This is a genomic window from Salmonella sp. 3C, assembly GCF_025426275.1.
GTDB classification, from domain to species: domain Bacteria; phylum Pseudomonadota; class Gammaproteobacteria; order Enterobacterales; family Enterobacteriaceae; genus Salmonella; species Salmonella enterica.
On the sequence record NZ_CP104858.1, the window covers coordinates 2,075,256 to 2,190,598 of the forward strand.

The 115,343-nt window shown below is 51.4% G+C and carries 86 protein-coding genes, 1 tRNA gene, 3 rRNA genes, 2 pseudogenes and 1 riboswitch (2 of these 93 cut by a window edge); of the genes and pseudogenes, 60 read left to right on the plus strand and 32 right to left on the minus strand.

What is annotated here, in order from left to right; genetic code table 11:
- The 4 genes from N7E69_RS09875 to rsd all read right to left on the minus strand — a co-directional run.
- Positions 1-617, minus strand: the 5' portion of a protein-coding gene (locus N7E69_RS09875; RefSeq protein WP_000999758.1) for a HesA/MoeB/ThiF family protein. 142 nt of this gene lie to the left of the window's left edge; the window shows 617 of its 759 coding nt (coding positions 1-617); the start codon lies at positions 615-617; its stop codon lies beyond the left edge, outside the window.
- Positions 610-1,245 carry a thiamine phosphate synthase gene (thiE, locus tag N7E69_RS09880; RefSeq protein WP_000284639.1) on the minus strand — a complete coding sequence of 212 codons (636 nt, stop codon included), beginning with the start codon at positions 1,243-1,245 and terminating at the stop codon, positions 610-612. The genes N7E69_RS09875 and thiE overlap by 8 nt, the downstream gene beginning before the upstream one ends.
- On the minus strand, positions 1,245-3,140 hold the full coding sequence (gene thiC / locus N7E69_RS09885; RefSeq protein ID WP_000108424.1) for a phosphomethylpyrimidine synthase ThiC: 1,896 nt from the start codon (positions 3,138-3,140) through the stop codon (positions 1,245-1,247). Before thiC ends, thiE begins: the two co-directional genes overlap by 1 nt.
- 86 nt (positions 3,141-3,226) lie before the next feature.
- A riboswitch (TPP riboswitch) is annotated at positions 3,227-3,451 on the minus strand.
- Positions 3,452-3,503: 52 nt separating this feature from the next.
- A complete protein-coding gene (gene rsd, locus N7E69_RS09890; RefSeq protein WP_000934315.1) occupies positions 3,504-3,992 on the minus strand; it encodes a sigma D regulator in 489 nt (162 codons plus the stop codon).
- Between the two features lie 92 nt (positions 3,993-4,084).
- Here rsd and nudC point away from each other — a divergent pair, with 92 nt between their 5' ends.
- The 6 genes from nudC to N7E69_RS09920 all read left to right on the plus strand — a co-directional run bounded on the left by nudC (position 4,085) and on the right by N7E69_RS09920 (position 8,439).
- Positions 4,085-4,858 carry an NAD(+) diphosphatase gene (nudC, locus tag N7E69_RS09895; protein WP_000373958.1) on the plus strand — a complete coding sequence of 258 codons (774 nt, stop codon included), beginning with the start codon at positions 4,085-4,087 and terminating at the stop codon, positions 4,856-4,858.
- A 40-nt stretch (positions 4,859-4,898) separates the two neighbouring features.
- Positions 4,899-5,963 (plus strand): uroporphyrinogen decarboxylase, encoded by a 1,065-nt coding sequence (gene hemE, locus N7E69_RS09900; protein WP_000137622.1) that lies wholly within the window; start codon positions 4,899-4,901, stop codon positions 5,961-5,963.
- A 9-nt stretch (positions 5,964-5,972) separates the two neighbouring features.
- Complete coding sequence (gene nfi / locus N7E69_RS09905) at positions 5,973-6,644, plus strand: deoxyribonuclease V (RefSeq protein WP_000362359.1); 672 nt, start codon at positions 5,973-5,975, stop codon at positions 6,642-6,644.
- A gap of 41 nt (positions 6,645-6,685) precedes the next feature.
- Positions 6,686-7,276 carry a YjaG family protein gene (locus tag N7E69_RS09910; RefSeq protein WP_000940092.1) on the plus strand — a complete coding sequence of 197 codons (591 nt, stop codon included), beginning with the start codon at positions 6,686-6,688 and terminating at the stop codon, positions 7,274-7,276.
- Positions 7,277-7,462: 186 nt separating this feature from the next.
- Positions 7,463-7,735, plus strand: a complete 273-nt coding sequence (hupA, locus tag N7E69_RS09915; RefSeq protein ID WP_001044509.1) for a nucleoid-associated protein HU-alpha — start codon at positions 7,463-7,465, stop codon at positions 7,733-7,735.
- A gap of 11 nt (positions 7,736-7,746) precedes the next feature.
- On the plus strand, positions 7,747-8,439 hold the full coding sequence (locus N7E69_RS09920; protein WP_001083931.1) for a DUF1481 domain-containing protein: 693 nt from the start codon (positions 7,747-7,749) through the stop codon (positions 8,437-8,439).
- A 41-nt stretch (positions 8,440-8,480) separates the two neighbouring features.
- On the opposite strand, the gene zraP is transcribed toward N7E69_RS09920, so the two are convergent.
- Positions 8,481-8,936 carry a zinc resistance sensor/chaperone ZraP gene (gene zraP / locus N7E69_RS09925; protein ID WP_000828129.1) on the minus strand — a complete coding sequence of 152 codons (456 nt, stop codon included), beginning with the start codon at positions 8,934-8,936 and terminating at the stop codon, positions 8,481-8,483.
- A gap of 253 nt (positions 8,937-9,189) precedes the next feature.
- On the opposite strand from zraP, the gene zraS reads away from it, so the two are divergent.
- The gene (gene zraS, locus N7E69_RS09930; protein WP_001525338.1) at positions 9,190-10,587 is read left to right on the plus strand and encodes a two-component system sensor histidine kinase ZraS; all 1,398 of its coding nucleotides are present in this window, start codon (positions 9,190-9,192) and stop codon (positions 10,585-10,587) included.
- Between the two features lie 5 nt (positions 10,588-10,592).
- The gene (gene zraR / locus N7E69_RS09935) at positions 10,593-11,918 is read left to right on the plus strand and encodes a sigma-54-dependent response regulator transcription factor ZraR (protein WP_000617936.1); all 1,326 of its coding nucleotides are present in this window, start codon (positions 10,593-10,595) and stop codon (positions 11,916-11,918) included.
- Here zraR and purD read toward each other — a convergent pair.
- Complete coding sequence (gene purD, locus N7E69_RS09940) at positions 11,915-13,204, minus strand: phosphoribosylamine--glycine ligase (protein ID WP_000866784.1); 1,290 nt, start codon at positions 13,202-13,204, stop codon at positions 11,915-11,917. The two genes, zraR and purD, sit on opposite strands and share 4 nt — an antisense overlap.
- Positions 13,205-13,219: 15 nt before the next feature.
- Entirely contained in the window at positions 13,220-14,809 is a 1,590-nt protein-coding gene (gene purH, locus N7E69_RS09945; RefSeq protein ID WP_001187491.1) for a bifunctional phosphoribosylaminoimidazolecarboxamide formyltransferase/IMP cyclohydrolase, read from the minus strand.
- A gap of 625 nt (positions 14,810-15,434) precedes the next feature.
- Here purH and N7E69_RS09950 point away from each other — a divergent pair.
- The 4 genes from N7E69_RS09950 to rrf all read left to right on the plus strand — a co-directional run bounded on the left by N7E69_RS09950 (position 15,435) and on the right by rrf (position 20,447).
- A 16S ribosomal RNA gene (locus tag N7E69_RS09950) occupies positions 15,435-16,976 on the plus strand.
- An 85-nt stretch (positions 16,977-17,061) separates the two neighbouring features.
- Positions 17,062-17,137: transfer RNA gene (locus N7E69_RS09955), tRNA-Glu, on the plus strand.
- A gap of 193 nt (positions 17,138-17,330) precedes the next feature.
- A 23S ribosomal RNA gene (locus N7E69_RS09960) occupies positions 17,331-20,238 on the plus strand.
- Positions 20,239-20,331: 93 nt separating this feature from the next.
- Positions 20,332-20,447: ribosomal RNA gene (gene rrf, locus N7E69_RS09965) — 5S ribosomal RNA — on the plus strand.
- Together the 16S, 23S and 5S rRNA genes with 1 tRNA gene alongside form the textbook arrangement of a ribosomal RNA operon.
- 165 nt (positions 20,448-20,612) lie before the next feature.
- Here the strand turns inward: rrf and N7E69_RS09970 are convergent.
- On the minus strand, positions 20,613-21,050 hold the full coding sequence (locus N7E69_RS09970; RefSeq protein WP_000973249.1) for an acetyltransferase: 438 nt from the start codon (positions 21,048-21,050) through the stop codon (positions 20,613-20,615).
- 156 nt (positions 21,051-21,206) lie between these two features.
- Here N7E69_RS09970 and metA point away from each other — a divergent pair, with 156 nt between their 5' ends.
- From metA to aceK, 4 genes are all read left to right on the plus strand, one after another.
- A complete protein-coding gene (gene metA / locus N7E69_RS09975) occupies positions 21,207-22,136 on the plus strand; it encodes a homoserine O-succinyltransferase (protein WP_001122767.1) in 930 nt (309 codons plus the stop codon).
- Positions 22,137-22,404: 268 nt separating this feature from the next.
- Complete coding sequence (gene aceB, locus N7E69_RS09980) at positions 22,405-24,006, plus strand: malate synthase A (RefSeq protein ID WP_001069371.1); 1,602 nt, start codon at positions 22,405-22,407, stop codon at positions 24,004-24,006.
- Positions 24,007-24,037: 31 nt separating this feature from the next.
- Positions 24,038-25,342: an isocitrate lyase gene (gene aceA, locus N7E69_RS09985; protein ID WP_000857873.1), complete on the plus strand. Its 1,305-nt coding sequence runs from the start codon at positions 24,038-24,040 to the stop codon at positions 25,340-25,342.
- Between the two features lie 101 nt (positions 25,343-25,443).
- Complete coding sequence (gene aceK, locus N7E69_RS09990; protein ID WP_001137273.1) at positions 25,444-27,195, plus strand: bifunctional isocitrate dehydrogenase kinase/phosphatase; 1,752 nt, start codon at positions 25,444-25,446, stop codon at positions 27,193-27,195.
- Here aceK and N7E69_RS09995 read toward each other — a convergent pair.
- Positions 27,159-27,566: an ASCH domain-containing protein gene (locus N7E69_RS09995; RefSeq protein WP_010989091.1), complete on the minus strand. Its 408-nt coding sequence runs from the start codon at positions 27,564-27,566 to the stop codon at positions 27,159-27,161. The genes aceK and N7E69_RS09995 overlap by 37 nt on opposite strands.
- Before the next feature lie 10 nt (positions 27,567-27,576).
- The gene (gene iclR, locus N7E69_RS10000) at positions 27,577-28,401 is read right to left on the minus strand and encodes a glyoxylate bypass operon transcriptional repressor IclR (protein ID WP_000226434.1); all 825 of its coding nucleotides are present in this window, start codon (positions 28,399-28,401) and stop codon (positions 27,577-27,579) included.
- Positions 28,402-28,704: 303 nt separating this feature from the next.
- Between iclR and metH the strand changes: the two genes are divergently transcribed.
- Together metH and N7E69_RS10010 are read left to right on the plus strand one after the other, a co-directional pair.
- Positions 28,705-32,388 carry a methionine synthase gene (gene metH, locus N7E69_RS10005; protein ID WP_000095957.1) on the plus strand — a complete coding sequence of 1,228 codons (3,684 nt, stop codon included), beginning with the start codon at positions 28,705-28,707 and terminating at the stop codon, positions 32,386-32,388.
- A gap of 266 nt (positions 32,389-32,654) precedes the next feature.
- Positions 32,655-34,286: a Na/Pi cotransporter family protein gene (locus N7E69_RS10010; RefSeq protein WP_000956811.1), complete on the plus strand. Its 1,632-nt coding sequence runs from the start codon at positions 32,655-32,657 to the stop codon at positions 34,284-34,286.
- Positions 34,287-34,345: 59 nt separating this feature from the next.
- Here N7E69_RS10010 and pepE read toward each other — a convergent pair whose 3' ends face one another.
- On the minus strand, positions 34,346-35,050 hold the full coding sequence (gene pepE / locus N7E69_RS10015; protein WP_000421779.1) for a dipeptidase PepE: 705 nt from the start codon (positions 35,048-35,050) through the stop codon (positions 34,346-34,348).
- A 71-nt stretch (positions 35,051-35,121) separates the two neighbouring features.
- Between pepE and N7E69_RS10020 the strand changes: the two genes are divergently transcribed.
- The 3 genes from N7E69_RS10020 to rluF are packed head-to-tail and all read left to right on the plus strand — an operon-like array spanning position 35,122 to position 36,713.
- On the plus strand, positions 35,122-35,223 hold the full coding sequence (locus N7E69_RS10020; RefSeq protein ID WP_001576533.1) for a hypothetical protein: 102 nt from the start codon (positions 35,122-35,124) through the stop codon (positions 35,221-35,223).
- A gap of 34 nt (positions 35,224-35,257) precedes the next feature.
- Positions 35,258-35,797, plus strand: coding sequence for a DUF2058 domain-containing protein (locus N7E69_RS10025; RefSeq protein ID WP_001096731.1), 540 nt, complete (start codon positions 35,258-35,260; stop codon positions 35,795-35,797).
- 46 nt (positions 35,798-35,843) lie between these two features.
- Positions 35,844-36,713, plus strand: a complete 870-nt coding sequence (gene rluF, locus N7E69_RS10030) for a 23S rRNA pseudouridine(2604) synthase RluF (protein WP_000954605.1) — start codon at positions 35,844-35,846, stop codon at positions 36,711-36,713.
- Here the strand turns inward: rluF and N7E69_RS10035 are convergent.
- From N7E69_RS10035 to N7E69_RS10070, 8 genes and pseudogenes are all read right to left on the minus strand, one after another.
- Positions 36,710-36,982 (minus strand): DUF3811 domain-containing protein, encoded by a 273-nt coding sequence (locus N7E69_RS10035; RefSeq protein WP_001207628.1) that lies wholly within the window; start codon positions 36,980-36,982, stop codon positions 36,710-36,712. The two genes, rluF and N7E69_RS10035, sit on opposite strands and share 4 nt — an antisense overlap.
- Positions 36,983-37,044: 62 nt before the next feature.
- Positions 37,045-37,803, minus strand: a complete 759-nt coding sequence (locus tag N7E69_RS10040; protein ID WP_001068171.1) for a DeoR/GlpR family DNA-binding transcription regulator — start codon at positions 37,801-37,803, stop codon at positions 37,045-37,047.
- Complete coding sequence (locus tag N7E69_RS10045) at positions 37,790-38,653, minus strand: Cof-type HAD-IIB family hydrolase (protein WP_000924640.1); 864 nt, start codon at positions 38,651-38,653, stop codon at positions 37,790-37,792. The genes N7E69_RS10040 and N7E69_RS10045 overlap by 14 nt, the downstream gene beginning before the upstream one ends.
- A gap of 16 nt (positions 38,654-38,669) precedes the next feature.
- On the minus strand, positions 38,670-39,509 hold the full coding sequence (locus N7E69_RS10050) for a hypothetical protein (RefSeq protein WP_000472332.1): 840 nt from the start codon (positions 39,507-39,509) through the stop codon (positions 38,670-38,672).
- 23 nt (positions 39,510-39,532) lie between these two features.
- Positions 39,533-41,122 (minus strand): PTS sugar transporter, encoded by a 1,590-nt coding sequence (locus tag N7E69_RS10055; protein ID WP_000716850.1) that lies wholly within the window; start codon positions 41,120-41,122, stop codon positions 39,533-39,535.
- 428 nt (positions 41,123-41,550) lie between these two features.
- Positions 41,551-42,279 carry a hypothetical protein gene (locus tag N7E69_RS10060; RefSeq protein ID WP_000587744.1) on the minus strand — a complete coding sequence of 243 codons (729 nt, stop codon included), beginning with the start codon at positions 42,277-42,279 and terminating at the stop codon, positions 41,551-41,553.
- A 578-nt stretch (positions 42,280-42,857) separates the two neighbouring features.
- Complete coding sequence (locus tag N7E69_RS10065) at positions 42,858-43,145, minus strand: DapH/DapD/GlmU-related protein (protein ID WP_001675416.1); 288 nt, start codon at positions 43,143-43,145, stop codon at positions 42,858-42,860.
- Between the two features lie 30 nt (positions 43,146-43,175).
- A pseudogene (locus N7E69_RS10070) lies at positions 43,176-43,400 on the minus strand (hypothetical protein); the annotation flags it as partial.
- A gap of 322 nt (positions 43,401-43,722) precedes the next feature.
- Between N7E69_RS10070 and N7E69_RS10075 the strand changes: the two are divergent.
- Positions 43,723-44,070 (plus strand): Mor transcription activator family protein, encoded by a 348-nt coding sequence (locus tag N7E69_RS10075; RefSeq protein ID WP_000615248.1) that lies wholly within the window; start codon positions 43,723-43,725, stop codon positions 44,068-44,070.
- A 130-nt stretch (positions 44,071-44,200) separates the two neighbouring features.
- Here N7E69_RS10075 and lysC read toward each other — a convergent pair whose 3' ends face one another.
- Complete coding sequence (gene lysC, locus N7E69_RS10080; protein ID WP_000136394.1) at positions 44,201-45,550, minus strand: lysine-sensitive aspartokinase 3; 1,350 nt, start codon at positions 45,548-45,550, stop codon at positions 44,201-44,203.
- Between the two features lie 387 nt (positions 45,551-45,937).
- On the opposite strand from lysC, the gene pgi reads away from it, so the two are divergent.
- From pgi to psiE, 6 genes are all read left to right on the plus strand, one after another.
- Positions 45,938-47,587 (plus strand): glucose-6-phosphate isomerase, encoded by a 1,650-nt coding sequence (gene pgi / locus N7E69_RS10085; RefSeq protein ID WP_000790037.1) that lies wholly within the window; start codon positions 45,938-45,940, stop codon positions 47,585-47,587.
- A gap of 443 nt (positions 47,588-48,030) precedes the next feature.
- The gene (gene yjbE, locus N7E69_RS10090; protein WP_001541297.1) at positions 48,031-48,273 is read left to right on the plus strand and encodes an exopolysaccharide production protein YjbE; all 243 of its coding nucleotides are present in this window, start codon (positions 48,031-48,033) and stop codon (positions 48,271-48,273) included.
- A gap of 63 nt (positions 48,274-48,336) precedes the next feature.
- Entirely contained in the window at positions 48,337-48,975 is a 639-nt protein-coding gene (locus N7E69_RS10095) for a YjbF family lipoprotein (protein WP_000824806.1), read from the plus strand.
- Positions 48,972-49,709: a capsule biosynthesis GfcC family protein gene (locus tag N7E69_RS10100; RefSeq protein ID WP_000977969.1), complete on the plus strand. Its 738-nt coding sequence runs from the start codon at positions 48,972-48,974 to the stop codon at positions 49,707-49,709. The genes N7E69_RS10095 and N7E69_RS10100 overlap by 4 nt, the downstream gene beginning before the upstream one ends.
- Positions 49,709-51,805: a YjbH domain-containing protein gene (locus N7E69_RS10105; RefSeq protein ID WP_000750793.1), complete on the plus strand. Its 2,097-nt coding sequence runs from the start codon at positions 49,709-49,711 to the stop codon at positions 51,803-51,805. Before N7E69_RS10100 ends, N7E69_RS10105 begins: the two co-directional genes overlap by 1 nt.
- A gap of 142 nt (positions 51,806-51,947) precedes the next feature.
- The gene (gene psiE / locus N7E69_RS10110; protein WP_000982749.1) at positions 51,948-52,358 is read left to right on the plus strand and encodes a phosphate-starvation-inducible protein PsiE; all 411 of its coding nucleotides are present in this window, start codon (positions 51,948-51,950) and stop codon (positions 52,356-52,358) included.
- Positions 52,359-52,523: 165 nt separating this feature from the next.
- Here the strand turns inward: psiE and malG are convergent, their stop codons facing one another.
- Positions 52,524-53,414, minus strand: a complete 891-nt coding sequence (gene malG / locus N7E69_RS10115; RefSeq protein WP_001252087.1) for a maltose ABC transporter permease MalG — start codon at positions 53,412-53,414, stop codon at positions 52,524-52,526.
- 14 nt (positions 53,415-53,428) lie between these two features.
- Positions 53,429-54,973, minus strand: coding sequence for a maltose ABC transporter permease MalF (gene malF / locus N7E69_RS10120; protein WP_000382572.1), 1,545 nt, complete (start codon positions 54,971-54,973; stop codon positions 53,429-53,431).
- 42 nt (positions 54,974-55,015) lie between these two features.
- Here malF and N7E69_RS24540 point away from each other — a divergent pair.
- Positions 55,016-55,156 (plus strand): annotated as a pseudogene (locus N7E69_RS24540) (hypothetical protein); the annotation flags it as partial.
- Here the strand turns inward: N7E69_RS24540 and malE are convergent.
- Positions 55,105-56,295, minus strand: a complete 1,191-nt coding sequence (malE, locus tag N7E69_RS10125) for a maltose/maltodextrin ABC transporter substrate-binding protein MalE (protein WP_000695415.1) — start codon at positions 56,293-56,295, stop codon at positions 55,105-55,107. The pseudogene N7E69_RS24540 and the gene malE sit on opposite strands and share 52 nt — an antisense overlap.
- A 361-nt stretch (positions 56,296-56,656) precedes the next feature.
- Here malE and malK point away from each other — a divergent pair, with 361 nt between their 5' ends.
- The 5 genes from malK to ubiA all read left to right on the plus strand — a co-directional run bounded on the left by malK (position 56,657) and on the right by ubiA (position 61,858).
- The gene (malK, locus tag N7E69_RS10130) at positions 56,657-57,766 is read left to right on the plus strand and encodes a maltose/maltodextrin ABC transporter ATP-binding protein MalK (protein ID WP_000179176.1); all 1,110 of its coding nucleotides are present in this window, start codon (positions 56,657-56,659) and stop codon (positions 57,764-57,766) included.
- An 88-nt stretch (positions 57,767-57,854) separates the two neighbouring features.
- Positions 57,855-59,213 (plus strand): maltoporin, encoded by a 1,359-nt coding sequence (locus N7E69_RS10135; RefSeq protein WP_000973642.1) that lies wholly within the window; start codon positions 57,855-57,857, stop codon positions 59,211-59,213.
- A 163-nt stretch (positions 59,214-59,376) separates the two neighbouring features.
- Positions 59,377-60,294 carry a maltose operon protein MalM gene (gene malM, locus N7E69_RS10140; RefSeq protein ID WP_000782490.1) on the plus strand — a complete coding sequence of 306 codons (918 nt, stop codon included), beginning with the start codon at positions 59,377-59,379 and terminating at the stop codon, positions 60,292-60,294.
- 180 nt (positions 60,295-60,474) lie between these two features.
- Positions 60,475-60,972, plus strand: coding sequence for a chorismate lyase (ubiC, locus tag N7E69_RS10145; RefSeq protein WP_000019230.1), 498 nt, complete (start codon positions 60,475-60,477; stop codon positions 60,970-60,972).
- A gap of 13 nt (positions 60,973-60,985) precedes the next feature.
- Entirely contained in the window at positions 60,986-61,858 is an 873-nt protein-coding gene (ubiA, locus tag N7E69_RS10150; protein WP_000455249.1) for a 4-hydroxybenzoate octaprenyltransferase, read from the plus strand.
- A 98-nt stretch (positions 61,859-61,956) separates the two neighbouring features.
- Here the strand turns inward: ubiA and plsB are convergent, their stop codons facing one another.
- Entirely contained in the window at positions 61,957-64,377 is a 2,421-nt protein-coding gene (gene plsB / locus N7E69_RS10155; protein WP_000017360.1) for a glycerol-3-phosphate 1-O-acyltransferase PlsB, read from the minus strand.
- A 170-nt stretch (positions 64,378-64,547) separates the two neighbouring features.
- Between plsB and N7E69_RS10160 the strand changes: the two genes are divergently transcribed.
- From N7E69_RS10160 to N7E69_RS10180, 5 genes are all read left to right on the plus strand, one after another.
- Positions 64,548-64,916 (plus strand): diacylglycerol kinase, encoded by a 369-nt coding sequence (locus tag N7E69_RS10160; RefSeq protein ID WP_000002900.1) that lies wholly within the window; start codon positions 64,548-64,550, stop codon positions 64,914-64,916.
- 108 nt (positions 64,917-65,024) lie between these two features.
- A complete protein-coding gene (gene lexA / locus N7E69_RS10165; RefSeq protein WP_000646079.1) occupies positions 65,025-65,633 on the plus strand; it encodes a transcriptional repressor LexA in 609 nt (202 codons plus the stop codon).
- A 178-nt stretch (positions 65,634-65,811) separates the two neighbouring features.
- On the plus strand, positions 65,812-67,137 hold the full coding sequence (gene dinF / locus N7E69_RS10170; protein ID WP_261743243.1) for an MATE family efflux transporter DinF: 1,326 nt from the start codon (positions 65,812-65,814) through the stop codon (positions 67,135-67,137).
- Positions 67,134-67,247, plus strand: a complete 114-nt coding sequence (locus N7E69_RS10175) for a hypothetical protein (protein WP_001575282.1) — start codon at positions 67,134-67,136, stop codon at positions 67,245-67,247. Before dinF ends, N7E69_RS10175 begins: the two co-directional genes overlap by 4 nt.
- Before the next feature lie 21 nt (positions 67,248-67,268).
- Entirely contained in the window at positions 67,269-67,478 is a 210-nt protein-coding gene (locus tag N7E69_RS10180; RefSeq protein WP_001030592.1) for a CsbD family protein, read from the plus strand.
- A gap of 98 nt (positions 67,479-67,576) precedes the next feature.
- Here N7E69_RS10180 and zur read toward each other — a convergent pair whose 3' ends face one another.
- Positions 67,577-68,092, minus strand: coding sequence for a zinc uptake transcriptional repressor Zur (gene zur, locus N7E69_RS10185; RefSeq protein WP_000416271.1), 516 nt, complete (start codon positions 68,090-68,092; stop codon positions 67,577-67,579).
- Positions 68,093-68,338: 246 nt separating this feature from the next.
- Here zur and N7E69_RS10190 point away from each other — a divergent pair, with 246 nt between their 5' ends.
- The 3 genes from N7E69_RS10190 (at position 68,339) to pspG (ending at position 71,145) form a co-directional block, all read left to right on the plus strand.
- The gene (locus N7E69_RS10190; protein WP_001039337.1) at positions 68,339-69,649 is read left to right on the plus strand and encodes a conjugal transfer protein TraF; all 1,311 of its coding nucleotides are present in this window, start codon (positions 68,339-68,341) and stop codon (positions 69,647-69,649) included.
- An 87-nt stretch (positions 69,650-69,736) separates the two neighbouring features.
- Positions 69,737-70,735, plus strand: a complete 999-nt coding sequence (dusA, locus tag N7E69_RS10195) for a tRNA dihydrouridine(20/20a) synthase DusA (protein WP_001182227.1) — start codon at positions 69,737-69,739, stop codon at positions 70,733-70,735.
- Between the two features lie 167 nt (positions 70,736-70,902).
- Entirely contained in the window at positions 70,903-71,145 is a 243-nt protein-coding gene (pspG, locus tag N7E69_RS10200) for an envelope stress response protein PspG (RefSeq protein WP_000891414.1), read from the plus strand.
- Positions 71,146-71,319: 174 nt separating this feature from the next.
- Here the strand turns inward: pspG and N7E69_RS10205 are convergent, their stop codons facing one another.
- Positions 71,320-72,303: a quinone oxidoreductase gene (locus tag N7E69_RS10205; RefSeq protein ID WP_000235558.1), complete on the minus strand. Its 984-nt coding sequence runs from the start codon at positions 72,301-72,303 to the stop codon at positions 71,320-71,322.
- Between the two features lie 64 nt (positions 72,304-72,367).
- Here N7E69_RS10205 and dnaB point away from each other — a divergent pair, with 64 nt between their 5' ends.
- The 6 genes from dnaB (at position 72,368) to N7E69_RS10235 (ending at position 78,077) form a co-directional block, all read left to right on the plus strand.
- Entirely contained in the window at positions 72,368-73,783 is a 1,416-nt protein-coding gene (dnaB, locus tag N7E69_RS10210; RefSeq protein ID WP_000918353.1) for a replicative DNA helicase, read from the plus strand.
- Between the two features lie 31 nt (positions 73,784-73,814).
- On the plus strand, positions 73,815-74,894 hold the full coding sequence (alr, locus tag N7E69_RS10215; protein ID WP_001147297.1) for an alanine racemase: 1,080 nt from the start codon (positions 73,815-73,817) through the stop codon (positions 74,892-74,894).
- A gap of 185 nt (positions 74,895-75,079) precedes the next feature.
- Positions 75,080-76,273 (plus strand): aromatic amino acid transaminase, encoded by a 1,194-nt coding sequence (gene tyrB / locus N7E69_RS10220; RefSeq protein ID WP_000486902.1) that lies wholly within the window; start codon positions 75,080-75,082, stop codon positions 76,271-76,273.
- A gap of 186 nt (positions 76,274-76,459) precedes the next feature.
- Positions 76,460-77,173 (plus strand): acid phosphatase AphA, encoded by a 714-nt coding sequence (aphA, locus tag N7E69_RS10225; protein WP_000724435.1) that lies wholly within the window; start codon positions 76,460-76,462, stop codon positions 77,171-77,173.
- A 128-nt stretch (positions 77,174-77,301) separates the two neighbouring features.
- A complete protein-coding gene (locus N7E69_RS10230; protein WP_000270392.1) occupies positions 77,302-77,718 on the plus strand; it encodes a secondary thiamine-phosphate synthase enzyme YjbQ in 417 nt (138 codons plus the stop codon).
- Positions 77,719-77,720: 2 nt separating this feature from the next.
- Positions 77,721-78,077, plus strand: coding sequence for an MmcQ/YjbR family DNA-binding protein (locus N7E69_RS10235; RefSeq protein WP_000155666.1), 357 nt, complete (start codon positions 77,721-77,723; stop codon positions 78,075-78,077).
- Here the strand turns inward: N7E69_RS10235 and N7E69_RS10240 are convergent, their stop codons facing one another.
- The 3 genes from N7E69_RS10240 to uvrA form a co-directional block, all read right to left on the minus strand.
- On the minus strand, positions 78,078-78,416 hold the full coding sequence (locus N7E69_RS10240) for a membrane protein (protein WP_000146599.1): 339 nt from the start codon (positions 78,414-78,416) through the stop codon (positions 78,078-78,080). It lies immediately after the preceding gene.
- Complete coding sequence (locus N7E69_RS10245) at positions 78,403-78,858, minus strand: hypothetical protein (protein ID WP_000432197.1); 456 nt, start codon at positions 78,856-78,858, stop codon at positions 78,403-78,405. The genes N7E69_RS10240 and N7E69_RS10245 overlap by 14 nt, the downstream gene beginning before the upstream one ends.
- 131 nt (positions 78,859-78,989) lie before the next feature.
- Complete coding sequence (gene uvrA / locus N7E69_RS10250) at positions 78,990-81,815, minus strand: excinuclease ABC subunit UvrA (RefSeq protein WP_000357725.1); 2,826 nt, start codon at positions 81,813-81,815, stop codon at positions 78,990-78,992.
- Positions 81,816-82,062: 247 nt separating this feature from the next.
- Here uvrA and ssb1 point away from each other — a divergent pair, with 247 nt between their 5' ends.
- The 7 genes from ssb1 (at position 82,063) to siiF (ending at position 107,036) form a co-directional block, all read left to right on the plus strand.
- A complete protein-coding gene (gene ssb1, locus N7E69_RS10255; RefSeq protein WP_000168322.1) occupies positions 82,063-82,593 on the plus strand; it encodes a single-stranded DNA-binding protein SSB1 in 531 nt (176 codons plus the stop codon).
- A gap of 1,040 nt (positions 82,594-83,633) precedes the next feature.
- Positions 83,634-84,266, plus strand: a complete 633-nt coding sequence (siiA, locus tag N7E69_RS10260; protein WP_000389234.1) for an SPI-4 type I secretion system auxiliary protein SiiA — start codon at positions 83,634-83,636, stop codon at positions 84,264-84,266.
- Positions 84,263-85,651: a MotA/TolQ/ExbB proton channel family protein gene (locus N7E69_RS10265; RefSeq protein ID WP_000875181.1), complete on the plus strand. Its 1,389-nt coding sequence runs from the start codon at positions 84,263-84,265 to the stop codon at positions 85,649-85,651. The genes siiA and N7E69_RS10265 overlap by 4 nt, the downstream gene beginning before the upstream one ends.
- Positions 85,641-86,960, plus strand: a complete 1,320-nt coding sequence (gene siiC / locus N7E69_RS10270; protein WP_001752294.1) for an SPI-4 type I secretion system protein SiiC — start codon at positions 85,641-85,643, stop codon at positions 86,958-86,960. Before N7E69_RS10265 ends, siiC begins: the two co-directional genes overlap by 11 nt.
- Positions 86,957-88,234, plus strand: a complete 1,278-nt coding sequence (siiD, locus tag N7E69_RS10275) for an SPI-4 type I secretion system protein SiiD (protein ID WP_001081936.1) — start codon at positions 86,957-86,959, stop codon at positions 88,232-88,234. Before siiC ends, siiD begins: the two co-directional genes overlap by 4 nt.
- Before the next feature lie 16 nt (positions 88,235-88,250).
- The gene (gene siiE, locus N7E69_RS10280) at positions 88,251-104,930 is read left to right on the plus strand and encodes a non-fimbrial adhesin SiiE (protein WP_000527232.1); all 16,680 of its coding nucleotides are present in this window, start codon (positions 88,251-88,253) and stop codon (positions 104,928-104,930) included.
- 39 nt (positions 104,931-104,969) lie between these two features.
- A complete protein-coding gene (gene siiF / locus N7E69_RS10285; protein ID WP_001751581.1) occupies positions 104,970-107,036 on the plus strand; it encodes an SPI-4 type I secretion system protein SiiF in 2,067 nt (688 codons plus the stop codon).
- A gap of 277 nt (positions 107,037-107,313) precedes the next feature.
- Here the strand turns inward: siiF and N7E69_RS10290 are convergent, their stop codons facing one another.
- Positions 107,314-107,595 carry a YjcB family protein gene (locus tag N7E69_RS10290; RefSeq protein ID WP_000201429.1) on the minus strand — a complete coding sequence of 94 codons (282 nt, stop codon included), beginning with the start codon at positions 107,593-107,595 and terminating at the stop codon, positions 107,314-107,316.
- A 562-nt stretch (positions 107,596-108,157) separates the two neighbouring features.
- Here N7E69_RS10290 and N7E69_RS10295 point away from each other — a divergent pair.
- The gene (locus N7E69_RS10295; RefSeq protein WP_000083641.1) at positions 108,158-109,759 is read left to right on the plus strand and encodes an EAL domain-containing protein; all 1,602 of its coding nucleotides are present in this window, start codon (positions 108,158-108,160) and stop codon (positions 109,757-109,759) included.
- Here the strand turns inward: N7E69_RS10295 and soxS are convergent.
- Positions 109,747-110,070: a superoxide response transcriptional regulator SoxS gene (gene soxS, locus N7E69_RS10300; protein WP_000019483.1), complete on the minus strand. Its 324-nt coding sequence runs from the start codon at positions 110,068-110,070 to the stop codon at positions 109,747-109,749. The two genes, N7E69_RS10295 and soxS, sit on opposite strands and share 13 nt — an antisense overlap.
- An 86-nt stretch (positions 110,071-110,156) precedes the next feature.
- Here soxS and soxR point away from each other — a divergent pair, with 86 nt between their 5' ends.
- The 4 genes from soxR (at position 110,157) to N7E69_RS10320 (ending at position 115,069) form a co-directional block, all read left to right on the plus strand.
- On the plus strand, positions 110,157-110,615 hold the full coding sequence (gene soxR / locus N7E69_RS10305; protein WP_000412686.1) for a redox-sensitive transcriptional activator SoxR: 459 nt from the start codon (positions 110,157-110,159) through the stop codon (positions 110,613-110,615).
- Between the two features lie 292 nt (positions 110,616-110,907).
- Positions 110,908-111,576, plus strand: coding sequence for a glutathione S-transferase family protein (locus N7E69_RS10310; protein ID WP_000958572.1), 669 nt, complete (start codon positions 110,908-110,910; stop codon positions 111,574-111,576).
- A gap of 347 nt (positions 111,577-111,923) precedes the next feature.
- Positions 111,924-113,273 (plus strand): guanine/hypoxanthine transporter GhxP, encoded by a 1,350-nt coding sequence (gene ghxP, locus N7E69_RS10315; RefSeq protein WP_000106907.1) that lies wholly within the window; start codon positions 111,924-111,926, stop codon positions 113,271-113,273.
- Between the two features lie 149 nt (positions 113,274-113,422).
- The gene (locus tag N7E69_RS10320; protein ID WP_000402189.1) at positions 113,423-115,069 is read left to right on the plus strand and encodes a Na+/H+ antiporter; all 1,647 of its coding nucleotides are present in this window, start codon (positions 113,423-113,425) and stop codon (positions 115,067-115,069) included.
- A gap of 94 nt (positions 115,070-115,163) precedes the next feature.
- Here the strand turns inward: N7E69_RS10320 and N7E69_RS10325 are convergent, their stop codons facing one another.
- Positions 115,164-115,343, minus strand: partial view of a LysR family transcriptional regulator gene (locus N7E69_RS10325; RefSeq protein ID WP_000354962.1) — the 3' end only. 708 nt of this gene lie beyond the right edge of the window; the window shows 180 of its 888 coding nt (coding positions 709-888); its start codon lies off the right edge, out of view — the gene reads right to left on this strand; the stop codon is at positions 115,164-115,166.

Below are 115,343 nucleotides of genomic sequence, written 5' to 3' on the forward strand. Positions count from 1 at the left end.
ATCGCCTCCAGCGCCTGCAAGGTACCCATCACGCCCACCACCGGACCGAGCACCCCAGCGGTGCGGCAGTTGCGTTCCGGCTCCACATCATCTGGCCACAGGCAGCGGTAACAGCCTTGTTCCCACGGTGGCGTGAGCACCATCAACTGGCCGCCAAAGCCGACGGCGCTGGCGGTGATGAGTGGGGTATTGAGCGCGACGCAGGCGGCGTTGATTTCCTGGCGCGTGGACATGTTATCGGTACAGTCGAGCACCACGTCGGCTCGCGAGACCGCATGCCGGAGCGCATCGCCTTTTAGTCGCTGCTGGAGCGAGACCAGTTCGATATCCGGGTTGAGCTGCGTCAGGCGCTGCCGGGCAACCTGGGATTTCGAACGCGCGATATCATCGGTGGTAAACAGGATCTGGCGCTGCAAATTGCTCAGATGAATGTCGTCATCGTCTGCCAGCGTCAGTTTGCCAATGCCTGCTCCCGCCAGATACAGCGCGGCGGGTGAACCTAACCCGCCTAAACCTACGATCAGTACATGACTCGCGAGCAGCTTTTGCTGGCCTTCAATGGCGATATCGCCGAGCAGGATTTGCCGGCTGTAGCGCATAAAATCGCGGTCATTCATCGCCAACTCCCGCAATATCCAGTAACTGCGCGGTAGCGGCGCGCCAGTCGGCGGCCTGAGTAATGGCGCTGACCACGGCAATACTGCCGACGCCGGTCGCCAGTACCGCTGTGGCGCGTTCAAGGCTGATGCCGCCGATCGCGACGGTCGGGTAATCCGCCAGTCGTTCAATATGACTGGCCAACTGCGCCAGCCCCTGTGGGGCGGAAGGCATCTGCTTGGTTTGCGTGGGGAAGACGTGGCCGAGCGCGATATAAGAAGGCTTAGCGGCGAGTGCGACGTCAATCTCCATATCATCGTGAGTCGATACGCCCAGGCGTAACCCCGCCGCCTGAATGGCCTTCAGGTCGGTGGTTTCAAGGTCTTCCTGGCCGAGATGCACGCCGTAAGCGCGGTGCTTAATTGCCAGACGCCAGTAGTCGTTGATAAACAGACGGGCGTTATAACGACGCCCCAGCGCGATGGCAGCGATAACATCCGCTTCCACCTCTTCATCGCGTTTATCTTTGATACGCAGCTGGATCGTGCGCACGCCCGCCTCCAGTAGACGCTCAATCCATGCAACGCTGTCCACCACCGGGTAAAGCCCGAGGCGGAACGGCACGGTCGGGAAATCAGGCTGATACATCAGGCTTCCTCCCGTTTGAGATAAATTTCGCCGCCTTTGGCGCGGAAGTTCTCCGACATATCCGCCATGCCGACTTCAATGGCTTGCGCGGCGGCGTAGTCGCGGACCCCCTGGCTGATTTTCATCGAGCAGAATTTCGGCCCGCACATGGAACAGAAGTGGGCGACTTTGCCGGACTCCTGCGGCAGGGTTTCATCGTGATAAGCGCGGGCGGTGAACGGGTCGAGCGCGAGGTTAAACTGATCTTCCCAGCGGAATTCGAAGCGCGCTTTCGACATGGCGTTATCGCGGATCTGCGCGCCCGGATGTCCTTTGGCTAAATCCGCGGCGTGGGCGGCGATTTTGTAGGTGATTAGCCCCTGCTTCACATCTTCTTTGTTCGGCAGGCCGAGATGCTCTTTCGGCGTCACATAACACAGCATCGCGCAGCCAAACCAGCCGATCATCGCGGCACCGATCCCGGAGGTGAAGTGGTCATAGCCCGGCGCGATATCGGTAGTCAATGGCCCTAAGGTGTAGAACGGTGCTTCATGGCAGCTCTCCAGCTCTTCGGTCATGTTGCGCTGAATCATATGCATGGGTACATGACCCGGGCCTTCAATCATCACCTGCACGTCGTATTCCCAGGCGATTTTGGTCAGCTCGCCCAGCGTATGCAGCTCGGAGAACTGCGCTTCGTCGTTGGCGTCCTGAATGGAGCCGGGGCGCAGGCCGTCGCCCAACGACAGGGAAACGTCGTAGGCGGCGCAGATTTCGCAGATCTCGCGGAAATGTTCGAACAGGAAGTTCTCTTTGTGATGGGAGAGACACCACTTCGCCATGATCGAACCGCCGCGCGAGACAATACCGGTCAGGCGTTTGGCGGTCATCGGCACGTAGCGCAGCAGCACGCCGGCGTGGATGGTGAAGTAGTCGACGCCCTGTTCGGCCTGCTCCAGCAGCGTGTCGCGGAACGCTTCCCAGGTAAGATCTTCGGCGATCCCGTTGACCTTTTCCAGCGCCTGGTAGATCGGGACGGTGCCGATCGGTACCGGGCTGTTACGCAGGATCCATTCGCGGGTTTCGTGGATATAGCGGCCGGTGGAGAGGTCCATAACCGTATCCGCGCCCCAGCGGGTTGACCACACCAGTTTTTCCACCTCTTCTTCGATGGAGGAGGTGACCGCCGAGTTACCGATATTAGCGTTGACCTTCACCAGGAAGTTGCGGCCGATAATCATCGGCTCCGATTCCGGGTGGTTGATGTTGGCGGGAATAATCGCGCGGCCCGCGGCGACTTCATCACGCACGAATTCCGGGGTGATGTTTTCCGGCAGGCGCGCGCCAAAGTTCATCCCCGGATGCTGGTGGCGCAGCACTTCGCTGCGAATGCGCTCACGGCCCATATTTTCACGGATGGCGATGAACTCCATTTCGGGAGTGACGATCCCCTGGCGGGCGTAGTGTAACTGGGTGACGCGCTTGCCCGCTTTAGCGCGTTTTGGCGTCAGTAGGCCGGTAAAACGCAGATCGTCCAGGCCATCGTCGGCCAGACGTTCTCTGGTATAAGCCGAGCTACGGTCGTCTAATTCTTCGCTATCGTTACGTGCGTCAATCCATGGCTGGCGCAGTTTCGCCAGACCCTGCTGGACGTTAATCGCCACCTCAGGATCGCCATAGGGGCCGGAGGTGTCGTATACCGGTACGGCTTCGTTCTCTTCAAACTGCGGGTTGTCTTTACTGCCGCCGATGAGCGTGGGGCTAAGTTGAATTTCGCGCATCGGTACGCGAATATCATGCTGCGAACCGGTCACGTAGATGCGTTTCGAGTTGGGAAACGCGGTGCCTTCCAGCGTATCGATAAAATGCTGGGCTTTAGCGCGCTGCTCGCGGCGGGTTAACGTTGTTGTAGACATAGCTCATTCCAAAAAATTAAGGACGTGGCTTGTCAGACGACGGATGGAGTAATGGATGTGCGCCGCCCGTAAAGGCAGCAGCATAAAGCAGAATTACTCTTGTTCCCTTCGCAGGTATTAACCTGATCAGGTTCCGCGGATCCCGAATTAACGGTCTCAGCCTTTTCCACTTCATCCTTCGCGCTGCCTCTTCGTTGGCTTCGTCCGCTCACTCCAGTCACTTACTTATGTAAGCTCCTGGAGATTCACCGACTTGCCGCCTTGACGCATCACGAACGCTTTTGTGGAAAATTAGCACTCCGACAAGATAACCGCCCCTCCGAAGAGGGGGCTGAAGTAAACTACCCGTTACTCGCGCAGAACTCAAGCGGGACGTTTGACTCTGGCGCCGTCGTGCATCGCGTCAAACACCAGCATAATCAGCTTGTCTTCCAGCACAAAGCGGGCTTCCAGCGCTTCGCCGATATCTGACAGAGCTTGTTGAAATTCGAGACAATTATCGTGATCGATGGCAGTTTCCAGGCTGGTGTCGTAATAATCCATAATGCGCTGCGTATTATCTTCCAGCAGCGGCCAGATTTTTGCCGCATGTAAAAGCTGACCGTTTCCTTCCAATTTATGGAGAATACGTTCATAAATACTGAAGTGCCCGGCGGAAAGGTAATCGACCAGGCTCTGACAAAAATCATCCAGCGCTTTTTCATTCAGCCGCATGTACGATTCTTTGCCAGGCTTAATGCCAACCAGATTGTAGTAAGCCACGAGCAGGTGCTTACGTACATCCAGCCAGCGATCGACCAGTTTGTTGCTTCCGCCAACGCGCTCCGTCAGGTTTTCCAGCTGGTTTAGCATGATTGTCTCCGCAAGTTAGATAAAGGCTGCTCGCCATGAATGTAAAAATAATGTTAACAACATGCCAGTGAAGCAAAGGTAGTGCAAGAGCTATGGATCGTATAATTGAGAAATTAGAGAGTGGCTGGTGGATCGTCAGCCATGAACAAAAATTATGGTTGCCGTATGGGGAATTACCACACGGGCTGGCGGCAAATTTCGATCTTGTGGGGCAGCGCGCACTCCGGATAGGTGAATGGCAAGGCGAGCCCGTCTGGCTGGTGTTACAGCATCGACGCCATGATATGGGATCGGTTCGCCAGGTTATCGATCAGGATGCCGGGCTGTTTCAACTGGCGGGACGTGGCGTACAGTTGGCGGAGTTTTATCGTTCGCATAAATTTTGCGGCTATTGCGGGCACCCTATGCACCCGAGTAAAACCGAATGGGCGATGCTGTGCAGCCATTGCCGCGAGCGTTACTACCCGCAAATCGCCCCTTGCATTATCGTCGCGATCCGCCGTGAGGATTCGATCCTCCTTGCCCAGCACGTTCGCCACCGCAACGGCGTGCATACCGTGCTGGCCGGGTTTGTTGAAGTCGGCGAAACCTTAGAACAGGCGGTCGCGCGAGAGGTAATGGAGGAGAGCGGGATTAAGGTGAAAAATCTGCGCTATGTGACTTCCCAGCCGTGGCCTTTCCCGCAGTCGTTGATGACCGCTTTTATGGCGGAGTATGACAGCGGCGAGATTGTCATCGACCCGAAAGAACTGTTGGAAGCAAATTGGTACCGTTATGACGATCTGCCGCTACTACCGCCACCGGGCACCGTCGCGCGCCGTTTGATCGAAGATACGGTGGCAATGTGTCGGGCTGAATATGATTGACATGTTACACTGGGCGCATCAACGCTAAAGGAATGTAAAAATGACCGAACTCAAAAACGATCGTTATCTACGTGCGCTGCTGCGCCAGCCCGTTGATGTTACGCCAGTGTGGATGATGCGCCAGGCGGGCCGTTATCTACCGGAGTACAAAGCCACTCGCGCTCAGGCGGGCGATTTTATGTCGCTGTGCAAAAATGCTGAACTGGCCTGCGAGGTCACTTTACAGCCGCTGCGCCGTTATCCGCTTGATGCGGCGATCCTTTTCTCGGATATCCTGACGATTCCGGACGCGATGGGCCTGGGGCTCTATTTTGAAGCTGGGGAAGGCCCGCGCTTTACGGCTCCTGTCACCTGCAAAGCCGACGTTGAAAAACTGCCGATTCCGGATCCAGAAGGTGAACTGGGCTACGTGATGAATGCGGTACGGACCATCCGCCGCGAACTAAAAGGCGAGGTTCCGCTGATCGGCTTTTCCGGCAGCCCGTGGACGCTGGCGACTTACATGGTGGAAGGCGGCAGTAGCAAAGCCTTCACGGTGATTAAAAAGATGATGTACGCTGACCCGCAGGCGTTGCATCTGCTGCTGGATAAGTTGGCGAAAAGCGTCACGCTGTACCTCAACGCGCAGATTAAAGCGGGTGCGCAGTCGGTGATGATTTTCGATACCTGGGGCGGCGTGCTGACTGGCCGCGATTACCAGCAATTCTCCCTCTACTACATGCATAAAATCGTCGATGGCCTGCTGCGTGAAAACGACGGTCGCTGCGTGCCGGTAACGCTGTTCACTAAAGGTGGCGGTCAGTGGCTGGAGGCGATGGCGGAAACCGGCTGCGACGCGCTGGGTCTCGACTGGACGACAGATATCGCTGATGCGCGCCGTCGCGTTGGCCATAAAGTGGCGCTGCAGGGCAATATGGACCCCTCGATGCTGTATGCGCCACCGGCACGGATCGAAGACGAAGTAGCGACTATACTTGCTGGTTTCGGTCAGGGAGAAGGGCACGTCTTTAACCTTGGACATGGCATCCATCAGGATGTGCCGCCAGAACATGCTGGCGCATTTGTGGAGGCAGTGCACCGACTTTCTGCGCAGTATCACAACTAAGGAGTTAGTATGGATCTCGCGTCGCTACGCGCTCAACAGATAGAACTTGCTTCATCGGTTTGCCGCGAAGATCGCCTGGACAAAGATCCGCCAGCGTTTATCGGCGGGGCGGACGTCGGTTTTGAGCAGGGGGGCGAGGTGACGCGGGCGGCGATGGTATTGCTGAAATATCCGTCGCTTGAACTGGTCGAGTACAAGGTGGCGCGTATTGCCACCACCATGCCGTATATCCCCGGCTTTCTCTCTTTTCGTGAATATCCTGCTCTGCTGGCGGCGTGGGAACAGCTCTCGCAAAAGCCCGATTTGCTGTTTGTGGACGGTCACGGTATTTCGCATCCGCGTCGGCTTGGCGTCGCCAGTCATTTTGGACTGTTGGTGGACGTGCCGACCATCGGCGTAGCGAAAAAACGGCTATGCGGTAAATTTGAGCCACTTTCCGCCGAACCTGGCGCACTTAGCCCCTTAATGGATAAAGGCGAGCAACTGGCGTGGGTATGGCGCAGCAAGGCGCGCTGTAATCCGCTGTTTATCGCGACAGGGCACCGGGTCAGTACTGACAGCGCGCTGGCGTGGGTACAGCGCTGTATGAAAGGGTATCGCCTGCCGGAGCCGACGCGCTGGGCGGATGCCGTCGCTTCCGGACGTCCGGCGTTTGTTCGTTGGCAAGAAATTCAGCGCTGATTCAGGTAAACTGCCGCTAATTTCCGATTCGAGATTCCATCATGTTACAAAACCCGATTCATTTGCGTCTGGAGCGGCTGGAAAGCTGGCAGCACGTTACCTTTATGGCCTGCTTGTGCGAGCGCATGTACCCGAACTACGCCATGTTTTGCAAGCAGACGGAATTCGGCGACGGACAGATCTACCGTCGCATTCTGGATCTGATCTGGGAAACCCTGACGGTGAAAGATGCAAAGGTCAATTTCGATAGCCAACTGGAGAAGTTTGAAGAGGCAATTCCGGCAGCTGACGACTATGATCTGTACGGCGTTTACCCGGCGATTGATGCCTGCGTCGCATTAAGCGAATTAATGCATTCTCGTCTTAGCGGCGAAACGCTGGAACATGCTATTGAGGTTAGTAAGACTTCCATTACTACGGTAGCGATGTTGGAAATGACTCAGGCTGGTCGGGAAATGACCGATGAGGAGCTCAAAACGAACCCTGCCGTTGAACAGGAATGGGATATTCAGTGGGAAATATTCCGACTTTTAGCCGACTGCGAAGAACGCGATATTGAACTGATAAAAGGGCTCAGGGCAGACCTGCGCGAGGCTGGTGAGAGCAATATCGGTATAAATTTTCAGCAATGACACCAGAAAACGTGATTTAACGTCTGATTTGTCGTGCCATAAGGCTTCCCTTATGCCCCCCGTCTGGTCTACATTTGGGAGGCGAAAAAAAGTGGCTATCGGTGCGTGTATGCAGGAGAGTGCTTTTCTGGCATTTCCGTCGCACTCGATGCTTAGCAAGCGATAAACACATTGTAAGGATAACTTATGAACAAGACTCAACTGATTGATGTAATTGCAGACAAAGCAGAACTGTCCAAAACCCAGGCTAAAGCTGCTCTGGAATCCACTCTGGCTGCTATTACTGAGTCTCTGAAAGAAGGCGATGCTGTACAACTGGTTGGTTTCGGTACCTTCAAAGTGAACCACCGTGCTGAGCGCACTGGCCGTAACCCACAGACCGGTAAAGAAATCAAAATCGCCGCCGCTAACGTACCGGCGTTTGTTTCTGGTAAAGCTCTGAAAGACGCAGTTAAGTAAGACGCGTAGCTGTGAACAGTTTTATCGAAGGGGCTCGTCAGCCCCTTTTGTCCGTCTGGCGTCGCGCGTTTCTGTTTTCTGGCGCGCTGTTGCTGACTGCCTGCAGTCATAACGCTTCACCGCCTCCGTTTACTGCCAGCGGCTTTGCCGGCGATCACGGCGCGGTGCGTATCTGGCGTAAAGATACGAACGATGAAGTCCATCTGCTTTCTGTTTTTAGCCCGTGGCATAGCGGCAGCACGACGACCAGCGAATATCGTTGGCAGGGTGATACGCTTTCGCTTATTGAACTCAATATTTACAGCAAACCGCCAGAACATATTCGCGCGCGTTTCGACGCTCATGGCGAACTCAGTTTTATGCAGCGTGAAGTCGGGGGGCAGAAGCAGCAGCTTTCCAACGATCAGATTGCCTTGTATCGCTATCGCGCCGAACAAATCCGTCAGACCAGTGACGCCTTGCGCCTGGGGCGGGTCATACTACGCCAGGGACGCTGGCACGCCGACCATACGGTAACCACCTGTGAAGGTGAAACGCTGAAACCGGATCTGGATTCCTGGGCAATAAGCCACATTGAGCGCCGCCAGAACCACTCATCGGTAGAGGTGAGCGTAGCATGGCTGGAGGCGCCGGAAGGATCGCAACTTTTGCTGGTGGCGAATTCAGATTTCTGTCACTGGCAGCCGCAAGCGAAAACCTTTTGATGGAATACCGAATGGCGAAGCCGCCATTCGGCAAACATGCTTTACCAGTTTCCCATACCCATGTGACCGCCGCCGCGATGATAACCGCCGCCATAGCCGCCGCAACCGCCATAGCCCATTCCTGCGCCGCGTGGTATGCCAGCCTGCGCCATCGCGACATCCCGTTTCACGCGTTGCTCATCTAACTTCTGGCCTAATGACTCCATCTCTTTGGCAACCGCGTTAATTTTCGCAGTATCCGGCGAACTGGCGGTCAGTAGCGCGTTGTATTCATAACGTTTGGATATCAGTTGCTGGCGCAGCGCGCTGGTCTGCGTGTAGTAGTCATCATAAATCTTCTGCGCCGTCGCCTGCTGTTCCGTGGTTAACGGGCTACCTCCCTGTTGCCACATACCGTCATTGTTGCCCCAGTGATGCCCGGCGAAGGCGGCGCCGGAGCTCAGGGCCAAAAGAGAGAGGGCGATTAGCGCGATAGCTGATTTATTGTTCCGTTTCATTTTGCGTTCTCCTGTTGCTCATCTTATCCTCTCTCTTGCATCTTCCGTGCCAGGTAACTATTCCTTGTCGGGCAGCGAGTTAACCCGCTTCAGGCGGCAAAAAGCGAGTAAAAATGACTCGCATGACCCGCCTGGCGAGTCATTTTTACCCATCCGTATCCGAAAGGGTGTGCGACAACGCGCGGTTATGCGGAGCGAAGAATGGCATGATCTCTGCTTAAGTAAGGAAAATAAAAACGAGCCGGGGAAGCCTGTGAGTTTTATACGATTACATAAAGATGCCGCTGCAACGTGGTTGAGTCGGCTGTTACCTGCGGCGATCTTCATTCTGGTGGGGCTATTTTCCATTATGGTCATTCGCGACTATGGCCGTGAGAGCGCTGCCGCCAGGCAGACGCTGCTGGAAAAGGGAAATGTACTCATTCGCGCTCTGGAGTCCGGCACGCGAGTAGGTATGGGAATGCGGATGCATCACGCGCAGCAGCAGACATTGCTGGAAGAGATGGCGGGTCAGCCAGGCGTGTTGTGGTTCGCTGTAACGGATGCGCAGGGGGTAATCATCACTCATAGCAACCCTGGCATGGTGGGCAAATCGCTCTATTCCCCATCTGAAATGCATCAACTAAACCCCGGGCCGCAGGAGCGTTGGCGGCGTGTCGACGTTGCTGCTAACGGCGAGACGGTGCCTGCGCTGGAAATTTACCGTCAGTTCCAGCCGCTTTTCGGTATGAGAGGTCACGGTATGAGGGGGCACGGCATGGCGCGTAGCGCCAATGACGACGAACCAGCGAAACAAACTATTTTTATTGCCTTTGACGCCAGCGAGCTGGCCGCGACACAGGCAAGGGAGTGGCGTAATACGCTGATTGTTTTGTCTGCGTTAGCGGCGGTGTTGTTGGCAACGTTACTGGCATTTTTTTGGCATCAGCGTTATCAGCGCTCGCACAGAGAACTGCTTGATGCAATGAAGCGTAAAGAAAAGCTGGTGGCGATGGGGCATCTGGCGGCGGGCGTCGCGCACGAAATTCGTAACCCGCTCTCGTCCATCAAAGGGCTGGCGAAATACTTTGCCGAGCGCACGCCTGCCGGCGGCGAGTCGCATGAACTGGCGCAGGTGATGGCCAAAGAGGCCGACCGTTTGAACCGGGTGGTAAGCGAATTGCTCGAACTGGTAAAGCCCGCGCATCTGACGCTCCAGACGGTTAACCTCAATGATATTATTACTCACTCCCTGAATCTGGTCAGTCAGGATGCCCAAAGCAGAGAGATTCAGTTGAGATTCACGGCGAATGAGACGCTTAAGCGTATTCAGGCTGACCCGGACAGGCTGACTCAGGTGCTGTTGAATTTGTACCTGAACGCTATTCATGCGATTGGCCGCCAGGGAACGATTAGCGTAGAGGCAAAAGAAAGTGGGACCGACCGCGTTATCATCACTGTTACCGATAACGGGAAAGGGATCGCCCCGGATCAGCTGGAGGCGATTTTTACGCCTTATTTTACGACCAAAGCTGACGGGACAGGCCTGGGGCTGGCGGTGGTGCAAAATATCATCGAACAGCATGGCGGCGCGATTAAGGTGAAAAGTATTGAGGGTAAAGGCGCGGTCTTTACTATCTGGTTGCCAGTGATAGCGAGACAACAGGATTAACAAGGGTGATACGCGGAAAAATCGATATTCTGGTTGTGGATGATGATGTAAGCCACTGCACGATTTTACAGGCGCTGCTTCGGGGCTGGGGCTATAACGTCGCTCTGGCCTACAGTGGGCATGATGCGTTGGCTCAGGTGCGTGAGAAAGTCTTTGATCTGGTACTGTGCGATGTGCGTATGGCGGAGATGGACGGTATCGCTACGCTGAAGGAGATTAAAGCGCTCAACCCCGCCATTCCGATTTTGATTATGACGGCATTCTCCAGCGTGGAAACGGCGGTAGAGGCGTTGAAAGCCGGCGCGCTCGACTATTTAATTAAACCGCTGGATTTTGACCGTCTGCAGGAGACGCTGGAAAAGGCGTTGGCGCATACGCGGGAAACGGGCGCTGAATTGCCATCGGCGTCGGCTGCGCAGTTTGGCATGATTGGCAGCAGTCCGGCGATGCAACATTTACTGAATGAAATCGCGATGGTCGCACCATCAGACGCCACGGTATTGATTCACGGAGACTCCGGCACGGGTAAAGAGCTGGTGGCGCGGGCGCTACACGCTTGTAGCGCCAGGAGCGATAAACCGCTGGTCACGCTCAACTGCGCCGCGCTTAATGAATCGCTGCTGGAGTCTGAGCTGTTCGGACACGAAAAAGGGGCGTTTACCGGCGCGGATAAACGGCGGGAAGGGCGTTTTGTTGAAGCGGACGGCGGCACGTTATTTCTGGATGAGATTGGTGATATCACACCGCTGATGCAGGTACGGTTGCTGCGTGCAATACAGGAACGCGAAGTGCAGCGCGTGGGAAGTAACCAGACGATATCTGTGGATGTTCGGTTAATTGCCGCTACCCACCGCGACCTGGCGGAAGAGGTGAGTGCTGGTCGTTTTCGCCAGGATCTCTATTACCGCCTGAATGTGGTGGCGATTGAAATGCCTTCTTTGCGCCAGCGTCGGGAAGATATTCCGCTACTGGCAGACCATTTTCTGCGGCGTTTTGCCGAACGTAACCGAAAAGCGGTGAAGGGGTTTACGCCGCAGGCGATGGATCTGCTGATCCACTACGACTGGCCGGGCAATATCCGTGAGCTGGAAAACGCTATCGAGCGGGCGGTGGTGTTGCTGACGGGAGAATACATTTCTGAACGCGAATTGCCTCTCGCTATTGCCGCGACGCCGATAAAAACGGAATACAGTGGTGAGATCCAACCGCTGGTGGACGTCGAAAAAGAGGTGATTCTGGCTGCGCTGGAAAAAACGGGCGGCAACAAAACGGAAGCCGCCCGCCAATTGGGCATTACGCGCAAAACGCTGCTGGCTAAACTCAGCCGTTAGTTTTGCTCACGCTCAATGGCGCGCCAGCCGATGTCGTTACGGCTGAAGCTGCCGTCCCAGCGGATGTCGGTCATCAAGGCGTAAGCGCGTTTCTGCGCCTCAGCCACGGTGTGGCCCAGCGCGGTGGCGCACAGTACGCGACCGCCGCTGGTCAGCACACGGTCGTCATCGGCGAGTTTGGTGCCCGCGTGGAAAACCTTACCGTCAGCCACTTCTTCCAGCGGCAGGCCGTGGATCTCATCGCCAGTGTTGTAGTTGCCCGGATAACCGCCCGCGGCGATCACCACGCCTAATGAAGCGCGTTCGTCCCACTCGGAGGTTTTCTCATCCAGCTTGCCGTCGCAGGCGGCCAGGCAAAGATCCACCAGATCCGACTTCATGCGCAGCATGATCGGCTGGGTTTCCGGATCGCCGAAGCGGCAGTTGAACTCGATCACTTTTGGGTTGCCCTGCTTGTCGATCATCAGACCCGCGTACAGGAAGCCGGTATAGGTATTCCCTTCTGCCGCCATGCCTTTCACGGTTGGCCAGATGATCCGTTCCATGGTGCGCTGGTGGACTTCATCGGTCACCACTGGAGCCGGAGAGTAAGCCCCCATGCCGCCGGTGTTCGGGCCGGTATCGCCGTTGCCTACGCGTTTGTGATCCTGGCTGGTGGCCATCGGCAGCACGTGCTCGCCGTCGACCATCACGATAAAGCTCGCTTCTTCGCCGTCGAGGAACTCCTCAATCACGATACGGTGGCCCGCGTCGCCAAAGGCGTTGCCTGCCAGCATGTCATGAACGGCGGCTTCGGCTTCTTCCAGCGTCATCGCCACGATAACGCCTTTACCGGCAGCCAGACCGTCAGCTTTGATGACGATCGGCGCGCCTTTCTCACGCAGATAAGCCAGGGCTGGCTCAATCTCGGTGAAATTCTGGTATTCCGCCGTCGGAATCTGGTGACGAGCGAGGAAATCTTTGGTGAAGGCTTTGGAGCCTTCCAGTTGGGCGGCCCCTTCGGTTGGGCCAAAGATCTTCAGACCCGCCGCGCGGAACGCATTGACCACGCCAATCACCAGCGGCGCTTCCGGGCCGACGATGGTCAGATCTATTTTCTCGTTCTGGGCAAAGCTCAGCAGCGCCGGAATATCGGTGACGCCGATAGCCACGTTCTGCAACGCTGGCTCCAGCGCGGTACCGGCGTTACCCGGTGCGACAAAAACGGTATCAACCAGCGGCGACTGTGCGGCTTTCCAGGCCAGCGCGTGTTCGCGCCCGCCGTTACCAATGACTAAAACTTTCATCGTCTGCTCCCTGAATTAATGGCGGAAGTGGCGCATGTCGGTGAAGATCATCGCAATGCCGTGTTCGTCGGCGGCGGCAATGACTTCATCATCACGGATAGAGCCGCCAGGCTGGATAACGCAGCTCACGCCGACAGCGGCAGCGGCATCAATACCGTCACGGAACGGGAAGAAGGCGTCAGAGGCCATCGCGGAGCCTTTCACTTCCAGACCTTCGTCAGCCGCTTTAATGCCAGCGATTTTCGCGGAGTACACGCGGCTCATCTGGCCTGCGCCTATGCCGATAGTCATGTTCTCTTTGGCATACACAATGGCGTTGGATTTCACGAACTTGGCTACCTTCCAGCAGAACAGCGCGTCACGCAGCTCCTGCTCGGTCGGCTGGCGTTTGGAAACCACGCGCAGTTCAGCTTCGCTCACCATACCCAGGTCACGATCCTGAACCAGCAGGCCGCCGTTAACGCGTTTGAAGTCCAGACCAGGTACGCGCTGTGCCCACTGACCACAGGTCAGTACGCGCACATTCTGCTTGGCAGCCGTGATTTTCAGCGCATCTTCGGTCGCGGACGGGGCGATGATCACTTCCACGAACTGGCGGGAGATGATGGCCTGCGCGGTTTCGGCATCCAGTTCGCGGTTGAAGGCGATAATGCCGCCGAACGCGGAGGTTGGGTCGGTTTTATACGCACGGTCGTAAGCGTCGAGAATAGTGGTGCTCACCGCCACGCCGCACGGGTTAGCGTGCTTGACGATTACGCAGGCTGGCTCGTTGAACTCTTTCACACACTCCAGCGCCGCGTCGGTATCAGCGATGTTGTTGTAAGAAAGCGCTTTGCCCTGAACCTGCTGTGCGGTGGCAACGGACGCTTCTTTCACATTTTCTTCTATATAGAAGGCTGCCTGCTGGTGGCTGTTCTCGCCATAGCGCATATCCTGCTTCTTAATGAAGTTCAGATTCAGCGTACGCGGGAAGCGACCGGCGGCTTCTTTGCTTTCACCGTGGTAGGCCGGAACCATGCTGCCGAAGTAGTTAGCGATCATGCTGTCGTAGGCGGCGGTGTGTTCGAAGGCTTTAATCGCGAGATCGAAACGGGTGTCGAGGGTCAGAGAACCTTCGTTAGCATCCATCTCTTTAATAATGGCGTCGTAGTCGCTGCTCTTCACCACGATGGCGACGTCTTTATGGTTCTTAGCAGCAGAGCGCACCATGGTCGGGCCGCCGATATCAATGTTCTCTACCGCATCTTCCAGCGAGCAGCCTTCGCGTGCCACGGTTTCGGCGAACGGATACAGGTTAACGACAACCATATCGATAGGGGCGATGTGGTGCTGTTCCATAATGGCATCGTCCTGGCCGCGACGACCGAGGATGCCGCCGTGGACTTTTGGATGCAGGGTCTTTACGCGTCCATCCATCATTTCCGGGAAACCGGTGTAATCGGAAACTTCGGTCACCGCCAGGCCTTTTTCTGCTAACAGGCGGGCGGTGCCCCCCGTAGACAGCAGCTCCACACCGCGTGCGGAAAGTGCCTGGGCGAATTCGATGATACCGGCCTTGTCAGAAACACTGAGCAGAGCGCGGCGGACTGGACGACGTTGTTGCATGGTAAATCCCCTGGATTTGACGATTACAGAGAGCGTTAGCTGAATTTTTCGTGAAAAACTCAGCTAACGCCCCTTATGGGGTATTCTCATTTTGCGGCGACATTGTAACGAAAACGTTTGCGCAACGCTCGCGAATTTTTCTTTTTAAATTCTGGCCCCGCTTTTATCCCTGAAAGATCATTTGCAGAGTGAGAAGATCCAGGAGATGAACGCGCATTTTGTGGATAAGTCTGTGCGTAAATGGGTATAACCAGGGGTTTTGCTGGGGAATGCAGCAAACAGTCATTTTTCTGCAATTTTTCTATTGCGGTCAGCAGAGAACTCCCTATAATGCGCCTCCATCGACACGGCGGATGTGAATCACTTCACACAAACAGCCGGTCGGTTGAAGAGAAAAATCCTGAAATTCAGGGTTGACTCTGAAAGAGGAAAGCGTAATATACGCCACCTCGCGACGGTGAGCTGAAAGCCGCGTCGCACCTGCTCTTTAACAATTTATCAGACAATCTGTGTGGGCACTCGAAGATACGGATTCTTAACGTCCTCGGACGAAAAATGAATACCAAGTCTCAAGAGTGAACACGTAATTCATTACGAAGTTTAATTCTTTGAGCATCAAACTTTTAAATTGAAGAGTTTGATCATGGCTCAGATTGAACGCTGGCGGCAGGCCTAACACATGCAAGTCGAACGGTAACAGGAAGCAGCTTGCTGCTTTGCTGACGAGTGGCGGACGGGTGAGTAATGTCTGGGAAACTGCCTGATGGAGGGGGATAACTACTGGAAACGGTGGCTAATACCGCATAACGTCGCAAGACCAAAGAGGGGGACCTTCGGGCCTCTTGCCATCAGATGTGCCCAGATGGGATTAGCTTGTTGGTGAGGTAACGGCTCACCAAGGCGACGATCCCTAGCTGGTCTGAGAGGATGACCAGCCACACTGGAACTGAGACACGGTCCAGACTCCTACGGGAGGCAGCAGTGGGGAATATTGCACAATGGGCGCAAGCCTGATGCAGCCATGCCGCGTGTATGAAGAAGGCCTTCGGGTTGTAAAGTACTTTCAGCGGGGAGGAAGGTGTTGTGGTTAATAACCGCAGCAATTGACGTTACCCGCAGAAGAAGCACCGGCTAACTCCGTGCCAGCAGCCGCGGTAATACGGAGGGTGCAAGCGTTAATCGGAATTACTGGGCGTAAAGCGCACGCAGGCGGTCTGTCAAGTCGGATGTGAAATCCCCGGGCTCAACCTGGGAACTGCATTCGAAACTGGCAGGCTTGAGTCTTGTAGAGGGGGGTAGAATTCCAGGTGTAGCGGTGAAATGCGTAGAGATCTGGAGGAATACCGGTGGCGAAGGCGGCCCCCTGGACAAAGACTGACGCTCAGGTGCGAAAGCGTGGGGAGCAAACAGGATTAGATACCCTGGTAGTCCACGCCGTAAACGATGTCTACTTGGAGGTTGTGCCCTTGAGGCGTGGCTTCCGGAGCTAACGCGTTAAGTAGACCGCCTGGGGAGTACGGCCGCAAGGTTAAAACTCAAATGAATTGACGGGGGCCCGCACAAGCGGTGGAGCATGTGGTTTAATTCGATGCAACGCGAAGAACCTTACCTGGTCTTGACATCCACAGAAGAATCCAGAGATGGATTTGTGCCTTCGGGAACTGTGAGACAGGTGCTGCATGGCTGTCGTCAGCTCGTGTTGTGAAATGTTGGGTTAAGTCCCGCAACGAGCGCAACCCTTATCCTTTGTTGCCAGCGGTTAGGTCGGGAACTCAAAGGAGACTGCCAGTGATAAACTGGAGGAAGGTGGGGATGACGTCAAGTCATCATGGCCCTTACGACCAGGGCTACACACGTGCTACAATGGCGCATACAAAGAGAAGCGACCTCGCGAGAGCAAGCGGACCTCATAAAGTGCGTCGTAGTCCGGATTGGAGTCTGCAACTCGACTCCATGAAGTCGGAATCGCTAGTAATCGTGGATCAGAATGCCACGGTGAATACGTTCCCGGGCCTTGTACACACCGCCCGTCACACCATGGGAGTGGGTTGCAAAAGAAGTAGGTAGCTTAACCTTCGGGAGGGCGCTTACCACTTTGTGATTCATGACTGGGGTGAAGTCGTAACAAGGTAACCGTAGGGGAACCTGCGGTTGGATCACCTCCTTACCTTAAAGAAGCGTACTTTGCAGTGCTCACACAGATTGTCTGATGAAAAGTAAATAGCAAGGCGTCTTGCGAAGCAGACTGATACGTCCCCTTCGTCTAGAGGCCCAGGACACCGCCCTTTCACGGCGGTAACAGGGGTTCGAATCCCCTAGGGGACGCCACTTGCGCGGTAATGTGTGAAAGGCGTTGCCATCAGTATCTCAAAACTGACTTACGAGTCACGTTTGAGATATTTGCTCTTTAAAAATCTGGATCAAGCTGAAAATTGAAACACAGAACAACGAAAGTTGTTCGTGAGTCTCTCAAATTTTCGCAACACGATGATGAATCGTAAGAAACATCTTCGGGTTGTGAGGTTAAGCGACTAAGCGTACACGGTGGATGCCCTGGCAGTCAGAGGCGATGAAGGGCGTGCTAATCTGCGATAAGCGCCGGTAAGGTGATATGAACCGTTATAACCGGCGATACCCGAATGGGGAAACCCAGTGTGATTCGTCACACTATCATTAACTGAATCCATAGGTTAATGAGGCGAACCGGGGGAACTGAAACATCTAAGTACCCCGAGGAAAAGAAATCAACCGAGATTCCCCCAGTAGCGGCGAGCGAACGGGGAGGAGCCCAGAGCCTGAATCAGCATGTGTGTTAGTGGAAGCGTCTGGAAAGGCGCGCGATACAGGGTGACAGCCCCGTACACAAAAGCGCATGTGCTGTGAGCTCGATGAGTAGGGCGGGACACGTGGTATCCTGTCTGAATATGGGGGGACCATCCTCCAAGGCTAAATACTCCTGACTGACCGATAGTGAACCAGTACCGTGAGGGAAAGGCGAAAAGAACCCCGGCGAGGGGAGTGAAAAAGAACCTGAAACCGTGTACGTACAAGCAGTGGGAGCACAGGTTTACCTGTGTGACTGCGTACCTTTTGTATAATGGGTCAGCGACTTATATTCTGTAGCAAGGTTAACCGAATAGGGGAGCCGGAGGGAAACCGAGTCTTAATTGGGCGTTAAGTTGCAGGGTATAGACCCGAAACCCGGTGATCTAGCCATGGGCAGGTTGAAGGTTGGGTAACACTAACTGGAGGACCGAACCGACTAATGTTGAAAAATTAGCGGATGACCTGTGGCTGGGGGTGAAAGGCCAATCAAACCGGGAGATAGCTGGTTCTCCCCGAAAGCTATTTAGGTAGCGCCTCGTGAATTCATCTCCGGGGGTAGAGCACTGTTTCGGCTAGGGGGCCATCCCGGCTTACCAACCCGATGCAAACTGCGAATACCGGAGAATGTTATCACGGGAGACACACGGCGGGTGCTAACGTCCGTCGTGAAGAGGGAAACAACCCAGACCGCCAGCTAAGGTCCCAAAGTCATGGTTAAGTGGGAAACGATGTGGGAAGGCCCAGACAGCCAGGATGTTGGCTTAGAAGCAGCCATCATTTAAAGAAAGCGTAATAGCTCACTGGTCGAGTCGGCCTGCGCGGAAGATGTAACGGGGCTAAACCATGCACCGAAGCTGCGGCAGCGACGCTTATGCGTTGTTGGGTAGGGGAGCGTTCTGTAAGCCTGTGAAGGTGGCCTGTGAGGGTTGCTGGAGGTATCAGAAGTGCGAATGCTGACATAAGTAACGATAAAGCGGGTGAAAAGCCCGCTCGCCGGAAGACCAAGGGTTCCTGTCCAACGTTAATCGGGGCAGGGTGAGTCGACCCCTAAGGCGAGGCCGAAAGGCGTAGTCGATGGGAAACGGGTTAATATTCCCGTACTTGGTGTTACTGCGAAGGGGGGACGGAGAAGGCTATGTTGGCCGGGCGACGGTTGTCCCGGTTTAAGCGTGTAGGTGTGTGTTCCAGGTAAATCCGGTTCACTTTAACACTGAGGCGTGATGACGAGGCACTACGGTGCTGAAGTAACAAATGCCCTGCTTCCAGGAAAAGCCTCTAAGCATCAGGTAACATCAAATCGTACCCCAAACCGACACAGGTGGTCAGGTAGAGAATACCAAGGCGCTTGAGAGAACTCGGGTGAAGGAACTAGGCAAAATGGTGCCGTAACTTCGGGAGAAGGCACGCTGACACGTAGGTGAAGTGATTTACTCACGGAGCTGAAGTCAGTCGAAGATACCAGCTGGCTGCAACTGTTTATTAAAAACACAGCACTGTGCAAACACGAAAGTGGACGTATACGGTGTGACGCCTGCCCGGTGCCGGAAGGTTAATTGATGGGGTCAGCGCAAGCGAAGCTCCTGATCGAAGCCCCGGTAAACGGCGGCCGTAACTATAACGGTCCTAAGGTAGCGAAATTCCTTGTCGGGTAAGTTCCGACCTGCACGAATGGCGTAATGATGGCCAGGCTGTCTCCACCCGAGACTCAGTGAAATTGAACTCGCTGTGAAGATGCAGTGTACCCGCGGCAAGACGGAAAGACCCCGTGAACCTTTACTATAGCTTGACACTGAACATTGAGCCTTGATGTGTAGGATAGGTGGGAGGCTTTGAAGCGTGGACGCCAGTCTGCGTGGAGCCGACCTTGAAATACCACCCTTTAATGTTTGATGTTCTAACGTGGACCCGTGATCCGGGTTGCGGACAGTGTCTGGTGGGTAGTTTGACTGGGGCGGTCTCCTCCTAAAGAGTAACGGAGGAGCACGAAGGTTGGCTAATCCTGGTCGGACATCAGGAGGTTAGTGCAATGGCATAAGCCAGCTTGACTGCGAGCGTGACGGCGCGAGCAGGTGCGAAAGCAGGTCATAGTGATCCGGTGGTTCTGAATGGAAGGGCCATCGCTCAACGGATAAAAGGTACTCCGGGGATAACAGGCTGATACCGCCCAAGAGTTCATATCGACGGCGGTGTTTGGCACCTCGATGTCGGCTCATCACATCCTGGGGCTGAAGTAGGTCCCAAGGGTATGGCTGTTCGCCATTTAAAGTGGTACGCGAGCTGGGTTTAGAACGTCGTGAGACAGTTCGGTCCCTATCTGCCGTGGGCGCTGGAGAACTGAGGGGGGCTGCTCCTAGTACGAGAGGACCGGAGTGGACGCATCACTGGTGTTCGGGTTGTCATGCCAATGGCACTGCCCGGTAGCTAAATGCGGAAGAGATAAGTGCTGAAAGCATCTAAGCACGAAACTTGCCCCGAGATGAGTTCTCCCTGAGACTTTAGGTCTCCTGAAGGAACGTTGAAGACGACGACGTTGATAGGCCGGGTGTGTAAGCGCAGCGATGCGTTGAGCTAACCGGTACTAATGAACCGTGAGGCTTAACCTTACAACGCCGAAGATGTTTTGGCGGATGAGAGAAGATTTTCAGCACTGATTCAGATTACATCAGAACGTAAAAACGGTCTGATAACAGAATTTGCCTGGCGGCACTAGCGCGGTGGTCCCACCTGACCCCATGCCGAACTCAGAAGTGAAACGCCGTAGCGCCGATGGTAGTGTGGGGTCTCCCCATGCGAGAGTAGGGAACTGCCAGGCATCAAACAAGTGAAGAAGCCCGTCCGTCAGGACGGGCTTCTTTGCGTGTGTGGTAACATTTAAAAATGTAGGCCTGATAAGCGCAGCGCCATCAGGCAACCTGCACCGCCGGATGGCCGCTTCGCCTTATCCGGCCTACATGCACTTATCAGACAGCGCCGCTACTCACGGATAAATTAAATTCAACAATGGATACGGTTTCCCAAGATCGTCGACCTCCGAACGTCCCGTCACCTTAAATCCCATTTTCTTATAAAATCCAACAGCTTGTGTATTTTGCTCGTTAACATTGGTTGTCAACCCCGGCGCCAGTGTTAACGCATGTTCAACTAATCTCTTACCGATACCCTGACCACGCACGTCCGGATCGACAAACAGCGCATCCATATGTTCGCCGGTAAGCAGCATAAATCCTACCGGCTCATCCTGATCGGTCACGGCAACCCATAGTGGCGCTTCTGGCAGAAAATCGCTCACCAGTTCTTCCAGTTCGGCCCGATAAGCGTTTGACAGAAAATCGTGCGTGGTATCGACTGAGCGACGCCAGATCGCAATCAGTTTTTCCCCTTCCTCATGCCTTGAACGACGAATGTTAATCATCATCTTCACTCCTTTTTTGCTTACTTCTATTCTAATGCAAATGCTGTCGTGAAACTTTCTCACCTTGAACTTGCAGACTCGACATTCGCCTGATTTCTGAGTATCTTTAGCTATCTGGATGTCTAAACGTTTAAACGTATGTCGTGAGGTTATCAGGTTATGCCGATTCGCGTGCTGGACGAGCTACCCGCCGTCAATTTTTTACGTGAGGAGAATGTCTTCGTCATGACGACTTCTCGCGCATCAGGTCAGGAAATTCGCCCGCTAAAGGTACTTATCCTTAACCTGATGCCGAAGAAGATTGAAACGGAAAATCAGTTTCTGCGCTTGCTATCGAACTCGCCATTGCAGGTCGATATTCAACTGCTGCGGATAGATGCCCGCGAGTCGAGGAACACGCCAGCCGAGCACCTGAACAACTTTTACTGTAACTTCGACGATATCTGCGATCAGAACTTTGATGGGCTTATCGTGACCGGAGCGCCGCTGGGTCTGGTGGAATTTAATGACGTGGCTTACTGGCCGCAGATTAGGCAGGTGCTTGAATGGGCGAAAGATCACGTTACTTCGACGCTATTTGTCTGTTGGGCCGTTCAGGCCGCACTCAATATTCTGTATGGTATCCCTAAGCAGACCCGTACAGATAAACTTTCCGGCGTCTATGAACATCACATCCTTCATCCACATGCTCTGTTAACGCGTGGTTTTGATGATTCGTTTCTTGCGCCACACTCACGCTATGCCGATTTCCCGGCGGCGCTGATACGGGATTATACGGATCTTGAAATTCTGGCCGAAACAGAAGAAGGGGATGCGTACCTGTTTGCCAGCAAAGATAAACGTATTGCGTTTGTCACCGGTCATCCTGAATATGACGCTCATACGTTAGCGGGTGAATATTTTCGTGACGTTGAGGCCGGGTTAAATCCGGAGGTTCCGTACAACTATTTCCCAAAAAACGATCCGCAAAACATACCGCGCGCAACCTGGCGCAGCCACGGTAATTTACTGTTTACTAACTGGCTCAACTATTATGTCTACCAGATTACGCCATATGATCTGCGTCACATGAATCCAACCCTGGATTAATCTTCTGCTTCTGACGATCCTAAAGCGTTTCAGCATGTTGAATCAGGCACCTTCGGGTGCCTTTTTTATTTCCGAAACGCTCCTCATCATGTAATTAAATTTAATTTATATTGTTATCAATAGGTTAATGCATAATTAAATTAAAAATGGAAATTGTTTTTGATTTTGAAATTTAATTGAGTAGTCTTAGTTGTGTTGAACGAAAAGCGCACAGTGATCCTTCGTTCGCATTGGGGATGTATCTGGATCAACAACGAGGAGCTGCATGATGAATCCACAGGCAACCACAACTGATGAATTAACCTTTACCAGGCCGCAAGGCGAGCTGGAAAAGCAAGTCCTGACCGCTGAAGCAGTCGAGTTTTTGACGGAGTTAGTCACCCGTTTTACGCCAAAACGCAATAAACTCCTGGCTGCACGTATCCAGCAACAGCAGGATATTGATAACGGTAAGTTGCCTGATTTTATTTCGGAAACCACTTCCATTAGAGAAAGTAATTGGCAGATTCGTGGTATTCCGGCGGATTTACAGGATCGCCGAGTAGAAATTACCGGGCCGGTTGAACGTAAAATGGTGATTAATGCCCTGAACGCAAATGTGAAAGTGTTTATGGCGGATTTTGAAGACTCGCTGGCGCCGGACTGGAATAAAGTTATTGATGGTCAAATCAACCTGCGTGATGCGGTGAACGGCACCATTAGCTATACCAACGAAGCCGGAAAAATCTATCAGCTCAAGCCCGATCCGGCCGTATTGATTTGTCGTGTACGTGGTCTACATCTGCCAGAAAAACATGTTACCTGGCGGGGGGAAGCCATTCCCGGCAGCCTGTTTGATTTTGCTCTGTACTTTTTCCACAACTATAAAGCGCTGCTCGCTAAAGGTAGCGGCCCGTATTTTTACCTGCCGAAAACGCAAGCCTGGCAGGAGGCAGCCTGGTGGAGCGAAGTCTTCAGCTACGCCGAAGACCGCTTTAACCTGCCGCGCGGTACGATCAAAGCGACCCTGTTGATTGAAACGCTTCCTGCTGTTTTCCAGATGGATGAGATTCTTCATGCGTTGCGTGATCATATTGTCGGTCTCAACTGTGGTCGCTGGGATTATATTTTCAGCTATATCAAAACGTTGAAAAATCACCCGGATCGCGTCCTGCCGGACAGGCAGGTGGTAACGATGGACAAACCGTTTCTGAGCGCCTACTCGCGCCTGCTGATCAAAACCTGTCACAAGCGCGGCGCGTTCGCGATGGGCGGTATGGCGGCGTTTATCCCGAGCAAAGACGTTGAACGCAACAATCAGGTCCTTGCCAAAGTGAAAGCGGATAAAGCGCTGGAAGCGAACAACGGCCACGACGGCACGTGGATTGCGCATCCTGGGTTGGCGGATACCGCAATGGCCGTCTTTAACGAGGTACTGGGCGAGCACAAAAATCAGCTGTTCATTACCCGTGATGAAGATGCGCCGATTACCGCTGAACAGTTACTGGAGCCATGTGAAGGCGAACGCACAGAAGCGGGAATGCGCGCCAATATTCGCGTGGCAGTGCAGTACATTGAAGCGTGGATCTCCGGCAATGGCTGTGTACCGATTTACGGTCTGATGGAGGATGCCGCGACGGCGGAAATCTCACGAACCTCTATCTGGCAGTGGATTCACCATGAGAAAACACTGAGCAATGGAAAACCCGTAACGAAAGCGCTTTTCCGCGAAATGTTGGCGGAAGAGATGCGGGTAATCCAGGACGAACTGGGCGAGCACCGCTACAGCAGCGGGCGCTTCGACGATGCCGCACGTCTGATGGAGCAAATCACCACCTCAGATGACTTAATCGACTTCCTCACCCTGCCGGGCTATCGCTTACTGGCTTAATTCACCACATAACAATATGGAGCATCTGCACATGAAAACCCGTACTCAACAAATCGAAGAATTACAGAAAGAGTGGACACAACCGCGCTGGGAAGGCATCACCCGCCCGTACAGCGCGGAGGAGGTGGTGAAATTACGCGGCTCGGTTAACCCGGAATGCACGCTGGCGCAGCTCGGCGCAGCGAAAATTTGGCGGCTGTTGCACGGTGAAGCGAAAAAAGGCTATATCAACAGCCTTGGCGCGCTGACTGGCGGTCAGGCGTTGCAGCAGGCGAAAGCCGGTATTGAGGCGATTTATCTTTCAGGCTGGCAGGTAGCGGCAGATGCCAACCTGGCATCCAGCATGTATCCGGATCAATCGTTGTACCCGGCAAACTCTGTTCCGGCGGTAGTGGATCGGATCAACAACACTTTTCGTCGTGCAGATCAGATCCAGTGGGCATCCGGTATTGAACCCAATGATCCGCGCTATGTGGATTACTTCCTGCCGATCGTTGCTGATGCGGAAGCCGGTTTTGGCGGCGTTCTGAATGCCTTCGAACTGATGAAATCGATGATTGAAGCCGGTGCAGCGGCCGTTCACTTCGAAGATCAGCTGGCGTCGGTGAAGAAATGCGGCCATATGGGCGGCAAGGTGCTGGTCCCCACGCAGGAAGCGATTCAGAAACTGGTTGCTGCGCGTCTGGCCGCTGATGTGATGGGTGTCCCGACGCTGGTGATTGCGCGTACCGATGCGGATGCGGCAGATCTGATTACTTCCGACTGCGATCCCTATGACAGCGGTTTTATTACCGGCGAACGCACCAGCGAAGGTTTCTACCGCACCCATGCGGGCATTGAGCAGGCGATCAGCCGCGGTCTGGCGTATGCCCCGTATGCCGATCTGGTATGGTGCGAAACTTCTACGCCGGATCTCGAATTGGCGCGTCGTTTTGCCGATGCTATCCACGCGAAGTATCCGGGCAAACTGCTGGCCTATAACTGTTCGCCATCCTTCAACTGGCAGAAGAATCTGGACGACAAGACCATTGCCAGCTTCCAGCAGCAGTTGTCGGACATGGGTTACAAATACCAGTTTATTACCCTGGCGGGCATCCACAGCATGTGGTTCAACATGTTCGACCTGGCGCATGCATACGCGCAGGGTGAGGGTATGAAACACTATGTTGAGAAGGTTCAACAACCCGAGTTCGCCGCGGCGAAAGACGGCTACACCTTTGTTTCCCACCAGCAGGAAGTGGGCACTGGTTACTTCGACAAAGTCACCACCATTATTCAGGGCGGCGCGTCATCCGTTACCGCGTTAACGGGTTCCACCGAAGAAGCGCAGTTTTGATTGATGCCCGGTGGCGCTGCGCTTACCGGGCCTACAGATAGCGTAGGCCGGATAAGCGAACGCGCCATCCGGCATGACGTGGTGCCGGATGAGGGAAAAAAATGCCGCGTGGCCTGGAATTACTGATTGCTCAAACCATCCTGCAAGGCTTTGACGCGCAGTATGGTCGATTTCTGGAAGTGACTTCCGGCGCGCAGCAGCGTTTTGAACAGGCCGACTGGCACGCCGTCCAGCAGGCGATGAAAAGCCGTATCCACCTCTATGATCATCATGTGGGTCTGGTGGTGGAGCAACTGCGCTGTATTACCGATGGCAAAAGTACCGACGCGGATTTCCTTTTACGCGTTAAAGAGCATTACACCCGGCTGTTGCCGGATTACCCGCGCTTCGAGATTGCGGAGAGCTTTTTCAACTCCGTTTATTGCCGGTTATTTGACCACCGCTCGTTAACACCCGAGCGGTTGTTTATTTTCAGTTCGCAACCGGAGCGTCGCTTCCGTACTATCCCGCGCCCGCTGGCCAAAGACTTCTTTCCCGATCACGGTTGGGAGACGCTGTTGATGCGCATACTCAGTGATTTACCGCTGCGTCTGCCCTGGCAGAATAAAAGCCGGGATATCCGCTATATTATCGCGCACCTGACTGAAACACTGGGCGAGGACGCGCTACCTTGTTGCCATGTCCAGGTGGCGAATGAGTTGTTTTACCGTAATAAAGCGGCCTGGCTGGTAGGTAAATTAACCACACCTGACGGTACGCTGCCGTTTTTATTGCCGATTCATCGCACTGATGAGGGGGAACTGTTTGTCGATACCTGCCTGACCACCACGGCAGAAGCGAGCATTGTGTTTGGTTTTGCCCGCTCTTATTTTATGGTGTATGCGCCGCTGCCTGCCGCGCTGGTTGAGTGGTTGCGTGAAATCCTGCCGGGTAAAACCACTGCCGAACTGTATATGGCGATTGGTTGCCAGAAACATGCGAAAACCGAAAGCTACCGCGAATATTTGTGTTATCTGGCTGAAAGCGATGAGAAATTCATTGAGGCGCCTGGCATCCGCGGCATGGTGATGCTGGTGTTTACCCTGCCAGGTTTCGACCGGGTATTTAAAATCATTAAAGACAAATTCGCCCCGCAGAAAGAGATGTCCGCCGCCCATGTGCGTGCCTGTTATCAACTGGTAAAAGAGCATGATCGCGTTGGTCGTATGGCGGATACCCAGGAGTTTGAGAATTTCGTACTGGATAAACGGCAAATTGATCCGGCGCTGATGGCGCTGTTACGGCAAGAAGCGCCAGAGAAGATTACCGATCTTGGGGAACATATCGTCATTCGCCATCTCTATATTGAACGTCGCATGGTGCCGCTCAATATCTGGCTGGAACAGGTAGAAGGTCAGCAGTTGCGCGATGCGATAGAAGAATATGGTAATGCGATTCGCCAGCTTGCCGCCGCTAATATTTTCCCCGGCGATATGTTGTTTAAAAACTTTGGCGTTACCCGTCATGGTCGCGTGGTGTTCTACGACTACGATGAAATTTGCTACATGACGGAAGTGAATTTCCGCGATATTCCGCCAGCGCGTTATCCGGAAGACGAACTGGCCAGCGAACCCTGGTATAGCGTCTCGCCGGGTGATGTTTTCCCGGAGGAGTTTCGCCACTGGCTGTGTGCCGATCCGCGTATCGGACCATTGTTTGAAGAGATGCATGCCGACCTGTTTCGCGCCGATTACTGGCGCGCGCTACAGACGCGTATTAAAGAAGGGCATGTAGAAGATGTGTATGCCTATCGACGTAGACAGCGCTTTAGCGTGCGTTACGGCGCGATCTCGAGTACGGCGAACTCTTCGTAAACCAGTTCCATCTCCGGCGACCAATTACCCTCGCGCTCAAAAAAGGCCCGGTGTGCCGCTTGCCAGTACGCCAGGCTAAGATCGCCTTCGCCTTCCAGTGCGGCGAGATCGGCGCTCATCTCGTTAAAACGGATCAGCCTGAGCGCCAGCGTGCGTATGACGCACACGGCGTCGCCTGTGCCGTTGAGCACAATGTGATATGACCCGGGCGTGACAGGGGGCTGCTCTTTCTGATAGCTAACCAGCGAGCTACAGGTGCCACGCTTTTTACCGGCGACCACTAGCGCCGCCAGCTCGTCGGCCAGCGCCGGCGAATCACCGAAAGACCAACAGAAGGCCTGTGGGTACTTCTCCTGCCAGTATAATTTCAGGCTGCTCATTTCAGCGAGTTCCACCATAGGCCAGCGTCACCTCTTTCGCCGCTTTAATCACCATGGCGCCAAGTTCGGTGACGCGATCGTCGGTAATGCGTGAGCAGGGGCCGGAAATAGAGAGGGCCGCAAACGGTTCGCGGTGTTCGTCATAAATACACGAGGCCACGCAGCGCAGACCGAGCGCATGTTCTTCGTCGTCAAAGGAATAGCCGCGCTTGCGTGTTTGGGCGAGGTCATCTTTCAGATGCAGCGGCGACACCAGCGTCGCATGGGTATAAGCGTGCAACCCCTTGCGGTGCAGCAGACTGGTAACCTGTTCCTCACTGAGCTGTGATAAAAACGCCTTGCCCGCGCCAGAGGCGTGCATGGGCAGCTTGCCGCCGATCGGCGCGGACATACGCATCAGCTGCGTACACTGCACCTGATCGATAATAATGGCCTGATGGTCGCTCTGGTCGAGTACGGCAAGGTTTACCGTTTCGCCGGAGTCCTCCATCAGCTTGCGCAAAATCGGATGGACAATCGCCAGCAGATTACGGCTCTGTAAGAAGCTGCTGCCGACGATAAACGCGTGTGCGCCTACGGCCCAGTGGCCCAGCTCACCAACCTGGCGGACAAAACCCTGCTGCTGCATGGTGGTGAGTAGACGGTGAGTCGTGGAATTAGGCAAACCCGCCTGTTGCGCCAGTTCGGTCAGCGCGACGCTGCCGTTGGACTCGGCAATCCACTCCAGCAGCTTCAGACCGCGAGTTAATGACTGAACCTGCCCGGTTACGGGTGCAGTGGTAGCGGCAGGTTTTCTCCCGCGTTTCGCGGGAACAGGGGCAACCATGGCAGACTCCTTTTTCTGTATCGTGGAAATCATTTTCGTTTTATTCAATTATAATGCAAGAGTTCCTGAACTGATCGGATGAGTGACATCACAGGATGCCCGATAGCGCTGCGCTTATCAGGCCTACGCTTTGGGAGCCGCCAAAGTAATTTGTAGACTGATAAGGCGCTTGCGCCGCCATCCGGCAAAGCGACAGAAGTGGGTGGCAAGCTGAACATGTCTCATGTTGCCCGTTGTTCTCTTTTCCGCCAGCACGCTTTGTGCCAGTATGGCTCGTTACGTGGAGCGTTGTCGGGAGCGAGTGTGAGCAGCAAAGTTGAACAACTGCGTGCGCAGTTAAATGAACGTATTCTGGTGCTGGACGGCGGTATGGGCACCATGATCCAGAGCTATCGTCTACATGAAGAAGATTTCCGCGGGGAGCGCTTTGCCGACTGGCCCTGCGACCTGAAAGGCAACAATGACCTGCTGGTACTCAGCAAGCCGGAGGTGATCGCCGCTATCCACAACGCCTACTTTGAGGCTGGCGCGGATATCATCGAAACCAACACCTTTAACTCGACAACCATTGCGATGGCGGATTACCGGATGGAATCCCTGTCGGCGGAAATCAACTATGCGGCGGCCAAACTGGCGCGCGCCTGCGCCGATGAATGGACGGCGCGAACACCAGAAAAACCACGTTTTGTTGCGGGCGTGCTTGGTCCAACTAACCGCACGGCCTCCATTTCGCCGGACGTCAACGACCCGGCGTTTCGTAATATCACCTTCGATCAGCTGGTGGCGGCCTACCGTGAATCCACCAAAGCGCTGGTGGAAGGCGGGGCGGACCTGATCCTGATTGAAACCGTCTTTGACACCCTGAATGCGAAAGCGGCGGTGTTTGCGGTGAAAGAAGAGTTTGAAGCGCTGGGCGTTGATCTGCCGATCATGATTTCCGGCACCATCACCGACGCCTCTGGTCGTACCCTCTCCGGCCAGACGACCGAAGCCTTTTATAACTCGCTGCGCCACGCCGAGGCGCTCACTTTTGGCCTTAACTGCGCGCTGGGGCCTGATGAGCTGCGCCAGTACGTCCAGGAACTGTCGCGGATTGCCGAATGCTACGTCACCGCGCACCCGAACGCCGGCCTGCCGAACGCTTTCGGCGAGTACGACCTCGACGCCGACACCATGGCGAAACAGATTCGCGAATGGGCGGAAGCGGGCTTCCTGAATATCGTTGGCGGCTGCTGTGGCACTACGCCGGAGCATATCGCCGCCATGAGCCGCGCCGTTGCCGGTTTGCTGCCGCGCCAGCTGCCGGATATCCCGGTCGCCTGCCGCCTTTCCGGCCTGGAGCCGCTGAACATTGGTGACGATAGCCTGTTTGTGAACGTCGGCGAACGTACTAACGTCACCGGCTCGGCCAAATTTAAACGGCTGATCAAAGAAGAGAAATACAGCGAAGCGCTGGATGTCGCCCGTCAGCAGGTAGAAAGCGGCGCGCAGATTATTGATATCAATATGGATGAGGGGATGCTCGACGCCGAAGCGGCGATGGTGCGTTTCCTCAGCCTGATTGCCGGTGAGCCGGACATTGCCCGTGTACCAATCATGATCGACTCCTCCAAATGGGAGGTTATCGAAAAAGGGCTGAAGTGCATTCAGGGTAAAGGCATCGTCAACTCTATTTCGATGAAAGAGGGCGTGGAAGCCTTTATTCATCATGCGAAGTTGCTACGTCGCTATGGCGCCGCAGTGGTGGTGATGGCCTTTGATGAGCAGGGGCAGGCCGATACCCGCGCGCGTAAAATCGAAATTTGCCGCCGAGCCTACAAAATTCTCACCGAAGAGGTGGGTTTCCCGCCGGAAGACATCATCTTCGACCCGAATATCTTCGCCGTGGCGACCGGTATTGAAGAGCACAACAACTACGCGCAGGACTTTATCGGCGCTTGCGAAGACATCAAACGCGAGCTGCCGCACGCGCTGATCTCCGGCGGCGTGTCTAACGTGTCCTTCTCGTTCCGCGGCAACGACCCGGTACGTGAGGCTATCCACGCGGTATTCCTCTACTACGCCATCCGCAATGGCATGGACATGGGCATCGTCAACGCCGGACAGCTGGCGATTTATGACGACCTGCCTGCCGAACTGCGCGATGCAGTTGAAGATGTCATTCTTAACCGTCGCGATGACGGCACCGAGCGTTTGCTGGATTTGGCGGAGAAATACCGCGGCAGCAAAACCGACGAAGCTGCCAACGCCCAGCAGGCGGAATGGCGTAGCTGGGACGTGAAAAAGCGTCTCGAATACTCGCTGGTGAAAGGCATCACCGAATTTATCGAACAGGATACCGAAGAAGCCCGTCAGCAGGCCGCCCGCCCGATTGAGGTGATTGAAGGGCCGTTGATGGACGGCATGAACGTGGTCGGCGACCTGTTCGGCGAAGGGAAAATGTTCCTGCCGCAGGTGGTGAAATCCGCTCGCGTGATGAAACAAGCGGTGGCCTACCTGGAGCCGTTTATTGAAGCCAGCAAAGAAAAAGGCTCCAGCAACGGCAAGATGGTGATCGCCACCGTGAAGGGCGATGTGCACGATATTGGTAAAAATATCGTTGGCGTGGTGCTGCAATGTAACAACTACGAAATCGTCGATCTTGGCGTGATGGTGCCAGCGGAGAAAATCCTCAGAACGGCGCGTGAAGTGAATGCCGATCTGATCGGTCTTTCCGGGCTTATCACCCCGTCGCTGGACGAAATGGTCAACGTGGCGAAAGAGATGGAGCGTCAGGGCTTTACTATCCCGCTACTGATCGGCGGCGCAACCACTTCGAAAGCGCATACGGCGGTGAAAATCGAGCAGAACTACAGCGGTCCGACGGTCTACGTGCAGAATGCTTCGCGTACCGTGGGCGTGGTGGCGGCGCTACTCTCCGACAACCAGCGCGATGACTTTGTCGCCCGTACCCGCAAAGAGTACGAAACCGTGCGTATTCAGCACGCCCGCAAAAAACCGCGTACGCCGCCGGTCACGCTGGAAGCGGCGCGCGATAATGATCTGGCATTCGATTGGGAACGCTACACCCCGCCGGTAGCCCACCGTCTGGGCGTGCAGGGGGTGGAAGCCAGCATCGAAACTCTGCGCAACTACATCGACTGGACGCCGTTCTTTATGACCTGGTCGCTGGCCGGCAAATACCCGCGCATTCTGGAAGATGAGGTGGTGGGCGTTGAGGCGCAGCGTCTGTTTAAAGACGCCAATGATATGCTGGATAAACTCAGCGCCGAGAAGCTGTTGAATCCGCGTGGCGTGGTGGGCCTGTTCCCGGCTAACCGTGTGGGTGACGACATCGAAATCTATCGCGACGCAACCCGTACTCATGTTCTGACGGTCAGCCACCACCTGCGCCAGCAGACCGAGAAAGTCGGTTTTGCCAACTACTGTCTGGCGGATTTTGTCGCGCCGAAACTGAGCGGCAAAGCGGATTACATCGGTGCTTTCGCGGTGACCGGCGGTCTGGAGGAGGATGCGCTGGCGGACGCCTTCGAAGCGCAACACGACGACTATAACAAGATCATGGTGAAAGCGATTGCCGACCGTCTGGCGGAAGCGTTTGCCGAGTATCTGCATGAGCGTGTACGTAAGGTTTACTGGGGATATGCGCCGAACGAGAGCCTGAGTAACGACGAATTAATCCGCGAAAACTACCAGGGGATTCGCCCGGCGCCGGGTTATCCTGCCTGCCCGGAACATACCGAAAAAGGCACTATCTGGCAGCTACTGGATGTCGAAAAACACACCGGGATGAAGCTCACCGAATCTTTCGCCATGTGGCCTGGCGCGTCGGTCTCCGGCTGGTACTTCAGCCATCCTGAGAGCAAATACTTCGCGGTAGCGCAGATCCAACGCGATCAGGTGACAGATTATGCTTTCCGTAAAGGAATGAGCGTTGAGGACGTTGAGCGGTGGCTGGCGCCGAACCTGGGGTACGATGCGGACTGATTCATAAAATCGTCACTTTTCCTTACAACATACAAGGCACTCATTGGGTGCCTTGTCTCTTTCTTACAATTAAACCCTTATACTGAAGGAAGGCTCTACGCTGAATTTGCCGGATGGCGGCGTAAATGCCTTATCCAGCATACCGTATTACGTATGGTAAGCCCGGTGGCGTGCAACGCCAGCAGGCCTTAACGCTGTGCGCCATCAGGCAATTTATCGCAAGTGAGCTTCAGGAAAACGTATAACGATAAGGAGAACCTGACGCCGTGTTAACTTTGCTCCATCTACTTTCTGCCGTTGCGCTGTTGGTATGGGGAACACATATCGTTCGTACTGGCGTAATGCGCGTGTTTGGCGCGCGTCTACGCACTGTCCTCAGCCGCAGCGTGGAAAAGAAACCGCTCGCCTTTTGTGCGGGTATCGGTGTTACCGCGCTGGTACAAAGCAGTAACGCCACCACTTTATTGGTAACGTCGTTTGTCGCCCAGGATCTTGTCGCCCTGACGCCAGCTCTGGTGATTGTGCTGGGCGCTGATGTGGGTACTGCGCTAATGGCGCGTATTCTCACCTTTGACTTGTCGTGGCTATCGCCGCTGCTGATTTTTATTGGCGTGATTTTCTTTTTGGGACGTAAGCAGTCCCGCGCCGGGCAGCTGGGTCGCGTCGGTATCGGGCTTGGCCTGATTCTACTGGCGCTGGAGCTGATTGTGCAGGCAGTGACGCCGATCACTCAGGCTAATGGCGTGCAGGTCATTTTCGCGTCGCTGACGGGCGACATTATGCTGGATGCGCTGATTGGCGCGATGTTCGCTATTATCAGTTATTCCAGCCTGGCGGCGGTGTTGCTGACGGCGACCCTGACGGCGGCGGGGATTATATCGTTCCCGGTGGCGTTGTGCCTGGTCATCGGCGCCAATCTGGGATCGGGCTTGTTGGCGATGCTCAACAACAGCGCCGCCAATGCTGCCGCGCGTCGCGTAGCGCTCGGCAGCCTATTGTTCAAATTGATCGGCAGCCTGGTCATCCTGCCGTTTGTCCATCCGCTGGCGAATCTGATGGATGAGCTATCGCTACCGAAGTCAGAGCTGGTGATCTATTTCCACGTTTTCTATAACCTGGTGCGCTGCCTGGCGATGGTGCCATTTGCCGAGCTGATGGCGCGTTTTTGTAAACGAATTATTCGTGATGAGCCTGAACTGGATACCCATCTGAAGCCGAAACATCTGGATGTCAGCGCGCTGGATACGCCAACGCTGGCGCTGGCTAATGCTGCCCGTGAGGTGTTGCGCATTGGCGATGCGATGGAACAGATGATGGAAGGGCTAAAAAAGGTCATGCACGGCGAGCCGCGTGAAGAGAAAGCGCTGCGCAAGCTGGCGGATGACGTTAACGTGCTCTACACCGCGATTAAGCTTTATCTGGCGCGAATGCCGAAAGACGAGCTGGCGGCGGAGGAGTCCCGTCGGTGGGCGGAGATTATTGAGATGGCCCTGAACCTCGAACAGGCGTCGGATATTATCGAGCGAATGGGCAGCGAGATTGCCGACAAGTCGCTGGCGGCGCGTCGGGCATTTTCAGAAGAAGGATTGAAAGAGCTGGATGCGCTTTACGATCAACTGCTCAGTAATCTGCAACTGGCGATGTCGGTCTTTTTCTCCGGCGATGTCACCAGCGCCCGTCGGTTGCGCCGCAGTAAACATCGCTTCCGTATACTTAATCGCCGATACTCACATGCGCATGTCGACCGCCTGCACCAGCAGAACGTGCAAAGCATTGAAACCAGCTCGCTCCATTTAGGGCTGCTGGGCGATATGAAGCGTCTTAACTCACTGTTCTGTTCGGTCGCCTATAGCGTACTGGAACAGCCGGATCAGGACGAGGAACGGGGCGAGTATTAAGTGAAATGCCGGATGGCGGGGCCTACGGAGAACATGCGTGTAGGCCCGTCATTCGGCATTCAATGTGGCCAGGGATTAAAAGCGATGACCGCTTCCAGCGCCACGGCCTCTTCGCCCGCTTTAAACACCCAGGTGGTATTCGGGCCGCCGAGAACCGCCTGGCCGTTGCTCACCTGAATCCAGTTACCTTCCGGCAAACCAATCACTGTCAGTTCCGGCGCGACCACCGGCAGTTCGCGAATACGCTGCTCGCGGGTCTCGCCCTTATGACCTTCCGGCAAGGCGTTAGTGAAGTGAGGATTAATTTGCAGCGGGAACAGATCCAGCGCGTCGAAACCGTTTGGATCGACGATCGGCATATCGTTGGTCGTGCGGATAGTCGGGCAGGCAAGGTTGGCGCCCGCGCTCCAGCCGATATACAGCGCGCCGCGTTTTACCCTGTCCGCCATCGGCGCCAGCAGCCCGCGTTCACGCGATTCTTTCAGTAGCTGAAAGGTATTTCCGCCGCCGACAATAATGATTTCCGCTTTCTCAATCGCTGCAAGCGGATCGGCGACACGATGAATCCCTGTGACGTTTATCCCTAATGGCGCAAGTACCTCTGCGGTTTTATCCGTGTACTCGTCCCATGTTTGCGTGACGCCGGCAAACGGAATAAACACGGCTGAGCGTCGACCGTTCAATTGATTCGCTATCAGCGGCAGAGCGTGTTCCAGCCAGGCTTTACCCGGCAGCGTCGAGTTACTTAATAAAAGCAGTTCCATTACTTCTCCACCTCATCAGGAAATGTCAAAACGTAATAATGCTACCATTATCCATTTAATGTCTTACTGATATGGCTCATGATGTTGCGCGTGTTACAGGCAACGCGCGGTCGCTAAAAGTGACGCCAGGCCAGATCTGCTATCTGGTATCGCCTGAAAAATTACAGGTATAATCCGCAAAATTATTTAACACGTTTAGAGACGAAAATGGCAAAACTGACCTTACAAGAGCAACTGCTACAAGCGGGATTAGTGACCAGCAAAAAAATGGCCAAAGTCCAGCGCACGGCTAAAAAATCACGCGTTCAGGCTCGTGAGGCCAGAGAGGCGGTGGAAAAAAATAAAAAGGTGCAACTTGAGCGTGATAAACAACTCAGTGAACAGCAAAAACAAGCGGTTTTAGCGAAAGAGTTTAAAGCTCAGGTTAAGCAACTTATTGAAATGAATAGAATCAATGTATCTAAAGGCGATATTGGTTTTAACTTCACCGATAATAACGTCATCAAAAAAATAGACGTGGATAAGCTCACTCAGACGCAACTGATTAATGGGCGTCTCGCGATTGCGCGTCTGGTTATCAATAACAGCGGTGAATGTGAATATGCGATTATTCCCGCGAGCGTCGCCGATAAAATCGCACAACGAGATGCGGACAGTATTGTCGTAAACAGTGCGCTGAGTCAGGAAGAGCAGGACGAAGATGATCCGTATGCCGATTTTAAAGTTCCCGACGATTTGATGTGGTAAGTCACATTCCCGACGTTTATGTAGAAAAATTTCTCAGAGAGTAAATATGCTGACCGACACATCTATCCGGCTTAATAAATATATCAGTGAAAGCGGCATCTGTTCGCGTCGCGAGGCGGACCGTTTTATCGAACAGGGCAATGTCTTTATCAACGGCAAACGCGCCGCCATTGGCGATCAGGTAGTCGCCGGGGATGTTGTTAAAGTAAATGGTCGGTTGATTGAGCCGCGAGAAGCGGATGATTTAGTGCTGATTGCGCTGAATAAACCGGTTGGCATTGTCAGTACCACTGAAGACGGCGAACGCGACAATATTGTCGATTTTGTGAACCACAGCAAACGTATCTTCCCGATTGGTCGTCTGGATAAAGACTCGCAGGGGCTGATATTTCTGACTAACCACGGCGATCTGGTCAATAAGATTCTGCGTGCCGGTAACGATCACGAAAAAGAGTATCTGGTGACGGTGGATAAACCGATTACCGACGAGTTTATTCGTGGTATGGGCGCTGGCGTGCCGATTCTGGGTACTGTCACCAAAAAATGTAAGGTGAAAAAAGAGGCGCCGTTTGTCTTTCGCATTACCCTGGTGCAGGGATTAAACCGTCAGATCCGTCGTATGTGTGAATACTTTGGTTATGAAGTGACGAAACTGGAGCGTACGCGCATTATGAACGTCAGCCTGAGCGGGATTCCGCTGGGCGAGTGGCGCGATCTGACGGACGATGAGCTGATCGATCTGTTTAAATTGATTGAGCGTTCCTCTTCCGAAGCCAAACCAAAGGCCAAAGCGAAGCCGAAGACCACGGGTATTAAGCGACCGGTTATTGCGATCGAAAAAAGCAATGAGAAAGCGCGCCCGGCATCAAGCGGTAAGCGCTTTACCTCGCCGGGACGAAAGAAGAAAGGACGTTAACGTCTGCCGCGCGTCGGCGTATTCGCCGACCAGGAGAATGACGCTTCCGTATCGGGTTTATACGCCTGCTTTTTCTTCAACTGGCGGGCTTTTTTCGCTTCAGCCTCACGCAGCGCCATCAGCTTATCGATGTACTCCTTTTTTACGCTGTTGGTCTCAGAATTGGTCAGCGGACGACCGTGCGCAATACGGGCGCGGTCCAGCAACGTTTTCAGTTCGCGCTGTTCGCGCTCGGTCATCTCTTTTTGGGTAATGCGGGGGAGTGCCATACGGGTGCCCTCAGTTAGCCGATGCATTTAGTCTACGGCAATACGCTACGGGCGGATAGCGCTCAGTCAGCAATCCGCAGCTTTCCGGCGAAATCCTGTGGCGTATAACCCGTTGACGTAAATCCTTTATCCGTGATGATGTTATCGATTTCTTTTACGCTTGCGATGCACATCACACCGTCCTGACCAAATTTGGTATGGTCGGCGAGAATCACTGATTTTTTGCTCATCGCAATCATGGCTTTGGCAACGTAGGCTTCTTCAAAGCTCTTCACCAACACGCCATGCTGGGGAGAAATGCCGCCAGCGCCAATAAAACAGATATCCGCGTGAATTGCGTTAATCTGCTGACACACCGAGACGCCGAGGTTGGCGCGAAAATGGTAATCATATTCGCCGCCTAATACATACACGCGGGCCTGCAGGTTATGCTCTTTAATTTTATCGGCAATCAGGGCTGAATTGGTAATCACGGAAAAAGCGAGAGGCGGTAATTGCTCGGCCAGAATAAGGTTAGTTGTACAGGAGTCAATAAACAATGTATCCCGTTCACTGACCATTTCGGCGGCAAGTTTGCCAATCGCTATTTTCTCTTCGCGATGCGCCTCTATTCTTGCGCTAAACGCATCCTCCTGGACAACTTGCTTTTTGACTGCGCCCCCATGAATCTTAGTGATTTTGCCTTCTGATTCCAGTAAGGAGAGATCGCGACGAATGGTTTCCGAGGTGACGTTGAGCATTTCCGATAATTTAATAACGGTGACTTCACCGAATTTGTTTAATTCATCAAGAATATGTTTTCGTCTTTTAATTGGATTCATTATCTTTCGCCGCCGTCAACCTTTGGCGCATGGTAACTGGATGCGTAAGGCAACGCAACCACTCCAACGCATGGACGATACCCTCCTCATCATTCGTGGCAGTCACATAGCCGGCCTGCCGCTTTACTGCATCCGGCGCGTTGCCCATTGCGATGCTGATTCCGGCGGCGGCAAACATGCTGACATCATTCTGCTGATCGCCAATCGCGACCACCTTGTCAGAAGATATATTTAAATAATGAATTAATTGTTCTATTATGCACCCTTTATTTATATCGGATCTTTGAATATCAATATAATTCTCTCCCGTGACAACCGCATAATATCCACAAGGCAGGTGATTATTCACTTCTGTACACAGATTATCTATCTCCGGAGATGCGGCAACAAGTGTAATTTTATATATGTTGCGACGATTAAAGATATTTTCTGCAGTTTCAGTTATAAGCGGTAATCCAAATAAGCGAGCCTCATATGTTGTCCAGTGCGCAATCAGTCTATCGTCACGATGGTGAATTGCTTCGGCACTAAAAAAATGGTGGTGATAGCGGGAAAGAGAAATATGCTGGTCAATATTCCACAGGTCTGTGGCGGTCAGAGGGGCAGCATGAATAATGCGCTGTCCCGCCATCTCCAGAAGGTGTCCGCAGTTAAAACCGGCGCACCAGCTAAACAACCTATCAACCTGTTGTTGGCGTAGCAGGCGTACCATTGAGGAGACCGGTCTGGCGGAACATGCCGCCAGTAGACCACCGTCCTGGCGGAACGCAATCAGCGCCTGACGCGTGCGCGGGCTGATTGTTTTCTGCGAGGTGAGTAATGTTCCATCCAGATCGGTGATTAACAACATCTCTCGTTCCCTGATATCAATGAACAATAAACGGCGTAACGGCTTCTTTGGCGGCGTTGCACACCATGTTGTCGATAGCCGTACCGACCACCAGAATATTGACTCCGGTATCTTTAAACGCTTTCGCGTTGGCGAGGTTAATCCCGCCTTCCGCCAGCGTCGGAACATCCACCGCGCCGACCAACGCCCGCAGGCGATCTTTAATCATCTGCGGGATATCGCCTGCCGCTACGCCTTCATAGCTCATGCCGGTCATCAGACCAATCATATCCACGCCGATATCCTGCATCCGCTTCGCCACGCTGGCGACCTCTTCCGGCGTGCGTGCAGGAATACCGAAAGTATGCAGATCGTCAGGATGGCCAATATAGGCATCGACGGTCAGACCATATTGATGGGCGAGATTAACGATGTCCTGCAGATCGTCCCAGTCGGATTTATGCGTATGTAAACCGTCGGCTCCAGCGCGGGCAATCTCCAGAATTTCCGTTTCGCTGAGCGGCACCGGTAAGGTTTCGGTAAAACCGCCGGCGATACCAACGGTGATAAAAATATCGTCCGGGACCACATTACGCACACCGTGTACGGCCTCAGCCATCTGGCTGTTGGTGATTTCGTGACGAATCTGCTCCGCCGCGTGCATGTTGCTCACGCCTTTGTGTCCACGCGCCAGCGCCAACGCAGGGTGGTTCGGCTCCAGAAGCTTAACGCCAGCCTCACACACGGCTTTCGCCAGGCGCGCATCGTCGCCAGTTATTCCTGTGCTGAGGATAGTTTGCCCACCGTGAAGCGTGATGGCTTCTTTCACTTTCTGTAACGCTTTGGCGCGTTTTTTATTCATATCGCCTTTAAACATGGTGTACCTCTGGTGTTGGTGCATTAATTAACGGCTGTCGTTGTTGATTCGCTCTGTACGACAGGTTTGAAACGGTTAGCAATAATGGTGGTAAGGCAGGTCATAGCCATTGTGGCAATCATTACGATGGCCATCTGGAGCGCATTGCTGGATAAGAACGGTGAGGCGAAAGCCGGAACATAGGCCACGCCTTTGACGTTAAAAAAGCCCAGCATCATGCCGCCCATTCCGGCCCAAAAAATGGCGGAGCCAAAAACAATTTTGTTGGCGAACATGAAGGGATAGGCGGATTCAACAAAGGTGCCAAAACCCAGGTTAATGAGCAGGCCCGGCGTAGCAACGGCAGCTTCGCTTTTTTCACGCGGGGCGATCACATTGGCAAGGTTAATACCTGCGGCCACCATCACCAGACCGACCATATCGACCGCGCCGAGGAAGCTGACGCCGGATTTTTCCATCTCCAGCAGCACCAACGGCAGGATCACCGCGTGATAGACGCCGCCGAGAATGGCAGGCCAGATAACCAGACCAGCCAGCAGCCCGGCAAGAATTGGGCTGAATGCCAGCGTGCTTTCGATAGCCAGTTTGATGTAATTACCCGCAGATAGCGCCAGCGGACTCAGCAGATAGTGCATGACTAACCCAGCGGCAAGGCCCGATATCCCACCGGCGACGATGTTGACGGTAGTCATTGGGAAGCGCCAGTTCAGGCACAGCTCGAACAGCCAACGGACGAAAATCCCCGCCATTACACCGCCGATAATGCCGCCGATCAGTCCGCCCTCTACGGAAAGCACGCCAGCGACGACCCCGGCCACAATTGAAACTTCATCCAGTTCGGAAATCTGTTTTGCCGCCAGTACCGCGACTAACACTGGCAGACCTTTTAATAAGATTTCAAAGATATCGTTAAGTTTTTCCAGTCCTGGTATGTGGCTCAGGGCGAGTACAATCGCCATGGCGATAAAGCCTGGTAGAGCAGGGATCATGATGCTACGAATGTTAAAACGTTTGAGCAGGCTTTTTCCGGAACCGCTCTGCGAGGGCGAAGCGCTACCCAACTGTGGTTTGTACTTGATACCCCAATGTTTACACAGCGACGCCACGAAGGAGACGGCGCGGGTACGGCTGGTGGTGCCAGTTGTTCCGGAGGTCGCGACCACATTCGCCCCCTTTGCCGCCACCAGCGCCATGGAGGTTCCCCCGGTGCCGACAATCGGTGTTTTCATCTCAACGGCGGCGGCAAAAACGGCCTGGTTCGCCTTTACCGGATCAGCGCTCATTACCACGATCCCATCGATCTCACCGCGGCGGATCATCTCAGCGATTTGGCGATCGCTTTCTACTACCGAGGTGTTTACCTCCGAAAGTTTGCCCTGAAATATGCGCTGTGGTTTTTGTTGGTTTTCTGTGGTTAATGCATAAACCGATGCCGGGGTATCCGGTTTGGCGACGTCCATCGAGGCTTCTGCCGCGATAAACTGTACGGCGGCCACATTCACGCCCGCAGCCTCACACTGCTGATAAATTTCCTGGAGTAACTTCTCTGGCTCGGCGCCACCCAGGTTGTAGAGGTTGCCTCCACTGCTTCCAATAATCGCAATTTTTTTCATAGCGGCCTCAAATAGGGTAAGGGGGTTATCTGTGTTGTAGTGCAATCATAATTCCAACTAAAACAAAATAAAGCAACAATGAAAAGGTGGTTTTATACCAAATGATCTCAATTTTCAAATGTAAATCACTAAAATATAATGATTAATTTGTATTTTTGCTTTATGTTGTTTTGTGTGGTTTTATGACGAGGTTCAAAATGAGGAGTGCATAAATAGGGGAAAGCTGCCCATGTTGATGGGACGAGTAGGGTGTTGCGGATTCCTGAGCAGTATTCCGCCGGCAGCGCCTGGCGCGGGAACCGCCGGATGACGCGCCTGCGTCGCCATCCGGCAACGCATAGCCCGATGGCGCTTACGCTACCGTATTAGAAACATATAGAGGTTCTGGTGGCGCAAAGAAAAGCGCCGGCATTGAAGAGAAGGAAGCTTTAACGCAGTGATAACTTATATTGTTTCACTTTGCTTTGGATTGTGTTTTTTAAACTAAAATAAGGCACCCAAGGCAATGCTGTGTTCCAGGGGCGAGGGGAACCATGAAAACAGACTATGCTTACTCCGTCAGGTAATTTTCCATTACCTGTCCCATCGTATAGTTCAGGGTTAAAACCAATCATTTTTGGTGTTGCTATATTAGCTTTGTAACTAATAATTCTTCCGGGTAAGATGTTTTGCCATCTTTCAGCATCTTGACATATTCTGCCGATAAATCCTTGATCGCCATGATAGGGCGGGGTTCTTATGGCATTGATTTCCTTTTCAGGATTTTTCATAAATTCATCCCACACATTTTTTTTTGCGGGTGCAGGAATAAACATAATACCTGTTGCTGGCGCAACTGAAGCACCATGCTGAGAAAAGTCATTAAGTAATGTTATTTTTTTCATAGTTGTCAGAGGAGTAATATCTCCCACAACAACGCTATCTATATCAATATAGAGAATATCCTCATTACCAAGAACAGGATGCAGTGGATTGAAAAGTTCTAGTTTTGCCCACCATCCTGGCCAATCATACAAAAGAGGCGCTGTATTTACCCCTTTTATCTTTAGCGCATCTGTTAAACAAACAGAATCATAACCTTTGAGCTGCTTATGTAACCATTGAGCATGTTTTGTGGTGAAGTCTTTGCTTTGTCTGAGCACAGAAACAATAATCATTATATTCCCCGGTGAATATTAGGTGTTTTTAGCCATGTTCCACTATATTTAATGTGCTTTATATTGCAACAAAATTAGTGTTCATATGGTTATTGAAGTTTAATTACATTCAAGATGTGAATGTAATTAATTTGTTTATAATGTTATTAATATATGTAATGTAAGTTGATAAATGTTTTAATGATTGTTTTGTCTTTTATATTTCCATGGGGAGATATAAAATAAGAGTTGGGATGGGAGTGATCTTATTTCCCCTTTTTGTTTCTGGTGGTTTTTATGTTGCTGAATTGGATTAAACACTTCAGTGTTTAAAGCGCGAGGTCCGCAGTATTTTTATCCATCTTCTCAGGCAACCGGGAGGCAGGTATCCCGGAGTTGGACAGACTGCAGTGATGTTACGAGAACGATGCCCGATAGCGTTTACGCTACCGGGCCTTACTAAACGCTCTATCAGAATAGTGATGTAGACATCAGGTCAGAGAATGAACATAACAATCATTCACAAAAGAAATGTTTTATTTTTAGTCTATTAACCTGACGAGAAAAGTCTATAAAATATTGCAATCTTAAGATTTAGATTAATCCCATTTTTTGTGATTTATTACTGGGATTACTTCTGATGTTTTTTTTGTAATATATATGCTATTTGCTGGAATGCTCTTATTTACAAATGACATTGCTCCAATAGTAACATTATCACCGATAGTAATAGAGCCTATAATGCAGGTGTTGGCTCCTATATCTACATTATTGCCAATAATAATGAAATCATCTTCTTTTAAACCTTGCTTGTTCCCTACTGTTGTATTTTGCTTAAGCGATAAATTACAACCGATACGAGCCTTTTTCGTGATGACGATCCCCATGTGATGCGGAATATCCAAACCATAGCCGATTACTGCTCCCAGCTCTATATCAATTCCAAATTTGGAATTTAGTTTGCGATTAATCCATAATCCAGTTTTTTCTGTTTTTTTGAACTATAGATATACATCTCATTTGCCAGACGCCACCAAAATAAAAATTACGTCGGCGATTGTTATTGGCCTGCATAAGTAATCGACATAATGAAAATTCATTCCTGCGAATAATCTCATGCCGCCAGTATTCCCGTAATCCACTTCCTTTTTTAGATATGGAAAATAATAAGCAATGTAAGAGTTTGATTTTTTCTTCCTCCAATGAAGAAAGCTAGCTTGTTAAATAAATGTTATTATCGTAGGAGGTTCACGTATCAATTGGTAAAAATACTATAAGATGGTTTTTTATAATACTTCATTTGCTATGCAAACTGAACATTCTTTTAATTTATAATTAAATGCCGTTGATAGTAAATATTTATATATATTTTGAATGTATTGATGGGTAGTTATTGCACCGTTTTTTACGCTTCCCTTTTTGGTGCCGTCACGGGGAGCATGGTGCTGGATATGGAGATAAAATATGATTCAGAAATCAAAAGAAATGGTTCGGCTTCCGGAGATTATTAACGATCTGGCGTTTCATGCGTCGCAGGTACTTATTGAAAGCATGAATATTGATAGCGCGTCAGCCGAAAATGCCGGTCAGGCAATTGCTGACAGAATGATGCGCAACTGGGGCGGGCAAAGCATTTATTTCCCCAAAGGTATCTCTGGTCGAGCCTCGGAACGGGATTATCAGATTTACAGCGAGTGCGATGGGCGTAATTATGCGGAGCTGGCCAAAAAGTACAATTTGACACTGCAGTGGATCTATAAAATCGTTAAGCGGGTCCACACGGAAAAACAGCACCAGCGGCGTATGCTGTAAGCGATATCGGGTATGGCGTATAGCGACAAGCGCTATACGCCGGGAGCTGCGACAGGCCGGATAAGGCGCTTGCGTCGCCATCCGGCAGCGTATTGCCTGATAGCGCTCACCCGCTGTCGTGTCAGGGCGATTATTCAAATAAGTTCTGATGTAGCTTTTGCACCACTTTCTCGGCATCGTCTCCCGGCACGAGGAAGCACAGATTGTGGCTGGAGGCGCCGTAACAAATCATGCGAATGTTGAACGGTTCCAGGACGCCAAACACTTCTTTACCAACACCGCAGGCTTTTGACAGGTTGTTGCCAATCAGCGCGACCAGCGCCAGTCCTTCTTCGACTTCGACCCGACACAGCGCGGAAAGCTCCATCAATAAGGATTGGGTCAGTAACGTATCGCCCGTGGAGGTGGAGCCGGTAGTATCCAGCGTCAGCGCAACGCTCACCTCCGAAGTGGTAATCAGATCTACCGAAATATTATGCCGCGCCAGAATGCCGAACACCTCTGCCAGGAAACCTCGTGAGTGCAGCATATTCAGGCTGTGCAGCGTCAATAGCGTTTGATTGCGGCGCAGCGCCAGCGCGCGGAACAGCGGCGGGTTTTGGGTTTTATTGCACACCAGCGTACCGCCCGCTTGCGGATCTTTACTGGAGCCAACGAAGACTGGGATATCGCTGCGCACGGCCGGGAGTAAGGTGGCTGGATGCAGTACTTTTGCGCCGAAGGTTGCCATCTCCGCCGCTTCTTCAAAGTCGATTTCATCAATTCGCTGCGCGACGGGCACTACGCGCGGGTCGGTGGTGTAAATACCGGGCACATCTGTCCAGATATCAACTCGCGCGGCATGGAGCGCTTCAGCCAGCAACGCTGCCGTATAGTCGCTGCCGCCGCGGCCTAATGTCGTGGTGCGGCCTTTGCTTTCACTGCCGATAAAGCCCTGAGTAATGACCAACGTTTCGCTCAGGCGCGGGAGCAACTGCTGCGCGGCCAGTTCCGCAAGCGCTGCGACGTCCGGTTCCGCACGACCAAAGCGATCGCTGGTACGCATCACTTTGCGCACGTCGAACCAGTGGGCCTGTACGTCGCGTTCACGCAGGATCTCAACAAATAGCAGGGTAGACATCAGCTCGCCGTGGCTGACCAGTTCATCGGTCAGGGCTGCCGATGTCGCCAGCGATGCCGCCTCCGCCAGAATAGTGATGTTTTCCAGCAGGCGTTCAATCTCTTCGCGAATGACATTCGGATGACGCAGACGATCAAGGATATCGAACTGGATTTTACGGATGGCGTCGAGCGTAGCGAAACGTTCGCCGGGCTCCATCCCTTCGGCCAGCGCCACCAGCAGATTAGTGATGCCGGCAGACGCGGAAAGCACGACTAAACGAACATTGGCGTCGGAAAGTACGATATCCGCGCTACGGTTCATGGCGTCAAAATCAGCGACGCTGGTACCGCCAAATTTGGAAACAACGATCTCTGTCATATCAACCTCGTGTCAGGAAATGAAAAACGCGACCATGGCACAAGGGCAGAACAGAAACCGGTGCAGGCGCAAATGCAAGTAACGTATTTATAAATAAAAGTTGTGGCCTGGACTGTCAACGTTGGGATTATGCGGATTTTTTATGCTGAGTTTAGGCTCAGTAACAGCGCTTATAACCCCGATACCCGTTTGTAGTATGTTGGCTTATCTATGCGCCCGGCGACTCACCCACTTGCCGCCTTTCTGCACCTCGAATTATTTAGGGTATATACTTTTTATCCTCATTCGACAGTGCCTGGGGCAACGGCACTAAAACAATCACACTTTTCTGTGACTGGCGTTACAATCGATCCCAGTCACAATTCTCAAATCAGAAGAGTATTGCTAATGAAAAACATCAATCCAACGCAGACTTCTGCCTGGCAGGCGCTCCAGAAACACTACGATGAAATGAAAGACGTTACGATCGCTGAGCTTTTCGCGAACGATAGCGACCGTTTCGCTAAATTTTCCGCGACGTTTGACGATCTGATGCTGGTGGATTTCTCCAAAAACCGCATCACCGAAGAGACGCTGGCAAAATTACAGGATCTGGCGAAAGAGACCGATCTGGCCGGCGCGATTAAATCCATGTTCTCCGGCGAGAAGATCAACCGCACCGAAGACCGCGCCGTGCTGCACGTGGCGCTGCGTAACCGTAGCAATACGCCGATCATTGTGGACGGCAAAGATGTGATGCCGGAAGTGAACGCCGTGCTTGAGAAAATGAAAACTTTCTCGCAAGCGATTATCTCCGGTCAGTGGAAAGGCTACACCGGTAAGGCCATCACCGACGTGGTGAACATCGGTATCGGCGGTTCCGACCTCGGCCCGTTCATGGTGACCGAAGCGCTGCGTCCGTATAAAAATCATCTGACTATGCACTTCGTCTCTAACGTTGATGGCACCCACATCGCTGAAGTGCTGAAAAAAGTGAACCCGGAAACCACGCTGTTCCTGGTCGCTTCTAAAACTTTCACCACCCAGGAAACCATGACCAACGCCCACAGCGCGCGCGACTGGTTCCTGAAAACTGCAGGCGATGAAAAACACGTGGCGAAACACTTTGCTGCGCTCTCCACCAACGCCAAAGCGGTCGGCGAATTTGGTATCGACACGGCCAATATGTTCGAGTTCTGGGACTGGGTCGGCGGTCGTTACTCGCTGTGGTCTGCCATCGGGCTGTCCATTATTCTGTCCGTCGGTTTCGACAACTTTGTCGAGCTGCTTTCCGGCGCGCACGCGATGGACAAGCATTTCTCCACCACTCCGGCGGAGAAAAACCTACCCATTCTGCTGGCGTTGATTGGCATCTGGTACAACAATTTCTTCGGCGCGGAAACCGAAGCCATTCTGCCGTACGACCAGTATATGCACCGTTTCGCCGCCTACTTCCAGCAGGGTAACATGGAATCCAACGGTAAATACGTTGACCGTAACGGCAACGCCGTGGATTACCAGACAGGCCCAATTATCTGGGGCGAACCAGGCACCAACGGTCAGCACGCGTTTTATCAATTGATTCACCAGGGTACTAAAATGGTGCCGTGTGACTTTATCGCCCCGGCTATCACCCATAACCCGCTATCCGATCATCATCAGAAGCTGCTGTCTAACTTCTTCGCGCAGACCGAAGCGCTGGCGTTTGGTAAATCCCGCGAGGTGGTTGAGCAGGAATATCGCGATCAGGGTAAAGATCCGGCGCAGCTTGAACACGTTGTGCCATTCAAAGTGTTTGAAGGCAACCGCCCGACCAACTCTATCCTGCTGCGTGAAATTACGCCGTTCAGCCTGGGCGCACTGATTGCGTTGTATGAGCATAAAATCTTTACACAGGGCGTCATCCTGAACATCTTTACTTTCGACCAGTGGGGCGTTGAGTTGGGTAAACAGTTGGCTAACCGTATTCTGCCGGAGTTGGGCGATGATAAAGCTATTTCGTCCCATGATAGCTCTACTAACGGTCTGATTAACCGTTATAAAGCCTGGCGAGCCTGATGGCACTGCGCTTATCCGGTCTACGTAATGCATAGCGTCTGTAGGCCGGATAAGGCGTTTCGCCGCCATCCGGCAAAAAGAGAATAAGATAATAAAAAGGCCGATATTCACATCGGCTTTTTTTATAAGATAATTCCGCTTGTCCGTCTTTATCCCCACAATTTTATATTGAGCTTAATCCTAAAATAAGCAATAACCAGAAAATCACTCTGCGTTATTTTCAGATTATACGGATGCTGATGTCTTTTAGTTTAATTTTAACTTATTGATTTTATTTGTTTGTTAATTAAATAATGTAGGCGTTACTTCTTTAAAGTTTAATTATCCTAAAACCTCGCTGTTATTTCTCCCGGACATAATCCGCCTGCTTTGGTTGTGTATACTCGGTAGCGCCCGAAATTCTTTTGGGTAAATCTCCATTCATTCAATGAAGGGAAATTATGATGAAAAAAGTACTGTATGGCATTTTTGCCATAACCGCGCTTGCGGCGACATCTGTCTCGGCAGCCCCCGTTCAGGTGGGTGAAGCGGCAGGGTCGGCAGCGACGTCGGTATCGGCGGGAAGCTCCTCCGCTACCAGCGTTAGCACCGTAAGTTCGGCGGTGGGCGTCGCGTTAGCGGCAACCGGCGGCGGCGATGGCTCCAATACCGGGACCACGACCACCACGACCACCAGTACCCAGTAGTATCGGTACGTTTAACCATAACCACACTCCGGTGTGGTTATTTTGCCCCTCTGGAGAAGCGTCGTGAAGCGACTCGCACTTATCCTGATTTGCCTGCTATTACAGGCGTGTTCGGCCACCACTAAAGGCCTGGGCGATTCACTGTGGGACAGTTTGTTCGGTACGCCAGGCGTACAGCTAACGGATGACGATATTCAAAACATGCCGTATGCCAGCCAGTACATGCAGCTTAACGGCGGTCCTCAACTGTTTGTGGTGCTCGCTTTCTCGGAAAACGGGCAGCAGAAATGGGTGACGCAGGATGGCGCGACGATCGTGACGCAGCATGGCCGTCTGGTCAAAACGCTGCTCAGCGGCGACAACCTGATCGATGTGAATAATCTGGCGGCCGACCCGCTGGCGAAACCAGGACAGATTATCGATGGCGCGACCTGGACTCGCACCCTGGGCTGGACCGAACATCGCCAGGTGCGTTACGCCACCGCCCGCTCCGTTTTTACATGGCGAGGGACCGATAGCGTGAACGTCGGCAGTGAAGAGACCGCCGTGCGGGTGTTAGATGAAGAAGTGACGACCGATCAAACGCGCTGGCGTAATCGCTACTGGGTTGATAGCGAAGGCCAAATTCGCCAGACGGAACAGTATCTGGGCGCGAATTACTTTCCGGTGAAAACCACGCTGATTAAGGCGGCAAAATCATGATGAAAAGGACGATAAGCGCGCTGGCGCTGGCCTTTGTCGCGTCATCCGCCTTTGCCAGCGGCACTGTTACCGTTTTTACCCAGGGTAATAGCGAGCCTAAAACGCTGACAGACGCTGAGCGTCTGCTCGATTTAGTCGGACAGCCGCGCCTGGCAACGAGCTGGTGGCCTGCGGCGGTGATAGGCGAAGAACAGGCGACCGTGACGGCGCGTCAGCAGCAGCAGGAACTTCTCGGGCGACTGGCGGCGCTCGGCGCTGAGGAAGACGGCGATGCGGCGGCGGCGATAAACACACTGCGCCGACAGATTCAGGCGGTGAAGGTGACGGGCAGACAATTCGTGAATCTTGATCCTGACGTGGTGCGGGTGAGCGAACGTGGTAACCCGCCGCTGCAAGGTCACTACACGCTCTGGGTCGGGCCGCAACCCACGCAGGTGACGCTCTTTGGCTTGATTAGCCAGCCGGGCAGCCAGCCGTTCGTCCCTGGGCGGGACGTCGCCAGTTATCTTGAGGATCAGCGCTTACTCAGCGGCGCGGATCGTAGCTATGCCTGGGTGGTTTACCCTGATGGACGCAGTCAAAAAGCGCCGGTGGCTTACTGGAATAAACGTCATATCGAGCCGATGCCCGGCAGCATTATTTTTGTCGGTTTTGCCGATTCCCTTTGGCGCGGCACGCCGGAGGCGATGAATGCCGACATTCTTCATACCCTGACGCAGCGGATACCGGAATAATGAAAAAAACACATCTGCTCAGCGTGCTGGCGCTGGGTATTAGCGCGGCCTGCCATGCCGAAACATATCCAGCCCCTGTTGGGCCTTCACAATCTGACTTTGGCGGCGTGGGCCTGCTGCAAACGCCGACAGCGCGTATGGCGCGTGAAGGGGAGATGAGCCTGAACTATCGCGATAACGATCAGTACCGCTACTACTCGGCTTCGGTTCAGCTTTTCCCGTGGTTGGAAACCACGTTGCGCTATACCGATGTCCGTACGAAAAAGTACAGCAGCGTGGAATCATTCTCCGGTGACCAGACTTACAAAGATAAAGCGTTTGATGTGAAACTGCGATTGTGGGAAGAGAGTTACTGGATGCCGCAGGTGGCGGTTGGCGCGCGCGATATCGGCGGGACGGGGCTGTTTGATGCGGAATATATTGTAGCGAGTAAGGCCTGGGGGCCATTTGATTTTTCATTAGGTCTCGGCTGGGGCTATCTTGGCACCAGCGGCAATGTGTTTAATCCTTTCTGTTCGTATAGTGATAAATTCTGTTCGCGTGATAACAGCTATAAAGAGGCAGGTTCCGTCGACGGTAGCGATATGTTTCACGGCCCGGCCTCACTGTTTGGCGGCGTAGAATATCAGACCCCGTGGCAACCGCTACGCCTGAAGCTGGAGTATGAAGGCAATAACTATCAGCAGGATTTTGCGGGTAAACTGGAGCAGAAGAGCAAGTTTAACGTCGGCGCCATTTACCGCGTCACCGATTGGGCCGACGTTAACCTCAGCTACGAGCGCGGCAACACCTTTATGTTTGGCGTTACGCTGCGCACCAATTTCAACGATTTACGTCCCGCGTATCATGACAATTCACGCCCGCAATACCGACCACAGCCGCAGGATGCCATCCTGCAACATTCGGTAGTGGCTAATCAATTAACGTTATTGAAATATAATGCCGGTCTGGCGGACCCGAAAATCCAGGTCAAAGGCGATACGCTATACGTTACCGGTGAACAGGTGAAGTACCGCGACTCCCGTGAAGGGATCGTGCGCGCTAACCGGATCGTCATGAACGATCTGCCGGAGGGGATCCGCACGATCCGCGTGACGGAAAACCGCCTTAATCTGCCGCAGGTCACCACTGAAACCGATGTCGCCAGCCTGAAACGCCATCTGGAAGGCGAACCGCTGGGACATGAAACTCCGCTGGCGCAAAAACGCGTGGAGCCGATCGTGCCAGAGAGTACTGAACAGGGTTGGTATATCGACAAGTCGCGCGTTGATTTTCATCTTGATCCCGTGCTGAATCAGTCGGTAGGCGGCCCGGAAAACTTCTATATGTATCAGTTGGGCGTAATGGGAACTGCGGATCTGTGGGTCACGGATCATCTGCTCACCACGGGCAGCGTGTTTGCCAATATCGCCAACAACTACGACAAATTTAACTACACCAATCCGCCGAAGGACTCGCATCTGCCGCGGGTGCGTACGCATGTCCGTGAGTATGTGCAGAATGATGTTTATGTGAATAACCTACAGGCCAACTACTTCCAGTATTTTGGCAATGGTTTCTATGGGCAGGTCTATGGCGGTTATCTGGAGACCATGTTTGGCGGTGCCGGGGCGGAAGTCCTGTATCGCCCGGTAGACAGCAATTGGGCGTTTGGCCTGGATGCCAACTACGTGAAACAGCGTGACTGGCGTAGCGCGCAGGATATGATGAAGTTTACCGATTACAGCGTGAAGACCGGACATTTGACCGCATACTGGACGCCGTCGTTCGCCCAGGATGTGCTGGTGAAAGCCAGCGTTGGTCAGTATCTGGCGGGCGATAAAGGCGGTACGCTGGAGATCGCCAAACGCTTCGATAGCGGCGTCGTTGTCGGCGGTTACGCGACGATTACCGATGCGTCGCCGGATGAATATGGGGAAGGGGATTTTACCAAAGGCGTATATGTTTCCGTGCCGCTGGATCTCTTCTCGTCCGGCCCAACCCGAAGTCGTGCGGCAATTGGCTGGACGCCGCTGACGCGTGACGGTGGTCAACAGCTTGGCCGTAAGTTTGGCCTGTATGATATGACCAGTGACAGGAGCGTAAATTTCCGTTAATACTCAGGCCGGATAAGGCGTTTACGGCGCTATCCGGCAAATTATCTTATTGAACAAAATATAAACATAAATAAAAAATATAGATGCCCGTCACATTTGTGCGTTATACAGAAACCTCGCCGCAGAGAAAGAGGGGGCTGTTATGATGCCATTATCGCGCTCACGTCTTGAGTTTATCGCCACGATTTTACAAAACGTACTAAATTTGGGGCTGCTTACCCTCGGTCTGATCCTGGTCGTTTTTCTCGGTAAAGAGACGGTGCACCTGGCGGATGCATTATTCGCGCCTGAGCAAGCCAGCAAATATGAACTGGTGGAAGGGTTGGTGATCTACTTTCTTTATTTCGAATTTATTGCGCTGATTGTGAAGTACTTTAAGTCTGGCCTTCACTTTCCGCTGCGCTATTTCGTGTACATTGGGATCACGGCGATTGTGCGTCTGATCATTGTCGATCATAAAACGCCAATGGATGTATTACTCTATTCGGCGGCGATCCTCCTGTTGGTTATCACGTTGTGGTTATGTAATTCGAACCGACTACGGCGAGAATAGGCGTCGCCACACCGTAACGGACGTATGGCGTGGCAATAAATCAGCCGCTGTCTATAACGCATAAAAAAAGCGCTCCGAAGAGCGCCAAAATACGACCATAAGTGGGGATAACATAAGTTGAGGGCAGTGGCATTGCCCGTTGCCGGGCAGGTACTTCGATAAAACTTAACCTTTCACACCCCCTGCCGTCAGGCCGTTGACCAGCCAACGTTGCGCCAACAGGAACACCAGGGTGATAGGAATAGCTGAAAGGACGGCGGCGGCGGCAAAGTCGCCCCACAAATAGTTTTGCGGGTTGAGATATTGCTGCATACCCACGGCCAGCGTATAGCTGTCCACATCGCGCAGTAACAACGAGGCGACCGGAACTTCGGTAATCGCTGCGATGAACGACAGAATAAACACCACCGCCAGAATCGGTACGGAAAGCGGCAGCAGCACCAGGCGAAACGCCTGCCACGGGGTTGCGCCATCCAGCGCGGCGGCCTCTTCCAGCGAACTGTCGATAGTTTCGAAGTAGCCTTTAATCGTCCAAACATGCAGCGCGATGCCGCCAAGATAGGCGAAGATCACGCCGCCATGCGTATTCAGACCGATAAATGGAATGTATTGTCCCAGGCGGTCAAATAACGCATACAGCGCCACCAGAGACAAAACCGCCGGAAACATCTGGAAAATCAGCATCCCTTTAAGCAGTGTTGCTTTACCTGGAAAACGCATTCGTGCAAAAGCGTAGGCGCAGGTGGTGGAGAGCGCCACGATGCCAATGGCGGTAATACCGGCGATTTTCACCGAGCTCCACAGCCACAGCAGGACCGGGAAGGGAGGCGGCGTTACCCGACCATCCGCATGTTCCACGCTGAAACCCAGCGCCAGCCGCCAGTGTTCCCAGGAGATTTTATCCGGGATCAGGCTTCCGGTGGCGAAGTTCCCTTCACGTAGCGAGATAGCGATGACCATCAGCAGCGGGAACATAATCGCCGCGATGAAAATCAGCAGCCCCAGGTGCGTGATGAGGAGACGCAGTTTCTGAGATTTGGGTTGGACCATAGCCATTGTTATTATCTCCCTTAATCAAACTTCATACGCGTGGCTTTCAGGTTCACTATTGCCAGCGCGCCTACCAGCAGGAAGATCAGCGTGGCAATGGCCGCCGCCAGACCGAAGTCCTGACCGCCGCCGCCTTCAAAGGCGATACGGTAGGTGTAGCTGACGAGCAAATCGGTATAACCGGCAGGCGTGGTGGTGCCGAGACGGTCTGGCCCGCCGTTGGTCAATAACTGAATCAGGACAAAGTTATTAAAGTTAAAGGCGAAGCTGGCGATCATCAGCGGCGTTAGCGGCTTAATCAGCAGCGGTAAGGTGATCTTAAAGAAATTCTGAAATGGACCGGCGCCGTCCATTGCGGAGGCTTCGTACAGGTCATCCGGAATCGCTTTCAGCAGTCCCATGCACAGGATCATCATGTAGGGATAGCCCAGCCAGGTATTCACGATAATCACCATTGCCCGCGCGGTGTTGGGGTCGCTGAACCAGGCAGGTTTAATGCCGAACAGCGCGCTCAGCATCATATTGATTTCACCAAAGCTTTGGTTGAATAACCCTTTGAAAATCAAAATTGAAATAAACGACGGTACGGCGTAGGGCAGAATCAGCAGGACGCGGTAGATAGCTTTACCTTTCAGCGCTTCCCACTGTACGAGGCAGGCCAATACCATCCCAACCGCCACGGTTAACACCACAGTGAGGACCGAAAAGACCACGGTCCAGACGAAGATAGCGAAAAAGGGCTTCTGGATCCCTTCGTCGGTAAAGACGCGCGTAAAGTTTTTCGCGCCGATAGTAACGGTATAACCAGGACTGAGTTTTTCATCACCCCAGCTTCCGTCGGCGTTGATCGACTGATAATAACCGCTATCGTTGTTTGGCCGGTATTTTACGCCGCTCTGGTTATTGGTCAGCAGGTCGTCATCAGCCAGTGTGTACAGCGGACGGGTACCGGAAAACTGACGCAGCGAGCTCATAATCACTTTACTTTCATCCGGCAGGACGGCGGTTATCTGGTTCAACGCCAGACGGTTCTGGGTGATTATTCGCAGATTGGCGCGTTCGCCGCCCGGCAGGGCATCAGTCTCTTTCAGCTGTAATTTTTGTTCGCCGCCGAAGGAAAATGCGTCAGACAGGTAATGTTTGCCCGTTTCTCCGTCGGTGAGGGCCAGTTGCCACTCGTCGCCGGTCGGGTAAAGACCGAAGTTATAGGTTTTTCCTGCCTGATAAGAACGGTCCATCAGCACTTGCTGGGCGCGTTCAAAGGTGAGCTGGTTGGTGCTGCTGTAGTTAGTAAAGGCGATAGCGATGGTGCACACCAGCGGGAATAGCACAAACAGCCCCATGCCGGCGAGGCCAGGGTAAACGTAGCGCCAGGCGTAGGTTTTACGATTTGCGAAAATATACAGGCCAGCAGAGCTTAAAATCAGCGTCATGATGGCGAACAGATACTCCCCTTGTACGTACATTAAAACTACAAGGTAACCCACCAGCAGGCCCAGCAGACCAATTACTGACCATTTAAGCTGGTCGCTTTGCCACCAGTGTTTCTTTTTAATGACATCCATGGGGGTTTTCCTCTACAGCGTTGAAACTTCCTGGCCGGAGATGTGCCTGATGGCGCTGCGCTTATCAGGCCTACGGTGTGTTGTAGGCCGGATAAGGCATTTATGCCGCCATCCGGCACAGGCTCACGGCATTACTTAGTGATACGGCTTTGTGCATCTTTCAGCGCGGCATCCACGGTTTGACGGCCGCTGGCGGCGTTGATCACAGCCGTACGTACCGCATACCAGAAGGCGGACATCTGCGGAATATTCGGCATGATCTCGCCTTTCTGGGCGTTATCCATGGTGGCGGCGATACGGGGGTCTTTCGCTAACTGCTCCTGGAAAGATTTCAGCGCCACGGCGCCCAGCGGTTTATCTTTGTTCACCGCTTCCAGACCCTGATCGGTCAGCAGGTAGTTTTCGAGGAACTCTTTCGCCAGCTCCTTGTTCGGGCTGGCAGCGTTAATCCCCGCGCTCAGCACGCCGACGAACGGTTTCGAGGGTTTACCTTTGAAGGTCGGCAGCAGGGTGACACCGTAGTTGACTTTGCTCTTGTCGATGTTCGACCATGCCCACGGACCGTTGATGGTCATTGCCGTTTCGCCTTTATTGAAGGCTGCTTCGGCGATGGAGTAATCGGTATCGGCGCTCATATTTTTGTTCTTGATCATATCGATCAGGAAAGTCAGGCCCGCTTTCGCGCCGGCGTTGTCGACGCCAACGTCTTTCACGTCATACTTGCCGTTTTCAAATTTGAACGCGTAACCGCCGTCAGCGGCGATCAAAGGCCAGGTGAAATACGGCTCTTGCAGGTTGAACATTATCGCCGACTTCCCTTTCGCTTTTAGCTCTTTATCCAGCGCCGGGATCTCTTCCCAGGTTTTCGGCGGGTTCGGGACGAGGTCTTTGTTATAAATCAGGGAGAGGGCTTCAACGGCGATGGGGTAGGCGATCAGCTTGCCGTTATAACGTACCGCATCCCAGGTGAACGGATAGAGTTTGTCCTGAAACGCTTTATCCGGAGTGACCTCCGCCAGCAGACCAGACTGCGCGTAGCCGCCAAAACGGTCGTGCGCCCAGAAGATAATGTCAGGACCGTCGCCGGTGGCAGCCACCTGCGGGAATTTCTCTTCCAGCTTATCCGGGTGCTCAACGGTCACTTTAATGCCGGTGTCTTGCTCAAATTTTTTACCGACCTCGGCCAGACCGTTATAACCCTTGTCGCCGTTGATCCAGATAACCAGTTTACCTTCTTCAATTTTGGCGAGAGCCGGGGCGGAAATCATCATCGTCGTAAGTGCGGATAATGCGAGGATGCCTACGCCAGTTTTAATCTTCATATCTCCCATCCTTTTTGGTGATGTACACAGAGGTGGTTTAACGGTCTCTAGTTTCTTTATACGACAACCTCTTTCCATCCTCCCTACCCCTACGCCCCACCCCGGCTTTATGTGATCTGTGTTGCATAAATGTGAGTAATGCGTGCTGGCGCACACAAAAACACGCCGATTTTTGCGGGCGGCATCACGAAATTCCTTTTCTGCCCGCACTCGTGGTCTCAGGCGCTGTGTCCTCATCCTCCCGCCTCCTCCCCCATAAAAAAGCCGGGGGGTGGAGGATTTACCCCAGTCAGGGATCGCGCATAGTCAGGCCATCATGAATGTTGCTGTCAATGACAGGTTGTAACGAAGGGAGAAAGGCATGGCGAGCGTACAGCTACGAAATGTAACGAAAGCCTGGGGTGACGTGGTGGTATCGAAAGATATTAACCTCGATATCCATGACGGGGAGTTCGTGGTGTTTGTCGGACCGTCAGGCTGTGGTAAATCGACCTTGCTGCGTATGATCGCCGGGCTTGAAACCATCACCAGTGGCGACCTGTTTATCGGGGAAACCCGTATGAATGATATCCCGCCTGCCGAGCGCGGCGTGGGCATGGTATTCCAGTCTTATGCGCTCTATCCCCATCTCTCCGTTGCAGAAAACATGTCTTTCGGCCTCAAGCTGGCGGGCGCCAAAAAAGAGGTAATGAATCAACGCGTCAACCAGGTGGCGGAAGTGCTGCAACTGGCGCATCTGCTGGAACGTAAGCCAAAAGCGCTTTCCGGCGGGCAGCGTCAGCGCGTAGCGATTGGCCGCACGCTGGTGGCGGAGCCGCGTGTGTTTTTGCTGGATGAACCGCTCTCTAACCTGGATGCCGCGCTACGCGTGCAGATGCGCATTGAAATTTCTCGCCTGCATAAACGTCTGGGCCGCACGATGATTTACGTCACCCACGATCAGGTCGAGGCGATGACCCTGGCCGACAAAATCGTGGTGCTGGACGCCGGTCGCGTCGCGCAGGTCGGTAAGCCGCTGGAGCTGTACCACTATCCGGCGGACCGTTTTGTCGCGGGCTTCATCGGCTCGCCGAAGATGAACTTCCTGCCGGTGAAAGTGACCGCCACCGCGATTGAACAAGTCCAGGTCGAACTGCCGAATCGCCAGCAAATCTGGCTGCCGGTAGAAAGTCGCGGCGTGCAGGTCGGCGCCAATATGTCTTTAGGCATTCGGCCGGAACACCTGCTGCCGAGCGATATCGCCGATGTCACCCTGGAAGGCGAAGTCCAGGTGGTCGAGCAGTTAGGGCACGAAACACAAATTCATATCCAGATCCCCGCCATCCGTCAAAACCTGGTTTATCGCCAGAATGACGTGGTGTTGGTAGAAGAGGGCGCCACATTCGCTATCGGCCTGCCGCCAGAGCGCTGTCATCTGTTCCGCGAGGATGGCAGCGCATGTCGTCGTCTGCATCAAGAGCCGGGTGTTTAAGGCCTCCATAAAAAAACGAAACGCAAAACCATTCGCAGTTTTAGAAGGTGGCAGCGTTTAAAGAAAAGCAATGATCTCAGGAGATAGAATGATGATTACTCTGCGCAAACTCCCACTGGCGGTTGCTGTCGCAGCGGGCGTAATGTCCGCTCAGGCAATGGCTGTCGATTTCCACGGTTACGCCCGTTCCGGTATTGGCTGGACGGGAAGCGGTGGCGAACAACAGTGTTTCCAGGCAACGGGTGCCCAAAGTAAATACCGTCTTGGTAACGAATGTGAAACCTATGCGGAACTGAAACTGGGCCAGGAAGTGTGGAAAGAGGGCGATAAGAGCTTCTATTTCGACACCAACGTCGCCTATTCGGTTAACCAGCAGAACGACTGGGAATCGACCGATCCCGCCTTCCGCGAAGCGAACGTGCAGGGTAAAAACCTGATTGAATGGCTGCCGGGCTCTACCATCTGGGCCGGTAAGCGCTTCTATCAGCGTCATGACGTACACATGATCGACTTCTACTACTGGGATATTTCAGGTCCTGGCGCGGGTATCGAAAATATCGATCTGGGCTTCGGTAAGCTTTCGCTGGCGGCGACCCGGTCTACTGAAGCGGGCGGCTCTTACACCTTCAGCAGCCAGAATATTTATGATGAAGTAAAAGATACCGCTAACGACGTCTTTGACGTACGTCTGGCTGGTCTGCAAACGAACCCGGACGGCGTACTGGAGCTGGGCGTTGACTACGGTCGCGCCAATACGACCGATGGTTATAAGCTGGCGGATGGGGCATCGAAAGACGGCTGGATGTTCACCGCCGAACACACGCAAAGCATGTTGAAAGGCTATAACAAGTTTGTCGTGCAATATGCCACCGATGCCATGACCACGCAGGGTAAAGGCCAGGCGCGCGGTTCCGACGGTTCTTCATCTTTCACTGAAGAATTGCCTGATGGAACCAAAATTAATTATGCCAATAAGGTCATCAACAATAATGGCGATATGTGGCGTATTTTGGATCATGGCGCCATCTCGCTTGGTGATAAATGGGATTTGATGTACGTCGGTATGTACCAGAATATCGATTGGGATAATAACCTGGGTACTGAGTGGTGGACCGTGGGCGTACGTCCAATGTACAAGTGGACGCCAATCATGAGTACCCTGCTGGAAGTCGGCTACGACAACGTGAAATCTCAGCAGACCGGCGATCGTAACAATCAATATAAAATCACCCTGGCGCAACAGTGGCAGGCGGGCGACAGCATCTGGTCGCGTCCGGCTATCCGTATTTTCGCCACCTACGCGAAATGGGATGAGAAATGGGGCTATATCAAAGACGGCGATAACATTTCCCGTTATGCCGCAGCGACTAACTCCGGCATTTCCACCAACAGCCGTGGCGATAGCGATGAGTGGACCTTCGGCGCCCAGATGGAAATCTGGTGGTAATACGATGGTCATCTGACGTAACGAGGGGCGCAAGCCCCTCTGAAACATCAGGTCTGATGATGCTTGTAAGCCGAATAAGGCGCCAGCCGCCATTCGGCGATATGTTTGGGTTGGCGCGCTATTGCCTGGCTACCGCTGAACCCGCCTTATTGAGGTGAGAATAATGAAAATGAAGAAAAGTCTCGTCGCCCTCTGTTTAACCGCAGGGCTGTTCGCCAGCGTGCCGGGTATCAGCCTGGCGGAAGTGAACTATGTACCGCAAAATACCAGCGCCGCGCCCGCTATTCCTGCTGCTGCGCTACAGCAATTAACCTGGACGCCTGTAGATCAGTCAAAAACGCAGTTTACCCAACTGGCGACGGGTGGCCAGCGCCTTGACGTCGCCGGCATTACCGGCCCGGTCGCCGCTTATAGCGTTCCGGCGAATATCGGCGAGCTGACATTAACTCTGACCAGCGAGGTTAATAAGCAAGCCAGCGTTTTTGCGCCAAACGTGTTGATTCTTGACCAAAATATGACGCCTTCGGCGTTCTTCCCCAGCAGTTACTTTACTTATCAGCAGCCGGGCGTCATGAGCGCAGACCGGCTGGAAGGCGTGATGCGCCTGACGCCTGCGTTGGGACAGCAGAAACTCTATGTTCTGGTGTTTACGACCGAAAAAGATCTTCAGCAAACCACTACGCTGCTCGATCCGGCAAAAGCCTATGCCAAAGGCGTCGGTAACTCTATCCCGGATATTCCCGATCCAGTTGCTCGCCATACCACTGACGGCGTGGTGAAACTGAAGGTAAAAACCAACAGCAGCTCCAGCGTATTGGTCGGGCCGTTGTTTGGCTCGTCCGGTACCGGGCCGGTAACGGTAGGCAATACCGCCGCGCCGGTCGCTGCGCCAGCGCCAGTCGCGCCGAAGAAAAGCGAACCGATGTTGAACGATACGGAAAGCTACTTTAATAAAGCGATTAAGGATGCCGTAGCGAAAGGCGACGTCGATAAAGCGCTGAAACTGCTTGATGAGGCCGAACGTCTGGGATCGACATCTGCCCGTTCCACCTTTATCAGCAGTGTAAAAGGCAAGGGGTAATTGTTTCCCCACAGTGCTGATTTTGCAGCAACTGGTGCGTCTCCTGGCGCACCTTTTTTTGTCATTTCATGCGAATTGTTATTTTTTTGTTGCGCAACAGATCACTTAATTGTGATTGCGCCCCCCGTAATGTCTTTTCTGAGATACAATGACTTTAGGTTATGAATCGGAGAGTAAGGCATGTCACACCCTGCGTTAACGCGACTGCGTGCGCTGCGCTATTTTGATGCGATTCCTGCGCTTGAACCCCATTTGCTGGACTGGCTGTTGCTGGAAGATTCTATGACTAAACGTTTTGAGCAGCAGGGAAAGCGGGTAAGCGTGACGCTGATTCGGGAAGCGTTTGTCGGCCAAAGTGAGGTCGAGGAAGCATCAGGTTTACTGCCATCAGAATCCCGCTACTGGTTACGTGAGATACTGCTTTGCGCTGACGGCGAGCCCTGGCTTGCCGGACGTACCGTGGTACCGGAATCCACGCTGTGCGGACCTGAACAGGTCTTACAACATCTGGGTAAAACCCCGCTTGGACGTTATCTATTTACATCATCGACACTGACCCGCGATTTTATTGAAATTGGACGCGATGCAACGCTGTGGGGGCGCCGCTCTCGACTGCGGTTGAGCGGAAAACCGCTGTTGCTTACCGAGCTTTTTTTACCTGCATCGCCGCTGTACTGAGAGGAAGATAAAGATGGAGTGGAGTCTGACGCAGAGTAAGCTGCTGGCGTTTCACCGTTTGATGCGTACAGATAAGCCTATTGGCGCGTTGCTGCTGCTCTGGCCGACGCTTTGGGCGCTATGGGTGGCGACGCCGGGTATGCCTCAGCTGTGGATTTTGGCAGTTTTTGTCGCTGGCGTGTGGTTAATGCGCGCGGCGGGCTGCGTGGTGAATGATTATGCCGATCGTAAATTTGACGGACATGTAAAACGTACGGTCAACCGACCTTTACCCAGCGGCGCCGTGACAGAGAAAGAAGCGCGCAACCTGTTTGTGGTGCTGGTGCTGCTGGCGTTTCTGTTGGTGCTGACGCTGAACGCCATGACGATTCTGCTTTCCGTGGCGGCGCTGGCGTTGGCCTGGGTTTATCCCTTTATGAAACGCTACACCCACCTGCCGCAGGTCGTGCTGGGGGCCGCTTTCGGCTGGTCAATCCCCATGGCGTTCGCCGCGGTGAGCGAATCCCTGCCGTTGAGCTGCTGGCTAATGTTCCTCGCCAATATTCTCTGGGCAGTGGCTTACGATACGCAATATGCGATGGTCGACAGAGATGATGATATCAAGATAGGCATTAAATCGACGGCGATCCTGTTTGGTCGTTATGACACATTGATTATCGGGATTCTGCAGCTTGGCGTCATGGCGTTAATGGCGCTGATCGGCTGGTTGAATGGTCTGGGATGGGGATATTACTGGGCTGTGCTGGTGGCGGGCGCGCTGTTTGTCTACCAGCAAAAACTGATTGCGAACCGTGAGCGTGAAGCCTGCTTTAAAGCCTTTATGAACAATAACTACGTTGGCCTGGTGCTATTTTTAGGGCTGGCGATGAGTTACTGGCACTTCTGATGTCATGCCGGGCGGACCCGGCCTACAAAGCCAAAATATTCAATACGTCATATCAGTTGCCCGATAAGCTTACGCCATCGGGCATTTCAGGCACGGGCTTACTCGCCCTGCGTCGCGCTTTCAATCGTCAGACGGACATCAGAGGTAATCAGATCGGCAAGCATCTGATATATCTTCATCGTTTCTGCCGGTTCGGCATCGCCCGTATCACTGATATAACCCTCATCCCGTAGCGTCAACACGAGTGAACTGAACACCGCTTTGTCGAAAAACTCCGGCGCGTTAATACCGTGCAGGACAGACAGACGTTGCGCCACGGTACGGCTTTCTTTCTCCAGCGTACTGCGGTTGATGGACGGATTGGCGCTCAACAGCCAGAACGTAATGGCATAACGCTGTAGCGTTTCGCGCGCGCCTGCCGCCAGCAGCTGCAGCGTACGGGAATGCGTCGGGTTGATATGCAGTTCATCATCCTGCAGGGTAATTAGCCCCTGACGCTGCATTTCACTGGCCAGAGCGTCAATGACCGAGGCTAACTCCTCGCGCTCCCAGCGCAGGAACAGCTCCGCTTTTAACATCGGATAGAGCGCTTCAACATGCTGCTGCAACGCATCACGCGAAATGCGACGATGCTGGGTGATAATCGCCGCCATCAGCGAAGGCATAATCAACATATGCGCGATATTGTTACGATAATAGGTCATCAACACCGCCTGCTCGCGCGGCAGGATGATGATATCGCCAATGGTGTCTTTCTCGACCTCAAACTTATTCATCTGCAGCGCGTGAGCGATGAGCTCGCCAGCGCTGGCGGCAGGAACGGTTGAGTCTGTGGAATAAGGGACATTGCGCATCAGATCGAGATAGCAATCAAGCTGCTCGGTGAGCTGCTCGCGGGTGAGCGAGCGCTGACGCGACGCTAACAGCGCGGTACAACACAGGTTCATCGCGTTTGCCGCGCCAGCGTTGTTAATACGCACCATCAGATCGGCGGCGATACTATTTACCGTCGGCGTCAGCCAGGCTGGGCGTATGGCCTCTATAGGGTCGATAGATTCGCGCCACTCCGGCACATGCTGGTTCAGGTACGTCATGAGCGGCATCGGTTCGCCAAAGTTAACGTAGCCCTGACCCAGATTGCGCAGCTTGCTCAAGCCTTTCAGCATCTGCGGCAGGCTCTCTTTCTCTTTTGTCGCGCCGCGCAGTTCTTTCGCATAGGTGCCCACTTCCATGACGTGCTCATAGCCGATGTAAATAGGCACTAACGTAATTGGACGGGTACCGCCGCGCAGCATCGCCTGGATAGTCATCGACAGGGTGCCGGTTTTCGGGTCTAACAAACGTCCGGTACGCGAACGTCCTCCTTCGACAAAATACTCAACCGAGTAACCGCGGCTGAACAGTTCGCCCAGGTATTCGCGAAAGACGGTGGAATAGAGTTTATTCCCCTTAAAGGTGCGACGAATAAAGAACGCGCCCAGACGACGGAAAATCGGGCCAGCGGGCCAGAAATTAAGGTTAATACCGGCGGCAATATGCGGCGGAACCAGTCCCTGATGGTACAGTACATAAGAAAGGAGCAAGTAGTCCATATGGCTGCGGTGACAGGGTACATAGACGATTTCATGCCCGTCGTGCGCCAGTTGGCGTACGCGCTCGGCGTTATGCACGTTAATTCCCTGGTAAAGACGGTTCCAGGTAAACCCCAAAATCCTGTCGGTCAAACGAATCATCTCGTAAGAGAAGTTCGCCGCGATCTCTTCCATCAGCGCAATGGCGTTTTGCTGCGCTTTTTCATGAGAGATTTTTTTACTGCGCGCTTCGTCTTCTACCGCGCGGGCGATCGCTTTCGAGGCCAGCAGTTTGTTAAACAGATCCTGACGGGCGGGCAGGCGTGGGCCAACCGCCGCCAGGCGCTGGCGAGCAAAGTGCATACGCGCCACGCGAGCCAGCTTCTGCGCGATGATTTTATCGGTGCCGTGTTCATCAGCCATACGACGCAATGAGACGGACGGCGAGAATCGGACAAAGCTATCGCGACCCAGCCAGGAGATGGCAAAGAATTTCTGTACGCCGTTCAGCATACGTAAAGGCGGGTTATCTTCTCCCTTTTCACGACCCGGCGCGCGGCCAAACATCACGGAAACGGGCACCATCTGCACGTCCAAAGCCGGATTACTCCGATGCAGATCGAGATAATCGTGAAAAAGTTTCACCGACTCTTCTTTTGGCGTGTAATAGGTAAAGACACGCGGTCCGCCGTGAATAAATACATAGCGTGGCAACAGCGCGCCGTCGATCTCCAGCGGCTCCAGCGGATCCGGGAGATCGTGCGCCAGACATTGCGCCCGCAGCGTCAGTAAGTCCGCTTTTGAGTTGTATGGCAAGACATACATAATGGGGCGAGAAGTATCGAGCCCCAATTCCTGGGCGGGTTCCGCCGGAATAGACTTGCTTTTTACCAGTATGCTTAATGGTAAATTCAGTAATTTGTAGTAAATTCGTGGCCAGCCGGACATAAACGATGTAAAGCCTCTGGTTAATAATGCAAATGCGGTGCAAGGATATCAGAAAGTTTAGCGAATTTCTGTTGTATCCCGTCATACTTCGCGCTGCGTTACGGCAGTCCGAATCGTGCAGGGCAACCGTATAATGTCATTGACGTTAATAATGTAAAAAGGTTCTTTTGATGGCCAATAATACCACTGGATTCACCAGAATTATCAAAGCGGCAGGATATTCCTGGAAAGGATTTCGCGCCGCATGGACTCACGAAGCGGCGTTTCGCCAGGAAAGTATCGCGGTATTGCTGGGCGTCATCATCGCCTGCTGGCTGGATGTGGATGCGATTACCCGTGTGTTATTGATAGGTTCCGTTTTACTTATCATGATTGTTGAAATCCTCAACAGCGCTATTGAAGCGGTCGTTGACCGCATCGGTTCTGAATACCATGAGCTTTCCGGCCGTGCGAAAGATATGGGATCGGCTGCGGTGCTACTGTCTATTTTCGTTGCCCTGATGACCTGGGGCATCCTGTTATGGTCACATTTTCGATAAAGGTTCCAAATTTTATAAATCTCTTGTTTTTTGCGCCGTTTGTGGTTCCAAAATCACCTTTAACTGTATATACTCACAGCATGACTGTATATACACCCAGGGGGCGGAATGAAAGCGTTAACGGCCAGGCAACAAGAGGTGTTTGATCTCATCCGGGATCACATCAGCCAGACAGGTATGCCACCGACGCGTGCGGAAATCGCGCAGCGTTTGGGGTTCCGTTCCCCAAACGCTGCGGAAGAACACCTTAAAGCGCTGGCGCGCAAAGGGGTGCTTGAAATCGTTTCCGGCGCATCGCGAGGTATCCGTCTGTTACAGGAAGAAGAGGACGGATTACCGCTTGTCGGGCGTGTCGCGGCGGGTGAACCGCTTCTGGCGCAGCAGCATATTGAAGGCCATTACCAGGTCGATCCTTCGCTGTTCAAACCCAGCGCCGATTTCCTGCTGCGCGTGAGCGGTATGTCGATGAAAGACATCGGTATTATGGATGGGGATTTGCTGGCGGTACATAAAACGCAGGACGTCCGTAATGGCCAGGTGGTTGTCGCTCGCATTGACGATGAAGTGACAGTAAAACGCCTGAAAAAGCAGGGCAATAAAGTGGAGCTGCTGCCGGAAAACAGCGAGTTTACACCGATAGTGGTGGATCTGCGCGAACAAAGCTTTACGATTGAAGGGCTGGCGGTAGGCGTCATTCGCAACGGGGAATGGTTGTAATCTCGTTTTAATCTCCTTGTAAGCCGTCATCCGGCAATCGTGCAGCCTGATGGCGCTGCGCTTAGCAGGCCTACGGGAATGCAGTTCCTGAGATGATTAATTTGTAGGCCGGATAAGGCGTTACGTTGCCATCCGGCAATGCGCTCGTTTCGTTTAACTCCTTGTCAGGCTTTTCTCCATGCCGCTTTTTACCTCCTCTGATAAAGCTCTCTGGCATCTCGCGCTGCCGATGATTTTTTCTAACATCACCGTCCCCTTGCTGGGGCTGGTCGATACGGCGGTGATTGGTCATCTGGACAGCCCGGTTTTCCTGGGCGGCGTGGCGGTGGGCGCGACTGCCACCAGCTTTCTTTTCATGCTGCTGCTATTTCTACGTATGAGCACCACCGGCCTAACGGCGCAGGCATTTGGCGCCAAAAATCCGCAGGCGTTAGCCCGGGCGCTCATTCAACCGTTATTACTGGCGCTGGGCGCTGGCGTGATGATTGTGCTATTTCGCACGCCGCTTATCGAGCTGGCTTTACATATTGTCGGCGGGAACGACGCTGTCCTGGTGCAAGCGAGACGCTTCCTTGAAATTCGTTGGCTAAGCGCTCCCGCGTCACTGGCGAATCTGGTGCTGCTCGGTTGGCTGTTAGGCGTTCAGTATGCGCGGGCGCCGGTTATCTTGTTGGTCGTGGGCAATATCCTCAATATCGCGCTCGACCTGTGGCTGGTGATGGGGCTTCATATGAACGTGCAGGGTGCTGCCCTGGCGACGGTCATCGCAGAATATGTCACGTTACTGATCGGCCTCATGATGGTACGTAAAGTTCTCCATCTCCGCGGTGTGTCGCTGGATATGCTAAAACAGGCCTGGCGCGGCAACGTGCGCCGCCTTTTGGCGCTCAATCGCGATATCATGCTGCGCTCATTGCTCCTTCAGCTTTGTTTTGGCGCAATCACGGTGTCAGGCGCGCGGCTGGGCAGCGATATTATCGCGGTAAATGCAGTCCTGATGACCTTACTCACCTTTACGGCCTATGCGCTGGACGGTTTTGCTTATGCGGTGGAGGCGCACTCCGGTCAGGCTTACGGCGCGCGTGACGGTAGCAAGCTACTGGACGTCTGGCGAGCGGCGTGTCGTCAGTCAGGAATTGTGGCCTTGTTGTTTTCCACAGTCTATGCCCTGGCAGGCGAACATATTGTCGCGTTACTGACCTCATTGCCGCAAATACAGCTACTGGCGGATCGGTATCTTATCTGGCAGGTGGTATTACCGCTGGTGGGCGTATGGTGCTATCTGCTCGACAGTATGTTTATTGGCGCGACGCGCGCTGCCGAAATGCGCAATAGCATGGCTGTCGCCGCGGGAGGATTCGCGCTGACGCTCTTCGCCCTGCCGGTATTAGGAAATCATGGTTTATGGCTGGCATTAACCGTGTTCCTGGCGCTTCGCGGTCTGTCGTTGAGCCTTATCTGGCGTCGTCACTGGCGCGAGGGTACATGGTTTGCCAGATCGTGACGGTTAAAAATTCTGAATATAAAACCGAAGGCCGAATTCCTGCCTACAATTATTATCACGTCCAGCAGAAATTGCAGTGCATTTGGGCGAATAACACCTGCTATTCCTAACCGAATGATGAGGACAAGATGATGAATAAAGACGAAGCCGGCGGTAACTGGAAACAGTTTAAAGGTAAAATGAAAGAACAATGGGGCAAACTGACCGATGACGATATGACCGTTATCGAAGGTAAACGCGACCAACTGGTAGGTAAAATCCAGGAGCGTTACGGTTACCAGAAAGATCAGGCGGAAAAAGAGGTTGTTGACTGGGAAACCCGTAACAACTATCGCTGGTAATATGTTTTCCCCTACCAGGAGTACATGGATGTGCTTCCCACTGTTTGCTTATGAATGCGGGCGTGCCCCTCTCTACTGCCGCCCGTTTTCCGTTCAGGCTAACGCGGTTTTTTCTTCACCAGCACCGAGTGATCGTGACCACAGTCGCCCGGATGGCGACACGCTTCCACTTCTACGCACGCAGGGCACAGACCGTGCGCCTCAATAACGTTATGTCGTAGCGCAAATCCCATTTTAGCCGCCAGCGTATGCATGATGTCTTCCACGCCCTCGGCACACTCTTCCTTCACCACGCCGCAACGATCGCAGATAAACATGGCCGAGCTGTGCGTCGGCTGGTCGAACAGGTGGCAAACCACATAACTATTGGTGGATTCCACTTTATGGACAAAACCCTGTTCGAGCAAAAAATCCAGCGCGCGGTAAATGGTGGGCGGTTTGGCCTGTGGTTCCGTTTCGCGCAGCAAATCGAGCAAATCGTATGCGCTGATGGCACCCTGTTGCAGACTCATCAGGCGCAGCACTTCGAGGCGCTGAGGCGTCAGGCGCACGTTGCGCTGCGCGCAGAGTTTTTCAGCTTGCGCCAGTAACTCTTGCGTTGTGGTCTTTTCCATGTAGCACCTCGAATGGCATGAAAGTCTAATCCGTTACTTTACCACGAGCTGCTTAAAACTCTGAAATTACCCCGCGACAATATATCGCCTGCTAAGCTTTTCCGCGCCAGTATTCTCATCTATACATAATGAGGGTCGATATTATAACAACAGGATTTAACATCACTATTTCACAGCAATAGTTCGCCTCTGTCCGGTAAAGCGTGGCGGAGGAATTACTTCACCTGATAATAAGATGGGCTAACTGTGAACAAAAACGTCAAACTTTCACTGATTGCTATCGCGGTCTCGCTTTTTATGGCAAAGCAGGCGAGCGCCGCCAATACCTGGACGGAAGCGCGTAATGACGCAATGGGCGGGACGGGCGTTGCGTCCGCGAATTATGGCAGCGGAGTACTATTAAATCCGGCGTTACTGGCAAAAGCCAAACCGGAAGACAATATCACTGTTGTCCTTCCTGCGGTCGGCGTCCAGATTACGGATAAAGACAATCTCCAGGATGAAATTGACGATATCAGCGATAAAGTGGATTACTACGATGAGGTCGTCGATAACCTTACGCTGGGGCAAATTCTGCTCAATCCGCGAGGCGTGCTGAATCAATTTCAGGGCGCCGCGCGCGACCTGGCCGATGAGCTGGAATATCTCAACGGAAAAACCGCCCGCGCCAATGCCGGCGCCGGGTTGGCGGTAAGTATTCCAGGGCAAACGCTTTCCGTGGCGTTTATCGCCAAAGGTTATGCGCATGGGCGCGTGAGTTCGTCCATTGATCAGAACGATATTCAGTATCTGCGCGATATCCAGCATGATGAACGTGTCGCGCTTCGTGAAGCAGGACGCGCTGCTTTGCTGGGGTCTGACGAAATTACAAAGCATTTAAACTCTACCGCGTCGGGGCGGGTAGCGATTGTGTCTGACTACGGTATTGCACTGGCGAAGCAGTTTGTGGTGGGCGAGGTGCCTGTTTCCATTGGCGTTACGCCAAAACTGCAAAAAACCTGGCTCTATAACTACACCACCTCAATTTATAACTACGACAGTAGCGACTGGAATAGCAGCCGTTATCGCAATGACGATACGGGTTTTAACATTGATGCGGGGCTTGCTGCCGATATCGGTGAAAACTGGACGTTGGGGCTGAGCGGGCAAAATCTGGTATCTCGCGATATCGATACGAAAGATATTTACATCACTAATGGTATGACGGGAGAAACCACCAACTACAAAGATACATACCAAATCCGCCCCCTGGTTACCGCGGGCGTCGCATGGCATAACGATTTGCTGACCGTAAGCGCCGATGGCGATCTGACGGAAACGAAAGGCTTTAAGAGCGAAGACAATTCACAGTACGTTGGCGTCGGCGCTGAAGTTCGACCGTTATCATGGCTGGCGGTGCGCGCAGGGTATCGTGCGGATGTGAAAAATAACGATAGCAATGTGGTTACCGGCGGTCTTGGCTTTGCGCCCTTTAACCGTGTGCATCTCGATTTAATGGGACTGTACGGCGAAGATGAAACCTGGGGGGCAGGCGCGCAGCTTACGATGACATTCTGAGGTGCTTTCACCGGAGGCGCTACGCCTCCGGTTTAGCGTTATGCTATAGTAACGCCCCTTTTTTAACCGGATGCTTATTTATTCGCCATGCAGCCTGAAACCCAGTCCTCCGCTTTCCCTGCTTATCGCTTCTCCATCGCGCCTATGCTCGACTGGACGGACAGACATTGCCGCTATTTCCTGCGTTTGCTGTCTCGCCAGACGCTGCTCTACACCGAAATGGTGACCACGGGCGCGATTATTCACGGTAAGGGTGACTATCTGGCTTATAGCGAAGAAGAGCATCCGGTCGCTCTACAGCTTGGTGGAAGCGATCCGGCTCAGCTTGCGCATTGTGCAAAGCTGGCGGAAGCGCGTGGCTACGATGAAATTAACCTCAACGTGGGGTGCCCCTCCGATCGTGTGCAAAATGGTATGTTTGGCGCCTGTTTGATGGGCAATGCGCAACTGGTCGCCGATTGTGTTAAAGCCATGCGTGATGTCGTCTCGATTCCGGTAACGGTAAAAACCCGCATTGGTATTGACGATCAGGACAGTTATGCGTTTCTGTGTGATTTCATCGATACGGTTTCCGGTCGGGGCGAATGCGAGATGTTTATTATCCATGCGCGCAAAGCCTGGCTTTCTGGCTTAAGCCCGAAAGAAAATCGTGAGATCCCGCCGCTGGATTACCCGCGCGTATACCAGCTAAAGCGGGATTTTCCGCACCTGACCATGTCCATTAACGGCGGCATCAAATCGCTGGAAGAGGCGAAGGAGCACCTGCGCCATATGGATGGCGTCATGGTTGGCCGCGAAGCTTATCAGAATCCGGGTATACTGGCCGCGGTGGATCGGGAGATTTTTGGCGCCGATACCACCGATGCCGACCCGGTTGCGGTGGTTCGCGCGATGTATCCCTATATTGAGCGTGAATTGAGCCAGGGAGCGTATCTGGGGCATATCACTCGCCATATGCTGGGGTTGTTCCAGGGCATTCCCGGCGCGCGACAGTGGCGTCGCTATCTGAGCGAAAACGCCCATAAAGCTGGCGCGGATGTTGCTGTACTGGAGCAGGCGCTAAAACTGGTAGCAGACAAGCGTTAAAAGTTCGCCAAAAATTAGTCAATCTCACCACGCTCTGTGCAGTCTTGCAGGGCGTTTTCTTTATATATCAAAAACATAAATATTGGCATGATTTTTGTAATAGCTTACCTGACCAGACCCGGTAAGCGCCGTGCCGCCGGGCAATGCCATCTTTATGGGGAGCGACTATGCTGGAACTACTTTTTGTGCTTGGCTTTTTTCTGATGTTAATGGTGACGGGCGTCTCCTTGCTGGGCATTCTGGCCGCGCTGGTTGTAGCGACTGCCGTCATGTTCCTGGGTGGAATGTTCGCCCTGATGATCAAGCTGTTACCGTGGCTACTGCTGGCGGTGGCTGTGGTGTGGGTGATCAAAGCAGTAAAAACGCCAAAAATCCCACAGTATCAGCGCAATAACCGTCGGTTTTACTAAGGTATTGAGCGGTTCGTCACAACCTGGAACTTTGCCCTCACAAGCAAATAGGAATCGATTATTAAATCTGTCATGATTGCGCAGGTAACGAATTCATCGCGCTGTACCCTACATACAGCCGAACAAAAAAAGAAAGGGCTTCCCGGGTGGAAGCCCAATTTCTTTGCAGAGCTATTACGGAATCAGCAGGCTTGAGCCCTGTGTGGCCCGGCTTTCCAGCACTTCATGCGCGCGACGGGCATCTTTTAACGCATAGCGTTGATTTTCAGCCACATCAACTTTAATCACGCCGCTGGCGATCAATGAGAACAATTCATTGCTGGCTTCGGTCAGTTCTTCACGCGTCGTAATATACCCCTGTAGTGAAGGTCGCGTGGCATACAGGGAACCTTTCTGATTCAGAATACCTAAATTCACGCCAGTGACGGGGCCGGACGCATTGCCGAAACTGACCATCAGTCCCCGACGTTGCAGGCAGTCCAGTGAGGCTTCCCAGGTATCTTTCCCCACGGAGTCATAGACCACGCGGACTTTTTTGCCGCCGGTGATCTCTTTTACCCGTTCGACAATGCTCTCCTCACGGTAATTAATCACCTGCCAGGCGCCGGCGTCCAGCGCCCGCTGCGCTTTTTGCGCGCTACCGACGGTACCGATAAGCTTCGCGCCCAGCGCTTTCGCCCATTGGCAGGCGATCAGACCGACGCCGCCCGCAGCGGCATGAAACAGGAAGGGTTCGTCGGGTTTCACTTCATAGGTTTTGCGCAACAGGTAAAAAATGGTCAATCCCTTGAGAAAAGAGGCTGCCGCCTGTTCGAAAGAAATGGCGTCAGGCAAAATCGCGGCTTTATCTGCGGTGACGTTATGGACGGAACTGTAAGCGCCGAGCGTTGACTGCGCGTAGACGACGCGATCGCCGACGCGAATGTGCTCCACGCCGTTGCCGACTTTACTGACCACACCCGCAGCTTCGGTTCCCAGGCCCGCAGGCAACGACGGGGGCGGATAGAGTCCGCTACGGATATAGGTGTCGATGAAGTTGATACCAATGGCTTTGTTCTCAACCTGGATTTCGTGTTCCGCCGGTTCCGTTGGCGTAAACTCCACGGTCTGAAGCACTTCCGGACCACCATGCTTGTGAAATTCAATACGCGTTGCCATGCTTCCTCCAAAAGAAATGTGGTAATCTTTCGACCCAATCACTATCTCGGTAACTCCATTCACTATGGCAGGAAATAAACCCTTCAACAAACCACAGACTGATGCCCGCGACCGCGATCCGCAGGTTGCCGGGATAAAAGTGCCGCCGCACTCGATTGAAGCGGAACAGTCGGTGTTGGGCGGTTTAATGCTGGATAACGAGCGCTGGGACGATGTGGCCGAGCGCGTGGTGGCGGAAGATTTCTATACCCGTCCGCATCGCCATATCTTTACGGAGATGGGGCGCTTGCAGGAAAGCGGCAGTCCTATCGACCTGATCACGCTCGCGGAATCGCTGGAGCGGCAGGGCCAACTGGACAGCGTCGGCGGTTTCGCCTATCTGGCGGAACTGTCTAAAAACACGCCAAGCGCGGCGAACATCAGTGCTTATGCGGACATTGTGCGCGAACGCGCCGTGGTCCGCGATATGATCGCGGTGGCGCATGAAATTGCGGACGCCGGTTACGATCCACAGGGGCGCAATAGCGACGAACTGCTGGATCTGGCGGAGTCGCGCGTCTTCCAGATCGCGGAAAACCGGGCCAACAAAGACGAAGGTCCGAAAAGCATCGACCAGATCCTCGACGCTACCGTGGCGCGTATTGAGCAGTTGTTCCAGCAACCGCACGATGGCGTTACAGGCGTGGATACCGGCTATCAGGATCTCAATAAAAAGACGGCAGGGTTACAGCGTTCGGATTTGATTATCGTCGCGGCGCGTCCCTCCATGGGTAAAACCACTTTTGCGATGAACCTCTGCGAAAATGCGGCGATGTTGCAGGATAAACCGGTACTGATCTTCAGCCTGGAGATGCCCGGCGAACAGATCATGATGCGTATGCTGGCCTCGCTGTCCCGCGTCGATCAGACACGTATTCGTACCGGTCAACTCGATGATGAAGACTGGGCGCGAATCTCCGGCACGATGGGCATTCTGCTGGAGAAACGCAATATGTATATTGACGACTCCTCAGGTCTTACGCCGACAGAAGTCCGTTCGCGCGCGCGGCGTATTTTCCGCGAACATGGCGGGTTAAGTCTGATTATGATCGACTACCTGCAATTGATGCGTGTGCCGTCGCTTTCTGATAACCGTACTCTGGAAATCGCCGAAATTTCTCGCTCGTTGAAAGCGCTGGCGAAGGAACTCCAGGTGCCGGTCGTGGCGCTATCGCAGCTTAACCGCTCCCTGGAACAACGCGCGGATAAACGTCCGGTGAACTCCGACCTGCGTGAATCCGGCTCTATTGAACAGGATGCCGACTTAATTATGTTTATCTACCGTGATGAGGTTTATCACGAGAACAGCGACTTAAAAGGCATTGCTGAAATTATTATTGGTAAGCAGCGTAACGGTCCTATCGGTACGGTTCGTCTGACGTTCAATGGTCAGTGGTCGCGCTTCGATAACTATGCGGGACCGCAATACGATGATGAGTAACTCTCCGTCATTCTGTTAACAAGGAATTCAAATGCAAGCGGCAACAGTCGTCATTAACCGCCGCGCTCTGCGACACAACCTGCAACGTCTGCGTGAACTGGCGCCTGCCAGTAAGCTGGTTGCGGTGGTGAAAGCGAACGCTTATGGACACGGTCTTCTGGAGACCGCGCGAACGCTCCCTGATGCTGACGCTTTTGGCGTGGCGCGTCTTGAAGAGGCTCTACGTCTGCGAGCGGGCGGGATCACGCAGCCTATCCTGCTGCTGGAGGGTTTTTTCGACGCCGCCGATCTGCCGACCATTTCCGCGCAATGTCTGCATACTGCCGTACATAATCAAGAGCAGCTTGCCGCCCTGGAGGCGGTGGAGCTGGCGGAGCCGGTAACGGTCTGGATGAAACTGGATACCGGTATGCATCGTCTCGGCGTGCGTCCCGAAGAGGCGGAGGCGTTCTACCAGCGTCTGACGCACTGTAAAAATGTACGCCAGCCGGTGAATATCGTCAGCCATTTTGCCCGTGCGGATGAGCCGGAATGCGGCGCTACCGAACATCAGCTCGACATTTTTAATGCCTTCTGTCAGGGTAAACCCGGTCAGCGCTCTATTGCCGCGTCTGGCGGTATCCTGCTGTGGCCGCAGTCTCACTTTGACTGGGCGCGTCCGGGCATCATTTTGTATGGCGTATCGCCGCTGGAGCACAAACCCTGGGGGCCGGATTTTGGTTTTCAGCCGGTGATGTCCTTAACCTCCAGTTTGATCGCGGTGCGTGACCACAAAGCGGGCGAACCGGTGGGCTACGGCGGGACATGGGTGAGTGAGCGCGACACGCGCCTGGGCGTGGTGGCGATGGGTTATGGCGATGGCTACCCACGAGCGGCGCCTTCCGGTACGCCAGTACTGGTCAATGGTCGTGAAGTTCCGATTGTCGGGCGGGTGGCGATGGATATGATTTGCGTAGATTTGGGGCCAAACGCGCAGGATAACGCGGGCGATCCGGTGGTCTTATGGGGTGAAGGTCTGCCGGTTGAACGTATCGCTGAAATGACAAAAGTAAGTGCTTACGAACTTATCACGCGCCTGACCTCAAGGGTGGCGATGAAGTATATTGATTAAATACGCGGCGGGCCGGGTGGCGCCTGCGCTTATCCGGCTTGTATCGCGCATTGGCTGTAGGCCGGATAAGACGTTCACGCCGCTATCCGGTAATATGCGCATCCACCACAACATCCTCTCGATCTTCTCGTCCTTCCGGTTTATTGTGTTATTTCCTGCCCTCTGTAAACCTGGAGAACCATCGCGTGTTTCAAAAAGTTGACGCCTATGCCGGCGATCCGATTCTTTCACTGATGGAGCGTTTTAAAGACGACTCCCGTCACGACAAAGTAAATCTGAGCATTGGCCTGTATTACAACGAAGACGGGATTATCCCACAGCTCAAAACGGTGGCCGAAGCCGAAGCCCGGCTTAACGCGCAGCCGCATGGCGCTTCGCTGTACCTGCCGATGGAAGGACTCAATACTTATCGCCATACTATCGCGCCTTTGCTCTTTGGCGCCGATCACCCGGTTCTTCAGCAACAGCGCGTGGCCACTATCCAGACATTAGGCGGCTCCGGCGCGCTGAAAGTAGGCGCGGATTTCCTGAAGCGTTATTTCCCCGACGCAGGCGTATGGGTGAGCGACCCCACCTGGGAAAACCATATTGCGATATTTGCCGGGGCAGGATTCGAAGTGAGTACTTACCCCTGGTATGACGACGCGACTAACGGCATCCGTTTTAACGATCTGCTGGCCACGCTGAATACGTTACCTGCGTGCAGTATCGTGCTGCTGCACCCCTGTTGTCACAACCCGACCGGGGCGGATTTAACGCCTTCGCAATGGGATGCGGTGATTGAAATAGTGAAAGCGCGCGATCTGATTCCGTTCCTTGATATTGCCTATCAGGGGTTTGGCGCAGGCATGGACGAGGATGCTTACGCTATTCGCGCCATTGCCAGCGCCGGGTTACCTGCGTTAGTCAGTAATTCTTTTTCGAAGATTTTCTCGCTGTACGGCGAGCGCGTCGGCGGCCTGTCCGTGGTGTGTGAAGATGCTGAAATCGCCGCGCGGGTTCTGGGACAGCTAAAAGCGACGGTGCGCCGAATTTACTCCAGTCCGCCGTGTTTCGGCGCTCAGGTGGTCGCTACGGTCCTGGGCGATGAGGCGTTAAAAGCGGGCTGGCTGGCGGAAGTCGACGCGATGCGTAACCGCATTATATCGATGCGCCAGACGCTGGTGAAGGAGCTGAAGGCGGAGATGCCTGACCGCAACTTTGATTACTTGTTACAGCAGCGCGGTATGTTCAGCTATACCTGGTTAAGCGCGGAGCAGGTCGAGCGGTTGCGCGATGAGTTTGGCGTTTACCTGATTGCCAGTGGCCGCATGTGTGTCGCCGGGCTTAATGCTTCAAATGTACACCGCGTGGCGAAGGCATTTGCCGCTGTCATGTAATATTCAGGCCGGACGGCGATAACAGTGCCCTCCGGCCTGACAATAGCTGTTGTGATCATCCTCTTTTTTCGTAACAAAACCGCAGATAATCCTTCCTTTTGACCGTTACTGGCGTTATGGTCAGATAGTTTTTTGAGCAAAGACTCATCTTAATAATTATAATATTTTGAATTTTAAGGGAAAACCATGAAAAAAATAACCCTGGCGCTGAGTGCCGTCTGTTTGTTGTTTACGCTAAACCATTCCGCGAATGCGTTAGTATCTTCCCCTTCGACACTCAATCCGGGCACTAATGTTGCAAAACTCGCGGAACAAGCGCCTGTCCATTGGGTCTCTGTCGCCCAGATTGAAAACAGCCTCACCGGACGCCCGCCGATGGCGGTCGGCTTTGATATTGACGACACCGTGTTATTTTCCAGCCCCGGATTCTGGCGCGGAAAGAAAACCTATTCCCCGGACAGCGACGATTATCTGAAAAATCCGGCCTTTTGGGAAAAAATGAACAACGGCTGGGATGAGTTCAGTATTCCAAAAGAAGTGGCCCGACAGCTCATTGATATGCATGTTCGCCGTGGCGACAGTATTTACTTTGTCACTGGTCGTAGTCAGACGAAAACGGAAACCGTGTCGAAAACGCTGGCGGATAACTTCCATATTCCGGCGGCGAATATGAATCCGGTGATTTTCGCCGGCGATAAACCGGAACAAAATACGAAAGTACAGTGGCTGCAGGAGAAGAACATGCGTATCTTCTACGGCGATTCGGATAACGATATTACCGCGGCTCGTGATTGTGGTATCCGCGGTATTCGCATCCTGCGCGCGGCTAACTCCACCTACAAACCGCTGCCGCAGGCAGGAGCGTTTGGCGAGGAAGTCATTGTCAACTCGGAGTACTAAAAATCAGGAGAGCGTCAGGCTCTCCTTTTTTGCATGATTTTTGCACAAACTTGCCCCGCTGGCTTTTACCTTTTCCAGACTTGCTGCACACTATTCAGGAGACGTTTGTTTTTAGGAAGGAGCAGCCTATGTGGTATCAGCGCACCATTACACTGAGCGAGAAGCCGCGCGGGTTTCATCTGATAACAGATGAAATTATCGATAAATTGTCTGGCTTACCGCCTGTCGAAACGGGTTTGCTGCATCTGTTGTTGCTACATACCTCGGCCTCGCTGACGCTAAACGAAAACTGCGATCCCACCGTGCGCGCTGATATGGAGCGCCATTTCCTGAAAACCGTTCCCGATAATGCGGCGTATGAACATGACTACGAAGGCGCGGATGACATGCCTTCGCATATTAAGTCGTCAGTATTGGGCGTCTCGTTGCTGCTGCCTGTACGCCAGGGGCGTTTACAGTTAGGAACATGGCAAGGTATCTGGTTGGGAGAGCACCGTATTCACGGCGGTCCACGTAAAATCATCGCGACACTACAAGGGGAATGATAATGACCATTTCGGAATTACTGCAATACTGCATGGCAAAACCTGGCGCAGAGCAGAGCGTCCACAGCGACTGGAAAGCGACGCAAATTAAAGTGGAAGATGTACTTTTCGCGATGGTAAAAGAAGTTGAAGGACGCCCGGCAGCCTCTCTCAAAACCAGCCCGGAACTGGCAGAGTTGTTACGTCAGCAGCACAGCGATGTACGACCGAGTCGGCACCTTAATAAAGCGCACTGGAGCACGGTCTATCTGGACGGCTCGCTGCCGGATTCACAACTCTATTATCTGGTCGATGCCTCTTATCAACAGGCGGTAAATGCGCTGTCGGAAGATAAACGCAAGCAGTTGCCGCAGTCCTGATTATAGCGCGCCGACCAACAACGCCAGGGCGATATCAATGAGGCGGATGACCGTAGACCGGATACGGCTGCCGAGGGCGATTTGCGCATTATTGGCGCGTAGCCTGGCGAGGTCCCGCTGTCCTTCCAGCAGAATAATCATATCGTCGTCGTCCAGCCAGCCGCGAGCATGTTCCTGAAGCGCGCGGGCGATAAACGCGGCGGACTCGCGGATAGCGTCGTCGCTGTCTTCTCTTGCCTGCTTATACGTCTGGATAAACTCGGCAATCGCCGAGGACGCTACAGGGTGTTCGGCCCGGGCGGTGGTCATCAGGTAATGTATTTCGTTAATAGACGCCATTTTCATCTCCTTGAGTGCAGTGGGCGCCCCAATGCAGACACTCACCCTGTATAGCTAATTTCCAGACCTGATTATTTTGCTGTTGGTATCTCTCTGCCTGGATGTGAGTAAGTGGTTGCTTACGTTGCATAACCCGCGCATAAAGACGCAAATAGTGATTTTTCAGCAGCGCCAGATTATCGAGTCGGTGTTTATCCCCACCTTGACGGGCGACCCGCTCAGCCTGAAAAAATGTCTGGCGGATATCGCGGTCATCCTTGAGCAGTGTCTCTTTTTGCCACGGTATTCGCGCCGCGTCCTGCAGGAAGCGGGTTGAGCGCGTTTGTAATAGCGTCAGTTGTTGAAAAGCCACGGCGCTAAAGCGGTCAGGCAGCGTACAGGCGGCTAAAAACAGGCACAGCAGTAGTGTGATTGCGTAGGGCAACTTCATGGTGTTTTCCATAACAGACCGTTTGCGCTATCACATGTCAGAGCGAGGCGGCACGCAAATCACAAATGCTCAACACGGATACAATGAGGTGGGATGAGGAAAAATGATGCCGCTTCCCGGCGAATCGGAAAGCGGCGTGAAGGTTATTTGAGCATAGGTTTAAGGAAGCGGGCGGTATGCGACGCCTCGCACTCCGCCACGGTTTCCGGCGTACCGGAGACGAGAATTTCGCCGCCGCCGCTGCCGCCTTCCGGGCCGAGGTCGACAATCCAGTCCGCCGTTTTAATGACGTCCAGGTTGTGTTCGATCACCACGATGGTGTTGCCCTGATCGCGCAACTGATGCAGAACGTCAAGCAACTGCTGAATATCGGCAAAGTGCAGGCCGGTGGTCGGCTCGTCGAGAATATACAGCGTCTGCCCGGTGCCGCGCTTCGACAGTTCGCGCGCCAGCTTCACGCGCTGGGCCTCGCCGCCGGAAAGCGTCGTCGCCGACTGACCAAGACGGATATAGGTCAGCCCCACGTCCATCAGCGTCTGCAGCTTACGCGCCAGCGCCGGAACCGCATCAAAGAACTCACGCGCTTCTTCAATGGTCATATCCAGCACTTCGTGGATGGTCTTGCCTTTGTACTTAATCTCCAGCGTTTCCCGGTTATAGCGCTTGCCTTTGCACTGGTCGCACGGCACGTAAATATCCGGCAGAAAGTGCATTTCGACTTTAATGACGCCATCGCCCTGGCACGCTTCGCAGCGACCGCCGCGCACGTTGAAGCTGAATCGCCCTGGCGTGTAGCCGCGCGAGCGAGACTCCGGCACGCCAGCAAAAAGCTCGCGAACCGGGGTAAAGACGCCCGTATAGGTCGCCGGGTTGGAACGCGGGGTGCGCCCGATTGGGCTCTGGTCGATATCGATCACTTTATCGAAATGTTCCAGCCCCTGAATATCCCGATACGGCGCCGGTTCGGCGATAGTCGCCCCGTTTAACTGACGCTGGGCGATGGGGAACAGCGTGTCGTTAATCAGCGTCGATTTACCGGAACCCGAGACGCCGGTGATACAGGTAAACAGCCCTACCGGTAGCGTAAGGGTCACATCTTTCAGGTTGTTGCCGCGCGCGCCGGTGAGTTTGAGCACTTTTTCTGGATTTGCCGGCACGCGTTGTTTCGGCACTTCAATTTTGCGTTTACCGCTCATGTACTGGCCGGTCAGCGATTCCGGTACCGCCATAATGGCTTCCAGCGGGCCTTCCGCCACCACCTCGCCGCCGTGAACGCCCGCGCCGGGGCCAATATCGATCACATGGTCGGCGGCGCGAATGGCGTCTTCATCATGTTCCACCACAATCACGGTATTGCCAAGATTGCGCAGATGAATCAGCGTACCCAGCAGCCGTTCGTTATCGCGCTGGTGCAGACCGATGGACGGCTCATCCAGCACATACATCACGCCGACTAACCCGGCGCCTATCTGGCTCGCCAGACGAATACGCTGGGCTTCGCCGCCGGAAAGCGTCTCTGCCGAGCGGGAGAGCGTGAGATAGTTCAGGCCGACGTTCACCAGAAACTTGAGGCGATCGCCGATCTCTTTTAGCACTTTTTCGGCGATTTTCGCTCGTTGCCCGGAAAGCTTGAGATTAGTGAAAAAATCCATCGCATGGCCAATGCTCATATCGGAAATAGCAGGCAGCGGCGTATTTTCCACAAATACATGGCGCGCTTCGCGATTCAGTCGCGTTCCTTCACAGCTGGCGCAGGGGCGATTACTGATGAACTTCGCCAGCTCTTCGCGCACCGCGCTGGATTCCGTCTCTTTATAACGGCGCTCCATATTATGCAGCACGCCTTCGAACGGATGGCGGCGCACGGAAGTATCGCCGCGATCGTTCATATATTTAAATTCAATGTTCTCTTTGCCGGAACCGTACAGCACGACTTTATGTACGTTGGCGCTGAGGCTTGCCCACGGCGCATCCACGTCGAACTTATAGTGTTCCGCCAGCGACTTGAGCATTTGAAAGTAATAAAAATTGCGACGATCCCAACCACGAATCGCGCCGCCTGCCAGCGACAGGTCGGGATTCTGGATCACGCGGTCCGGATCGAAATATTGCTGAACGCCGAGCCCGTCACAGGTCGGGCAGGCGCCTGCCGGGTTGTTGAACGAGAACAGACGCGGTTCCAGTTCGCGCATACTGTAGCCGCAAATCGGACAGGCAAAATTGGCGGAGAACAGAAGCTCCTCCGCTTTCTCATCGTCCATATCGGCAACAACCGCCGTGCCGCCGGATAATTCCAGCGCCGTTTCGAACGACTCCGCCAGGCGTTGGGAAAGATCGTTGCGAACTTTGAAGCGATCGATCACCACCTCAATGGTATGTTTCTTTTGTAGCTCCAGCTTCGGCGGATCGGAGAGATCGCAGACTTCGCCGTCAATACGGGCGCGAATGTAACCCTGGCTTGCCAGATTTTCCAGCGTTTTGGTGTGTTCGCCTTTACGCTCTTTAATAATCGGCGCGAGCAGCATCAGACGTTTGCCTTCCGGCTGTGACAGCACGTTATCGACCATCTGGCTAACGGTTTGCGCCGCCAGCGGCACGTCATGATCCGGACAACGCGGCTCGCCCACGCGGGCAAACAGCAGGCGCAGGTAGTCGTGGATCTCGGTAATAGTACCCACCGTAGAGCGCGGGTTGTGCGATGTCGATTTCTGTTCAATTGAGATCGCGGGCGATAGCCCCTCAATATGGTCGACATCCGGTTTTTCCATGAGCGACAAAAACTGCCGCGCGTAAGCGGAGAGCGATTCAACGTAACGACGCTGCCCTTCGGCATACAGAGTGTCGAAAGCCAGTGAGGATTTGCCTGAACCCGAAAGCCCGGTCACGACAATCAGTTTGTCGCGGGGGATGACGAGGTTAATATTTTTGAGATTATGGGTGCGGGCGCCCCGAACTTCGATCTTATCCATTCACCTTTCCCGGTAGAGACTCGGATGCCTGGTTTGTTTGAAGGACAAACGGCAGAAACGGCTAATTATGACACAATTTAACCTGTTTGAATATACAGTATTGGAATGCATCTTCAGCTAAAGTATGCAACAATATGAGGTTCGCGCGAGTGACCTGGAACCTGCATCGCAGCTATTAAAATGCTACGTGGAAATGGTACACTCACGCGTTTACACTATTTATGAAACGTATTCAGGAGACTCAATTATGGCCAGCAGAGGCGTAAACAAGGTGATTCTCGTTGGTAATCTGGGCCAGGACCCGGAAGTACGCTATATGCCGAGTGGCGGCGCTGTCGCCAACTTAACGCTGGCTACTTCTGAATCCTGGCGCGATAAGCAGACCGGCGAAATGAAAGAGCAGACTGAATGGCACCGGGTGGTGATGTTCGGCAAACTGGCGGAAGTGGCCGGCGAATATCTGCGTAAAGGTTCTCAGGTGTATATCGAAGGTCAATTGCGTACCCGCAAGTGGACCGATCAGAGTGGCCAGGAACGCTATACGACTGAAATTAACGTTCCGCAGATCGGCGGCGTGATGCAGATGCTGGGTGGTCGCCAGGGCGGCGGCGCGCCGGCAGGCGGTCAGCAGCAGGGGGGTTGGGGTCAGCCACAACAACCTCAGCAGCCGCAGGGCGGCAACCAGTTCAGCGGCGGCGCGCAGTCGCGTCCACAGCAATCCGCGCCAGCGCCGTCTAACGAACCGCCAATGGATTTTGACGACGACATTCCGTTCTGATTTTTGGTAAAAAAGTCAAAGCGTTATTTGCATTTTCGCTATAGCTCTCGTCTGCTGAAATGCCTGGTGTAAACCAGGCATTTTCTTACCTGGTATTATTGTCTTTGTATCCCTTTCAAAAAAGAGAAGCGCATATCTTACGGAAAAATGTCGCTTATCGCCTCTGGCCGACTCGCCTCGGCACATCATTATCCAGCCGAAGTTCATAAATGTACTGCAATAACCCGGATTGTCTTAAATATGAAAGAGAAAACTCATCTGCAAAATATATAATTTATAGCCATTTTTTGACAACAAAAAGATATTATAAAATAACGTTAGAGAATGGTCGGTATTATCAATGGTTAATTAAATGTTTGCTTTAGCTTGTGATGAGCTCAAATATGATATGTGCATCTTGCTTTATTTTTAATTGCTGAAGATAAAGTTATTACTTATAGCTGGCTTTATATAAAAAATGGTTTTATTTGTGTGTGTTTTTACGCAATTCTGATTTTTTACTCCCCACTTATTATATTGTTAATGATTTAAGTTATATTGAAGTCCCTATGACCCTATGTTTTAATTGTGAAAATTAATTTTATCCTCTGGAGGCAAATTTATTAAATACGTATGGTTATAACGCGTATTAAAAAGAAATATGTCCTTAAAATGATTTAGAGTTTCAATGATTAGCTAACAAATCTATTTATCGGTGGGTGGTTTTAATTTGCTGATGACTATTTTTTATTTATGAGTTGAGAGCTTATGCGATACCTATTATTGGGGAAGATATAGTTAGTGCAATAATTGATGTCTACCTAATTAAAAAAATGAAGAGTGTTTTTAATTAAAGCACTCATCTTTGTTGTGGGCGCATAAAAATGGCGTCGTTGTTTTTATTTTTCTGATTACGAGATGTAGGAAAACTGAAATCTATAAAGCGTATTGGTAGCAGGAAGCCAAGGGCGGTAGCGTTCACTTTCTGAATAAGTTGAGCATCCTTTATCCTTTCTAATCCACAAAAACATTTTATTCACAATGTAATATCAGGAGACAACATGGAAGACGAAAGTAATCCGTGGCCTAGTTTTGTTGATACATTCTCTACGGTATTGTGTATTTTTATATTTCTTATGTTGGTGTTTGCACTTAATAATATGATTATTATGTATGACAACTCAATTAAAGTTTATAAAGCAAATATAGAGAATAAGACTAAATCTACTGCTCAAAATAGCGGAGCCAATGACAATTCAAATGCTAATGAAATAGTTAATAAAGAAGTGAATACTCAAGATGTGTCGGACGGAATGACTACAATGTCAGGTAAGGAGGTTGGAGTATACGATATCGCCGATGGTCAGAAAATTGATATAACATCTACAAAAAATGAGCTTGTTATTACGTATCATGGCAGGCTGAGAAGCTTTTCTGAAGAGGATACTCATAAAATAGAGGCTTGGTTAGAAGACAAAATCAATAGTAATTTATTGATAGAAATGGTTATTCCTCAGGCAGACATCTCTTTCTCTGACTCTTTACGACTGGGATATGAACGGGGAATTATTTTAATGAAAGAGATTAAGAAGATATATCCTGATGTAGTTATTGACATGAGTGTTAACTCCGCAGCATCAAGTACAACGAGTAAAGCTATTATCACGACTATTAATAAAAAGGTGTCAGAGTGAAATATATAAATCATTACCGCTATTTGTTTGTCTGTTTTTTCCTTGCCATACTCCCTTTTTTCGCTTTATCTTTTCCCGGTATAAGAGAGTATGTTTTTGATAACTTTATGGTTTCTGCAATTTACAATGGAGTCATTATTGCCATTTATATTACAGGTTCTTTGTGTGCATTATTCACTATTCTTAAAAATATTTCAGCAAAAGACATATTAATAGCTCAGGACGCCAGTAGAAAAAATAGCATTCTTTCTAACCTCAATCAGGTTTTGTTTGCCGGGGAACCCAAACAGTGTGATTTCAATTTGCTGATGGAATTAGATGACAATGTGTCTACCGCCCGTAATCAACGATTGTCATTTATTATGAGCTGTAGCAATGTGTCGACGCTTGTTGGCCTGTTGGGGACGTTTGCGGGTCTGTCTATTACGATTGGTTCAATCGGGAACTTATTGAGCTCGCCATCAGATGTTGGCGGTGATAATGCAAGTAATACACTCAATATGATCGTGACAATGGTAGCGTCGCTTTCTGAACCATTGAAAGGGATGAATACCGCATTTGTATCTTCTATCTATGGTGTTGTTTGCGCCATACTCCTGACCTCACAAAGTGTTTTTGTTCGCAGCTCCTATTCCCTTGTTTCTACGGAAATCAAAAAATTAAAAATCATAAGCAACAGATCCAATAATAAACAACGAAGCCTGCGGGTTGAATCAGAGACGCTTGTAGAATTTAAAGAGTTGTTTAAAGCGTTTTTTGATAACTATCTGTCAGTTGAAAATTTACGGACGCAGGATGAAGAAAAGAAACGAGAGATGCTATCAGATAGCTTTGTCACTTTGCAAAACCGACTATTGGATAACTCAGCAAAACTAGAGCAACTTTCTACGCTGATTGATGGTTATCTGGTAAGCAGTAACGAAAATCTCAAAAAATTATCTGACGGTGTAATAACAATTACCTCGCGTTTATCTGAAGGTAATATCCTGCTTGCTGATAATAATGCACGACTGGAGGCAATGAGTACAATACAAAATATTATAGATAAAAAGAATGATTCAATAATGACATCAGTTGATAAATGTTATCAGGAATCTCTTTCACATGGTAAGACCATAAACGATATTGCCGCTGGCAGTGCCGATATTTCTCATACTCTCGATGGGCTGAGAAAAGAAATGGATGAGGATATGAATAATGTTCATTTAGCGCTATCCGATCTATCGGCTACTGATAAAAAGATTATTGCCAATACTAAAGAGATTAGTGCTGAAATGGTTAGCTACCGTGATACCTATATGCCATTAATGGAAAAAATAACATCTATGCATCAGGAAATAGTAAAGCAACGTTTGTTAAACAAGGAGGAAAAAAATGAAGATTAAGATGTTTTTTCTGACGACTGCTTTTATTACACAAAGCACATACGCCAGCGAGCTTCCGGTCATTCCTCTAAGAGATTTAGTTAATGCCGCATTAACGCATCAGCCCTCTGTTGCTGTTTCATATTATGAGACTGAAAAGAAAAACAGTGACTTAGATCTTTCACGGGCAGCACTTTATCCTACCCTGGATCTAACATCTGGCCTTAATAATAACAGGAAAGAGTCATCAGGTACCGAGAGGAACGTTGAAAATAAGGTGTCTTTATCATACCGAATAACGGATTTTGGAGTGAGGGGGGCTAATATCAGGAAATCTGAATATGAAAGAGATAATAGTAAAACTGACTATGAAAAAACAAAGAATATAGTGTCTCAGGAGGTTGTGACAACCTATTACAACATCAGTAAATATCGTGAAATGATTGATGGCGTAAATCTGGAGAAAGAGTTTTATAAAAAGATGCTGGAAACTTTTTCGTTGCTGGTATCTTCCGGTGTAGCGATGCAATCTGATATGCGTAAAGTACAAGTATCTATCGATGCATTAAATACCAGAAGCATTATGTATCAGTCGATGTTGGATGATGAAATGTATAAAATGCAGAATATGACTGGTCTGAATTTATCGCCAGTTCAGATTCAAAGCGATGAAAAATTCAACCTCTTCAAAAAATATATCTTTGTCGAAAACCCTGAAAAACTTATGGACATGGTGATGAAATACAACGATGACTATAAGATGCTTGTCAATACCCGAAAAGCCGCGACCGAAGATATTAATGCCGCAAAATCATCCTATTTTCCGACTGTAGATCTTGTTTCCAGCTATGTACAGAATAACCCGAGCGGTAGTGCCAAAAAAAGTGATTATGAAGATGAATTTAAAACGGGTATCAATGTCAGTTTCAACATTTTTAATGGGTTCAGAAATTCAGCCCAGGAAAGAAAAATGGTGGCAAGTTACTCGCAGGCTAAGCTGCAAATTGACGATTTTTTGATTAAAACGCGTTATAACATTGATTCACAACTTTCAAAATACGCCGCTGCAAAAGAGACTTACTCAGTGGCGGAACGTTCACATACAAACGCGTTACAGCTTACTGAATTATATGAGCAGGAGTTTCAGTTAGGGCAAAAAAGTTTGCTTGATTTAATTTCAAGCCGTAATGAAGCATTTCAGGCATATGTAAGCATGATCGACAGCAAATATAGCCTGTATATTTTAAAGCTACAGCAACTCTCATTGATTTTTCATTTAATGGATTATTTAAAAGGAAATACTGAAAGTGAGTTAAATGTAATGAAATGAATAGAAGACAAAGCGATCATCTCATGATGATAATTATTTCTTTGACGATCTTAATTATTATCCTTACCTACTTTATAGAAATTAATTCAGTGGTTCATGGTCAGGGCGTTATCACTACTAAAGATAATGCTCAGTTAATATCTCTTTCTAAAGGAGGGACGATACAAGATATTTATGTAGCCGAGGGTGATACTGTAAAAAAAGGAGAACTCCTTGCAAAGGTCGTTAACCTTGATCTGCAAAAAGAATATCAAAGGTATAGAACTCAAAAAGGGTATCTGGATAAAGATGTTAACGAAATATCTTTCATTCTTGATAAAGAAAATGAGAGTGGGTTGATTACCCTGGATGGCACCCGTTCTTTAAGCAATAAAGAGGTAAAAGCGAATATTGAATTAGTGCATAGTCAGATAAGAGCTAAAGAGTTAAAAAAAACCTCTCTTGATTCTGAGATTAGCGGATTACAAGAGAAGCTGAGTTCGAAAGAAAAAGAACTCGCATTGCTTGCCGAAGAAATAAATATTCTTTCCCCACTGGTAAAAAAAGGAATTAGCCCATATACCAATTTTCTTAACAAGAAACAGACGTATATAAAAGTTAAGTCTGAAATTAATGATATTGAAAGTAGCATCACTTTAAAAAAAGATGATATTGAGTTGGTTGTTAATGATATTGAGGCGCTTAATAATGAATTGCGACTATCTTTATCTAAAATAATATCTAAAAATCTTCAGGAACTTGAGGTTGTTAACTCTACATTAAAAGTAATAGAGAAGCAGATAAATGAGGAGGATATCTATTCACCGGTTGACGGTGTAATTTATAAAATCAATAAAAGTGCCACTACTCATGGTGGTGTGATTCAGGCGGCGGACTTACTTTTTGAAATAAAACCAAAAGTAAGGACTATGCTGGCCGATGTGAAAATATTACCCAAATACCGTGACCAAATATATGTAGATGAAGCCGTTAAACTGGATGTGCAGTCAATTATCCAACCAAAGATAAAATCGTATAATGCGACTATCGATAATATTAGCCCTGATTCCTATGAGGAAAATACCGGAGGAACAATTCAGCGTTATTATAAAGTAATTATTGCATTCGATGTTAATGAAGATGATTTACGGTGGTTAAAACCAGGTATGACTGTTGACGCCAGTGTAATTACCGGAAAACACAGCATTATGGAATACCTGTTATCTCCCTTGATGAAAGGCGTGGACAAAGCCTTTTCAGAACCAGTTAATACTAAACGATTAGATACACCTTGAGAGTGAATATAATATTATGGGAAATAAAAGCATACAAAAGTTTTTTGCCGATCAAAATTCTGTAATTGATTTATCTTCTTTGGGTAATGCCAAAGGCGCAAAAGTTTCTCTTTCCGGGCCAGACATGAACATTACCACGCCGCGTGGTTCAGTGATCATTGTCAATGGCGCTCTTTATTCAAGTATCAAAGGCAATAACCTCGCTGTTAAATTTAAAGATAAGACTATTACCGGCGCTAAAATTCTGGGCAGCGTAGATTTAAAAGATATTCAACTGGAGAGAATTGACAGCTCATTGGTTGATTCTGCTCAGGTAGAAAAGAAAGGTAATGGCAAACGACGAAATAAGAAGGAAGAAGAGGAATTAAAAAAGCAGCTTGACGATGCTGAAAACGCAAAGAAAGAAGCTGATAAGGCGAAGGAAGAAGCAGAGAAAGCTAAGGAGGCAGCAGAAAAAGCGCTCAATGAAGCGTTTGAAGTACAGAACTCGTCAAAGCAAATTGAAGAAATGCTGCAGAACTTTTTGGCTGACAATGTAGCAAAAGACAATTTGGCTCAGCAAAGCGATGCTTCCCAGCAAAATACACAGGCTAAAGCAACGCAGGCTTCTAAACAGAACGATGCTGAAAAAGTTCTTCCTCAGCCTATTAATAAAAATACCAGTACTGGCAAAAGTAATAGCAGTAAAAATGAGGAAAATAAGCTCGATGCTGAGTCTGTTAAAGAGCCGCTTAAAGTCACATTAGCGCTTGCGGCCGAAAGTAACAGCGGTAGCAAAGATGATAGTATAACTAATTTTACCAAACCTCAGTTTGTAGGTAGCACTGCTCCCAATGCCACGGTCATTATTAAAATTAATGGTATTGCTGTCGGTCAGGCTGTAGCGGATAGTTTGGGTAACTTCACCTTCACTGCGCCTGAAACATTGACTGATGGAACATATAATCTGGAGGCAGAGGCCAAGACTGCTGATGGGAGCGGTAGCGCCAAACTTGTCATTACTATCGATTCCGTTACCGATAAGCCAACATTTGAGCTTTCGCCTGAAAGTAGTGTGTCCGGTCATAAGGGCTTAACGCCGACCTTGACGCCTTCAATTGTTGGTACGGCGGAAGAGAATGCTAAGGTTGACATTTATGTAGATAATAAACTGGTTGCCAGCGTTGATGTCGATAAAGATGGAAACTGGAGTTATGAATTTAAGGATAATGAATTATCTGAGGGCGAAAATAGTATAAAAGTCGTTGCTGTAGATAAAGCAGGTAATAAAAACGAAACGACGGATAGTATCATAACCGACACCATTCCTCCGGAAAAGCCGACGATTGAGCTGGATGATAGTAGTGATTCCGGCATTAAAAATGACAACATTACAAATAGCACCCTGCCAACATTTATTGGTGTGGCGGAACCCGGTTCTACAGTCTCTATTTATCTTGGACTTAAACATCTTGGTGAGGTCATTGTTGCTAAAGATGGGACATGGAGCTATACGCTTACTACGCCGCTCAAGGATGGCGAATACAATATAACAGCAACAGCTACTGATATTGCCGGGCATACCTCAGCGACGGCAAATCTGCCTTTTACTATTGATACACGTATCAGCTATTTCAGCGCTGAGATTGAAACGACGAATGATAGCGGTATTGTCGGAGATAACGTTACTAACAATACTCGCCCAACCTTTACAGGTAAAACTGAGCCAAATGCTATTATCAGTGTCATAAATAGTGAGACTGGCGAAGAGGTTATTTTTAAAGCGAATGACAAGGGCGAATGGACGTTCAATTTCACTTCCGACTCAGTGGAAGGGATTAACAATCTTACGTTCACTGTTGAAGATGTCGCTGGCAACAAAAAGGATTTTTCCTTTAGTTACGTTATTGATACTATTGCCCCTGTACCTCCGACGGTTTCTTTGGAGGATTATGTTGTTTTGCCGAATGGTATAATTTTATCAGGGAATGATTTACCGGCTTTAGTCGGTACGGCAGAGCCAAAGTCTACCATCTTATTGATGCGAGATGGTAAATTATATGACAGCATTGAGGTTGACTCAAACGGGACCTGGAATTATCAGTTTAGTAATAAATTTCTTCAGGGCGCCTATGATATTGAAATCATTTCTCAGGATGCCGCCGGCAATAAATCCTCTACTGTTAAATATTCTTTTACTATTCAAACTGAAGTTGTACCTCCAAAAGCGGAACTCGATGCCAGTGATGATTCCGGTGCAAAAGGCGACTGGATTACCAATAAACATAATGCTCTGACATTACTGGGAACAGCGGATAGGTTTGCTACCGTAAATATCCTTATTGATGGTAAAACGATAGGCGTGACGACTGCGGATGCAGACGGTAACTGGAATTTTGATATTTCCCGAAATCTGTCTGACAATGTTTATAAGATTACGGTTGAATCCATCGATCCTTTAGGAAGAACGTCATCTGTAGATTATCAGCTTACCATTGATAGCTTTACGCCGATCCCTACTGTTATGTTGCATGATAGCGCTGACTCTGGCGTTAAAGGCGATATGATTACTAAAATTAATACGCCGTTGTTTACCGGGATGGCTGAAGCTAATGCTAAGGTTTCCATCTATGTTGACGGTGTGTTAAGTGGTGAGGCTATTGCTGGCGATGATGGTGTATGGAATTTTCAATTTACCACAGCGTTATCTGATGGCTCGCATGACGTAACGGTAAAGGTAGAAGATATTGCCGGTAATACTGCCTCCTCATCAGCGTATAATTTCCAAATCGTAACGCAAACGCAAAAACCAACAATAGAGTTGGTCAACGATACGGGGGTTGATAATACAGACCATATTATTAATGAAAAGAATCCTGCACTGACAGGAACCGCTGCACCCTATTCAACGGTTAAACTCTATATTGATGGTGCACTGATCGCTGAGGTCAGAACAAATAAAGATGGCAGATGGGAGTATACCCTGAAAGCCGATCAAGGTTTGGTTGATGGCGATCATAGAATAACCGCTTCAGTTGAAGATATCGCTGGCAACATTGCTCATTCGGATCCTTTCTTAATTAGCGTCGATACTGCTATTTCAATACCGATAGTTTCATTGAGCCCGGATTCAGATTCGGGAATTTCAGATGATAATTTAACGAATATCGTTAAACCTACCTTGCACCTAAAAGATATTGATCCGGACATTATCAGTGTTCAGGTATGGGATGCCGCGTCTGATACGCAGATCGGTGTTGCCACGCAACAACCTGATGGTTCATGGGCCTATACCTTTACTTCAGATTTAACGGAAGGCTTGCATCAGGTTTATGTCAAGGTTGAGGACATTGCGGGTAATAAAGCGAACAGCGCGGTATTCGATTTTACTATCGATACCACAGTATCAACGCCGGTGATTTCCCTGCTTTCTAAGGATGATACGGGGGTTACAGGCGATAACCTGACCAATATCAATAAGCCAGGTTTTGCTATTTCCGGTGTTGATGCTGATGCGCATCGGGTCGTCGTACAGGTGATGCACAATGGCGTGAGCGAAGAGATCGAACTTTCCCACCTCAATGGTAGTTGGTTATTTATACCAGGGAATACGTGGGCGGATGGCAGCTACACGTTAACGGTGAAAGTAGAAGATAAGGCAGGAAATACCAACTACTCAGCGCCGCTGACGGTCGTTATCGATACCCAAATCGCTATTGATGGGGTGGAACTGGTCAACGATAGCGGCGTGAAAGGCGATAATATGACCAACGACGACCGTCCCCACTTTCGTGTGACGGTACCTACGGATGTCAATGAAGTCCGTCTGAGCATTGACGGTGGTAATTCGTGGGTTCAGGCAACTCCGGGCGTGGCAGGAAGCTGGGAGTATATCTGGCCGACAGACCTGGCAGATGGTCAATACACGCTAACGGTGGAGGCGACTGATAAAGCAGGCAATACCGTGACGAAGACCATCGATTTCGCGGTGGATACCACGCTGTCAGTGCCGGTCATCGTACTGAATAGCGCGGACGATACCGGTGTCCAGGGCGATAACATGACGAATAGCACCCAGCCGACATTTGCCCTGCAGCATATTGATGATGATGCCGTTCGCGTTACGGTCAGCGTGGAGCATGGCGGCGTCACCACCACATTTGACGCCACGAAAGGCACAGGCGGATGGAGCTTTACGCCGACAGGGGCGTGGGCGGATGGTGATTATACCCTGAGTGTGTCAGTCGAAGATAAAGCGGGGAACACCAGCCATTCTGCATCGTTGACGGTGACGGTGGACACGCAAATCGCCATTAATAACATTGAACTGGTCAATGACAGCGGTATTCCCAACGATAATCTGACTAATAACGTGCGTCCGCACTTCCAGGTGACGGTACCGACGGATGTCAACGTGGTGCGCCTGAGCATTGACGGCGGCAAGACGTGGTTCAACGCTACCCAGAGCGCGACGCCGGGCGCCTGGGATTATATCTGGCCGGATGATGTGGCCGACGGAGGCTATACCCTGACGGTAGAAGCGACCGACAAGGCGGGAAACAAGACGACGCAGGAACTTGATTTCACCATCGATACCACTCTGTCTGTGCCGACCCTCTCGCTGGACAGCGCAGATGACAGCGGCATCGCGGGCGATAATATCACCAATGTTAAAACGCCGGGCTTTACCCTCAACAATATTGATACCGATGTCAGCCGGGTGATAGTGGAGGTAATGCACAATGGCATTAAACAGGAGGTGCCACTGGTTCAGACCGGCGGACAGTGGCGCTTTGCGCCGACCAGCGACTGGGCGGACGGCGACTATATCCTGACGGTGAAGGTAGAAGATAGGGCCGGAAATGTGAAGCAGTCCGCGCCGTTGACGGTGACAGTAGACACGCATATCGCCATTGACCGTATTGAACTGGTTAACGACAGCGGTATCCCCGGCGATAATCTGACCAATGAAGCGCGCCCGCACTTTCAGGTGACAGTACCGGCGGATGTTAACGGTGTAAGACTGAGTATTGATGGCGGCAAAACGTGGTTTGACGCCACGCAGAGCGCGACGTCGGGCGTCTGGGATTACACCTGGCTGACGAATGTGGCTAACGGCCCTCACACCCTGATGGTGGAAGCGTCCGACAAGGCGGGAAACAAAACGACGCAGAAACTGGACTTCACCATCGATACCATTCTGTCAGAACCGACTATTACCCTGGACAGCGCGGATGATAGCGCCGCTGGCGATAACATCACCAACGTTAAGATGCCAGGCTTTACCCTCGGTAATATCGACGCCGACGTGACCAAAGTGGTGGTGACGGTGGCGCATGATGGTAAGAACCAACAGATAGAGTTGATTAAGAACGGCGGTGTGTGGCGCTTTACGCCGGGCGCAGCCTGGACCGATGGCGACTATACGTTGACGGTAAAGGTAGAAGATAAGGCGGGTAATACAAATTATTCTGCGCCGCTGACGGTGACTATCGATACGCAAACGTCTATTGATCGCATTGAGCTTCTTAATGACACGGGTATTGTCGGGGATAACCTGACCAATGAAGCACGTCCACAGTTTCATATTACGGTACCGACGGACGTGAACTCTGTGCAACTGAGTCTTGATGGCGGCATCAACTGGGTTAACGCAACGCTGACGTCTGACGGCGTTTGGGAGTATATATGGCCGACAGATCTGGTCGAAAATACGTATACCCTGACAGTGAAAGCAACCGATGTTGCAGGCAACACGGCGACGGAAACGCTCAATTTTATCATTGATACCACATTGTCGACACCGACCATCACGCTGGATAGCGCAGATGATAGCGGCACCGCCAACGATAATAAGACTAACGTTAAAACGCCGGGTTTTATTATCGGCGGTATTGATTCTGACGTGACTCAGGTCGTCGTGCAGGTGATGCGCGATGGTCACAGCGAGGAGGTGGAGCTGACGCAGACTAACGGGCAGTGGCGTTTTGTACCCGGCAGCGCGTGGACTGATGGCGACTATACGCTGACGGTAACGGTGAAAGATGAGGCGGGTAATATTCGCCACTCAGCGCCGTTGACGGTCACCATCGATACGCAAATCGCCATTGACCATATTGAACTGGTCAATGACAGCGGTATTCCCGACGATAATCTGACTAATAACGTGCGTCCGCACTTCCAGGTGACGGTACCGACTGATGTCAACGTGGTGCGCCTGAGCATTGACGGCGGCAAGACGTGGTTCAACGCGACCCAGAGCGCGACGCCGGGTGTCTGGGATTATACCTGGCTGGCTGATGTGGGAGAGGGGAAGCATACCCTGACAGTGGAGGCGACCGACAAGGCGGGAAACAAAACGACGCAGCAACTGGACTTTATCATCGATACCCTACTGTCAGAACCGACTATCGTGCTGGACAACACGGACGACAGCGGAACAAAAGGCGATAACCTGACCAACGTAAATAAGCCGACGTTTTTACTGGGCAATATTGACGCAGACGCGCGGTATGTCACGGTTGAGGTGCAGCATGGCGGCACGAAAGAAGTGCTGACGGCTACCAAAGACGCGACCGGCAACTGGAGCGTAACACCGACCGGTACATGGGCAGATGGCGACTATACGCTGACAGTGAGGGTGGAAGATGAGGCGGGGAACGAAAAACACTCAGCGTCGCTGACGGTCACTGTTGATACCCAAATCACCATTGATGCTATTGAACTGGTTAATGATAACGGTATTCCCGGCGACAATATGACTAACGACGCCCATCCGCAGTTCCGCGTGACGGTACCGGGGGACGTTAACGAAGTTAGTCTGAGCATTGACGGTGGCGTGACCTGGGTTAAGGCGACACAGAGCGCGACGCCGGGCGTCTGGAATTATACCTGGCCGGGCACCGTGCCGGATGGCGACTATACGCTGAATGTGAAAGCGACTGACAATGCGGGTAATACGGTGACGGAGACACTCCACTTCACTATTGATACCACGCTATCAGTGCCGGTCATCGTACTGAATAGCGCGGACGATACCGGTGTCCAGGGCGATAACATGACGAATAGCACCCAGCCGACATTTGCCCTGCAGCATATTGATGATGATGCCGTTCGCGTTACGGTCAGCGTGGAGCATGGCGGCGTCACCACCACATTTGACGCCACGAAAGGCACAGGCGGATGGAGCTTTACGCCGACAGGGGCGTGGGCGGATGGTGATTATACCCTGAGTGTGTCAGTCGAAGATAAAGCGGGGAACACCAGCCATTCTGCATCGTTGACGGTGACGGTGGACACGCAAATCGCCATTAATAACATTGAACTGGTCAATGACAGCGGTATTCCCGACGATAATCTGACTAATAACGTGCGTCCGCACTTCCAGGTGAAGGTACCGACGGATGTTAACGAGGTACGCCTGAGCATTGACGGCGGCAAGACGTGGTTCAACGCTACCCAGAGCGCGACGCCGGGCGTCTGGGATTATACCTGGCTGGCTGATGTGGGAGAGGGGAAGCATACCCTGACAGTGGAGGCGACCGACAAGGCGGGAAACCAGACGACGCAGAAACTGGACTTCATCATCGATACCATGCTGTCAGAACCGACTATCGTGCTGGACAGCACGGACGACAGCGGAACAAAAGGCGATAACCTGACCAACGCGAATAAGCCGACGTTTATACTGGGCAATATTGACGCAGACGCGCGGTATGTCACGGTTGAGGTGCAGTATGGCGGCACGAAAAAAGTGCTGACGGCCACCAAAGGCGCGACCGGCATCTGGAGCGTGACACCGACCGGCACATGGGCAGATGGCGACTATATGCTGACGGTGAGGGTGGAGGATGATGCGGGGAACGTAAAATACTCAGCGCCGCTGACGGTCACGGTTGATACCCAAATCACCATTGATGTTATTGAACTGGTTAATGATAACGGTATTCCCGGCGACAACCTGACCAATGACGTTCGTCCACACTTCCGCGTCACGGTGCCAGGGGATGTCAACGAGGTACGTCTGAGTATCGACGGCGGTAATACGTGGGTTCGTGCAACACAGGGCACGGCAGGGATCTGGGATTACACCTGGCCGAAAGATGTGACCGACGGGCTACATACCCTGACGGTAGAAGCGACCGATAAGGCGGGAAATAAGACGACGCAGACGCTCGATTTTACCATTGATACCCGGCTGTCAACGCCTACCATCACTATGGATAGCAGGGACGATACAGGTGCCATTGGCGATCATATTACGAGCGTCAAAAGACCGGGCTTTACCATTGGCAATATTGACTCCGATGCGCAATCGGTCATTTTGCGGATCACACAGGGCGGCAATAGCCAGGAAGTGACACTAACCCAGGTTGGAGGACAGTGGCGCTTTACGCCAGATGCTGACTGGGCGGACGGTAGCTATACACTGACGGTAGAGGTAACGGATAACGCAGGAAACGTTCGTCAGTCCACGCCGCTGATAGTGACGGTAGATACGCAAACCAGCATTACTGATATTACATTGGTCAATGATCATGGCGTGCCTGATGACAATCTAACTAACAGCACCCGTCCGCAGTTTGAGATCACGGTGCCGGCGGATGTGAATTCTGTGCAACTGAGCATTGATGGGGGCGCAAACTGGGTGAGCGCGGCGCAGGGTATTGAAGGCGTCTGGGGCTATACCTGGCCAACGGATATGGGCGATGGAAAACACACCCTAACCGTCATGGTCACCGACAGAGCGGGCAATACGGCGACGCAAACGCTTGAATTTTTCATCGACACCCGGTTGTCGACGCCGACTATTGCGCTGGATAGCACGGATGATACCGGTACGCCTGGCGATGATATGACCAATCGCACCCGACCGACCTTTATTCTGCAGAATATCGATTCGGATGTTATCAACGTTACAGTCAGCGTCACGCATAATGGAACGACAACCTCGTTTACCGCGACACAGGGGGCTGGAGGCTGGAGCTTTACACCGCCAGCGCCGTGGGGCGACGGTGATTATACGCTGACGGTGACAGTGGAGGATCGGGCGGGAAATACGCGTCCGTCTACGCCGCTGACGGTGACAGTGGATACGCAAATAGCCATTGATCATATTGAATTAGTCAACGATAGCGGCGTCCCTGGCGATAATGTGACAAAACATGTGCGTCCGCAGTTCCAGATCTCGGTACCGGATGATGTGGAAAAGGTTCTTCTGAGTATTGACGGCGGCACGACCTGGGTTACCGCAATCAAGAGTTCGACGGCTGGCATTTGGGATTACACTTGGCCGACGGATATGCCAGAGGGACAGCATACCCTGACCGTGGAAGTGACTGACGGTGCGGGTAATAAGATGACGGAGACGCTCAATTTCACTATCGACATCACGTTGATGACGCCAACCATTGAGCTGGCGCCCGATCAGGATACCGGACAGAATAAGAACGATAATCTGACCAGCGTCACTCAGCCAGTATTTGTGTTGGGGAGTATCGATAAAGATGTTCGACACGTGGAATTGAGTATTGAGCATAACGGCACGTTTAAAACGGTGGTACTCACCGAATCAGCCGACGGCTGGCGCTATCGACCGGATTCTGCTTTGGCGGACGGTAGCTACACATTCACCGTGACGGTAACAGATGTGGCAGGCAACCAGCAAACATCCGCGCCTTTAAAGGTGACGATAGACGGTACGTTGACTACGCCGGTGATTGAACTGGCAGCTGGCGAAGATAGCGGTACTGTTGGCGATCGCCTCACCAATCACGATCGGCCTGTGTTCGACATACGCCAGGTTGATTCTGACGTTACGCGCGTGATGGTCAAAGTAACTTACAACGGTAAAACGCACGAGGAAGCGGCGGTATTCACCAATGGTCAATGGCGCTTTACGCCTTCTGCGAGCTGGGCTGATGGCTCATATCAGTTAGCCGTTGTGGTGGAAGATCTGGCGGGGAATGTAAAAGAGTCTGCGCCGTTTGAGGTGCGTATTGACACCACGACAACCATTAACAATATCGTATTGCTTAATGATACTGGCGTGCAGAATGATCAATTAACGAATGTTGCCAAACCGTCATTCAGAATTGACGTTCCCGGTGATGTCGTCCAGGTACGCGTAACCCTGGATGGTGGCGCTAACTGGAATGTGATACGCAAAAATGCCGACGGACAGTGGATTTTTGACAGCCCGAATACTCTGGTTGACGGCACATATACCCTTCGCGTAGAGGCCACGGATGAGGCAGGTAATATTGCGAATAAAGATTTAGTATTTAATATCGATACTAATATACAGGTTCCGACTATTGCTTTAGACGCAGGACAAGATACCGGAGCGAATACAGCCGATAATATCACTAATATTTCACGACCCACCTTTACGATTGGTAATGTTGACCCCGATGTTATCAAAGTCGTGGTGACGATTGATGGTCATGATTATAACGCGACTAAGGTTGGGGCTGGTTGGCAATTTACGCCAGGCAATGCCATTCCGGATGGTTCTTATAATATTACCGTTACGGTTGAAGATAAGGCCGGAAATACCGCGACATCGAAACCATTACCTGTTGTGATAGATACGACGGCTGAAATTGAAAGCGTCACGTTGGTTACAGATAGCGGTGATAGCGATGTAGATAACATTACCAAAGTCGACAAGCCGCAGTTTAGTATTGTTACCGCTGATGATATTACCCATGTGCGCGTTAAAATCGATAACGCCGCTAATTGGATTGAACTCACAAAAGGAGGGGATGGCCGCTGGATATTTAATGTCGGTTCGGCATTACCTGATGGGCAACACACTCTCTTGGTTGATGTGACTGATATCGCCGGCAACGTTGCGCAAGAAACGCTGCAGTTTACGATTGATACGACTCTGCGAGAGCCGACAATTGTACTCGATCCCACCCATGATACTGGTGATGATACTAATGATAATCTTACCAGGATTAACAAACCGGTGTTTATTATCGGTAATGTCGATAATGATGTATCACACATTGTGGTTCATATTGATGGTCGGGATTACACCATTGAAAACACAGGGGGGAATTTAACCTTTACGCCGGATCAACCGCTGTCTGACGGTCAGCATACGATCTCTGTTACCGTAACGGATATTGCTGGTAATACCAAAACATCGGCCGAACTGAAGATTGAAATCGACACGCAGGTTCAGATTGACAGTGTTACGTTAACAACAGATAGCGGCGTCAACGATCACGATAATGTCACCAATGCTACCCGTCCCTCTTTTGAAATTGCAACGCCTGATGATGTGACATCGGTGCTGGTTTCTTTCGATGGCGTAAACTGGACGCCCATCAGTAAAAATGCGGCCGGGCAGTGGGAATTTACTGCAGGTAGCGCATTGCCTGATGGTCATTATACTCTCCATGTCCAGGCGACGGATCGGGCAGGGAATACGGCAAATTCCACGCTGGGCTTCACCGTGGATACGCAGATTGACGGCCTGAGCGTCGTGATGCTGGACGACGCCGGAAAGGATTCTACGGATGGTATTACGAATATTACCTCTCCACGTTTTGAAATTTCAGCCAGAGAACCGCTGCAGAGCGTGACGGTAATTTTAAACGGGAAATCCAGCACACTGACTCAGGGGGCAGGTAATAAATGGCTGTTTACCCCTGATACACCGTTAGTGGATGGAACTTACAAAATAGAAATAGTGGCTGAAGATATCGCAGGTAATAAAATTAGCAAAGAGGTATCATTCACAATAGACACTATTGTTTCTGATCCCAGTATTGATTTGCTGGATGCGGATGATACTGGCGAAAGCGCTGTTGATAATATTACGAGTGTCACTAAACCACGTTTCGTTATTGGCAATGTATCCGCCGATATTGATACTGTTGTAATCAGAATTAACGGCGTTTCTTATCCGGTTACGGCAAATGGCAATAACCTCTGGGAATTCCAGGTTCCCGTTGCGTTAAACGATGGCGTATATGAAGCCGTTGTTGTCTTCAGAGATATTGCCGGAAATACTTCTGAAACTAAGCTGCCCTTTACCATTGATACCACGACAAGCGTCAGTGTCAGAATGGAGCCAGCGTCTGATACCGGAAATTCCAATAGCGATAACCTTACGAATAAGCAAAATCCCAAATTCGAAGGTACTGCAGAGCCCAATGCGAAACTGGTGATTACCATTGTTGACGATAAGTCAGGTCGGGAGGTTTTAAAACAAACGATTACGGTTGGCGCTGATGGCAACTGGAGTGTGACGCCGAATATACTGCCGGATGGCATGTATACCATCAACGTCGTCGCAACAGATGTCGCGGGAAATACTGCGCAAACGCAGGAAAGATTCACTATCGATACGGTTACGATCGATCCCACCATTCGCCTTTCGGATCCATCTATTGATGATCAGCATGAAGCAACCAGCCTGCGTCCTGAGTTCAAAGGGTTTGCCGAAGCGTTCTCGACGATTATGATTCAGTGGGATGGGAAAGTGGTCGGCTCCGCAAACGCCAATGCGAATGGCGAATGGAGTTGGACGCCGCCATCAGTATTAGCGCCAGGCTCCTATGTTGTGAGCATTGTTGCCAAAGATAAAGCGGGTAATGAATCGTCGCAGGTCGACTTTCCTGTAGTAATACCTGTTATTGATGTCACGCCTCCAACCATAAAGCTCAGCGAGGAGAGCGATAGTGGTGCCTTAGGAGACTTTACGACGAATAATAAAACGCCGACCCTGATTGGGAGCACGTTACCTAATACGATTGTGAGTATTTATGTGGATGGCGTGAAGGTCGGCGAGGCGACAGCGGATACAGCGGGTCGATATACTTTCCAGTTATCGGAAATGAAAGATGGCCATTATGTCGTCCAGGTGGGTATCGTCAACCCTCGCGATAATAGCGAACTGCGTTCCACCGCCGTTGATGTCACTATCGATACCGAGGTTGCTGAACTGGTATGGAATATATCTGGAATGCATGAGGGCGGATATATCAATACGGTGACGCCGGAGATTGGCGGCACCAGTGAGCCAAACAGCAAAATCACTATCTTTGTGAATGGCGTTGAAAAAGCGATTGCTTATACGACAGGCGCAGGACACTGGGGCGTAGTATTACCTGCTTTGGGTAATGACGGTAATTATGTATTAACGTTTAAAGTTGAAGATGTTGCCGGCAATATCAGAGAGTTTGGTCCGCAGAATGTGATACTGGATACGGTAATTTCGCCGTTAACCGTGGTATTACGCGAAGCTGATGACAGTGGCAAAGTTGGCGACTGGATCACCAATAAATCTCATGTCACCATCGATGGTACTGCCGAAGCCGGAAGTACTTTAACCATCAGGAGTCCGCAGGGGGTGGTTATTGCTACCCTGGTGGTAGGCAATGATGGTCGATGGAGCGCAGAATTAGATCTGCGTGAAGGTAGTAATGCCTTTGTCGTGGTATCGGAAGATAAAGCGGGCAACAGCCAACAAAAAGATATCCTGATAGAACATGATACGCAGATTGAAATCAGCGATATTTCATTAAGTCGGGATACTAATAGCGGTGATAAATATGATCTGATTACCAATAATAAGTCTCCGGTACTGGTTGCCATGACCGATCCCGGCGCGACGGTACAGGTTTATATTAATGGTGTGTTACAAGGCACAGTAGAGGCGAGTTCGTCAGGTAATATTAGCTATACCATGCCGGCAAATAGCGCCGACGGCGAGTATCAGGTGCAATTTGTTGCTACGGATACTGCTGGTAACCGGGTTGAGTCTGCGATTACAACCGTGACAATCGATTCTCAAATTGCTGTCTTTGACATTGATGAAGATTCATTACCGGCCCTCTCTAATAACCGGGCGTTGTCAGTCTCAGGTGTCGGGGAGGCTGGTTCTCAGGTCAGCATCTTTGTCGATGGTAAATTAGTCAACGTTGTTATGGTTGAGGCTGATGGCACATGGCGCGCGCCGATACTGCTGCAAGATGATGGTACGTTTAATATTCATTTCAGCATTACTGACGTTGCTGGCAACACTGAAGTGAGCAAGGATTATAGCGTGGATGTCGATTCATCAACCGACTTCCCAACGCTCAACCTTGAAGATGCAAGCAACTCTGGTTCACTTGACGATCTGATTACTAATCACAACAAGCCTGTGTTAGTTGGCACCGCAGAAGCGGGAGCCACAATCCATATTTATGTGGATGAAAAGATCGTGGCAAATGTGCTTGTGCTTGAAGATGGAACCTGGTCCTACCAGTTTGATAATGCGTTAAAAGATGGTGAATATTCTATCCGTGTGGTTGCCGAAGACCCGGCAGGTAATACGGCAGAATCGCCTCGCTTACTCGTCACGATAGATACCAGTACGTTTATCGATAATCCTGCTATGGTGGCAGGTTCTGATAACGGTATTTTCAGTAATGATAGTATAACGAGTCAGACCCGGCCTACGTTTAGTATTTCTGGAGAAATGAACCAGAGTGTTCAGATTTTCATTGATGGGGTGTTAGTCGATACGATCACGGTGACGGACAGAAATCAAGTTTATCGACCTGAGTCACCGTTGGGCGATGGTTCCCATAGCATTTATTATGTTATCACCGATAAAGCAGGCAACACGGCTACCTCGAAAACGCTAAAGTTTACTATCGATACCTTTAATACGACGCCTGTCGCCATTGATTCTATCGGTGGACAAACGTTAGCAGAGATGACCGGTAGTGATGGCAAAATATATATAACGGACACGACGCGTAACTTATTGTTTAGTGGCAGTGCCGAGCCCAATAGCAAAATAGAAATCATCATTAATGGCTTAAATGTGGGGGAAGTTTGGGTTAATGAAAAAGGCCACTGGCAGATGCCGGTGAACCCGCTTTATTTCACAGAAGGCCAACTGGATATCACTGTTAAATCTACGGACCGTGCTGGTAACGTAAATCAGGAAAAGTATTCCATTTGGGTCGATACGCATATCCAGGTATTTACCAGCGAGCTTGATGACAATAAATCATCATCGAAAACGGACTGGTGGAGTAATAGCTCCACTATTACCATGAGAGGTATGGGGGAAATTGGCGCTACGGTATCATTAATCGTGGCAGGGGTCACGTTGGCAACCGCTGTCGTTGCGGCTAATGGGCAGTGGGAATTATCGACCGATCAGCTTCCGGAAGGTAAATACGATATCACGTTGAGTATTGAGGATAACGCAGGCAACCGTAAGGAAGAGGTACATGAAATATTTATTGATCGAACGCCGCCAAACGCTCCGGTCGTAACGTATTCAGATATTGTCAACGATCTAATTATTATGCAGGGAACGGCGGAAGCCAAATCTCAGCTAATAATAACCGATAGTAATGGGAATACTTATACGTTAACCGTTCCTGATAATGGTAAATGGAGTATGGCGATCCCGTATCCATCGGAAGGGAAGTTTACCATTACGAGTGTGGATGCGATTGGTAACCGGAGTGATGATGTCCCTCTCGATATCATGAAAGAGGTTCCCGTTATTTCATTATCTCCAGACTCAGACAGTGGTACGGTGGGCGATAATATTACGCGAGATAAGCAACCTACCTTTATTATCGGGAATCTGGAAAGCGATGTTGTGGTCGTTCAGGTCGATATCAATGGGACCGTATATAATGCTGAAAAAAATGCCGATGGCGTTTGGTTCTTTACGCCAGGTACACCGTTAGCTGATGGTTCCTATACGATATCGGTAATCGCAAGCGATGCCGCGGGTAATCAGAAAAACTCGTTACCCATTACCGTTACGATCGACAGTACGCTGACGGTGCCGGAGATTGCGTTGGCAGCAGGTGAAGACAATGGCGTTTCAGACAGCGATAACGTGACGAATCACACCCAGCCTAAGTTCACGCTGCAGCATATTGATGCTGATGTGACCGGGGTGACCGTAAACGTGACGCATAACGGCGTGACAGACACCTATCAGGCGACGCAAGGCGCGGATGGCTGGACCTTCACGCCGCCAGCCGCCTGGAATGATGGTACCTACACGCTGAGCGTGACGGTGGTGGATCGCGCGGGGAACTCACAGCAATCTGCTTCGCTAGCGGTGACGGTTGACTCAACGGTGACGGTAACAGCGGATAGCCAGCATGACGATGCGAGCGATGACGCCACGGCAACAGCGGTTACTCCACCGGAGTCTGAAACAGTGAATGCCGAAAGCGCTACGCATCTTCGTACAGTGCCGTCTGCGGCGGAAGAAAGCGTGGTGAAGGAGACAGCCTATAGTATTACATTGTTAAACGCTGACTCTGGGGATGAAATAGATCGTTCAATTAGTCAGACACCTTCTTTTGAAATATCAGTACCTGAGAATATTGTTAATGTCAGTATTATGTTTGAAGGAGAAGAGTTTACTCTGCCGATAACTAACCAGAAAGCAATATTCGAAGTTCCGCTATCTTTGGAAGATGGTGAATATACTATGGACGTGAAATTCATTGATAAAGACAATGATTTCCTGATTAAGGAGAAAACATTCTCAGTCGATCACTCCTCGGCGGATATTGTGAACGCAATGAATGCAAGAGGAAAGACCGAGGATGATATTAATGATTCCCCTTCCACGAGTTCTGTAGGGCACAACAATAACGGCGCTATTGATGTTTTCGCCGTTAATGAAGTTACGCTACCTGTAGATAATCAAGAAGAACACGCATAATAACGGAGGCCCCTCACCTTTGGGTGAGGGGGTTTACTTATGGATAAAAAACTAGAACCTTATTATTTAAGTGCGGAAACGGCATTATCTATAGTGTCTAAAAAATTCAACATAAAAATTGATATCAAAGAGGATGATATAAATTTAAGATTTAAAAAGTACGACAGAAATAACACTGATGACTCTATACAAATGAAGAATTTCTTTTTGTCGTTAGGGCTTTCTCTACAGGATATATTATTTAATAATGGTGAGGATTTACTAAATGAGCCTATGCCGATTTTACTATTAACACCAGAAATGAAGTGGATGGTGTGTGTGAGTGGCGGGCAAAAAATAAAGTTGGTAAACGCGCGCGGTGAACTCTGTTATGTTGAAATTGAAAATGAATATTTAAAAGAGTTATCTGCATTTAGTATACTACCTTTAAATAAAGTTGTTGATAGTATAAGAGTAAAAAATATCATAAAAAACTCTTTATCGATGAACAAGATTTTTTATACTAAATACTTTTTTTCATCTCTTTTTATGGCAATTTTTGCGTTAACTATCCCAGTATTTAGTAATCTGTTCTATGATAAGCTTGTTCCAAGCGCTTCGGTTTCATCTTTATTTGGCGTGGCTATAATTGTTGCTGTATTTATTGTTTTTGAGTTTATCCTTCGTACTTCGAAAGATATTTATCAGTCTATCACAGCAAGGCAGGATGACGTCGATATTGATATCGCATTTCTTGAAGCGGTACTTTATAGTAAAAAGAAAAATGGCAGATCCATGTCATCAGCATTTGTGCTATGGAATGAGTTTCAGAAAATTAAACCCGTTTTATTAAACTCGATCTTTCAACGTATAGCCGATATTCCAATATTTATTATATTTCTCATTGTTATATATGTAAATTTAGGTCTGGTTGTTATTGTACCTATTACCATGTTTATCGTCTCTATTATTATTTCCCTCGTTAACCACCATTATACTAATGAGTTAATGAACAAACAAAAAGAAGGACAGAAGAACAGGAATATTTTTATCTCAGAAGTTTTCTTATCTATTAAAATGATCCATACCTTAAATAATCAAGGTTTACTTTTTGATTGGGTTAATACGTCAAATGAACAGTCGTATCTTAACCTGAAGATAAGGAAATTAAATCTTATCTATCAATCTATATTGGGGAGTATGTCATCTATTACCCAAATAACTATTATGGTAATAGCCTTTTTTATGGTAATCAAGGGTGATGTTACTACTGGCGCAATTGTTTCATCTGTCATTGTCTCTGGCCGTATTTCCGGGATCATTTCGAATTTTTCTTCTACATTAATCTCTATTTTATCAGCAGAAAAAACCGGTAAGGATCTGCTTTCTTTTTTTGATGAAGATCAGGCAGAAAAAACACCGGCATTACAGTCAATATCAAAGTGCAATGGCGATATCTCTATCCGGGGCGTGAGTTATCAGTATGATGCTCAATCTCCGATGATTATTAACCGACTGTCTATAGACATACCTGCGGGGCAACGTGTCGCGGTGGTAGGCGAATGCGGAGCAGGAAAAAGCTCATTACTGGGAATGCTATCTGGCTACCTTTCGCCAACAGACGGTGCCATTTTATATGATGGATATAACTTAGGACATTTATCGCAGAACTTTTTTTCTCAGCATTTAAGCGTGGTGACGACACATGATGTTTTATTCACCGGAACCATTGAAAGTAATTTCGCGTTAAAACCGCAAAACGACAGGGGCCGGGTACTCAAGGCGCTTCAGCTGGCGAACTGTGGTTTTATCTTGCAACATCCTATGGGGCTGAAGTTTCCGGTGAATTTTATGGCTAAAAACCTGTCATCCGGACAGCAGCAGCAGTTATTATTAGCACGTAGTCTGAGTAGTGACGCCAGCGTCTTTTTATGGGATGAACCAACATCAAATCTGGATGAGAATACCGAGAAGCAAATTTTTGATAACTTAGATGAGTTTATTCATGGGAAAACGTTGATCATGGTGACGCATCGTCGATATCTGATAAAGTATTTTGACCGGGTCCTGGTAATGAAAGGTGGAAAAATAATCCGTGATTGTTCTCCGGATAAATTATTAATGTAAAATAAGCAGCGCTTGTCGCTGTTATCAGGTGGTACTGCTTAATAAAAAAGACCCGTTGCACAAACGGGTCTTTTTTGTCATTTAACGAGTCGGCAACGTCTTCAATAAGTTTAGCTCGATTCTGTTAGGGCTATTCCACTTGCCATTTTTGGATAACCACACCTGGCGGCCCTCATCAACGGCAATGCGAGGGACGTGATGGTGCGCAAGGCTACCCCTGGCGCGCGATTCCGCGTTGAGATAACCGGTGGGCGGCTTCAGCGGCAGCGATAGCGTATCAGGTCAGCACCATCGGCCATTCTGGCGGGGTCTGGCTCATCGTTTCGACCATTACGGCTTCAATGTTATGCCAGATCGCAGCGAGATCCATCATGGTAATACCGAGTAAACCGGTGGCAAACCAGCAGGCGGATACCACGCCCAGACCGCTACTGATCACCGCCAGACCAATATAATCTGATTTACGGAAACGGATATTGAGCGTGCTGGCTAAAAACATGAGCACGGCGCTCAGCAGTTGCCAGCGGAGAAGAACGACACCAGTGGTTATGGTAGCCATGAAACATTTCCTCTGAATAGACCTTTGTCCAGGACAGCACGGCGTTGTTCCCGGGAAACGTGGGACATTCTGGCTATCAACGGACATCACATCAACATCGAATGAAACATTGTTTCTATTTCATTGTTTTTGTGAACTATATCACAAAAAACAGCTTGTTCGCCAGATCGGCAATGTATTTTTTGTGCGTTTTATAACCGTATTTTTTGTGTGACTTCTACGCGTCCGTAGAGAAACTGCCGGAAAGCAAAGATGTATTATTACTACTCTTTTATTTTTTTTCGTGAAATTCAGACCTGATAAAAATATCAAGTTATTTATCAAAAGAAAGGAGTAAAGATGTATACCCCATCGTTTACTTGAGTATAAATCTGATATTATCAAAAATATTTAGTGTCCTGCCTGGTATGCGAAAGAGATTGCGCGTAGTTATTAATGGTAAATGTTGATCGGTAAAAGTCTGTTGCTAATATTGATAAATTCATGCACCGTAAACCTCCATTTGGTTCACGTCTTATTTTGCCAACAATAGTCACAAATAATGCAGGGAAATAGGCTGAAAATGAGTCAAAGCACACGACGCAAGGTGTTGAGATTTCTCGGAACGATCATTGTGGTGTTACTTCCTATATTGCTGGCGATCTGGTTTGCTCATATCCGGGCAGTCTCTGAAACCAGAAATCAGTTACATTCATTTGCGCAGTTGGTATTAGATAAAACGGAGCGGGTTATCCTGCAAGCAGATTTAGCCCGCGATGCCGCTGAACAATATCAGGGGCAAGCCTGTACGCCAGCCCATCAACAGCGAATGCTGAATATTATCCGCGGTCGTTTGTACATTAATGAGTTGATTTATGCTAAGGGCCAGCGTTTTCTATGCTCTACGGTTATGACGCCAACAAGTCCTTATTTTATTCCCCGCGCTGACTATAAACGAAAGCCTGACATCGCTATTTATTACTATCGTGATACGCCTTTTTTCAACGGTTATAAAATGACATATATGCAGCGGGGAAACTATGTCGCGGTTATCAATCCCTTATCTTATAGCGAGGTGATGTCAGACGATCCGGCGTTGGCCTGGGGAATGTATGATACGGTGACCAACACCTTTTTCTCCCTGAGTGAACAGGCGCAGGCTGATCAGCTATTACCTTTGGTACGACGGAGTGAACCTGTGTTCCAACAGGGTGAGCGTTTTTATACTCTGGTTAAATCAGCAAAACGACCGGTTGCCACGATTGTTTCAACCTCAAAGCAACGCTTTTACCAGAACCTCTTTCATCAGCTTACGTTAACGCTACCGTTAGGGATCATCTGTAGCATTATCGTCTTATTTATGTGGTCACGATCCCGGCAGGCATATTACTCACCGCGTCGATTGCTGCAACGGGCCATTACCAGGCACCAGCTTTGCCTTCATTATCAGCCGATCATTGATATCCGAAACGGGACATGTGTAGGTGCCGAAGCGCTATTGCGTTGGCCGGGCTATCACGGTCCGGTGATGAGCCCGTGCGAATTTATTCCGCTGGCGGAAAAAGAGGGGATGATTGAGCAGATCACCGATTATGTCGTCGAAGAGGTATTTAATGATTTAGGTGGTTTTCTGGCCGCGCACCCGCATCTTTATGTCTCTATCAATCTCTCTGCCGCTGATTTTCTCTCTTTCCGGCTAATTGTGATGATTCATGAAAAAACGCGTCAGCATTCAGTGCTTGCGCAACAGATAAAAGTTGAAGTGACCGAGCGCGGATTTATTGATGTGCCTAAAATGACGCCGATTATTCAGGCGTTTCGCCAGGCGGGATACGAGGTGGCAATTGATGACTTTGGTACCGGCTATTCGAACTTGCATAACCTGTACTCATTAAATGTCGACCTTTTAAAAATTGATAAATCTTTTGTCGACACGCTAACCACTAATAGCGCCAGCCATTTGATTGTGGAACATATTATTGAAATGGCGCAAAGTTTGCGGCTAAAAATCATTGCTGAGGGGGTTGAAACGGCTGAACAGGTTAGCTGGTTGCTAAAACGCGGCGTTCAGTATTGTCAGGGATGGCACTTTGCGAAGGCGTTGCCACCGCAGGAATTCATCGCCTGGTTACAACAAACGCCCGCGCCTCTGACGATACGCGGGCAGAGGCCCTACAGGCGGTGACGGTAATCGCTGGGAGTGCGATCGAACTCGCGGCGGAATACACGCGAGAAGGTTTGCTGCGATACATAGCCCAGGTCCATCGCGATATCAAAAATCGGGCGCTCGGTCGTTCGTAGCTCAACGGCCGCCAACAGGAGACGGCGCTGGCGAATATACTCGCCTAATGTTTGATGCGTTACCGTACGAAACATCCGCTGCAAATACCACTTGGAGTAGCCCGATTTTTTTGCCACCACATCAATGTTTAGCGGTTGGTCGATATGTTCATCAATCCATTCGATAAGGGTCTGAATTATCTGCTGATGCGACATATTGTTGCCTCTTAAACAGTATTCGATTCGTCGTTTTGTCTGCGGGCGAGTATAATTCCTCAAGTTAACTTGAGGTAAAGCGATTTATGGAAAAAAAATCTCCCCGTTTAAAAGCCTTACTGACGCCGGGGGAAGTTGCGAAACGTAGCGGTGTTGCTGTGTCCGCCCTGCACTTCTATGAAAGCAAAGGGCTAATTACCAGTATCCGTAATAGCGGTAACCAACGGCGATACAAGCGTGACGTGTTGCGTTATGTCGCGATTATCAAGATCGCCCAGCGTATCGGCATCCCGCTGGCAACTATCGGCGACGCGTTTGGTATCTTGCCGGAAGGACATACGTTAAGCGCGAAAGAGTGGAAGCAGCTCTCCTCGCAGTGGCGCGAAGAGTTAGACCGACGTATTCATACGCTGGTGGCGTTGCGCGATGAGCTGGACGGTTGTATCGGCTGCGGCTGTTTATCGCGTAGCGACTGTCCGCTGCGAAATCCAGGCGACAGGCTTGGCGAACACGGGACGGGCGCCCGGCTGCTTGAAGATGATTAACATGCACTCGGCCATCGGGCTGAGTTCACCTAAAACTAAAGCGCCGCTAAGGGCGCTTTAGTTTGTTTCCGGTCTTTGTCTTTCGCTCTATCCCGCTGATTACAGGAGGGTTTCCCCCGACGTCAACACCCCTCATATCGAGCACATGGTGGAGGTTCCGGTTTGTGTTGATACTGTAAGTGTAAGCGACGACGCCCTGTTCGCCAGCGAAATGCTGATTTTTTAGCCGAAATTTTTACGGCAACTGCCATAATTTTCTATAGTTAGTTGGCATACCTTACAGGAGACAGCCATGCTGACGGTGCACCATTTAAATCAGTCTCGTTCGCAGCGCATCCTCTGGGCGCTGGAAGAGCTGGCGTTGCCTTACCAGATTGTGCGTTACCAGCGTGAAAAGACCATGCTGGCGCCGCCGGCATTGAAAAAAGTGCATCCGCTGGGCAAGTCTCCGGTTATCGAAGATCACGGTATGGTTATTGCGGAATCGGGCGCCATCCTGGAATATTTGCAGGACACTTACGACAATATCGGACGCTTTAAGCCTGCGGATGCGCAGGGAAAACAACACTATCGATTCTGGCTACATTACGCTGAAGGTTCGCTCATGCCCTTGCTATTGATGAGACTGCTCTTTACCTCTCTGGGTAAACCGCCGGTCCCATTGGGCCTGCGAACGTTGGGCGGCGTTATCGGTAAGGGCGCGCAAAAAGCGTACCTCAATCCGCAACTGGAAACCCATGCGCGCTTTATTGACGGGCATCTGGCAAATCACCCCTGGTTTGCCGGAGAGCAGTTAAGTATGGCGGATATCCAGATGAGCTTCCCGCTATTTGCGCTGCTTGCCCGAGGCGGAATCGCTCATCTCGACCATATCAACGCATGGAAAGCGCGGGTAGAAATGCGTCCAGCCTGGCAGCGAGCGATTCAGCAGGGCGGTCCGTTTACCATTTCCGGCGGATAATGGCGTTTTTGTGAGCAGATTGCGCAACGTATTTGCTAACAGCGATGCGAAAAATTGTTGCTGGATTGCGCAGGGACGATAACGTTTGCGCATCGTCTGGCTATTTATTGAGCATACTAAGCAGAAAAGCATAAAAAGCGGCAAAGTTCAGTTGAAAAAGCGTTGATGATCGCTGGATAATCGTTTGCTTTTTTTTGCCACCCGTTTTGTATACGTGGAGCTAAACGTTTGCTTTTTTTGCGGCGCCCCGGCTGTCGTAAATGTAGCACAAGGAGATAACGTTGCGCTGTTAGTGGATTACCTCCCACGTATACCGACGAATAATAAATTCTCAGGGGATGTTTTCTATGTCTACGCCTTCAGCGCGTACCGGCGGTTCACTCGACGCCTGGTTTAAAATTTCACAACGCGGGAGCACCGTTCGCCAGGAAGTCGTTGCTGGCTTAACCACGTTTCTCGCGATGGTTTACTCCGTCATCGTGGTGCCAGGGATGCTGGGTAAAGCCGGGTTCCCGCCTGCCGCCGTCTTTGTAGCGACCTGCCTGGTCGCAGGCGTCGGCTCTATTGTTATGGGGCTATGGGCGAATCTGCCGCTGGCTATCGGTTGTGCCATATCGTTGACAGCGTTTACCGCGTTTAGCCTGGTCCTGGGGCAGCATATTAGCGTCCCGGTCGCGCTTGGCGCCGTATTCCTGATGGGCGTACTGTTTACCGTTATCTCCGCCACCGGCATTCGTAGCTGGATTTTGCGTAACTTGCCGCAGGGCGTGGCCCACGGAACCGGTATCGGTATTGGCCTGTTTTTGTTGCTGATTGCCGCCAACGGCGTCGGCCTGGTCATTAAAAACCCGCTGGATGGCCTGCCGGTCGCGCTGGGCGATTTCGATACCTTCCCGGTGATTATGTCGCTTGTGGGTCTGGCTGTTATTCTCGGTCTGGAAAAGCTGAAAGTCCCCGGCGGCATTCTGTTGACCATTATTGGCATTTCTATTGTGGGTTTGCTCTTCGATCCTAACGTCCATTTTTCCGGCATTTTCGCCATGCCTTCGTTGAGCGATGAAAACGGCAACTCGCTGATCGGCAGCCTGGATATTATGGGCGCGTTAAACCCTGTCGTTCTGCCAAGCGTGCTGGCGCTGGTGATGACGGCGGTGTTTGATGCGACCGGCACGATTCGTGCGGTCGCAGGGCAGGCTAATCTGCTGGACAAAGACGGACAAATTATCGATGGCGGCAAAGCGCTAACCACCGACTCACTGAGTAGCGTTTTCTCCGGCCTAGTCGGGGCGGCGCCAGCCGCGGTGTATATCGAGTCTGCGGCCGGTACGGCGGCGGGTGGTAAAACGGGCCTGACGGCGATTACCGTGGGCGTGCTGTTTTTGCTGATCCTGTTTCTTTCGCCGCTCTCTTATCTCGTTCCCGTCTACGCAACCGCCCCGGCGCTCATGTATGTCGGTCTGCTGATGCTGAGTAACGTGGCGAAAATCGATTTTGCTGATTTCGTCGATGCGATGGCGGGGCTGGTAACGGCCGTATTTATTGTACTGACCTGTAACATCGTCACCGGGATTATGATCGGCTTTGCCACGCTGGTCGTCGGGCGTCTGGTTTCCGGTGAATGGCGTAAGCTGAATATCGGAACTGTCGTCATTGCGGTCGCGCTGGTCGCTTTTTATGCCGGCGGCTGGGCTATCTAGTTCTGCCTTCATTTTGAAAAACGGGCGGCGTTGGTCGCCCGTTTTCATTTTCAGGACACATCACGTTACCTTTTGCGTTAATCTGAAGAAGGTGAAACCGAGGCATGATGCCTCTCTCCATCATAAAAAACATCGCAAACAGGGAACGCATGGAAATTTTCTTCACAATACTCATCATGACCCTTGTGGTCTCGCTGTCGGGGGTATTTACGCGTGTATTACCCTTCCAGCTTCCTTTACCCCTTATGCAGATCGCCATTGGCGCGCTGTTGGCGTGGCCGACGTTTGGTTTGCATGTGGAATTCGACCCGGAACTCTTCCTGGTGCTGTTTATTCCGCCGCTGCTGTTTGCGGATGGCTGGAAGACGCCGACCCGTGAATTTCTTGAGCATGGACGAGAGATTTTCGGGCTGGCGCTGGCGCTGGTCCTGGTAACGGTCGTGGGAATCGGCTTCCTGATTTATTGGCTGGTGCCCGGCATTCCGCTGATCCCCGCCTTTGCGCTGGCCGCCGTGCTGTCACCGACCGATGCGGTAGCGCTCTCCGGAATTGTGGGCGAGGGGCGTATCCCGAAAAAAATCATGGGCATTCTGCAGGGAGAGGCGTTAATGAACGACGCCTCCGGTCTGGTATCGCTGAAATTCGCCGTCGCGGTGGCGATGGGGACGATGGTCTTTACCGTCGGCGGCGCGACGCTGGAATTTTTTAAGGTCGCTATCGGCGGTATTCTGGCGGGTTTTGTGGTCAGTTGGCTGTATGGCCGCTCGCTGCGTTTTTTGAGCCGCTGGGGCGGCGATGAACCCGCGACGCAAATCGTCCTGCTGTTTCTGCTGCCCTTCGCGTCTTACCTGATTGCCGAACATATTGGCGTCTCAGGCATCCTGGCCGCGGTTGCCGCCGGGATGACCATCACCCGTTCTGGCGTAATGCGCCGCGCGCCGCTGGCAATGCGTTTGCGCGCGAACAGTACCTGGGCGATGCTGGAATTTGTCTTTAACGGTATGGTCTTTCTGCTGTTGGGACTGCAACTGCCGGGGATTCTGGAATCTTCGCTGGCGGCGGCGGAAGCTGACCCGAATGTCGAAACCTGGATGCTCTTTACCGATATCGTGCTGATTTATGCGGCATTGATGCTGGTTCGCTTCGGCTGGCTGTGGACCATGAAAAAGTTCAGCCTGCGCTTTTTGAAGAAGAAACCGATGGAGTTCGCCAGCTGGACGTCGCGTGAAATTCTGATTGCTTCCTTCGCTGGCGTTCGTGGGGCGATCACCCTGGCTGGTGTGCTCTCTATACCGTTACTTTTGCCGGATGGCAGCGGATTTCCGGCGCGTTATGAACTGGTATTCCTGGCGGCTGGCGTCATTCTGTTCTCGTTGTTTGTCGGTGTGATCATGCTGCCGCTGCTGTTGCAACATCTGGAAGTCGCCGATCATGCGCAACAGTTGAAAGAGGAGCGTATCGCCCGCGCGGCGACGGCGGAAGTGGCGATTGTCGCCATTCAGAAAATGGAAGAGCGTCTGGCGGCGGATACCGAAGAAAACATCGATAATCAGTTGCTTACTGAAGTAAGCTCACGTGTCATTGGTAACTTGCGTCGCCGTGCCGATGGGCGAAACGATGTCGAAAGCTCCATACAGGAAGAAAACCTGGAGCGACGTTTCCGTCTGGCGGCGCTGCGTTCCGAACGCGCCGAGTTGTATCATCTGCGCGCCACGCGAGAAATCAGCAATGAAACATTGCAAAAGCTGCTGCACGACCTGGATTTGATGGAAGCGCTACTGATAGAAAATCAGTAGTCCTTGTGGCCCGGTGGCGCCATGCTTACCGGGCCTACAAGTAGGCCGGATAAGGTGCTTGCGCCGCCATCCGGCAAGGGTTTTAACCTATGGCTTACGGTTGTTTCAGCCAAAATCCTTCGCAACAGGTTAACCATGCCCGGGCGCTGTGCGACAGATACACGCCCTCTCGCCAAATCATGCCTAACTGCCAGCGGAGATCGCTTTCCAGCGGTAGCCAGCGCAGCGTGGCCTTATCCAGACGCTGACAAATCGGCTCCGGCAAAATGGCGAT

Bases quoted from the DNA above. Each gene is read 5' to 3' on its own strand.
- aceB (WP_001069371.1), top strand. From the start codon at position 22,405: ATGAATCCACAGGCAACCACAACTGATGAATTAACCTTTACCAGGCCG.
- pgi (WP_000790037.1), top strand. From the start codon at position 45,938: ATGAAAAACATCAATCCAACGCAGACTTCTGCCTGGCAGGCGCTCCAG.
- N7E69_RS10075 (WP_000615248.1), top strand. From the start codon at position 43,723: ATGATTCAGAAATCAAAAGAAATGGTTCGGCTTCCGGAGATTATTAAC.
- soxR (WP_000412686.1), top strand. From the start codon at position 110,157: ATGGAAAAAAAATCTCCCCGTTTAAAAGCCTTACTGACGCCGGGGGAA.
- yjbE (WP_001541297.1), top strand. From the start codon at position 48,031: ATGAAAAAAGTACTGTATGGCATTTTTGCCATAACCGCGCTTGCGGCG.
- N7E69_RS10290 (WP_000201429.1), bottom strand. From the start codon at position 107,595: ATGGCTACCATAACCACTGGTGTCGTTCTTCTCCGCTGGCAACTGCTG.
- siiC (WP_001752294.1), top strand. From the start codon at position 85,641: ATGAAGATTAAGATGTTTTTTCTGACGACTGCTTTTATTACACAAAGC.
- dnaB (WP_000918353.1), top strand. From the start codon at position 72,368: ATGGCAGGAAATAAACCCTTCAACAAACCACAGACTGATGCCCGCGAC.
- N7E69_RS10055 (WP_000716850.1), bottom strand. From the start codon at position 41,122: ATGAAAAAAATTGCGATTATTGGAAGCAGTGGAGGCAACCTCTACAAC.
- N7E69_RS10020 (WP_001576533.1), top strand. From the start codon at position 35,122: ATGGCTCATGATGTTGCGCGTGTTACAGGCAACGCGCGGTCGCTAAAA.
- pepE (WP_000421779.1), bottom strand. From the start codon at position 35,050: ATGGAACTGCTTTTATTAAGTAACTCGACGCTGCCGGGTAAAGCCTGG.
- thiE (WP_000284639.1), bottom strand. From the start codon at position 1,245: ATGTATCAGCCTGATTTCCCGACCGTGCCGTTCCGCCTCGGGCTTTAC.
- nudC (WP_000373958.1), top strand. From the start codon at position 4,085: ATGGATCGTATAATTGAGAAATTAGAGAGTGGCTGGTGGATCGTCAGC.
- plsB (WP_000017360.1), bottom strand. From the start codon at position 64,377: ATGTCCGGCTGGCCACGAATTTACTACAAATTACTGAATTTACCATTA.
- N7E69_RS10100 (WP_000977969.1), top strand. From the start codon at position 48,972: ATGATGAAAAGGACGATAAGCGCGCTGGCGCTGGCCTTTGTCGCGTCA.
- ubiC (WP_000019230.1), top strand. From the start codon at position 60,475: ATGTCACACCCTGCGTTAACGCGACTGCGTGCGCTGCGCTATTTTGAT.
- malK (WP_000179176.1), top strand. From the start codon at position 56,657: ATGGCGAGCGTACAGCTACGAAATGTAACGAAAGCCTGGGGTGACGTG.
- purD (WP_000866784.1), bottom strand. From the start codon at position 13,204: ATGAAAGTTTTAGTCATTGGTAACGGCGGGCGCGAACACGCGCTGGCC.
- nfi (WP_000362359.1), top strand. From the start codon at position 5,973: ATGGATCTCGCGTCGCTACGCGCTCAACAGATAGAACTTGCTTCATCG.
- N7E69_RS10045 (WP_000924640.1), bottom strand. From the start codon at position 38,653: ATGTTGTTAATCACCGATCTGGATGGAACATTACTCACCTCGCAGAAA.
- dusA (WP_001182227.1), top strand. From the start codon at position 69,737: ATGCAGCCTGAAACCCAGTCCTCCGCTTTCCCTGCTTATCGCTTCTCC.
- N7E69_RS10245 (WP_000432197.1), bottom strand. From the start codon at position 78,858: ATGGAAAACACCATGAAGTTGCCCTACGCAATCACACTACTGCTGTGC.
- N7E69_RS10310 (WP_000958572.1), top strand. From the start codon at position 110,908: ATGCTGACGGTGCACCATTTAAATCAGTCTCGTTCGCAGCGCATCCTC.
- aceA (WP_000857873.1), top strand. From the start codon at position 24,038: ATGAAAACCCGTACTCAACAAATCGAAGAATTACAGAAAGAGTGGACA.
- N7E69_RS10050 (WP_000472332.1), bottom strand. From the start codon at position 39,509: ATGTTTAAAGGCGATATGAATAAAAAACGCGCCAAAGCGTTACAGAAA.
- N7E69_RS10295 (WP_000083641.1), top strand. From the start codon at position 108,158: ATGAGTCAAAGCACACGACGCAAGGTGTTGAGATTTCTCGGAACGATC.
- N7E69_RS10035 (WP_001207628.1), bottom strand. From the start codon at position 36,982: ATGGCACTCCCCCGCATTACCCAAAAAGAGATGACCGAGCGCGAACAG.
- pspG (WP_000891414.1), top strand. From the start codon at position 70,903: ATGCTGGAACTACTTTTTGTGCTTGGCTTTTTTCTGATGTTAATGGTG.
- aphA (WP_000724435.1), top strand. From the start codon at position 76,460: ATGAAAAAAATAACCCTGGCGCTGAGTGCCGTCTGTTTGTTGTTTACG.
- ssb1 (WP_000168322.1), top strand. From the start codon at position 82,063: ATGGCCAGCAGAGGCGTAAACAAGGTGATTCTCGTTGGTAATCTGGGC.
- zur (WP_000416271.1), bottom strand. From the start codon at position 68,092: ATGGAAAAGACCACAACGCAAGAGTTACTGGCGCAAGCTGAAAAACTC.
- N7E69_RS10230 (WP_000270392.1), top strand. From the start codon at position 77,302: ATGTGGTATCAGCGCACCATTACACTGAGCGAGAAGCCGCGCGGGTTT.
- iclR (WP_000226434.1), bottom strand. From the start codon at position 28,401: ATGGTTGCCCCTGTTCCCGCGAAACGCGGGAGAAAACCTGCCGCTACC.
- N7E69_RS10040 (WP_001068171.1), bottom strand. From the start codon at position 37,803: ATGAATCCAATTAAAAGACGAAAACATATTCTTGATGAATTAAACAAA.
- psiE (WP_000982749.1), top strand. From the start codon at position 51,948: ATGATGCCATTATCGCGCTCACGTCTTGAGTTTATCGCCACGATTTTA.
- purH (WP_001187491.1), bottom strand. From the start codon at position 14,809: ATGCAACAACGTCGTCCAGTCCGCCGCGCTCTGCTCAGTGTTTCTGAC.
- rluF (WP_000954605.1), top strand. From the start codon at position 35,844: ATGCTGACCGACACATCTATCCGGCTTAATAAATATATCAGTGAAAGC.
- malG (WP_001252087.1), bottom strand. From the start codon at position 53,414: ATGGCTATGGTCCAACCCAAATCTCAGAAACTGCGTCTCCTCATCACG.
- lysC (WP_000136394.1), bottom strand. From the start codon at position 45,550: ATGACAGAGATCGTTGTTTCCAAATTTGGCGGTACCAGCGTCGCTGAT.
- dinF (WP_261743243.1), top strand. From the start codon at position 65,812: ATGCCGCTTTTTACCTCCTCTGATAAAGCTCTCTGGCATCTCGCGCTG.
- uvrA (WP_000357725.1), bottom strand. From the start codon at position 81,815: ATGGATAAGATCGAAGTTCGGGGCGCCCGCACCCATAATCTCAAAAAT.
- siiA (WP_000389234.1), top strand. From the start codon at position 83,634: ATGGAAGACGAAAGTAATCCGTGGCCTAGTTTTGTTGATACATTCTCT.
- siiD (WP_001081936.1), top strand. From the start codon at position 86,957: ATGAATAGAAGACAAAGCGATCATCTCATGATGATAATTATTTCTTTG.
- N7E69_RS10105 (WP_000750793.1), top strand. From the start codon at position 49,709: ATGAAAAAAACACATCTGCTCAGCGTGCTGGCGCTGGGTATTAGCGCG.
- thiC (WP_000108424.1), bottom strand. From the start codon at position 3,140: ATGTCTACAACAACGTTAACCCGCCGCGAGCAGCGCGCTAAAGCCCAG.
- siiE (WP_000527232.1), top strand. From the start codon at position 88,251: ATGGGAAATAAAAGCATACAAAAGTTTTTTGCCGATCAAAATTCTGTA.
- N7E69_RS10235 (WP_000155666.1), top strand. From the start codon at position 77,721: ATGACCATTTCGGAATTACTGCAATACTGCATGGCAAAACCTGGCGCA.
- hupA (WP_001044509.1), top strand. From the start codon at position 7,463: ATGAACAAGACTCAACTGATTGATGTAATTGCAGACAAAGCAGAACTG.
- rsd (WP_000934315.1), bottom strand. From the start codon at position 3,992: ATGCTAAACCAGCTGGAAAACCTGACGGAGCGCGTTGGCGGAAGCAAC.
- N7E69_RS10060 (WP_000587744.1), bottom strand. From the start codon at position 42,279: ATGATTATTGTTTCTGTGCTCAGACAAAGCAAAGACTTCACCACAAAA.
- hemE (WP_000137622.1), top strand. From the start codon at position 4,899: ATGACCGAACTCAAAAACGATCGTTATCTACGTGCGCTGCTGCGCCAG.
- malF (WP_000382572.1), bottom strand. From the start codon at position 54,973: ATGGATGTCATTAAAAAGAAACACTGGTGGCAAAGCGACCAGCTTAAA.
- N7E69_RS10025 (WP_001096731.1), top strand. From the start codon at position 35,258: ATGGCAAAACTGACCTTACAAGAGCAACTGCTACAAGCGGGATTAGTG.
- alr (WP_001147297.1), top strand. From the start codon at position 73,815: ATGCAAGCGGCAACAGTCGTCATTAACCGCCGCGCTCTGCGACACAAC.
- aceK (WP_001137273.1), top strand. From the start codon at position 25,444: ATGCCGCGTGGCCTGGAATTACTGATTGCTCAAACCATCCTGCAAGGC.
- N7E69_RS10065 (WP_001675416.1), bottom strand. From the start codon at position 43,145: ATGGGGATCGTCATCACGAAAAAGGCTCGTATCGGTTGTAATTTATCG.
- N7E69_RS10180 (WP_001030592.1), top strand. From the start codon at position 67,269: ATGAATAAAGACGAAGCCGGCGGTAACTGGAAACAGTTTAAAGGTAAA.
- ubiA (WP_000455249.1), top strand. From the start codon at position 60,986: ATGGAGTGGAGTCTGACGCAGAGTAAGCTGCTGGCGTTTCACCGTTTG.
- N7E69_RS10135 (WP_000973642.1), top strand. From the start codon at position 57,855: ATGATGATTACTCTGCGCAAACTCCCACTGGCGGTTGCTGTCGCAGCG.
- zraP (WP_000828129.1), bottom strand. From the start codon at position 8,936: ATGAAACGGAACAATAAATCAGCTATCGCGCTAATCGCCCTCTCTCTT.
- siiF (WP_001751581.1), top strand. From the start codon at position 104,970: ATGGATAAAAAACTAGAACCTTATTATTTAAGTGCGGAAACGGCATTA.
- N7E69_RS10240 (WP_000146599.1), bottom strand. From the start codon at position 78,416: ATGGCGTCTATTAACGAAATACATTACCTGATGACCACCGCCCGGGCC.
- N7E69_RS10320 (WP_000402189.1), top strand. From the start codon at position 113,423: ATGGAAATTTTCTTCACAATACTCATCATGACCCTTGTGGTCTCGCTG.
- metA (WP_001122767.1), top strand. From the start codon at position 21,207: ATGCCGATTCGCGTGCTGGACGAGCTACCCGCCGTCAATTTTTTACGT.
- malE (WP_000695415.1), bottom strand. From the start codon at position 56,295: ATGAAGATTAAAACTGGCGTAGGCATCCTCGCATTATCCGCACTTACG.
- malM (WP_000782490.1), top strand. From the start codon at position 59,377: ATGAAAATGAAGAAAAGTCTCGTCGCCCTCTGTTTAACCGCAGGGCTG.
- N7E69_RS09910 (WP_000940092.1), top strand. From the start codon at position 6,686: ATGTTACAAAACCCGATTCATTTGCGTCTGGAGCGGCTGGAAAGCTGG.
- soxS (WP_000019483.1), bottom strand. From the start codon at position 110,070: ATGTCGCATCAGCAGATAATTCAGACCCTTATCGAATGGATTGATGAA.
- ghxP (WP_000106907.1), top strand. From the start codon at position 111,924: ATGTCTACGCCTTCAGCGCGTACCGGCGGTTCACTCGACGCCTGGTTT.
- N7E69_RS10160 (WP_000002900.1), top strand. From the start codon at position 64,548: ATGGCCAATAATACCACTGGATTCACCAGAATTATCAAAGCGGCAGGA.
- lexA (WP_000646079.1), top strand. From the start codon at position 65,025: ATGAAAGCGTTAACGGCCAGGCAACAAGAGGTGTTTGATCTCATCCGG.
- N7E69_RS10205 (WP_000235558.1), bottom strand. From the start codon at position 72,303: ATGGCAACGCGTATTGAATTTCACAAGCATGGTGGTCCGGAAGTGCTT.
- N7E69_RS09970 (WP_000973249.1), bottom strand. From the start codon at position 21,050: ATGATGATTAACATTCGTCGTTCAAGGCATGAGGAAGGGGAAAAACTG.